This window comes from Planomicrobium soli, from assembly GCF_003014655.1.
Lineage (GTDB): Bacteria > Bacillota > Bacilli > Bacillales_A > Planococcaceae > Planococcus > Planococcus soli_B.
Window position 1 is genome coordinate 1 of the sequence record NZ_PYAT01000010.1, and the last position, 115,343, is coordinate 115,343.

At 43.1% G+C, this 115,343-nt stretch carries 121 protein-coding genes, 1 tRNA gene, 1 other RNA gene, 2 pseudogenes and 2 riboswitches (1 of these 127 running past the window's edge); of the genes and pseudogenes, 28 read left to right on the forward strand and 97 right to left on the reverse strand.

Going from position 1 to position 115,343, the window contains the following annotated elements:
- Positions 1-209: hypothetical protein (locus tag B0H99_RS17935; RefSeq protein ID WP_219905825.1), on the forward strand; the 209-nt coding region annotated here is incomplete at its 5' end.
- Positions 210-311: 102 nt separating this feature from the next.
- Here B0H99_RS17935 and B0H99_RS12795 read toward each other — a convergent pair.
- Entirely contained in the window at positions 312-1,214 is a 903-nt protein-coding gene (locus B0H99_RS12795) for a DMT family transporter (protein ID WP_106534080.1), read from the reverse strand.
- A 102-nt stretch (positions 1,215-1,316) separates the two neighbouring features.
- Here B0H99_RS12795 and B0H99_RS12800 point away from each other — a divergent pair, with 102 nt between their 5' ends.
- Both B0H99_RS12800 and B0H99_RS12805 read left to right on the forward strand, forming a co-directional pair.
- Positions 1,317-2,048: an MgtC/SapB family protein gene (locus B0H99_RS12800; RefSeq protein ID WP_106534081.1), complete on the forward strand. Its 732-nt coding sequence runs from the start codon at positions 1,317-1,319 to the stop codon at positions 2,046-2,048.
- A 16-nt stretch (positions 2,049-2,064) separates the two neighbouring features.
- Entirely contained in the window at positions 2,065-3,060 is a 996-nt protein-coding gene (locus B0H99_RS12805; RefSeq protein WP_106534082.1) for a cation diffusion facilitator family transporter, read from the forward strand.
- A gap of 41 nt (positions 3,061-3,101) precedes the next feature.
- Here the strand turns inward: B0H99_RS12805 and B0H99_RS12810 are convergent, their stop codons facing one another.
- From B0H99_RS12810 to pruA, 4 genes are all read right to left on the reverse strand, one after another.
- Entirely contained in the window at positions 3,102-4,265 is a 1,164-nt protein-coding gene (locus tag B0H99_RS12810) for an iron-containing alcohol dehydrogenase (protein ID WP_106534083.1), read from the reverse strand.
- Between the two features lie 107 nt (positions 4,266-4,372).
- Entirely contained in the window at positions 4,373-5,617 is a 1,245-nt protein-coding gene (locus tag B0H99_RS12815) for a Glu/Leu/Phe/Val family dehydrogenase (RefSeq protein ID WP_106534084.1), read from the reverse strand.
- Positions 5,618-5,698: 81 nt separating this feature from the next.
- Complete coding sequence (locus B0H99_RS12820; protein WP_106534085.1) at positions 5,699-6,892, reverse strand: ornithine--oxo-acid transaminase; 1,194 nt, start codon at positions 6,890-6,892, stop codon at positions 5,699-5,701.
- 62 nt (positions 6,893-6,954) lie between these two features.
- On the reverse strand, positions 6,955-8,499 hold the full coding sequence (pruA, locus tag B0H99_RS12825) for an L-glutamate gamma-semialdehyde dehydrogenase (protein WP_106534086.1): 1,545 nt from the start codon (positions 8,497-8,499) through the stop codon (positions 6,955-6,957).
- Positions 8,500-8,653: 154 nt separating this feature from the next.
- Between pruA and B0H99_RS12830 the strand changes: the two genes are divergently transcribed.
- Entirely contained in the window at positions 8,654-9,940 is a 1,287-nt protein-coding gene (locus tag B0H99_RS12830) for a sigma 54-interacting transcriptional regulator (RefSeq protein WP_425440387.1), read from the forward strand.
- Between the two features lie 28 nt (positions 9,941-9,968).
- Here B0H99_RS12830 and yugI read toward each other — a convergent pair whose 3' ends face one another.
- Both yugI and B0H99_RS12840 read right to left on the reverse strand, forming a co-directional pair.
- A complete protein-coding gene (gene yugI / locus B0H99_RS12835) occupies positions 9,969-10,343 on the reverse strand; it encodes a S1 domain-containing post-transcriptional regulator GSP13 (protein ID WP_106534088.1) in 375 nt (124 codons plus the stop codon).
- A gap of 86 nt (positions 10,344-10,429) precedes the next feature.
- Positions 10,430-13,063 (reverse strand): hypothetical protein, encoded by a 2,634-nt coding sequence (locus B0H99_RS12840; protein ID WP_106534089.1) that lies wholly within the window; start codon positions 13,061-13,063, stop codon positions 10,430-10,432.
- A gap of 265 nt (positions 13,064-13,328) precedes the next feature.
- On the opposite strand from B0H99_RS12840, the gene B0H99_RS12845 reads away from it, so the two are divergent.
- Both B0H99_RS12845 and B0H99_RS12850 read left to right on the forward strand, forming a co-directional pair.
- Positions 13,329-14,663 carry a sodium-dependent transporter gene (locus B0H99_RS12845; RefSeq protein WP_106534090.1) on the forward strand — a complete coding sequence of 445 codons (1,335 nt, stop codon included), beginning with the start codon at positions 13,329-13,331 and terminating at the stop codon, positions 14,661-14,663.
- A gap of 103 nt (positions 14,664-14,766) precedes the next feature.
- Positions 14,767-14,982: a helix-turn-helix domain-containing protein gene (locus B0H99_RS12850; RefSeq protein ID WP_106534091.1), complete on the forward strand. Its 216-nt coding sequence runs from the start codon at positions 14,767-14,769 to the stop codon at positions 14,980-14,982.
- Positions 14,983-15,016: 34 nt separating this feature from the next.
- Here B0H99_RS12850 and B0H99_RS12855 read toward each other — a convergent pair whose 3' ends face one another.
- On the reverse strand, positions 15,017-15,277 hold the full coding sequence (locus tag B0H99_RS12855) for a DUF1871 family protein (RefSeq protein ID WP_106534092.1): 261 nt from the start codon (positions 15,275-15,277) through the stop codon (positions 15,017-15,019).
- A 224-nt stretch (positions 15,278-15,501) separates the two neighbouring features.
- Between B0H99_RS12855 and B0H99_RS12860 the strand changes: the two genes are divergently transcribed.
- The 8 genes from B0H99_RS12860 to mnhG all read left to right on the forward strand — a co-directional run bounded on the left by B0H99_RS12860 (position 15,502) and on the right by mnhG (position 22,688).
- A complete protein-coding gene (locus tag B0H99_RS12860; RefSeq protein WP_106534093.1) occupies positions 15,502-16,734 on the forward strand; it encodes an MFS transporter in 1,233 nt (410 codons plus the stop codon).
- A 199-nt stretch (positions 16,735-16,933) separates the two neighbouring features.
- Entirely contained in the window at positions 16,934-19,348 is a 2,415-nt protein-coding gene (locus B0H99_RS12865) for a Na+/H+ antiporter subunit A (protein WP_106534094.1), read from the forward strand.
- Entirely contained in the window at positions 19,335-19,757 is a 423-nt protein-coding gene (locus B0H99_RS12870; RefSeq protein WP_106534095.1) for a Na(+)/H(+) antiporter subunit B, read from the forward strand. Before B0H99_RS12865 ends, B0H99_RS12870 begins: the two co-directional genes overlap by 14 nt.
- Positions 19,757-20,104: a Na(+)/H(+) antiporter subunit C gene (locus B0H99_RS12875; RefSeq protein WP_106534096.1), complete on the forward strand. Its 348-nt coding sequence runs from the start codon at positions 19,757-19,759 to the stop codon at positions 20,102-20,104. The genes B0H99_RS12870 and B0H99_RS12875 overlap by 1 nt, the downstream gene beginning before the upstream one ends.
- Positions 20,097-21,578, forward strand: coding sequence for a Na+/H+ antiporter subunit D (locus B0H99_RS12880; RefSeq protein ID WP_106534097.1), 1,482 nt, complete (start codon positions 20,097-20,099; stop codon positions 21,576-21,578). Before B0H99_RS12875 ends, B0H99_RS12880 begins: the two co-directional genes overlap by 8 nt.
- Before the next feature lie 6 nt (positions 21,579-21,584).
- On the forward strand, positions 21,585-22,064 hold the full coding sequence (locus B0H99_RS12885) for a Na+/H+ antiporter subunit E (protein WP_106534098.1): 480 nt from the start codon (positions 21,585-21,587) through the stop codon (positions 22,062-22,064).
- Complete coding sequence (locus B0H99_RS12890; protein ID WP_106534099.1) at positions 22,061-22,342, forward strand: Na(+)/H(+) antiporter subunit F1; 282 nt, start codon at positions 22,061-22,063, stop codon at positions 22,340-22,342. Before B0H99_RS12885 ends, B0H99_RS12890 begins: the two co-directional genes overlap by 4 nt.
- Complete coding sequence (mnhG, locus tag B0H99_RS12895; RefSeq protein WP_106534100.1) at positions 22,326-22,688, forward strand: monovalent cation/H(+) antiporter subunit G; 363 nt, start codon at positions 22,326-22,328, stop codon at positions 22,686-22,688. Before B0H99_RS12890 ends, mnhG begins: the two co-directional genes overlap by 17 nt.
- A gap of 38 nt (positions 22,689-22,726) precedes the next feature.
- On the opposite strand, the gene B0H99_RS12900 is transcribed toward mnhG, so the two are convergent.
- Positions 22,727-24,217 carry a leucyl aminopeptidase gene (locus B0H99_RS12900; protein WP_106534101.1) on the reverse strand — a complete coding sequence of 497 codons (1,491 nt, stop codon included), beginning with the start codon at positions 24,215-24,217 and terminating at the stop codon, positions 22,727-22,729.
- A gap of 148 nt (positions 24,218-24,365) precedes the next feature.
- Here B0H99_RS12900 and B0H99_RS12905 point away from each other — a divergent pair, with 148 nt between their 5' ends.
- Positions 24,366-24,839, forward strand: a complete 474-nt coding sequence (locus B0H99_RS12905; RefSeq protein WP_106534102.1) for a divergent PAP2 family protein — start codon at positions 24,366-24,368, stop codon at positions 24,837-24,839.
- A gap of 40 nt (positions 24,840-24,879) precedes the next feature.
- Here the strand turns inward: B0H99_RS12905 and B0H99_RS12910 are convergent, their stop codons facing one another.
- The 5 genes from B0H99_RS12910 to B0H99_RS12925 all read right to left on the reverse strand — a co-directional run bounded on the left by B0H99_RS12910 (position 24,880) and on the right by B0H99_RS12925 (position 27,773).
- A complete protein-coding gene (locus B0H99_RS12910; protein ID WP_106534103.1) occupies positions 24,880-25,209 on the reverse strand; it encodes a YuiB family protein in 330 nt (109 codons plus the stop codon).
- Between the two features lie 206 nt (positions 25,210-25,415).
- Positions 25,416-25,541, reverse strand: coding sequence for a YuiA family protein (locus B0H99_RS17870; protein ID WP_181313667.1), 126 nt, complete (start codon positions 25,539-25,541; stop codon positions 25,416-25,418).
- A 127-nt stretch (positions 25,542-25,668) separates the two neighbouring features.
- Positions 25,669-26,172: an NUDIX domain-containing protein gene (locus tag B0H99_RS12915; protein WP_106534104.1), complete on the reverse strand. Its 504-nt coding sequence runs from the start codon at positions 26,170-26,172 to the stop codon at positions 25,669-25,671.
- Positions 26,173-26,230: 58 nt separating this feature from the next.
- A complete protein-coding gene (locus B0H99_RS12920) occupies positions 26,231-27,445 on the reverse strand; it encodes an NAD(P)/FAD-dependent oxidoreductase (protein ID WP_106534199.1) in 1,215 nt (404 codons plus the stop codon).
- 28 nt (positions 27,446-27,473) lie between these two features.
- Positions 27,474-27,773: a hypothetical protein gene (locus tag B0H99_RS12925; protein WP_106534105.1), complete on the reverse strand. Its 300-nt coding sequence runs from the start codon at positions 27,771-27,773 to the stop codon at positions 27,474-27,476.
- Between the two features lie 216 nt (positions 27,774-27,989).
- Here B0H99_RS12925 and B0H99_RS12930 point away from each other — a divergent pair, with 216 nt between their 5' ends.
- Positions 27,990-29,609: a bifunctional metallophosphatase/5'-nucleotidase gene (locus B0H99_RS12930; RefSeq protein ID WP_245894533.1), complete on the forward strand. Its 1,620-nt coding sequence runs from the start codon at positions 27,990-27,992 to the stop codon at positions 29,607-29,609.
- 168 nt (positions 29,610-29,777) lie between these two features.
- Here the strand turns inward: B0H99_RS12930 and B0H99_RS12935 are convergent, their stop codons facing one another.
- Positions 29,778-30,140, reverse strand: coding sequence for a HesB/IscA family protein (locus B0H99_RS12935; RefSeq protein WP_106534107.1), 363 nt, complete (start codon positions 30,138-30,140; stop codon positions 29,778-29,780).
- Positions 30,141-30,260: 120 nt separating this feature from the next.
- Positions 30,261-30,497 (reverse strand): NifU family protein, encoded by a 237-nt coding sequence (locus B0H99_RS12940; RefSeq protein ID WP_106534108.1) that lies wholly within the window; start codon positions 30,495-30,497, stop codon positions 30,261-30,263.
- A gap of 83 nt (positions 30,498-30,580) precedes the next feature.
- Here B0H99_RS12940 and B0H99_RS12945 point away from each other — a divergent pair, with 83 nt between their 5' ends.
- Positions 30,581-30,907 (forward strand): YuzD family protein, encoded by a 327-nt coding sequence (locus tag B0H99_RS12945; protein ID WP_106534109.1) that lies wholly within the window; start codon positions 30,581-30,583, stop codon positions 30,905-30,907.
- 37 nt (positions 30,908-30,944) lie between these two features.
- On the opposite strand, the gene B0H99_RS12950 is transcribed toward B0H99_RS12945, so the two are convergent.
- Positions 30,945-32,012: an NAD(P)/FAD-dependent oxidoreductase gene (locus B0H99_RS12950; protein WP_106534110.1), complete on the reverse strand. Its 1,068-nt coding sequence runs from the start codon at positions 32,010-32,012 to the stop codon at positions 30,945-30,947.
- Positions 32,013-32,163: 151 nt separating this feature from the next.
- Here B0H99_RS12950 and B0H99_RS12955 point away from each other — a divergent pair, with 151 nt between their 5' ends.
- On the forward strand, positions 32,164-32,400 hold the full coding sequence (locus B0H99_RS12955; RefSeq protein ID WP_106534111.1) for a YuzB family protein: 237 nt from the start codon (positions 32,164-32,166) through the stop codon (positions 32,398-32,400).
- A 20-nt stretch (positions 32,401-32,420) separates the two neighbouring features.
- On the opposite strand, the gene B0H99_RS12960 is transcribed toward B0H99_RS12955, so the two are convergent.
- The 9 genes from B0H99_RS12960 to B0H99_RS13000 all read right to left on the reverse strand — a co-directional run bounded on the left by B0H99_RS12960 (position 32,421) and on the right by B0H99_RS13000 (position 41,045).
- On the reverse strand, positions 32,421-33,185 hold the full coding sequence (locus B0H99_RS12960; RefSeq protein ID WP_106534112.1) for a TIGR01457 family HAD-type hydrolase: 765 nt from the start codon (positions 33,183-33,185) through the stop codon (positions 32,421-32,423).
- Positions 33,172-33,630 (reverse strand): DUF86 domain-containing protein, encoded by a 459-nt coding sequence (locus B0H99_RS12965; protein ID WP_106534113.1) that lies wholly within the window; start codon positions 33,628-33,630, stop codon positions 33,172-33,174. The genes B0H99_RS12960 and B0H99_RS12965 overlap by 14 nt, the downstream gene beginning before the upstream one ends.
- An 85-nt stretch (positions 33,631-33,715) precedes the next feature.
- The gene (locus tag B0H99_RS12970) at positions 33,716-34,045 is read right to left on the reverse strand and encodes a YutD family protein (RefSeq protein ID WP_106534114.1); all 330 of its coding nucleotides are present in this window, start codon (positions 34,043-34,045) and stop codon (positions 33,716-33,718) included.
- Between the two features lie 169 nt (positions 34,046-34,214).
- Positions 34,215-34,331, reverse strand: a complete 117-nt coding sequence (locus B0H99_RS12975) for a methionine/alanine import family NSS transporter small subunit (RefSeq protein WP_106534115.1) — start codon at positions 34,329-34,331, stop codon at positions 34,215-34,217.
- A 14-nt stretch (positions 34,332-34,345) separates the two neighbouring features.
- Positions 34,346-35,866, reverse strand: coding sequence for a sodium-dependent transporter (locus tag B0H99_RS12980; RefSeq protein ID WP_106534116.1), 1,521 nt, complete (start codon positions 35,864-35,866; stop codon positions 34,346-34,348).
- 205 nt (positions 35,867-36,071) lie between these two features.
- Positions 36,072-37,637, reverse strand: coding sequence for a Na+/H+ antiporter NhaC family protein (locus B0H99_RS12985; protein ID WP_106534117.1), 1,566 nt, complete (start codon positions 37,635-37,637; stop codon positions 36,072-36,074).
- A gap of 108 nt (positions 37,638-37,745) precedes the next feature.
- Positions 37,746-37,929, reverse strand: a riboswitch (Lysine riboswitch).
- A gap of 71 nt (positions 37,930-38,000) precedes the next feature.
- Positions 38,001-39,344, reverse strand: coding sequence for a bifunctional metallophosphatase/5'-nucleotidase (locus tag B0H99_RS12990; protein ID WP_106534118.1), 1,344 nt, complete (start codon positions 39,342-39,344; stop codon positions 38,001-38,003).
- A gap of 12 nt (positions 39,345-39,356) precedes the next feature.
- Positions 39,357-40,184, reverse strand: coding sequence for a sulfite exporter TauE/SafE family protein (locus B0H99_RS12995; RefSeq protein ID WP_106534119.1), 828 nt, complete (start codon positions 40,182-40,184; stop codon positions 39,357-39,359).
- A complete protein-coding gene (locus B0H99_RS13000) occupies positions 40,185-41,045 on the reverse strand; it encodes a DUF72 domain-containing protein (protein WP_106534120.1) in 861 nt (286 codons plus the stop codon). It abuts the gene before it with no gap.
- Positions 41,046-41,262: 217 nt separating this feature from the next.
- Here B0H99_RS13000 and B0H99_RS13005 point away from each other — a divergent pair, with 217 nt between their 5' ends.
- A complete protein-coding gene (locus B0H99_RS13005) occupies positions 41,263-41,940 on the forward strand; it encodes a DNA alkylation repair protein (protein ID WP_106534121.1) in 678 nt (225 codons plus the stop codon).
- Positions 41,941-42,391: 451 nt separating this feature from the next.
- Here B0H99_RS13005 and B0H99_RS13010 read toward each other — a convergent pair whose 3' ends face one another.
- From B0H99_RS13010 to B0H99_RS13100, 19 genes are all read right to left on the reverse strand, one after another.
- Positions 42,392-42,577, reverse strand: a complete 186-nt coding sequence (locus B0H99_RS13010) for a hypothetical protein (protein WP_106534122.1) — start codon at positions 42,575-42,577, stop codon at positions 42,392-42,394.
- A 184-nt stretch (positions 42,578-42,761) separates the two neighbouring features.
- On the reverse strand, positions 42,762-44,159 hold the full coding sequence (sufB, locus tag B0H99_RS13015; protein WP_106534123.1) for a Fe-S cluster assembly protein SufB: 1,398 nt from the start codon (positions 44,157-44,159) through the stop codon (positions 42,762-42,764).
- A gap of 21 nt (positions 44,160-44,180) precedes the next feature.
- Complete coding sequence (sufU, locus tag B0H99_RS13020) at positions 44,181-44,621, reverse strand: Fe-S cluster assembly sulfur transfer protein SufU (RefSeq protein ID WP_106534124.1); 441 nt, start codon at positions 44,619-44,621, stop codon at positions 44,181-44,183.
- Positions 44,611-45,840, reverse strand: coding sequence for a cysteine desulfurase (locus B0H99_RS13025; RefSeq protein WP_106534125.1), 1,230 nt, complete (start codon positions 45,838-45,840; stop codon positions 44,611-44,613). The genes sufU and B0H99_RS13025 overlap by 11 nt, the downstream gene beginning before the upstream one ends.
- Positions 45,840-47,144 carry a Fe-S cluster assembly protein SufD gene (gene sufD / locus B0H99_RS13030; RefSeq protein WP_106534126.1) on the reverse strand — a complete coding sequence of 435 codons (1,305 nt, stop codon included), beginning with the start codon at positions 47,142-47,144 and terminating at the stop codon, positions 45,840-45,842. Before sufD ends, B0H99_RS13025 begins: the two co-directional genes overlap by 1 nt.
- A gap of 18 nt (positions 47,145-47,162) precedes the next feature.
- Complete coding sequence (gene sufC / locus B0H99_RS13035) at positions 47,163-47,948, reverse strand: Fe-S cluster assembly ATPase SufC (RefSeq protein ID WP_281258875.1); 786 nt, start codon at positions 47,946-47,948, stop codon at positions 47,163-47,165.
- A 255-nt stretch (positions 47,949-48,203) separates the two neighbouring features.
- The gene (locus B0H99_RS13040; RefSeq protein ID WP_106534128.1) at positions 48,204-48,404 is read right to left on the reverse strand and encodes a YuzK family famiily protein; all 201 of its coding nucleotides are present in this window, start codon (positions 48,402-48,404) and stop codon (positions 48,204-48,206) included.
- Positions 48,405-48,549: 145 nt separating this feature from the next.
- A complete protein-coding gene (locus tag B0H99_RS13045) occupies positions 48,550-49,068 on the reverse strand; it encodes a hypothetical protein (RefSeq protein ID WP_106534129.1) in 519 nt (172 codons plus the stop codon).
- Between the two features lie 85 nt (positions 49,069-49,153).
- Positions 49,154-50,362 (reverse strand): dicarboxylate/amino acid:cation symporter, encoded by a 1,209-nt coding sequence (locus B0H99_RS13050; protein ID WP_106534130.1) that lies wholly within the window; start codon positions 50,360-50,362, stop codon positions 49,154-49,156.
- A 147-nt stretch (positions 50,363-50,509) separates the two neighbouring features.
- Positions 50,510-51,325, reverse strand: coding sequence for a MetQ/NlpA family ABC transporter substrate-binding protein (locus B0H99_RS13055; RefSeq protein WP_106534131.1), 816 nt, complete (start codon positions 51,323-51,325; stop codon positions 50,510-50,512).
- A 53-nt stretch (positions 51,326-51,378) separates the two neighbouring features.
- The gene (locus tag B0H99_RS13060; RefSeq protein WP_106534132.1) at positions 51,379-52,047 is read right to left on the reverse strand and encodes a methionine ABC transporter permease; all 669 of its coding nucleotides are present in this window, start codon (positions 52,045-52,047) and stop codon (positions 51,379-51,381) included.
- Positions 52,040-53,065, reverse strand: coding sequence for a methionine ABC transporter ATP-binding protein (locus tag B0H99_RS13065; protein ID WP_106534133.1), 1,026 nt, complete (start codon positions 53,063-53,065; stop codon positions 52,040-52,042). Before B0H99_RS13065 ends, B0H99_RS13060 begins: the two co-directional genes overlap by 8 nt.
- Positions 53,066-53,149: 84 nt before the next feature.
- Positions 53,150-53,253: riboswitch (SAM riboswitch) on the reverse strand.
- 51 nt (positions 53,254-53,304) lie between these two features.
- Positions 53,305-53,616: a thioredoxin family protein gene (locus tag B0H99_RS13070; RefSeq protein ID WP_106534134.1), complete on the reverse strand. Its 312-nt coding sequence runs from the start codon at positions 53,614-53,616 to the stop codon at positions 53,305-53,307.
- 6 nt (positions 53,617-53,622) lie between these two features.
- Positions 53,623-53,961 carry a hypothetical protein gene (locus B0H99_RS13075; protein ID WP_106534135.1) on the reverse strand — a complete coding sequence of 113 codons (339 nt, stop codon included), beginning with the start codon at positions 53,959-53,961 and terminating at the stop codon, positions 53,623-53,625.
- A 61-nt stretch (positions 53,962-54,022) separates the two neighbouring features.
- Positions 54,023-54,403 (reverse strand): glycine cleavage system protein GcvH, encoded by a 381-nt coding sequence (gene gcvH, locus B0H99_RS13080; protein ID WP_106534136.1) that lies wholly within the window; start codon positions 54,401-54,403, stop codon positions 54,023-54,025.
- Positions 54,404-54,481: 78 nt separating this feature from the next.
- Positions 54,482-54,835, reverse strand: coding sequence for an arsenate reductase family protein (locus B0H99_RS13085; protein WP_106534137.1), 354 nt, complete (start codon positions 54,833-54,835; stop codon positions 54,482-54,484).
- Between the two features lie 304 nt (positions 54,836-55,139).
- Positions 55,140-56,921, reverse strand: a complete 1,782-nt coding sequence (locus B0H99_RS13090) for an acyl-CoA dehydrogenase family protein (RefSeq protein ID WP_106534138.1) — start codon at positions 56,919-56,921, stop codon at positions 55,140-55,142.
- A gap of 221 nt (positions 56,922-57,142) precedes the next feature.
- Positions 57,143-58,318, reverse strand: a complete 1,176-nt coding sequence (locus B0H99_RS13095; RefSeq protein ID WP_106534139.1) for an acetyl-CoA C-acetyltransferase — start codon at positions 58,316-58,318, stop codon at positions 57,143-57,145.
- Between the two features lie 31 nt (positions 58,319-58,349).
- A complete protein-coding gene (locus B0H99_RS13100; RefSeq protein WP_106534140.1) occupies positions 58,350-60,734 on the reverse strand; it encodes a 3-hydroxyacyl-CoA dehydrogenase/enoyl-CoA hydratase family protein in 2,385 nt (794 codons plus the stop codon).
- Positions 60,735-60,943: 209 nt separating this feature from the next.
- On the opposite strand from B0H99_RS13100, the gene B0H99_RS13105 reads away from it, so the two are divergent.
- Genes B0H99_RS13105 through B0H99_RS13115 form a run of 3 tightly spaced genes read left to right on the forward strand, consistent with a single transcriptional unit; the run spans position 60,944 to position 62,335 of the window.
- Positions 60,944-61,264 (forward strand): thioredoxin family protein, encoded by a 321-nt coding sequence (locus B0H99_RS13105; RefSeq protein ID WP_106534141.1) that lies wholly within the window; start codon positions 60,944-60,946, stop codon positions 61,262-61,264.
- A gap of 59 nt (positions 61,265-61,323) precedes the next feature.
- Positions 61,324-61,791: an STAS domain-containing protein gene (locus B0H99_RS13110; protein WP_106534142.1), complete on the forward strand. Its 468-nt coding sequence runs from the start codon at positions 61,324-61,326 to the stop codon at positions 61,789-61,791.
- Between the two features lie 28 nt (positions 61,792-61,819).
- Complete coding sequence (locus tag B0H99_RS13115) at positions 61,820-62,335, forward strand: C39 family peptidase (protein ID WP_106534143.1); 516 nt, start codon at positions 61,820-61,822, stop codon at positions 62,333-62,335.
- Here the strand turns inward: B0H99_RS13115 and B0H99_RS13120 are convergent.
- From B0H99_RS13120 to B0H99_RS13165, 11 genes and pseudogenes are all read right to left on the reverse strand, one after another.
- Positions 62,319-63,218 carry a 5'-3' exonuclease gene (locus tag B0H99_RS13120; protein WP_106534144.1) on the reverse strand — a complete coding sequence of 300 codons (900 nt, stop codon included), beginning with the start codon at positions 63,216-63,218 and terminating at the stop codon, positions 62,319-62,321. The genes B0H99_RS13115 and B0H99_RS13120 overlap by 17 nt on opposite strands.
- Positions 63,219-63,296: 78 nt before the next feature.
- Positions 63,297-64,829 (reverse strand): annotated as a pseudogene (locus B0H99_RS13125) (glycine betaine uptake BCCT transporter); the annotation flags it as partial.
- Positions 64,830-65,235: 406 nt separating this feature from the next.
- Positions 65,236-66,873, reverse strand: a complete 1,638-nt coding sequence (locus tag B0H99_RS13130) for a tetratricopeptide repeat protein (RefSeq protein WP_106534146.1) — start codon at positions 66,871-66,873, stop codon at positions 65,236-65,238.
- 387 nt (positions 66,874-67,260) lie between these two features.
- Positions 67,261-67,386, reverse strand: a complete 126-nt coding sequence (locus B0H99_RS18165; RefSeq protein ID WP_281258874.1) for a hypothetical protein — start codon at positions 67,384-67,386, stop codon at positions 67,261-67,263.
- A 27-nt stretch (positions 67,387-67,413) separates the two neighbouring features.
- Positions 67,414-67,976: pseudogene (gene lepB, locus B0H99_RS13135) on the reverse strand (signal peptidase I).
- A 454-nt stretch (positions 67,977-68,430) separates the two neighbouring features.
- On the reverse strand, positions 68,431-69,432 hold the full coding sequence (locus tag B0H99_RS13140; RefSeq protein ID WP_106534148.1) for an anti-sigma factor: 1,002 nt from the start codon (positions 69,430-69,432) through the stop codon (positions 68,431-68,433).
- Positions 69,416-69,946: an RNA polymerase sigma factor gene (locus B0H99_RS13145; protein WP_106534149.1), complete on the reverse strand. Its 531-nt coding sequence runs from the start codon at positions 69,944-69,946 to the stop codon at positions 69,416-69,418. The genes B0H99_RS13140 and B0H99_RS13145 overlap by 17 nt, the downstream gene beginning before the upstream one ends.
- Positions 69,947-70,253: 307 nt before the next feature.
- Positions 70,254-71,723, reverse strand: a complete 1,470-nt coding sequence (nhaC, locus tag B0H99_RS13150; RefSeq protein WP_106534150.1) for a Na+/H+ antiporter NhaC — start codon at positions 71,721-71,723, stop codon at positions 70,254-70,256.
- A 273-nt stretch (positions 71,724-71,996) separates the two neighbouring features.
- Positions 71,997-72,353, reverse strand: a complete 357-nt coding sequence (locus B0H99_RS18230; RefSeq protein ID WP_106534151.1) for an aminoglycoside adenylyltransferase domain-containing protein — start codon at positions 72,351-72,353, stop codon at positions 71,997-71,999.
- Positions 72,354-72,375: 22 nt separating this feature from the next.
- Positions 72,376-73,227, reverse strand: coding sequence for a DUF2785 domain-containing protein (locus tag B0H99_RS13160; protein ID WP_245894536.1), 852 nt, complete (start codon positions 73,225-73,227; stop codon positions 72,376-72,378).
- 240 nt (positions 73,228-73,467) lie between these two features.
- Complete coding sequence (locus tag B0H99_RS13165) at positions 73,468-73,974, reverse strand: Type 1 glutamine amidotransferase-like domain-containing protein (protein ID WP_245894537.1); 507 nt, start codon at positions 73,972-73,974, stop codon at positions 73,468-73,470.
- A 406-nt stretch (positions 73,975-74,380) separates the two neighbouring features.
- Here B0H99_RS13165 and B0H99_RS18080 point away from each other — a divergent pair, with 406 nt between their 5' ends.
- Positions 74,381-74,632, forward strand: a complete 252-nt coding sequence (locus B0H99_RS18080) for a SunI/YnzG family protein (RefSeq protein WP_106534152.1) — start codon at positions 74,381-74,383, stop codon at positions 74,630-74,632.
- Positions 74,633-74,899: 267 nt separating this feature from the next.
- Here B0H99_RS18080 and B0H99_RS13180 read toward each other — a convergent pair whose 3' ends face one another.
- From B0H99_RS13180 to B0H99_RS13200, 5 genes are all read right to left on the reverse strand, one after another.
- A complete protein-coding gene (locus tag B0H99_RS13180; RefSeq protein WP_106534153.1) occupies positions 74,900-75,346 on the reverse strand; it encodes an NUDIX hydrolase in 447 nt (148 codons plus the stop codon).
- Positions 75,347-75,529: 183 nt separating this feature from the next.
- Positions 75,530-76,153 (reverse strand): class I SAM-dependent methyltransferase, encoded by a 624-nt coding sequence (locus B0H99_RS13185; protein ID WP_106534154.1) that lies wholly within the window; start codon positions 76,151-76,153, stop codon positions 75,530-75,532.
- Between the two features lie 94 nt (positions 76,154-76,247).
- Positions 76,248-76,703, reverse strand: coding sequence for a hypothetical protein (locus B0H99_RS13190; protein WP_106534155.1), 456 nt, complete (start codon positions 76,701-76,703; stop codon positions 76,248-76,250).
- 72 nt (positions 76,704-76,775) lie between these two features.
- A complete protein-coding gene (locus tag B0H99_RS13195; RefSeq protein ID WP_106534156.1) occupies positions 76,776-77,093 on the reverse strand; it encodes an inner-membrane translocator in 318 nt (105 codons plus the stop codon).
- 145 nt (positions 77,094-77,238) lie between these two features.
- On the reverse strand, positions 77,239-77,925 hold the full coding sequence (locus B0H99_RS13200) for a class D sortase (protein WP_181313672.1): 687 nt from the start codon (positions 77,923-77,925) through the stop codon (positions 77,239-77,241).
- A 251-nt stretch (positions 77,926-78,176) separates the two neighbouring features.
- Here B0H99_RS13200 and B0H99_RS13205 point away from each other — a divergent pair, with 251 nt between their 5' ends.
- The gene (locus B0H99_RS13205) at positions 78,177-78,767 is read left to right on the forward strand and encodes a CHRD domain-containing protein (protein WP_106534157.1); all 591 of its coding nucleotides are present in this window, start codon (positions 78,177-78,179) and stop codon (positions 78,765-78,767) included.
- A gap of 134 nt (positions 78,768-78,901) precedes the next feature.
- Here the strand turns inward: B0H99_RS13205 and B0H99_RS13210 are convergent, their stop codons facing one another.
- From B0H99_RS13210 to B0H99_RS13275, 14 genes are all read right to left on the reverse strand, one after another.
- Positions 78,902-79,327: a hypothetical protein gene (locus tag B0H99_RS13210; RefSeq protein ID WP_106534158.1), complete on the reverse strand. Its 426-nt coding sequence runs from the start codon at positions 79,325-79,327 to the stop codon at positions 78,902-78,904.
- A 465-nt stretch (positions 79,328-79,792) separates the two neighbouring features.
- Positions 79,793-80,146, reverse strand: a transfer-messenger RNA (tmRNA) gene (gene ssrA, locus B0H99_RS13215).
- Between the two features lie 87 nt (positions 80,147-80,233).
- Positions 80,234-80,698 (reverse strand): SsrA-binding protein SmpB, encoded by a 465-nt coding sequence (smpB, locus tag B0H99_RS13220; RefSeq protein WP_106534159.1) that lies wholly within the window; start codon positions 80,696-80,698, stop codon positions 80,234-80,236.
- Between the two features lie 50 nt (positions 80,699-80,748).
- A complete protein-coding gene (gene rnr / locus B0H99_RS13225; protein ID WP_181313670.1) occupies positions 80,749-83,064 on the reverse strand; it encodes a ribonuclease R in 2,316 nt (771 codons plus the stop codon).
- A 23-nt stretch (positions 83,065-83,087) separates the two neighbouring features.
- Positions 83,088-83,834: an alpha/beta hydrolase gene (locus B0H99_RS13230; protein ID WP_106534160.1), complete on the reverse strand. Its 747-nt coding sequence runs from the start codon at positions 83,832-83,834 to the stop codon at positions 83,088-83,090.
- Between the two features lie 453 nt (positions 83,835-84,287).
- Positions 84,288-84,515 (reverse strand): preprotein translocase subunit SecG, encoded by a 228-nt coding sequence (gene secG / locus B0H99_RS13235; protein ID WP_106534161.1) that lies wholly within the window; start codon positions 84,513-84,515, stop codon positions 84,288-84,290.
- Between the two features lie 95 nt (positions 84,516-84,610).
- Positions 84,611-85,906 (reverse strand): phosphopyruvate hydratase, encoded by a 1,296-nt coding sequence (gene eno / locus B0H99_RS13240; RefSeq protein WP_106534162.1) that lies wholly within the window; start codon positions 85,904-85,906, stop codon positions 84,611-84,613.
- A 24-nt stretch (positions 85,907-85,930) separates the two neighbouring features.
- The gene (gpmI, locus tag B0H99_RS13245) at positions 85,931-87,463 is read right to left on the reverse strand and encodes a 2,3-bisphosphoglycerate-independent phosphoglycerate mutase (protein ID WP_106534163.1); all 1,533 of its coding nucleotides are present in this window, start codon (positions 87,461-87,463) and stop codon (positions 85,931-85,933) included.
- Positions 87,456-88,217 carry a triose-phosphate isomerase gene (gene tpiA, locus B0H99_RS13250; protein ID WP_106534164.1) on the reverse strand — a complete coding sequence of 254 codons (762 nt, stop codon included), beginning with the start codon at positions 88,215-88,217 and terminating at the stop codon, positions 87,456-87,458. Before tpiA ends, gpmI begins: the two co-directional genes overlap by 8 nt.
- A gap of 102 nt (positions 88,218-88,319) precedes the next feature.
- Positions 88,320-89,504: a phosphoglycerate kinase gene (locus B0H99_RS13255; RefSeq protein ID WP_106534165.1), complete on the reverse strand. Its 1,185-nt coding sequence runs from the start codon at positions 89,502-89,504 to the stop codon at positions 88,320-88,322.
- A gap of 138 nt (positions 89,505-89,642) precedes the next feature.
- Positions 89,643-90,653 carry a type I glyceraldehyde-3-phosphate dehydrogenase gene (gap, locus tag B0H99_RS13260; RefSeq protein ID WP_106534166.1) on the reverse strand — a complete coding sequence of 337 codons (1,011 nt, stop codon included), beginning with the start codon at positions 90,651-90,653 and terminating at the stop codon, positions 89,643-89,645.
- Positions 90,654-91,697: a sugar-binding transcriptional regulator gene (locus B0H99_RS13265; RefSeq protein ID WP_106534167.1), complete on the reverse strand. Its 1,044-nt coding sequence runs from the start codon at positions 91,695-91,697 to the stop codon at positions 90,654-90,656.
- A 110-nt stretch (positions 91,698-91,807) separates the two neighbouring features.
- The gene (locus tag B0H99_RS13270) at positions 91,808-92,089 is read right to left on the reverse strand and encodes a glutaredoxin family protein (RefSeq protein WP_181313671.1); all 282 of its coding nucleotides are present in this window, start codon (positions 92,087-92,089) and stop codon (positions 91,808-91,810) included.
- Between the two features lie 102 nt (positions 92,090-92,191).
- Positions 92,192-92,263: transfer RNA gene (locus B0H99_RS13275), tRNA-Arg, on the reverse strand.
- Between the two features lie 184 nt (positions 92,264-92,447).
- On the opposite strand from B0H99_RS13275, the gene clpP reads away from it, so the two are divergent.
- Positions 92,448-93,050 carry an ATP-dependent Clp endopeptidase proteolytic subunit ClpP gene (gene clpP / locus B0H99_RS13280; protein ID WP_106534169.1) on the forward strand — a complete coding sequence of 201 codons (603 nt, stop codon included), beginning with the start codon at positions 92,448-92,450 and terminating at the stop codon, positions 93,048-93,050.
- Positions 93,051-93,184: 134 nt separating this feature from the next.
- On the opposite strand, the gene B0H99_RS13285 is transcribed toward clpP, so the two are convergent.
- From B0H99_RS13285 to hprK, 20 genes are all read right to left on the reverse strand, one after another.
- Entirely contained in the window at positions 93,185-93,442 is a 258-nt protein-coding gene (locus tag B0H99_RS13285) for an HPr family phosphocarrier protein (protein WP_106534170.1), read from the reverse strand.
- Between the two features lie 57 nt (positions 93,443-93,499).
- On the reverse strand, positions 93,500-94,450 hold the full coding sequence (whiA, locus tag B0H99_RS13290) for a DNA-binding protein WhiA (protein WP_106534171.1): 951 nt from the start codon (positions 94,448-94,450) through the stop codon (positions 93,500-93,502).
- 24 nt (positions 94,451-94,474) lie between these two features.
- Positions 94,475-95,470, reverse strand: coding sequence for a gluconeogenesis factor YvcK family protein (locus B0H99_RS13295; RefSeq protein ID WP_106534172.1), 996 nt, complete (start codon positions 95,468-95,470; stop codon positions 94,475-94,477).
- Positions 95,471-95,474: 4 nt separating this feature from the next.
- Positions 95,475-96,371 carry an RNase adapter RapZ gene (gene rapZ, locus B0H99_RS13300; protein WP_425440386.1) on the reverse strand — a complete coding sequence of 299 codons (897 nt, stop codon included), beginning with the start codon at positions 96,369-96,371 and terminating at the stop codon, positions 95,475-95,477.
- Complete coding sequence (locus B0H99_RS13305) at positions 96,358-96,846, reverse strand: NUDIX domain-containing protein (RefSeq protein WP_106534173.1); 489 nt, start codon at positions 96,844-96,846, stop codon at positions 96,358-96,360. The genes rapZ and B0H99_RS13305 overlap by 14 nt, the downstream gene beginning before the upstream one ends.
- A gap of 452 nt (positions 96,847-97,298) precedes the next feature.
- Complete coding sequence (gene trxB, locus B0H99_RS13310) at positions 97,299-98,252, reverse strand: thioredoxin-disulfide reductase (RefSeq protein ID WP_106534174.1); 954 nt, start codon at positions 98,250-98,252, stop codon at positions 97,299-97,301.
- 66 nt (positions 98,253-98,318) lie between these two features.
- Entirely contained in the window at positions 98,319-99,845 is a 1,527-nt protein-coding gene (locus B0H99_RS13315; protein ID WP_106534175.1) for a tetratricopeptide repeat protein, read from the reverse strand.
- Positions 99,846-99,927: 82 nt separating this feature from the next.
- Positions 99,928-100,554 carry a bifunctional phosphoribosyl-AMP cyclohydrolase/phosphoribosyl-ATP diphosphatase HisIE gene (gene hisIE / locus B0H99_RS13320; protein ID WP_106534176.1) on the reverse strand — a complete coding sequence of 209 codons (627 nt, stop codon included), beginning with the start codon at positions 100,552-100,554 and terminating at the stop codon, positions 99,928-99,930.
- Positions 100,551-101,303, reverse strand: a complete 753-nt coding sequence (gene hisF / locus B0H99_RS13325; RefSeq protein ID WP_106534177.1) for an imidazole glycerol phosphate synthase subunit HisF — start codon at positions 101,301-101,303, stop codon at positions 100,551-100,553. Before hisF ends, hisIE begins: the two co-directional genes overlap by 4 nt.
- A complete protein-coding gene (gene hisA / locus B0H99_RS13330) occupies positions 101,297-102,025 on the reverse strand; it encodes a 1-(5-phosphoribosyl)-5-[(5-phosphoribosylamino)methylideneamino]imidazole-4-carboxamide isomerase (protein WP_106534178.1) in 729 nt (242 codons plus the stop codon). Before hisA ends, hisF begins: the two co-directional genes overlap by 7 nt.
- On the reverse strand, positions 101,994-102,647 hold the full coding sequence (gene hisH, locus B0H99_RS13335; protein WP_106534179.1) for an imidazole glycerol phosphate synthase subunit HisH: 654 nt from the start codon (positions 102,645-102,647) through the stop codon (positions 101,994-101,996). The genes hisA and hisH overlap by 32 nt, the downstream gene beginning before the upstream one ends.
- Entirely contained in the window at positions 102,644-103,231 is a 588-nt protein-coding gene (hisB, locus tag B0H99_RS13340) for an imidazoleglycerol-phosphate dehydratase HisB (protein WP_106534180.1), read from the reverse strand. Before hisB ends, hisH begins: the two co-directional genes overlap by 4 nt.
- Positions 103,228-104,511, reverse strand: coding sequence for a histidinol dehydrogenase (hisD, locus tag B0H99_RS13345; protein ID WP_106534181.1), 1,284 nt, complete (start codon positions 104,509-104,511; stop codon positions 103,228-103,230). Before hisD ends, hisB begins: the two co-directional genes overlap by 4 nt.
- On the reverse strand, positions 104,508-105,134 hold the full coding sequence (gene hisG, locus B0H99_RS13350) for an ATP phosphoribosyltransferase (RefSeq protein ID WP_106534182.1): 627 nt from the start codon (positions 105,132-105,134) through the stop codon (positions 104,508-104,510). Before hisG ends, hisD begins: the two co-directional genes overlap by 4 nt.
- The gene (gene hisZ / locus B0H99_RS13355; protein WP_106534183.1) at positions 105,127-106,290 is read right to left on the reverse strand and encodes an ATP phosphoribosyltransferase regulatory subunit; all 1,164 of its coding nucleotides are present in this window, start codon (positions 106,288-106,290) and stop codon (positions 105,127-105,129) included. Before hisZ ends, hisG begins: the two co-directional genes overlap by 8 nt.
- 344 nt (positions 106,291-106,634) lie before the next feature.
- Positions 106,635-107,156: an acyltransferase gene (locus B0H99_RS13360; RefSeq protein WP_106534184.1), complete on the reverse strand. Its 522-nt coding sequence runs from the start codon at positions 107,154-107,156 to the stop codon at positions 106,635-106,637.
- Complete coding sequence (gene ppaX / locus B0H99_RS13365) at positions 107,153-107,806, reverse strand: pyrophosphatase PpaX (protein ID WP_106534185.1); 654 nt, start codon at positions 107,804-107,806, stop codon at positions 107,153-107,155. The genes B0H99_RS13360 and ppaX overlap by 4 nt, the downstream gene beginning before the upstream one ends.
- A complete protein-coding gene (locus B0H99_RS13370; RefSeq protein WP_106534186.1) occupies positions 107,803-108,738 on the reverse strand; it encodes a nucleoside recognition domain-containing protein in 936 nt (311 codons plus the stop codon). The genes ppaX and B0H99_RS13370 overlap by 4 nt, the downstream gene beginning before the upstream one ends.
- 14 nt (positions 108,739-108,752) lie before the next feature.
- Complete coding sequence (lgt, locus tag B0H99_RS13375; RefSeq protein ID WP_106534187.1) at positions 108,753-109,562, reverse strand: prolipoprotein diacylglyceryl transferase; 810 nt, start codon at positions 109,560-109,562, stop codon at positions 108,753-108,755.
- 21 nt (positions 109,563-109,583) lie between these two features.
- Positions 109,584-110,510 carry an HPr(Ser) kinase/phosphatase gene (gene hprK / locus B0H99_RS13380; protein ID WP_106534188.1) on the reverse strand — a complete coding sequence of 309 codons (927 nt, stop codon included), beginning with the start codon at positions 110,508-110,510 and terminating at the stop codon, positions 109,584-109,586.
- A gap of 166 nt (positions 110,511-110,676) precedes the next feature.
- On the opposite strand from hprK, the gene B0H99_RS13385 reads away from it, so the two are divergent.
- The 3 genes from B0H99_RS13385 (at position 110,677) to B0H99_RS13395 (ending at position 113,726) form a co-directional block, all read left to right on the forward strand.
- Entirely contained in the window at positions 110,677-111,222 is a 546-nt protein-coding gene (locus tag B0H99_RS13385) for an N-acetylmuramoyl-L-alanine amidase family protein (RefSeq protein WP_106534189.1), read from the forward strand.
- A 101-nt stretch (positions 111,223-111,323) separates the two neighbouring features.
- The gene (locus B0H99_RS13390) at positions 111,324-113,276 is read left to right on the forward strand and encodes an elongation factor G (RefSeq protein ID WP_106534190.1); all 1,953 of its coding nucleotides are present in this window, start codon (positions 111,324-111,326) and stop codon (positions 113,274-113,276) included.
- 24 nt (positions 113,277-113,300) lie between these two features.
- Positions 113,301-113,726 (forward strand): DUF1801 domain-containing protein, encoded by a 426-nt coding sequence (locus B0H99_RS13395; protein ID WP_106534191.1) that lies wholly within the window; start codon positions 113,301-113,303, stop codon positions 113,724-113,726.
- Positions 113,727-113,776: 50 nt separating this feature from the next.
- On the opposite strand, the gene B0H99_RS13400 is transcribed toward B0H99_RS13395, so the two are convergent.
- A complete protein-coding gene (locus B0H99_RS13400; RefSeq protein ID WP_106534192.1) occupies positions 113,777-115,018 on the reverse strand; it encodes a M20/M25/M40 family metallo-hydrolase in 1,242 nt (413 codons plus the stop codon).
- A gap of 107 nt (positions 115,019-115,125) precedes the next feature.
- On the reverse strand, positions 115,126-115,343 hold the 3' portion of the coding sequence (locus B0H99_RS13405) for a DUF4097 family beta strand repeat-containing protein (RefSeq protein ID WP_106534193.1). It continues 958 nt past the right edge of the window; the window shows 218 of its 1,176 coding nt (coding positions 959-1,176); the start codon falls outside the window, past its right edge; the stop codon is at positions 115,126-115,128.

A 115,343-nucleotide genomic window follows, 5' to 3' on the forward strand; every position in this document is an offset into this window, starting at 1 on the left:
CGACCGCTTGCGCGGCCATCGCAGAAATTTGTTTCGGCGTTCGGAACGCCTCAACAATGTTTGTTGACGTTTTGCTGTTCAGTTTTCAAGGTTCATGTTTGGCGTTGTCTTTCGCGACAACTTTTTTAATATACCTTATTCGCAACGTGATGTCAACACCGAATTTTAATTTCGATATGAAAATCATTTCGCTTGTTTGGCAACATTAATATTTATACCTTATATTAAACTCGGCGTCAATACTATTTCGAAATATTTTTCCCGAGTCGTTTTAAGGACATTTATAACTATAAACCGCTGAAGAAAATAAATCAACCCCTTTTTTTAAAAATAAACGTTTTAATTTTACTGTAATCAGTTATAAAGAATAAGATTCCACTGATCACTATAGTTCCACCTATAATTTGACTAGGGCTTAATAGTTCTCCAAGGATAAAAAAAGCTAATATAGCAGCGCCTACAGGTTCAAAAAGGATTGCAATAGATATGACATTCGTACTTACCCACTTTAAAGACCAATTGAATAATGTGTGCCCTAATAGGTTTGGGATGATTGCCAAAAGCAAAAACCACATCCATTCTGAAGCTGGATAAGGGCCAAACGACTCTCCTTTTGCAATGATATAGAAAAATAACGTTATAGTGCTTACACTATAGACAATAAACGTGTAAGTAATTAAAGATAATCTTTTACGAACGTCTTGTCCGAATAGTAGATAAACTGTTATCAAAGCGCAAGCAATTAAAGCCAGCAAATCTCCAAATAAAGCATTTCCGCTTATTTTAAAATCTCCATAGCCAATTAGAATACTTCCAAAAATCGTAACGCCACCTGCAATTAATGTCTTAATAGATATACGTTCTTTAAAAAAGAAATATGTACCGGCGAACGCGAATAGAGGTTGTAAGGTTACAAGAACCGTAGAACTTGCTACTGAAGTATAATTTAAAGATTCGAACCATAAGATGAAGTGAAAAGCCAAAAAAATTCCGGCTATCGCTGTAAAGTACCAATCTCTTTTGCTTAACTTTTTGATTTCATGGGTATATCTCCATAAGAAGAGCGGACTCATTATTACAATTGAGAATAACATTCGATAGAACGCGGTGACTCCTGAATCGGCTGATGTCATTTTCACGAAAATAGCAGATAACGCTACTGAAAACACTCCGATAATGATCGGGATGTAGGGATGTATTGCTGGTTTTTCCATTAGTGCACCTCTTGCTTTCTCTCTAATTCTTTTCTATGTACTCTCAATAGTTTGACAGGTCCTATTTTCTTTATCAACCTTTTCATGATTGGAGGTTTACAAATGGACTTCTTCACCGCACTCCAAATTTCTTCTTTAGAAACCTTTTTGAAATTGGTTATAGCAGCAGTTTTGAGTTTGGTGATAGGCCTTGAAAGAGAGTTGAAGCGAAAGCCAGTCGGATTGAAGACGAGTATTGTCATTTCAACATTTAGTTGCCTCCTTACAATTATCTCAATTGAATCGGCGTATATCGCAAGAGGCAGCTCGTATGAAAATGTGAATATTACGATGGATCCGCTTCGCCTTGCTGCTCAAATTGTTTCAGGCATTGGTTTTCTCGGCGCCGGGGTAATCTTGAAGAGAGGAAACGACTCTATCTCCGGGCTTACAACTGCTGCAATGATTTGGGGTGCTGGAGGCATTGGCATCGCTGTTGCAGCCGGTTTTTATATAGAAGCGGCTGTTTCAGTATTAATCATCTTAATTGGCATTGAAGTTCTTACCCCACTTCTCTTCAAGTTTGGTCCTAAACGGCTTCGCATGAATGAAGTCAACTTGAAGATTACGATTTCCAATCAAGCATCGATTCATAAGCTAATGGAAGAGTTAAAATCAGGCGGAGTAGTTGTAGAAGCTTTATCAATCTCCTATGCTACTGAAGAAAGCAAAAGAGATTGCCATGAAGTTTCTATTCGCGCTTTCTATTTTCCGGACAAAGAAACTATTGACATGTATCAAGAAATCTCTGGGATTGAAAACGTCGAACGAGTTGAAATTGAACTAGTACATTAACGAAGGAGGAAAACAAATGGCGGAATTTTTCACATTACTTAAAGGCGGGAATAAACCATCGCTTTATGCAGCCTTAACAAACACGTTTATCGCAATTATGAAGGGCGTCGCATTTTTCTTTACAGGGAACGTAGCAATGTTTGCAGAAACGATGCATTCTATTGGAGATGCCGCCAATCAATTTTTCGTCTTCATCGGTTCCGCTTTATCAAAGAAAGCACCGACCTCAAGATTCCCGAATGGTTTTGGCCGCTTATTAAACATTGTTCTTTTAGGCGCAGTTCTTATTGTTGGAATCATGGCTTACGAGACTATTATTGAAGGTTGGCACCAAATGACTCACCCTATTGAAGCAGAAGGTTTTATCATTAGTGTAATCGTGTTAATAATTGCAATTATTTTAGAGACATTCGTGTTATACAAAGCCGGCAAGGAAATTCTTCATGAAGCTGGCGTTAAAGGCGGTGCTCTTGCTCCGTTAACTACAAGTTTTGCTCATATGGATCGTGCAAAACCAGCCACTAAACTTGTCTTCATGGAAGATCTGGTAGCAACAGCAGGCGGCGTGCTCGCTCTTGTTGCTGTGTTGATCGCCCACTACACCGGCTTCCTGGCAATTGAAGGCGCTGCTTCTATCGCCATTGGCCTTATGATGTTTTACGTTGTAACGCGCGTCTTTTTGGAAAATGCACGCGGTGCTATCGGTGAAACAGATGAACAAATGGTCAACCATATCGCTCACTTGCTCAGTGATCATGCAGATGTCAGAGACATCCAAAAGCTTGAAGTAATTAAAGAAGGAGAATTTCTTCATGTCGAAACAAAAGTTGAGATTGATCCAACTTTAACTGTTGTAGAAGCGGATAAGCTTCAAGATCTTTTGGCAGCTCTCATTTTAAGCCAGCCGAGTGTGAACGATGTACTTGTTTCCTTCGATGCTGATGATGGTCAAACGCATTGGAAACATTTAAGCACACGGCCAGACTCCCTCCCTCCTTTGAAAACAAATTAAAAAAAAACGGATTGAGCAATTATGCTCAATCCGTTTTTCATTTATAGAGACGCTTGCAAAATCGCTTTTACATCTTCATCTTTTAATTTGTTGAAATTACCGAATTCCCCGTAAATCATGGCTTTTTCAACCATCAAATCGATCTTTGCGTCGTCGATGTCATAATAGTCTAGACGTGTTGGAGCTCCAAGGGATGTCCAGAAAGCCGACAAACGATCAATTCCTTCGTATGCCACTTCTTCTTCCGTTTTCCCTTCTGGATCAACATCAAAGACTCGGATTGCCATTTGAGCAAAGCGCGCAGGTCTTACCTTCACATTGTGGCGCATCCACTGCGGGAATAATATTGCCAAGCCGCCAGCATGAGGAATATCATAGACCGCAGAAACTGCGTGTTCTATATTATGAGTAGCCCAATCTCCTCTGTAACCCATCTGCAGGAAGTTGTTCAATCCCATTGTACCTGCAAATAAAATAGTTTCCCGATGTTCGTAGCTCTGAAGGTCTTCTACTAATTTAGGTGCAGTTTCTATAACAGCTCTCAACACACCTTCACACATGCGATCTTGAACTGGTGTATTAGTCGCATCGTGGAAATATTGCTCAAAGATATGTGACATCATATCCACAATGCCATACACTGTATGATTTTTTGGAACAGATAACGTATAAGTAGGATCTAAAATAGAAAACTTCGGGAATGAAAACGGGCTTCCCCAGCCGTATTTTTCTTGCGTTTCTTCATTAGTAATTACAGATCCGGCGTTCATTTCCGAACCAGTTGCTGCCAGCGTTAACACTGTGCCAAATGGTAAGGCATCTAGAGGCTGTGCTTTGCGTGAAACAAAATCCCATGAGTCGCCTTCATATTTTGCGCCACAAGCGATCAGTTTGGCACAATCGATCACTGAGCCGCCACCTACCGCCAAAAGCATGTCAATGCCTTCATTCTTGCAGATTTCAATGCCTCTTCGTGCAGTTGAAATTCGCGGATTAGGTTCTACGCCAGCGAGTTCAAAAACTTCGAGCCCTGTCTCTTTAAGGGTGGCCATTACTTCATCGTATAGACCGTTCTTTTTAATGCTTCCTCCACCGTAAACGACAAGGACTTTCTTTCCGTATTGCGGAAGTTCTTCTTTCACTGCTTGCAATTGCCCTTTTCCGAAAATCAGCTTTACTGGATTGTAAAAAGAAAATGCATTCATGTTTTCATCCTCCTATTCGTTTTATATTATGGAGTTTTATCCATATAAATGCAAAAATTTCGGACGAAAAAAACCGCCTGGAAATTTTCCAGACGGTTTTTGATATGTCATACCCAGCCACGGAAGCGTGAAGCTTCAGCTGTACGACGGGCGCCGACCATATAAGCAGCCAAACGCATATCGATATTGCGAGTCGTTGCAACGTTATAAACGTTTTCAAACGCATCGACTAATTTCTTTGTAAGCTTTTCATCCACTTCTTCTGGTGTCCAGTAATACCCTTGGTTGTTTTGAACCCACTCAAAGTATGAGACAGTAACTCCACCTGCACTTGCCAATACATCCGGCACCAATAAAATGCCTCTTTCAGTTAAAATCTTTGTCGCCTCAGAAGTTGTCGGCCCGTTCGCAGCTTCTACTACAATAGAAGCTTTGATGTCAGACGCATTTTCTGCTGTGATTTGATTAGAAATAGCCGCAGGTACAAGAATGTCGCAATCCAATTCAAGCAGTTCTTTGTTGGTGATCTTTTCATCAAACAAAGTTGTCACTGTCCCAAAACTGTCGCGCCGGTCCAGCAAATATTCGATATCCAAACCGTTTGGATCATGAAGTGCGCCGTAAGCATCCGAAATACCAACAATTTTCGCGCCAGCATCGTATAAAATCTTGGCAAGGAAACTTCCGGCATTGCCGAATCCTTGAATGACTACACGAGCATCTTTAATGTCAAGGCCGCGTTTTTTCGCTGCTTCATAAATGCAAATGGTAACCCCTTGAGCCGTCGCTTTATCGCGCCCCTGAGAGCCGCCGAGGACGATCGGTTTCCCAGTGATAAAACCAGGTGAGTTGAATTCATCAATTTTGCTGTACTCATCAAACATCCAAGCCATAATTTGAGAGTTGGTGAAAACGTCTGGAGCTGGAATATCTTTGTTAGGTCCAACGATTTGGCTGATGGCCCGTACATATCCACGGCTCAACTGTTCAATTTCACGCATAGACATTTCACGCGGATCGCAAATAATTCCGCCTTTTGCCCCACCATACGGAAGTTCAACAATACCGCATTTTAAAGTCATCCACATAGATAGAGCCATAACTTCCTCCCGGTTAACTTCCGGATGGAAACGAATGCCCCCTTTTGTTGGTCCAACTGCATCATTATGCTGTGCTCGGAAACCAGTGAACACTTTAGTTTTGCCATCATCCATTTTAACTGGGATGCGGACTTCCAAAATGCGCATTGGTTCTTTTAAAAGTTCGTATACCGATTCTTCGTATCCGAGTTTGTCCAATGCAGTTTTAATAACGTTCTGCGTTGACGTCAACAAGTTCAAGTTTTCAGCCATTATATTATTTCGCCTCTTTGTAATATAGTAATTGCCGCGCACCTAGTGTAACATAATTCTGCCCTCAAATGGGATGCAGTTTTAATTTGAGAAGACTTTTTGAATGCGTTCGATCGCCCAATCCAATTCCTCTTTTTTGATGATTAACGGAGGAGCAAAGCGAATAACCGTATCGTGGGTTTCTTTGCATAAAAGGCCCAGTTCTTTCAATTGTTCGCAGTATGGTCTTGCAGCTTCAGTCAATTCCATGCCGATGAACAAACCGCGTCCGCGTACTTCTTTAATAGAAGGATGATCGATTTTACGCAGTTGTTCCATGAAATACTCGCCTAGTTCCAGAGAACGATCTGCCAGTTTTTCGTCTTGCAGCACTTCCAAAGAAGCAATGGAAACTGCACAAGCAAGAGGATTTCCACCGAATGTCGAACCGTGGGACCCAGGATTGAAGACGCCAAGAACTTCGTGGTCAGCTACTACGCAAGAAATCGGGAATACGCCGCCGCCAAGTGCTTTTCCTAAAATGTACATGTCCGGGTTTACATCTTCCCATTCGCATGCGAACATTTTTCCTGTACGTGCTAGACCCGCTTGAATTTCATCTGCAATAAACAAGACATTGTTCTCACGGCAAAGCTCTCTTGCAGCTTTAAGGAATCCTGCCGGCGGAATGATAATTCCTGCCTCTCCTTGGATCGGTTCCACTAAAAATGCAGCGGTATTTGGCGTAATGGCGTTTCTTAGTGCTTCAATATCGCCAAACGGAATAAGATTGATGCCAGGCAGCATTGGACCAAAGCCTCTGCGGTAATCTGGATCAGACGATAACGAAACCGCTGTCATTGTACGGCCGTGAAAATTATTTTCACAAGCAATAATTTCAGCTTTGTTTTCTTCAACGCCTTTTACATTATAAGCCCAACGGCGAGCTGCTTTAAAAGCTGTTTCGACCGCTTCAGCTCCAGTGTTCATAGGAAGAGCCATTTCTTTTCCGGAAATTTTACAAACCATTTCATACCAAGGTGCTAGCTTGTCATTATGAAACGCACGTGATGTTAACGTTACGCGGTCAGCTTGATCTTTAAGAGCTTGAATAATTTTTGGGTGGCGATGCCCTTGGTTAACAGCTGAATATGCAGAGAGCATGTCCATAAATTTATTGCCTTCAGGATCTGTTACCCATGCGCCTTCCGCTTCTGAAATTACGATTGGAAGTGGATGGTAGTTAGGTGCACCATATTTTTCAGTTTGCTCGATAATCTGTTGCGTGTTTGTCATTAAATTTCCTCCTTTTTTTAAAAAAAAGGCAGACTTTTGGTCTGCCTTTTTATTTGATAAAATTATAACATTTCTGAAGTGGTTTTTGCTTGCATATGAAGAGCCAAGTAGTCAGGACCGCCCGCTTTTGAATCTGTTCCAGACATGTTGAATCCGCCAAACGGTTGGTATCCGACGATTGCGCCTGTACATCCGCGGTTAAAGTAAAGGTTGCCGACATGGAATTCTTCACGTGCTTGCTCGATGTGATCGCGGTTATTGGTAATGACCGCTCCAGTCAAACCATATTCAGTGTTGTTAGCAATTTCAATTGCTTCATTAAAATCTTTGGCTTTTGAAATACCGATAACTGGTCCGAAAATTTCTTCTTGCATGATGCGTGATTTTGGATCAAGGTCAGCGATGATTGTTGGGTTCACGAAGTAACCTGTTGAATCGTCTCCAGTTCCACCAGCAACTAGACGGCCTTCGCCTTTGCCGATTTCAACGTACTCCATAATTTTCTTATAAGCATTAGCATCGATTACAGGGCCCATATAGTTGGACTGATCAACCGGGTTGCCGATTGTCAATTCGCCTGTCAATTCGATAACGCGTTCAAGGACTGTATCGTATACGTCTTCAACAATAACTGCGCGTGAAGCTGCAGAACATTTTTGTCCGCTGAATCCGAACGCCGATTTCACGATTGATTGAGCTGCAAGTTCAAGGTCAGCTTCTTTATCGATAACCATTGTATCTTTACCGCCCATTTCAGCGATCAAGCGTTTCATCCAAACTTGTCCTTCGTTCACTTTTGCAGAACGGTCAGCAATGCGAAGACCTACTGCACGAGAACCAGTGAATGAGATAAAGCGAGTTTTAGGGTGGTCTACAAGATAGTCTCCAACTTCAGCGCCTGGTCCAGGAATGAAGTTGACAACGCCAGCCGGCATGCCTGCTTGCTCAAGAACTTCGATGAATTTGTAAGCTACAACTGGAGTTGTAGAAGCCGGTTTCAAAAGAACTGTGTTCCCTGTAACCATTGCTGCCACAGTAGTTCCTGCCATGATAGCAAAAGCAAAGTTCCAAGGAGAAATAACAACGCCTACACCTAATGGAATGTAATCGTAGCGGTTGTATTCGCCTGGACGGCTTTCAACTGGCATACCGTCTTTCAAACGAAGCATTTGACGGCCGTAATACTCAAGGAAGTCGATTGCTTCTGCCGTATCCGCATCCGCTTCATTCCAAGGTTTGCCCGCTTCTTTTGTTAAAAGAGCTGAGAATTCGTGTTTGCGGCGGCGAATGATCGCTGCTGCTTTGAAAAGAACGTCTGCACGCACTTCAGGTTTTACTTTTTTCCACGTTTTAAATGCTTCAAGAGCGCTTTGCATCGCTTGTTCAGCGATTTCTTTATTTGATTTTGATACACGGCCTACGATTTCTTCTTTCTGAGCCGGGTTAAATGAAACGATTTTATCTTCAGTCATAATGCGCTCTCCACCAACGATCAATGGATAGTCTTGGCCTAAATAACCCTCGACTGTTTTCAGTCCTTCTAAAAAGGCATTACGATTTGCTTCGATTGAAAAATCTGTAAATGGTTCATGTTTGTAGGGAATCATGTGAATCCTCCTTGAATTGAAATAGGCGCAAAAAAAATTTGCACTATTAAACTGTTTCCATCTATAATAATGCAAAAGATCGTTGCATATTTCAAGTCTTTTTATCTAAAAGGTGAAAATAAATTTTGGGGTGACTAATTTGGCGAGCGAAAAAATGGATTTGACTCCTTTTTATGAATTTGCGGGAGAACATGTAGCAGTGGGTATCCACGCGGTTGATGCAAAAGGCAAAACTGTCATTTACAACAGTAAAATGAAAGAAATTGAAGGATTTGATTTTGAAGAACTTGTCGACCGTTCTTTTCTGGAGATGTTTCGATTTGAACAACAAGAGAGCACTTTGCTGAAAGTTCTCCAAAGTGGCACACCTGTATTGAATGCGAAACAAACGTATTGGAACCGGAAAGGCCAAGAGATTACAACAATTAATGATACTTACCCTATCTTTCAAAATGAGGAATTGATCGGAGCTATTGAGTTATCCCGTGATGTTACTACACTTGAAAAAGCGGTATACCAGCCATTGAAGAAGTACGAAGAACCAATTACGTTCAGTACAATTACCGCTGTTTCCTCCAGCATGAAAAAAGTGATTGAAACTGCTGAGAAAGCTGCAAAAGCAAAGCTGCCTGTTTTGTTGATCGGTGAATCCGGAACCGGCAAAGAATTGATCGCCGAGTCCATCCACTGGGCAGCCTCTTCGAGCGGCCCGTTTTATACGCTTTTTTGCCATGGGACCGATTTGCATTTGCTCGATCAGCTATTGCTTGATATGCCAAATATGACAGGCGGAACCATATACTGTGAACGCATTGACTTACTGTCCCTTCATTTACAGGCACACTTGCTCCAAATAGTTGAACAACAAGCCGGTGACTCGATTTGCTTTATTGCAAGCGTTGGAGAAGATCCGGTGGAATTGATCGGGTCAGGAAAACTATTGAAAGAACTTTATTATTTCTTTTCAGCAATGACGATCCCTTTGGAACCGCTGCGCAAACGGAAAGAAGATATCTTCCCGTTTGTAACTGATTACTTTTCGAGGCATCGAATGAACTTTGGCTCTATAGTCAAAGGATTGGATCGAGAAGTAACACGCTTGTTCGAGGATTATGATTGGCCTGGCAATTTAAAAGAGCTGGAACTGCTGCTGGATGAAATTACTTCGATGCTGACGACTCAAGATATTGTAACGATGGATTTGCTGCCGCAATATTTTAAATCCAAATCCAAGAGTTCCGGAAGATTGGGGCCTGAAGATTTTATTGTAAGCCGCACCAAAGATTTGCTGCCGTTAGAAGACTATTTATTTGAAGCGGAGATGTATTATCTTCAAAAAGCGATGGACTTGTATCAAGGAAATGTTACAAAAGCAGCTAATGCTCTTGGCATGAGCCGTCAAAACCTGCAATACCGCTTAAGAAAAATCAAAAAAAAATGAAGGGCAGGATATCTGCCCTTCGTTTTTTTTATTTTCCTGATTTGTTGATCCACTCTTGCATTTTATCTTTCAAAGAGTTGAAGCCTTCTGAATCATTTTCGTTTACATGTGATTGAAGAGATTGTTTTGGCTTTTCACTTCTTTGTGGTGCTGGTGGCTGTTCTTGAAGTGCGCGGATGGAAAGGCTGATCTTTTTCGATTTTTCATCAACTTCCAACACTTTAACGTTAACTTCTTGGCCAACAGCCAAATATTCGCTGACCTCTTTTACATAGCCGTGCGTGATTTCTGAAATGTGGACCAATCCTTGAGTTTGCTCGTCAAGTGCAACGAACGCTCCGTATGGCTGAATTCCTGTAACTTTACCGATAATCGTGTCTCCTGCTTGATATGCTTTTGTCATGTTCTACCCGCTCCTAGTCTTCTCTAATATCCTGTACACCTATTGGCATCTGTAAATTATAGCACAGTTTTTAGGTCGGAGTAAAATCAGTGCATATTGATATCTCCTATTCGCCAGCCTTCTGGTGTTTCTAACATGGGAAATTCGGCCACTTGATAGGAATGCTCCGAGTCTGAACCGTTGTTTAGACGCACCCAGCCTCTTTTTTGGCTATCACCGTAATCATGCATATCCAGCGTAAATGCCAACTCCTTAAGCGTTGAAAAATCCGGTATATAACGGTTTGCGACTTGATGGCGGTACGACTCGATAGAAATTGTTTTTGAAGATTCTTCCATTAAAGAATACATCGATTCAACGTCTTCTTGTTCTGCAGCTATTAGAAAGATTCCTGCAATTTCACCTGGAGTCGCAGATTCTAGCACCGGCATCTTTTGGCCAGCAGAGAACTCCTCGTAAAGAGCAGTTATTCTCCCTTTAAAGTCACCTGTTTTCTCCTCTAATGAATAAGCTTCATACATTTGGTTCCTTATAAGCCATATGTTATCCCTTTTTGTAATCAATACCGGCGATGGAGGAACCATGGCATCTTGTTTTCGGTAATTGATTTGCGGTTCCACAAACAGCTCGTCTTTGACCCGATATATGGATTCTTCATAAATTTCTACCCATAATGCTTCTTCTTCTATATCCGGCAATGGCTTCCATTGCTTCACAAAAACTTCCATGGAAGGCTTGAATTCATCTTCCGCCAATAGATGCCACATTGTTTCCGGATCTTTCCTTTTATTGGCATAGTGATACATGAACAATACATCAAGCGGCGGTACGCCCTTCAAGCTGTCTAAGTCATATGTGGCAGCAAACTCTTTATACAGCTTTTCTGTCTGGCCGTATGAGAAATCTTGCATATCTACAAAAGCGGGCTCAATCGAGATGTTTCCGTTAGGCAGTTTTGCTGCAAGCTCTCCTTTTTTCTCCATCTGTAAAGCATTGATGATGTCCGAGTAAGCCAACGCGTCATAATGAGCCGATTTTTTCCAGCTACTTTCTTCCATTTCTTGGATAATTGGCAACATTACATAAATCAATGGATTTGCAGTACCCATCACCAAGTTTTTCCATGCTGTTTGATATTCTTCGCGAACTACACCGTTTGCATCAAATACCGAATTTTTTTCGTTACCTGTTAATAAAAGCCAAAAAGCATGCTGGAAAATAAATTCAAACTCTCCGTATGTTTCGTCTTGGCTTTGTTCGGTTTCTAGGAGAAATCGCTCAAACTGGGCAAGCTGAAACGATATGACATCAACTGGCAGCAATAAATCTAAGCCATCAAAGTATGGTTCACTCTCCAGTAGTGTCAGGTACTGGAATTGATACTGGTACCCAACCATATTCTGAAAAAGCATCTGGTTGCTATACAGCAATTCCATATTTCTTCGAGCCAATAATCTGGTTCCTTTTGGATGCGGCGCAATCAATAACATAGATTCATCCAACGAATCTATCAAAACACCGACTTCCTCGGGATACTGGTTTTTATGCGCGCGTAAACTTTCAGCTGAAAACTCTCCGCTTTGGAAAGTTCCAGACAAAGAGTCGTTGTGTTTAAGCAATGTAGCGTCGGCAAGAAGCATCAGTTCTTTTGTTTTTAACGCAAATGATTGAAGAAACTCATTAGATTCACTTGCTGTCATGCCCTCGTTGACAAGTGATTCATACATGCCTTTTGGCGTTTGGATTTCAAGCATCACTTTTTTTATACGCTTGCGCAACAGCTGCGGATCATTTTCGTACTTCTTGATCGTTCTTTTTTTCAACAGCCGCTCCATCTTTCCGTCTGCTCTTTGGACATAATCCAGTTCTTCATACACTTCTGGATCTAATCCAAGCTTTTCCGGGGAAGATTTTTTTATGCTTTCATATTCGGATTTCCATGCTTTTACCGTACGGTCATCAATAGGGCCAACTTCCGAAACAGCTGCAGCAGTTTCAGATTCATTTTCATTGATCACAAAAGATGCTCCTACAACACCAATCAAGAATATAGTGGTTAATCCTATAATTGTTAGGGATCCCTTTTTTATAGGGGTTTTCGGTTCTGCTGTTTCTAGCTCCACCAACTCTTCCTGGAGTTCATGGATTGCAAACAGTTCTGCTTCGTTGAATGAGGGCATAAATCGGTTATGAGAATTACCTAAAAACTCCAAGCGCTTTGCCAGAAGAGTACGGCTTTGCAAATGAAGATTTTTTTGCAGCTCCGCAGAAGCTTCCTCGACGGCGGCCACGGCGGCAAGCTCAGTGGTTTCAAGTAATAGGGCCAGTTCTTTTACTGATTTCCCATGAAAATAATACAGTGTTAGCGAAATGCGCAGGTTTTCGTTTAATCCCTGTATGCCTTGATGGATTTCTTTGTCTTCTTCAAATCGCAGAACATTATCGTTGGCAATCCCTTCTTTGCTGCCCGTATCATTGTGCAATTCCTTTAGTGCAATCCGGTAAAGAGCTGTTTCAGCTTCTTGTTCTTGTGAAAAAACAGCCGGCAGCATACTATAAAACCGGCGGAATACATGCAATTGAAATTCCTGCAATTGCATGGCAGCTACTCCATTTTGATAGCCGAGACGTGCGATTGACTTATGGCGCAACGAGCACCATTCTGCGTATGCCGTTTTTTCTCCGGACATTGCGCATATAAATAATTCTTCAAGTTTCATCGCCGCTAAGTCTCCTTCGTATAGCAAGTCTATGTAAAAGGATGATGAAAATCATTAGAACAACACAGGTTTCCTACAGAAGCCTTGCCGTTTTAAAACTTGCGCTCTATTTTCTATCGCCCATCTTGTTACTCCATTAAACTATTCGGAATTTTCTTTTTTTACCATTATACATGATTAAGGCTTTATCGTTTCGAAATTATCTACTTTTTTCTTTGTCTGTCGTGTAGAATAGAAAAATCCAAATGATTTAGGAGTGAAAAGAATGAAAAAACGCGAACAATGGACTTCTAAAATTGGATTTATCCTCGCAGCTGCTGGAAGTGCGATCGGACTAGGTGCAATTTGGAAGTTCCCCTATGAAACGGGAACAAATGGCGGGAGTATCTTTATCCTGCTATTTATTATCAGCACAATTGCAATCGGCTTGCCGATTCTTCTGGCTGAATTTATCATCGGCCGCAGAGGCCAAGCGGATGCAGTAACTGGACTAAAAAAACAAGCACCCGGCAAGTATTGGTTTTTAATCGGCTGGTCAGGGTTCTTGGTTTCTTTTATGATTTTGTCTTTTTACTCGGTCGTAGGAGGTTGGATTCTTTCCTATTTAGGGCGTTCCCTTCTGCTTCAGCTGTCTAATATGGGCGACAACGCCTTTGCTGACTTGTTCGGCGGCATTATCGGCAATCCTTACGAAGTGCTGCTTGCCCAAGGGCTGTTCATGTTCCTGACGATTTGGATTGTACAAGGCGGCATAAAAGGCGGTATTGAACTTGCGAGCAAGATCATGATGCCTGCTCTTCTCTTATTTTTCGTCTTATTGATGATTCGGTCCTTGACGCTTGATGGTGCTATGGAAGGCGTACGCTTCATGTTTATACCCGACTGGTCTTTCTTTAACTTTGAAACTGCGTTGACCGCTCTCGGACAAGCCTTTTTCTCACTAAGTGTTGGAGTGGCCGGCATGATCACTTATGCCTCCTACTTGCCAAAGACTGAAAATCTGACTCGCTCTGCAATTAGCGTAGCAGGTTTGAATATTATCATTTCCATTATGGCCGGATTGATTATTTTCCCAGCAGTCTTTGCACTTGGCTATACGCCTGACCAAGGTCCTGGCCTCGTCTTTATCATTTTGCCGGCAATTTTCGATCAGCTGTTTATGGGTCAATTCTTAATGATCATCTTTTTTATCTTATTGCTTTTTGCTACTTTGACTTCTTCCATCGCTATGCTGGAAATTACAGTATCAATTATTGTAAAAGAGAAATACGATCGCCGACGCCGAGCTTCTTGGATTTTCGGTCTGGCCATCTTTATCTTAGGAATTCCAAGTGCCCTATCTTTTGGCGTCTTTTCTGATCCAATCTTCTTCGGTTATACGTTCTTTGATTTTATGGACATTATCACCAGCCGAATCGGCATGCCGCTTGGAGCTTTGCTGACTTCTATTTTTGCAGGTTATGTATTAACCAAAAAGGATGCCGAAACAGAGTTGATGGGCGATTCGCTTTGGAGTACTACTTGGAGAATTCTCGTTCGGTACGTTGCCCCTTTGGCAATTCTGATCGTCTTCGTACAAGGCATCATCGGTTTCTTCTAAAAGAAAAGTTTTGAATCCGCCACAGTTTCGACTGTCGAAACAGATTTTATGTGGTATCATTTTGTTTAGTTGTACGGACCATCAAGCAAAGGAGTGTCTGCATTTGCAAAAAAATCTACATACCCAATTAAAATTTTTGCGTGAAGAACGCGGCTTGTCGCTAGACGAATTGGCTTTGAAAGCGAGAGTTGGGGTCGCGCGTTTGCAGGCCTATGAATCTGGAGAAGAAGTGCCTTCTAACCAAACAATCCTTAAACTTTCAAATGCCTTGGAAGTGCCAACCTCCAATTTATTGGACGGCTTAGAACCAGTTGAATGAAAAAAGCTTGCGGCGATTAGGCTGCAAGCTTTTTTTATATAATGCATTTCGCTTCAAATTTAAGCGCAAGCAATTTATAGGAAATTTCTACGCAACGTTCAAGCGGAATCCATTTTTCAAAAGAAAATTCATAGATGCTTTGGATTTTTTTTGCTAAGTCTGAAGGGTCATCAAGTACTTGCAACGCTCCAACAACACCTACAATCTCCGTGTCATATAAATCAGTTCCAATCGCAAAAGGATCCCATTCTTCTAAAATCCTCATAGCTCTTCGGTTCATTTCCCTAGTGTCCATTTATTTTCACCTAACATTTCTCTATTGTTAAAAGCTATGATAGCACAGAAATAAAAAAAGAACAGAACAGATTTTTTTATAACTATCAAGTTAAATGGCAAGGCACTTTTCCTTTTACCACACTCGCTAGTGATAATACAAGTTCAGTTCATCCTACTTTCTTCGTTTCACGAAATATTATATAATAGTAATTGGATTCATGTTCTAGAAAGAAGGGATTTTGCATGAAAATGCAGAGAAAGAATTTTATGATTATCATGTTTACAAATTTCCTTGTTGCAGGCAGTACGACTATGATTATGCCATTTTTATCTCTTTATATTGAATCTCTTGGCACTTATAACGAAGAATATGTCCAGCGCTGGGCTGGCTTAGTATTTGGTGTTACCTTTGTGGCGGCGTTGATTATGTCTCCTGTCTGGGGAAGAATCGCGGACAAATATGGCTACAAGCCGATTTTAGTCATTAATGGGCTGGGGATTGCCATCAGCATTTATTTGATGGGTTCAGCCGGATCGGTCCATGAACTGTTTTTTATTCGTTTGTTTATGGGACTGGTTACTGGATTTATCCCCACTTCACTCGCTTTTGTCAGTTCACAGACTCCGAAAGAAATTGCAGGCCGCACACTCGGCACACTACAGATGGGCAGCGTATCGGGAACGCTTTTCGGCCCAGTGATTGGCGGACTTATGGCAGATACTTTCGGTTTTCAATATACCTTTATCATTACTGCCGTCGTAATCGGTACAGCCGCTCTTCTCGTCTTGTTTGGCATTAAAGAAGTAAAACACGTAAAAACAAAAGATGCTCATGTCTATGCGAGAAAAACGATCATCCAAGGCATTTTGCATCACCGCTTATTGATCAATGTCATGGTTATCACTTCGCTTATCCAGATCGGCACCTTCAGCATTCAGCCGCTCTTATCTCTCTACGTGTCGCATTTAGTCGAAGGCAGCACACAAGTCGCTTTTTTAGCAGGCATTACGTTCAGTGCGACAGGCGTCGGCAATTTGCTGTTTGCCCGGCGCTGGGGCCGCCTCGGAGATTCAATCGGTTATGAGAAAGTCCTGGGCTTTTTGCTTATTCTGGCGTTTGTCTTTATCATCCCGCAAGCTTTTGTTACCGAACTTTGGCAATTGATAGCGCTGCGCGTGTTATTCGGCATCGCAGTCGGAGGAATGATTCCGACAACGACCGCGTTAATGCGCCGTGAAGCGCCTGTTGAAATCCAAGGGGAAGTTATGGGATACAACACAAGTTTCAGGTTTTTAGGAAATATTATAGGCCCGATGTTCGGTGGCATCGTCAGTGGGTTTATCGGCATTCCTTCGGTTTTTATCGTGACCGGATTGCTTTTTGTGATATCGTTCATTTTCTTGAAATATACACTAAAAAGACCGGAGCAGGATTTTGAAGATGTGCTTCTTGAACAAGAACTGAAAAGCATGTGACAAAAGGCGATTTCTTATCAGAAATCGTCTTTTTTTACTTGTATTTGGTCAGTCACAAAATTTCCTTAATTGAGTTTCTTCCTATTTCTATAACTTAGTCTTTTCTCCCCTTTCTCTTCCCCAACGATGCAAAGCCCTTTCATTTACGTTATAATTTCTCTAGCAGTCTATTATGTAACGTTTTGAAAGGAGGATTCTTTTGTCATTCGTATTTTTGATTTTCCTGCCTATTTTGGCAGCATTGTTCGTTCCCCTATTATTTAAAAAAATGAGGCAAATCCATACAGGTTGGTTTGTATTGATTGTTCCGGTCATTCTGTTTGTTTATTATGCCATGCTAGTGCCAACAACCTCAGAAGGAGGTCAGCTTGTTTCAAGTTTCCAATGGATTCCTTCTCTTGATATTGCCATTGTCGCTTATATCGATGGACTTAGCTTGTTGTTCTCGCTGCTGATCACCGGAATCGGAGCTCTAGTTGTTCTGTACTCAATCTTCTACTTGGACAAAAATCGGGAGCAATTACATAATTTTTACGTTTATTTGATGATGTTCATGACGGCGATGCTTGGCGTGGTCCAATCAGACAACCTGATTTCCCTTTATTTCTTTTGGGAATTGACATCCATTTCTTCATTCCTGCTCATCGGGTATTGGTATACGCGTGACCGGTCACGGTTTGGTGCACTAAAATCGATGATGATCACCGTCTTTGGCGGCTTGATGATGCTCGGGGGGTTTGTGTTACTCGGTATAATGGGCAATACGTATTCAATCCGCGAATTGATCGCCCAAGCACCAGAAATGGCTTCACACAGTTTCTTTACATGGGCATTGATTTTGATCTTGCTCGGGGCTTTCACAAAGTCAGCCCAATTCCCTTTTTACATCTGGCTTCCTGACGCAATGGAAGCGCCTACTCCAGTCAGTGCTTACTTGCATTCTGCGACTATGGTTAAAGCGGGATTGTATTTGGTTGCACGGTTCACGCCAATCTTCGCAGTTTCCGGAACATGGATGTGGCTTGTCGCCGGAGTAGGTTTGTTCACAATGTTCTGGGGTTCATTTTTTGCGCTGAAGCAAAAAGATTTAAAAGCGATTCTCGCTTTCTCTACCGTCTCTCAGCTCGGCTTGATCATGTCTTTGCTTGGTGCCTCTGCAGCCGGCTACCATATTGGAGGTGCTGCGGATACGGTATTCAAGTACGCGGCATTTGCAGCGATTTTCCACCTCATTAATCATGCAACATTCAAAGGCAGTTTGTTCATGGTCGCTGGTATTGTCGATCATGAGACAGGTACCCGGGATATCCGGAAGCTTGGCGGCTTGATGGGTTTGATGCCGATCACTTTCACTATCGCCATGATCGGATCCTTTTCAATGGCTGGTCTTCCGCCATTCAATGGATTCCTAAGCAAGGAAATGTTTTTGACGGCGATGCTGTCTTTAACTGAATTCAACTTATTCTCAATGGATGTTTGGGGAGTCCTGTTTCCTGTCATAGCCTGGATAGGCAGTGTCTTTACGTTCATCTACAGTTTCTTTTTCGTTTTCCATACATTTGCCGGAAAACATAAACCTGATTTACTGCCCAAAAAAGCGCATGAAGCGCCAATCGGCATGCTTGTTTCGCCCGCTTTTTTAGCCCTTCTTGTCTTGGTTATTTTCTTTATCCCGAACCAAGTCGGGGACTGGCTTATCAAACCGGCCGTTGTAGCTATTCAGCCATTCCTGTATACGGCTCCAGCTGATGTTAATATTCATGTTTCCGCTTGGCACGGTTTACAACCGGAATTCTGGATGACGCTCGGCATCTTCTTGGTCGGCGGCCTGCTGTTCTGGAAGCTGCACAAATGGCAGCGCGCTTATGACCGATTCCCGGATAACTTTACGTTGAACCGGCTATACGACAACTTGATGTATTTGAGCGACGGCGGTGCCAATCGCTTTTCAGCCCTTTACATGACAGGGTTCATACGCTCATATCTTGTTTATATGTTCAGTTTCTTGATCATTATTGTATTAGGTGCATTGGTATTGAATGATGCATTCTCGATCAATTTGAATAACCTTGCACCGGTCGGATTTTATGAAATTGTTATTTTGCTTGCGCTGATTGGTTCTACAGTTACCATTCTCGCTTCAAAATCACGTCTGACAGCCATTATTGCTTTAGGCGCAGTCGGCTATTCAATCGCTTTGTTCTTTGTTATTTTCCGAGCGCCGGATCTTGCTTTAACTCAATTAGTTATTGAGACAATTTCTGTCGCACTCTTCCTGTTAGCTTTCTATCACTTGCCGCAACTGAGCTTAAAAGAAGAACGGATGAAATTCAAATTAGGAAATGCCATTATTGCGTTAGGAGTCGGGGTTACGGTTACACTTGTCGCTCTTTCGTCTCATTCGCAAAAAGCATTGCCTTCCATTTCACAGTTCTACAAGGAAACCGTTTATAGTGAAGCTGGCGGCGGTAATATTGTTAACGTTATTTTGGTCGATTACCGAGGATTTGATACGCTGTTTGAAATAGCCGTGCTTGGCATTGCCGGCATTGGCATTATTACAATGATCAAGCTTCGTTTGAGTAAAAAGGAGGGTCAGCATGAGAACCAATGATGTAATGCTGCAAACCGCCACAAAAGTAGTAACTTTCATCATTCTGATGTTTGCCGTACACATTTTCTTCGCTGGCCATTACACTCCAGGCGGCGGTTTTGTCGGCGGCCTGCTGACTACCAGTGCAATTGTCTTATTGATGCTTGCTTTCGATGTTAAAACGGTCAAAAAGATTTTGCCGATTAATTATGTCATTATGACAGCAGTCGGATTATTGATCGCAATCGCTACGGCAGCGGCATCAATCATTTTCGATGTTCCGTTTTTCACTCACGCTTACGATTATTTTGATTTGCCGCTCTTTGGAAAAACCTCCCTGCATTCTGCAATGTTATTTGATGCAGGTGTTTACTTGGTTGTTGTCGGGGTTACGATGACCATTATTCAAACGATTGGAGAAGATGAATAATGGAAATAATTATGTCAGTCGCCATTGGTTTTCTGTTTATGGCCGCTGTTTATCTAATGCTTTCTAAAAGCTTAATCCGCATTATCATAGGAACAGGCTTGTTGAGCCACGGGGCGCATTTGTTGCTTTTAACAATGGGCGGTCTGGGCGGACAAGCTCCTCCGGTAGTTGCAGATGGTGTCAGCGTCGGCGATTATGCCGATCCTTTACCGCAAGCTTTAATTTTAACTGCAATCGTTATTTCATTTGCAGTTACATCATTTTTCCTTGTCGTCGCTTACCGGTCTTATCAGGAGCTCGGAACAGACAATATGGAGCAACTGAGAGGAACTGATGACTATGAGTAATATGCTTTTGTTTCCAATTTTAATACCTCTGGTCTTTGCCACTATCCTGATGGTTTTCCCGAAAAATGTCAGAATGCAGCGTATTGTGGCCGCAGCAGGTACCTTATTCACCCTGATTGCTTCACTTTTCCTGTTGGTTAAAGTTAATAACGATGGCGTACAAGCCATTACGTTGGGCAGTTGGCCAGCTCCTTTCGGCATCTCGATGGTATCGGATTTGCTGTCTGTCTTGCTGGTTATCAGTTCATCACTGATTACACTATTTGTAGTTTTGTATAGCTTCCCTTCCATCGGCATCAAACGAGAACAATCGTTTTACTATCCAGCTGTGCTCTTCCTGATGACAGGTGTCAACGGGGCGTTCACAACGGGCGATATTTTTAACTTGTTCGTTTTTGTCGAAGTGCTCTTGATGGCTTCTTATACATTGATCGTCCATGGCGGAGAAAAGCCGCAATTGCGGGAGTCCATTAAATACCTGCTGGTGAATATCATTTCCTCAGCCCTATTCGTTGCTGCAGTTGCGTTTTTATACTCAGTTACCGGCACATTGAATATGGCAGATTTAGCAGTGAAAATCCCACAGATTGAAAGTACAGGAATCTTAACCGTTATTGCCGTCCTATTCTTAGTGGTGTTCGGCTTTAAAGCTGCGATTTTTCCTTTGTACTTTTGGCTGCCTGGTTCCTACCATGCTCCGCCAATGCCGATTCTGGCATTGTTCGGCGCTTTGCTGACGAAAGTCGGCGTTTATGCCATCATGCGAACTTACACGTTGTTCTTTGTCATGAACACCGGCTTTACTCATGAATTGCTTGGCATTGTTGCGATTTTAACGATATTGGCAGGATGTGTCGGCGCGCTTGCCTATTTTGATGTTAAAAAAATCATCATTTACAATATCATTATCGCTGTCGGCGTCATCCTCTTTGGTGTTTCCCAGCTGAATGAAGCAGGCGTTCAAGGCTCAGTCTTTTATTTGATTCATGATATGCTGATCAAAGCTGCTCTTTTCTTCTTAGTCGGCATTATAGCCGTTTTATTTGGAACGACGGACTTGAGGAAGATGGGCGGGTTGATCAAAACTTACCCGGTCCTAGGCTGGGTATATTTGATCGCTGCATTCGGTTTGGCCGGCATCCCTCCGTTGAGCGGGTTCCCAGGAAAATTATTGATTGTTCAAGGTGGATTTGAAGGTCCTCAATTTTGGGGCAGCCTTGTTATTCTAGCGACTAGCTTGATTGTTTTGCTGAGCGTTGTCCGTATCTTCATTTATGCTTTTTGGGGCAATCCGGTTGAAACTATGCCAGTCACAAAAACGGTTTACCGCCAGATGTTCGTCCCGACAGTAATCCTTGTCTCCTTTACTGTGGTACTCGGGGTCGGCGCGGAATTCTTCATGCCTCTTATTTCCGGGGCGGGCGAAGTACTGCTGAATCCAGCCCTCTATATAGATGCAGTGTTAAAGGAGTAGATGAAGATGGCTTTACAAATTTTATTAAATTTCTTTCTGGCTCTTGTCTGGATGTTCATGACGGTTTCCTTTACGCCAGCCGGATTTGCAATCGGCTTTCTAGTGGGACTCGGAATCATTATTATGATGAGGAGATTTTTTTCTTACCGCCTTTATACCTCAAGGATCTGGGCGGTCTGCGCTCTGCTTCTCCTGTTCTTAAAAGAACTGGCCCTATCCAGTATCCAAGTTCTTCGGATTGTTATAAAACCGAAAATGGATATTAAACCAGCAATTTTTGAATTGGAAACAGACCTGAAGTATGATTGGGAAATAACTTTATTGTCAGCTTTGATCACTTTGACTCCAGGTACATTAGTTGTTGGAATATCGGACGACCAGAAAAAGCTTTACATTCATGCCCTCGATTTTAAAGATATCGATGAAGCGGTAGACTCCATAAAAAATACATTTGAACGAGCAATCTTGGAGGTGAGCCGGCCATGATGGCATTTTATTGGATTTCGCTGATGTTAGTCAGCTGCGCTTTCGCCGGCCTGCTTTTCAGGCTTGTAAAAGGACCTACTGTAGCTGACCGTGTCGTTGCTTTAGATGCTATTGGAATATCATTAGTTTCGATCATTGCTTTATTGTCGCTAATCATGGGCACAGCGTTTTTTCTGGAAATCATTTTACTGTTAAGTATTTTGTCTTTCATTGGAACAGCCGCTTTTGCCAAATTTATTGAGAGAGGAGAGATTTTCGATCGTGACCACAATCGTTAATATCCTCATAATTGTTCTGATTAGTACAGGGGTTCTATTCAGCCTTGTTACGGCTATCGGCCTTGTACGCTTACCGGATGTTTATACGCGTACACACGCTGCTTCAAAAAGCTCCACCCTTGGTGTTTTATGTATCCTGATGGGCACTACCATCCATTTCTGGGCAGTTGAAGGCATTTTTAATACACAGATGGTCATTGCTATTGCCTTCTTGTTCATCACGGCTCCAGTAGGCGGGCATTTGATTGGGAGAGCCTCTTACGTAGCCGGCATTAAACTAGCTGACGCTACAGTTCGCGACGATTTAAAAGGTGTTTTTGATCAAAAAACAGATATAAAAAAATAAAAAAAACGGACAGCGTAAATTTAACGCTGTCCGTTTTTTCACTGTTCTTCTGCCATTCTTTCCACCAACATAGCAAGTGTCCGCACCATAACGCCAGTACCGCCTTTTGGACCAAGATCATAGGCTGAGCCTGCGTCTGAGGTTCCTGCTATATCCAGATGGATCCACGGTGTCTCTTCTGCAAATTCCCCGACAAAACCTCCGCCAAAAATCATATGGCCGTCGCGGCCCGGTGAATTGTTCAGATCTGCCACATCGCTTTTACGAATGCGCTTTTTATCGCTTTCCGTCAATGGCAATCTCCAGACAAACTCCCCTGTTTCCAGTGCAGCTTCCATGAATGTTTCGAAAAACGCTTCGTCGTTTGTAAGAGCACCTGTTTTGTCTTTGCCAAGCGCTACAATGACGCCGCCTGTAAGAGTTGCTACATCGACGATATGCGTGGCGCCAAGCTGTTTTGCGTACGTGACGGAATCGGCCAGCACGAGTCGGCCTTCTGCGTCCGTATTGAGAATCTCAATTGTTTTACCGCTTAAAGATGTAATAACATCATCCGGCTTGAATGCACTGCCTGAAACCATATTGTCTGTTGAAGCAATAACCGCCACCACATTTTTTTCCGGCTTCAATTCGCCGATAACTTGCATTGCGCCGAGTACAGCTGCAGCTCCGCCCATATCGCCCTTCATGCCGACAATGCCATCTTTCGGCTTCAAGGAATATCCCCCAGTATCGAAGGTGATCCCTTTTCCGACAAGTGCCAATGGATTGTCAAAAGCTTCCGTCGCTTTATACTTCAGAACAATCAGGCGCGGCTCTTCGACCGAGCCCTGATTGACTGCCAGGATGGCACCCATTCCAAGTTCCTCTAGTTCAGCTTTTCCGAGAATATCCGTTTCAAAGCCGTACATGTTCCCTAACTCTTGTGCGTAATCGGCAAGCGCTGTCGCGGTCAGAAGGTTCCCAGGCATGTTGACAAGCGTACGTGCTTCATTGACTGATAGCCCAAAAACTTGGCCAATGAATGCAGAAGCTTCCACTTCCTCAGCGTCTTCTTCGGTAAGGATGGATACGGTCTCAATCAGGCTGTCCGGTTCATTAGATGTTGTTTTATAGTCATCAAAACGATAAGCCCCGAGCGTCATGCCTTCAGCCATTAAATAGGCTGCATTTTCAGCAGTGATGCTATCGTTTTGGAAAGATCCCAAGTAAACTGCTGCAGATTTGATTTTTTTCTTTGTTAGCTCTTTGCCCACTTGACCAAAAACAGCACGCAAATCTTCTTCCGTCAACTTTTTGCGTTCGTTCAAACCAACAAACAAGACGCGCGGAATCGCACCGGATAAAGTCGGATATGTAACGAGCGATTTCAGGTCGAAAGAAAGATCTTTTGTCCAGCCTTCCAATTTACCGCTAAAACGTTCTGAGAATTGCTGCCATCCTTTCGTGTTTTCTGGATGACGGCTAAGGCCCACGACCAAGATTTCGGCTTCCACATTTTCAGTATTCGATTGTACAATCAAATTCATGCTAAATCCTCCTCTTTTTTCTGTTCTGTTTTAGTTTAGCATGTATTACGCCGCCCGAGTAGTTCGCTAAACGAAATGAATGCACAAATAAATCCAGAGTTGAATGTGATATACTAAGAAAAGATTTTCTATTGAAAGGTTGTTTTAAATGGACATTTTTTCAAACTTCCCGCTTATGGCCGGCCTTTTTGCTATTCTGTTTGCCCAATTTGTTAAAATTCCGATTCTGTACCTTGTAACACGGCAAGTAGATTGGAAACTGTTCACATCGACTGGCGGTATGCCGAGTTCTCATTCAGCTGCGGTGACTGCGTTAACTACAGCTGTTGCCATCGAGCATGGTGTAGATTCAACAATTTTTGCTGTCGCCACTTTGTTTGCCGTAATCACCATGTATGATGCAACCGGCGTCCGTTTCCAAGCCGGACAACAAGCATTAACAATTAATAAACTCCGGAACGATTTTAATATTTTCGTAAACGAAACAAGAAATTGGCAGCAGAAAAAAGAAGAAGAAAAAATTGAAGAATTAAAAACGCTTCTTGGCCATAAACCGAGCGAGGTGCTCATGGGTGCCATTACCGGTATTATCATTGCTTTCGTATTCTATGCCGTCCTATAAAAAAACTGCCAAACCGAATTTCGGTTTGGCAGTTTCATTTTTAAAACATTTGATAACCCATTTTGCGCAATATTTTCATAACAAACCCTGAAGTGACCGCCCCTGCAAATCCTGCCACCAGCACTGCAATATCCGTGCCAGTCAAAGAAGTTAAAGTAGTGCCAAGCATTGAAAATGATTCGCCCGGGTTGGTAAAATAGTCGAAAAAGCCGACATCGTCAATAATGAGTAAAACAACTATCGGATAAACAACAGCCATAAGCCATGTCATACGAAGCAACATATTCAGTAAAAAGCCGATCCCGAAAAACATTACATAAAATAAAAGCATAGAAATAATTAATTGCACAATGGTAATAGAATTGTTCATGAATGTTAACCTCCGATATTCCTTTCATAAGTTTAACTGAAATACGGAGGGCTTTCAATCAGGCGGCACAGAGTTCATTGCTTTGTCACAGAAATGAGGCAACGTTTTGGCAATCCAAATTTAAGAAGGATGTCTCCATTTAATACTTTTTTACAATAAAAAAACATCCATGGAACCAGTCCATAAATGCTTTTGATTTTAATGTATTATTTTTTTCCGGAACCAGAACAGCAGGAGCACGTTTCTGAACCACCCAACCGCAATTGGAAATAACCTTTACCGGCACAGTAGGGACATTGATTGGTTGGCTTAGTTACTTTGAAGAATCTCATCTGAAACACCTCCTTGGTTGCTTGTTCTTAATATTCAGAAATATATCACATATCACTTTACTATGCAACGATAAAAACTTAATGAAAGCGGATACATTTAATTTTTATTTTTTTTTACTTTATTTCTTCACATTTGCTTCCTAAAAAACAATTTGTATAGCGAATAGCCAAAAACTTCACCTGGTTCAATCCCTTCAATGGGCTGGAATCCTTCTTCGGTAGTATACAACGCCATTTCATGAAGCATGACCGAAACTTCCGGGTCACTCGCCAACTCTTCAGGAGATTTCCAGACTGCTTCAAAAATTTCAGACTCCTGTACTTTAATCACTTGTTTTTCATCTTCTGCTTTCAATAAAAAGATCGCCATATTATCGCTGATTTCTCCGCGGATAACTCCTGAGCGAAAACCAATCATTTTCAGCACCGCGCAATCGATACCTGTTTCTTCCATCACTTCTCTGACCACCGCTTGGTCAATCGTTTCTGAAGCAGATACAAAACCGGCTGGCAATGACCACTTGTTTTTCAAACCGCCATACTTCTTTTTTACAACGAGCCATTCTTTCCTGGAGTTTACAACCAATCCAGCTGCAGCGAGCCAGACGTTTCCTCTTGTACGTTTTGTCATTGCCTGCATCCCCTTTACTAAAAAAAGCTCCCGCTAAGGGAGCTTTTACTTAAAATCATTAAATTACGTTAAACTTACCTTTTTTCATAACCAATTTTGCTCCACCAACCATGAATAATGCACGGTTGTCGATCATTTTCTTCATGAACGAAGCACGCTTGCCGGTAACTTTTTTACCGAAAACAACACCAATTGCATCATCTTCACCAAGAGAGCAGACAGTTCCTTTTAAATCCGGAACAAATGTAGCTGTATCTTCGCCCTTGATCAACGCATTAATGTTTTTCGCAATTGTTTCACCTTGCTGCATAGCAATCTGGGCAGTAGGCGGATATGGACGGTTTGTTTCTTCATTGATCATCAGTGCACAGTCGCCGACGATAAATACGTCAGGGAACCCAGGAGCGCGAAGGTCTTTTTCAACTTTAACGCGCGCACGCATGCTTTCGATCTGGCTAGCTTCAAGAACGCTGCTGCCACGGACTCCTGCAGCCCAGACAACAGTTCCAGCTTTGATGAACTCAAATTGGTCATCAGCTTTTTTAATCTTAACGCCTTCTGGAGTCGCTTCTACAACCGGAGTTCCGATTGAGAATTCGATTCCTTTTGCTTCCAAGTGGCCCACCGCATAGTTCACAAGCTCCGGATCAAATCCAGGCAATACCATCGGTGCAGCTTCTACACAGATAACGCGGACTTTTTCACGCGGAACATCAAATTCCTTGCATAGTTCTGGTACGCGGTTTGCAAGTTCGCCAAGGAATTCGATTCCAGTGAACCCTGCGCCACCTACAACGATCGTCAAACGGCTGTCGTCTTTTATCGGTTCAGTTGACCATGTTGCAAATTGATATTCAATATGCTCACGGATATAACGGGCAGCTTTCACGTTAGCGATTGAAAGAGCATACTTATCCAAACCTTCGATACCGAAAGTTTCGCCTTCAAATCCTAAACCAATAACGAGGTAATCGTAAGTATACTCGCCATTGTCAGTCAACACCCGTTTGCCGACTACATCAATTTCCTCAACAGTCGCTTGAACAAATCTTGTTTTTACGCTGTCGATAACTTCTTGGATGTCATAACGCACTTCTTCAGGAAGCATTGTTCCTGCAGCCGCTTCATGCAGCCATGTGCTTTCGTAATGGTATTCATTTTTGTTGATCAACGTAATATCTGCGGCATCTGTGCCAAGAACTTTCTGCAAGTTTACAATAGTCATCAAACCACCGTAACCTGCCCCTAATACTAATATTGACGGTCTTTTCAACACAATCGCAACCACCTTCGGTTAATTTTTACATCGGAAAAATAAATGTGCATAACGCAACTGATTCCAATAAACTCCTATAGTCTATATTAGCCCTTTTACATGGTGATTTCAACTGCTTACTATCTTGTTGGATAAGCTTTGCTAACGTTTGTTCAAGCTTTAGGCACAAAAGATGAAAGGCCCTCAGCTGGATAAGTAAGCAAGTTTTTTTCCGCACAAACAATGCTCCATTGCGTTTAAACATTGCTAAAATCTTTTCTAGTAATAAATCTTTTTCACTTGCTTTAGAAAAGGCAAAAACTACAGTAATCATAGTATGGACCATTGCCTACCCTTTTATTCATTACTTTATTTAGATTTGTAAAGAAAAAATTAACTTTTATTTTCTGAATCGAAATACCCTATTAAAAATTCAAATTATTATGATAGGATATTATTGGCATTGATTCCTGATATAACTGGTATTCCCGGAATTTTCTTGCCACATGTTTTCCGTTTCTTGTTTTATTAATCTTTTATTTACAGGAGGATGTATCAGCACATGCAGAATAACATGAAAAAGAAATTTCAAGTGTTTGCTAGTACCGCGTTGGCTTTAGGAGTTTTTGGTTCTTCGTTTGCTGCACCTATGGCAGAAGCAGCACCTGGAAAAGATGCAACAGTTTCAAACCGTGGCATTGAAGTTCAACTCTTGGCTGTTAACGATTGGCATGGACAAATTGATGTTACGCGCAAAGTAGGCGGAAGAGATGCTGGCGGTGCTGAATATTTAGCAGCGTACTTGAAACAAAGAGAAGCAACCAATAAAAATACTTTGCTGATTCACTCTGGGGATATGACTGGCGGAAGTTCGCCGGCATCTGCTCTTTTGCAGGACGAACCGACTGTTGAAATCATGAACAAACTTGGCTTTGATATAGGCACCCTTGGTAATCATGAGTTTGACCGCGGCGTAGACGAATTGAAACGTCTTCTTGACGGTGGCTTCCATGAAACAACTGGAAATTTTGAAGGCGCTGATTTCCCTTATGTCGCCGCCAATGTTGTCTACAAAGATTCTGGTAAAAACTTGCTTCCAGCTTATAATATTCAAAAGGTCAATGGCATGAAAATCGGCTTTATTGGTGTGGTTACAAAAGATATTAAAGATGTTGTAATTGCAAGTGCATTGGAGAATATTGAAGTTACAGATCCAACAGCAGCTGTCGATAAAGCTGTTGCAGATTTGCAGGCACAAGGAGTCAAAGCGATTGTTGTCTTGGCCCATGCTCCCGCATCTTCCAAAACCGATGGAACCAATGCTACTGGAGAAGCTGTTGAGTTAGCGAAAAACATCAACGATGAAGTCGATATCATTATAGGTGCGCACAACCATGGCTATGCCGACGCAATTGTCGACAATAAATTAGTTGTACAAGGATATTCTTACGGAACGGCATTTACGGATATCGATTTAGTCATTGATCCGAAAACAAAAGATATTGTTCAAAAGTCCGCTGAAGTCGTTACTACTTTCCATGACGGCATCGAGCCTGATGCGGAAGTAAAAGCTATGGTTGAAGGCTATAAGGCAGAAGTTGCTCCCCTAATCAACCGAGAAGTCGGCACAGCTGCTGAAGCCATTATGAAAACGGGCGACGCCAGCGGAGAATCTGCACTCGGCAATTTGATTGCCGATTCCCAACGTGCTGCGCTGAACACTGACTTTGCTTTTATGAATCCAGGCGGTATCCGCGCAGACTTGAATGCCGGACCAATCACTTGGGGTGAATTGTATACAATCCAGCCTTTTGGAAATCTTCTTGTCAGCACAACATATACTGGCCAGCAAATCAAAGACGTATTAGAGCAGCAATTTACTGCAAGCAAAACAACAATCCTGCAAGTTTCCGGGTTGACTTATACTTACGACAAATCGGCTCCAATCGGCAGCAAAATCACAAATCTAAAAGATGTTAAGGGCAATGAAATTACCTTAGACAAAACATACACTGTCACACTTAACAACTTTTTGGTCGGCGGCGGAGACGGTTTCTCCAAATTTAAAGAAGGCACTAATCAGGTTGTTGGATCTGTTGATTTGGATGCTTTGGAAGCTTATATCGCTAACTTCGGCGGGCCAATCATAGCTCCTACTACTGACCGCATTTCAGTGCAATAAAACAAACAATTCCGGAGACCATAATGAAGGTCTCTGGAATTTTCTTGGTTGTTTAAGGCTCTTTTCTAGCAACAACTAAAGATATTCCAAACAGGAAAGAAAAACCACCCAGTCAAGCGAAGTGAATGATCGCTTTTCCGGATGGTTTTTTTCTTTTCGAGTAAATTATTAACAGTTTTCAGGAGTCCCCGCTTTTTTCGCTGTACGGAAAGAAGTTCCGCAACCGCATGAAGCGATGGCGTTTGGGTTTTCAATGGTAAAACCGCCGCCCATCAAGGATTGCTTATAATCGACAACTGTGCCGTTTAAAATGCCTGCATCTTCTTTTGCCACCAGCACTTTGATGCCGAATTGTTCGTACTGTTCATCATCCGAACCTTGTTCTTTCTCAAATCCCATGCCGTATGTCAAACCGCTGCAGCCGCCGCCTTTTACAGCTACCCGGAGAAATGATCCTTCTTCTTCGTTATGGCGCATCATCTCTTTTACTTGAAACGATGCCGCTTCTGTTATTATTACCGCTTGTGTCATCCCTATCACCTTCCTATACAGTTATCATAGCAATGTTTTCCATCTCTATTCAAGCGAGGCAACTTCGAAATGCACTTTTGTTTGTTACAAAAAAAGGGACCTGCAATAGGTCCCTTGGCATTAAAATACTTGTTCTACTTCTACAACGCCAGGAACTTCTTCCACTAACGCGCGTTCAATACCTGCTTTTAATGTTATGGTCGAACTCGGGCAGCTTCCACATGCTCCAAGCAGACGAAGTTTAACAATTCCATCCTCAATATCAACAAGTTCGCAATCTCCACCGTCACGCAAAAGGAATGGACGCAATTTATCTAAGACTTCCATTACTTGATTTTCCATCAAAGCTTCAGCCATTTATATCGACTCCTTTCATTATAATCATTATAATGTGATTAGAGGGAAAAAGCCACTAATGAATTCATAGGAGGAAGACATTTATGCCGAAAGAATTATCGATTGAAGTTTACGGAACCGAGGTAATTTGCGCAAGTTGCGTAAATGCGCCTTCTTCTATTGACACGTATGAATGGTTAGAAGCGGCAATTTCGCGGAAATACAAAGACCAGCCGTTTTCAATTACCTATATCGACATTGAGAAACCGCAGACAGAAGCCCACAAACAAGATTATGCCCAGCGTATCTTGGACGATGAATTCTTTTACCCGCTTGTCCTAGTCGAAGGCGAAGTTGTGGGTGAAGGTTATGTGCAGTTAAAACCTGTCTTTAAGGAACTCGAGAAACATGGATTTGCAGCAGCTGAATAAAAAGAAGCTCGCAATTATATTGCGAGCTTCTTTTTGTTTATCCATTATGCCATTTATACATCCACAATACGCCGGATTTCATTAAACGTGCAATACGTCCTGTGACTGTGCGGTCTGCCAAATAAGCAAACCCTTGCTTTTTGCCAAGTGAGCCAAGGAAGCCTTTCAGCTTGATTTCCGGCATCGTCTCGGGCAATGTTTCTCCATTCCAAACCGCTTTCAGCACTTTAACGATTTGTTCAGCCTGCTCTTCAGCAAGCTGGGCAGAAGGAGACATTGGCAATGCCGCGCAATCCCCAACAATATAAACATGCTCGTCATTCGGCAATTGATGGTATTGATTGATTACTACGCGTCCGCTATTGTCCGTTTCAAGGCCCATATCCCGAACCGGCTTTACCGGCTGGATTCCTGCTGTCCAGACAACCGCGTCAACTGGAATGGTTTCTTCATGATTATGAAGAAGTTTTGGTTCTACTTTTGTAATATTAGAGCTAGGTACAACTTCCACATTATTGCTGTCAAACCACTTTTTCACAAAGTTGCTCAAGCGTTCCGGGAAGTCGCGCAGAATACGCGGGCTTCGGTCAAATAACTTGATCTGCAAATCTTTGCGGCTTTCACGAAGTTCGCTGGCAAGCTCAATTCCGCTGAGCCCAGCTCCAACTACGCCAACTACGGCGCCTGACGGCAACCCCAAAAGCGCTTGGTATGTCTGGCGGGATTGCCCAATTGTCTGGATGCTGTACGTAAACTCATCGGCACCCGGCACATTATGGTACTTGTCTTCACAACCAAGGCCGATGACCAAATCATCATAGGTCACTCGCTCTCCGTTTTCCATCAAGACACATTTTTCTTCAAGATCAATCTCTAAAATTTCACCATTCACGATTTTCAACCGGTCATGTTCTGGGAATGGAACACGCACATCATGGTCCGATTCAGTCCCTGCCGCTAACGCATAGAACTCTGTTTTCATGCTATGGAATGGTGTTCGGTCGATTAGAGTAATTTCTACATCTTGCGGCAAATTGTTCGGCAACAGGCGCAGCAAAATACGCATATTGCCATATCCTCCACCAAGTAAGACTAGTTTTCTCATAAAAATCTCCTTTGAAATCTTTCTGTCTGCTCATTTTCTCCACTATGAGTATAGCTGATTGTGATAACTTTCACAATATATTTCACTAAAATCAATTAATTGACTAACGCCAAGAAAAAAGGTAGGATTTCGTTGTAGCGAGGTGAGCCCAATGAAACCGATTGTTGAATTTTGCATCAGCAACATCGCCAACGGAGCACAAGGTTCTTTTGAGAAACTGGAACAGGATCCTAATTTAGATGTCTTGGATTATGGCTGTCTGAGTTACTGCACCCAATGTGCAGAATCTCTGTATGCTTTAGTGAATGGTGAAATTGTAGAAGCTGATTCTCCGGAAGAGTTAACACAAAAAGTGTATGATTTTATAGAAGAAAATCCCTTGTTCTAAGCCGTTTAAAAACGGCTTTTTTATATTTCCCATGTAAGCAAACTTTCAAGAGCGTAAGTTGGTTGAACTTCTTTTTTCAATACTTCTTTTGTTGAAGTGACTCCGGTATTGACGTGTACGGTATCAATGCCAAACCGGATGCCCGCTTTGATATCGGTGTCGTAATTGTCGCCAATCATCACCATCTCCTCTTTAGCAAACTTAAAGTCCAACATAATGGCTTCCAGCATATGCATCTCAGGCTTGCCGATATACATAGGCTCAATGCCTGTAGATGCTGCAACGAGTGTCGTATAGGCCCCGTTGCCCGGTATAAGGCCTTTTTCCGAAGGATAAGCAAGATCACCGTTTGTTGAAATGAATGTGGCGCCTTTCCGCACTTCTAAACAAGCATTCGCCAGCTTATCAAAGTTAATGTTGCGGTCGATTCCCATAAGAACAATGTCTCCATTTTCCTTTACCCGCTTAATTCCTTCTTGTAACAATGCTTGCTCTAATCCAGTTGAACCTATCATATATACCGACTTCTTCGGATGCCAGTGCTTGATATATTTAGCAGCTGCGACAGCTGAAGAAATTATGCGCTCATTCTCAGCTTTTATACCAAAACGCGCTAGCTTATCGCTTAGTTGTTTTTGCGTCATGGACGCATTGTTAGTTACAAAGAACGGTTCGATCCCTTTTCGCTGGAGCCGTTCAATAAACGCTTTCGCTTCTGGAATTACTTCCGTTCCCCGGTAAACTGTCCCATCTAAATCCAGGCAATAGGCTTTATAATTCTTCATTTTCAGTCTCCGGTAAAAATGCCGATACGGGCCCAAGTTCATGTTCTAGATAGTGCTCCGCTTTCGGACCGAATTTTTTCAGTTCATCAAAACTTTCGTCAAGAATGGCAATTATTTTGGAATGATCAGCTTTCATGAATTCACGCACCAACATCTTGCGTAACGCAATCACTTTTTTCAACGGCTCATCCATTTCTGCTGTAATGACTTTCTCATCCGTCAAAATATCGATGATGTCGTCATAGCTTCCCGGGTCACGCATAATAAACCCATCAATCATTGTATTGCCGACATCGATAATCGATTCGATAACATTAGAAGCCAGCCGTTCCAAAGCCAGTTGATCTTCAAGCGATTCCCAGCTGTTTTTGTTTTCGTATAAGTCTAACAAAGATTTCATATAAGAAACCGTCTGCGTAATTTTTGTGCGGTCAATAAAATACATAAATTCTCCTCCGTTTTTCTTTTGTAGATCGCGAATGTTCTCATTTTACATCATATCATACGCACAGAAAAAAACCCTCGACGGATCATGCTTCCGGTTCGAGGGTCTCTTCTGGGGCTGTTTCTTGCACTGGCTCTTGCGCTTTGCCAATTTTCTTGATGACAAAGTAGGCGCAGCCAAAGTTACAGTACTCATACAAGTAATCTTGCAGCGTGCTTATTTTTGTGTCGTATGTCGCTTTATGGTTAGTATCTTCAAAAAATCCTTTTAAGCGCAACTGCCCGTATCCCCAGTCGCCTAAAATATAATCATACTTTGCTAATATTTCACTATACCGGTTTGTAAGTGCCTCTTCTTGGAACGCTTCGCGGTAATCGATAACTATCTCGTAATTCCACTGCTCTATCGTGATCAAATTTCTCACCATCCATTAGCTGAGATTTCAGCTTCTTTGTACAGTAAACTGTATCTTGGGATTTAACTCCCCGCCGTTAACTTCTCTTCCAAATGTAACATAAAGACTGCTCTCTCACAAGCTAATGAAAATAGAAAACCCGGAAGCGAAGGCTTCCGGGTTTTACGTTTTATGCGCTTCTTTTTGCTTTTTTGCTTTTGCTAACGGCGTTCCCGATACTTGCAGCTAAACCGCCCCAAATGATTAACATACCAATAATCATAACTATGATTGCGCTTGTTGACATAGTATAGGCCCCCTTTATTTTTCTTCTTTAAATTGCGCCTGGCTCTTATGCCATGCACCTAATGATGCCAAGATGCCTAAAATGATAGCTGCTGCAGCTACTGCCGCTCCGCTTCCCAAAATAAACATATTGGAGTAACCTTCGTAGTTTCCAGTTTCTGTATCAAATTGCTTTAAAATATTCGTTCTAAGCAACCCGAACATCATGTATCCTAATACGATTGGTGTAATGATGCCTAAGCAAAACTTCCACCAGCCGCCAAGGCGAATATCGGAAATGCTGTTTGCATGGTCGCGCAGCAGATCTGCTTTGCGGAATACCCATACTACAAGAACAACTTCCACAAGTCCAACAGCGGCAACGCCGAATTGGTTGATGAAATAATCGGCTACATCCAGGAAGTACAATCCGCCTTGAGTAGCAAACAAAATGGAAATCAAGGCAGCCAACCCGCCACCAAATGCAACTGCTTTGTTACGCGTTATGCCAAACTTCTCAGAAATACCCGCTACATATGTTTCAGTAATCGAGATCAATGAAGTTAGTCCCGCAAGTGTCAAGGATAAGAAGAACAAAGCTCCAAAGAAGCCGTTAAATCCTGGGAATTCATTAATGATCTGCGGGAAGACAACAAATGCTAAACCAACCCCGGCAGAAGCTACATCTGCAACCGCTACGCCTTGTTGGCTTGCCATAAATCCTAATGCAGCGAATACGCCAATACCTGCAAGCAACTCAAATGCAGAGTTAGCAAATCCAGTAATAAAAGCGTTATTCGTGATATCCGATTTTTTCGGAAGGTAACTTGCGTAAGTGATCATGATAGCAAAAGCGACTGACAAACTAAAGAAAATATGCCCGTATGCCGCTACCCAAACCGAGGGATCCATAATGGCCTCGAAATTCGGTTTAAAGAATGCATCAAGACCCATTGCCGCTCCATCCAATGTTAGAGCGCGTATAACAACGATCAAGAAAATCACAACAAGAGTCGGAATGAAAATACGGTTCGCAAGCTCGATTCCTTTTTTAACCCCTGCCAGCAAAATTCCAAGAGCGATTGCCCAAACGAGCACTAATGGAATAAAGACGCCCCAGACAATTCCACCTGTTTGTCCAGGTTGAACCGTTAACTGCAAGAAATCGTTAAATAGGAAATCTTGTGTGTCTGCTCCCCAAGCTTGATTGAACGAGAAGATAGTATACCGCATCGCCCATGCGATAATGACTGCGTAATAACATGATATGATAAACGATACAAAAACCGCCCACCATCCAAGCCATTCCATTTTTTTGCCGCCTAATCTAAAAAATGATAACGGTGCAGATCCGCGGAATTTGTGGCCGATGGTGAATTCTAGAATAAGAATAGGTATGCCTGCAGTCAACAAGGCAAACAAATAAGGTATAAAGAATGCTCCTCCACCATTTTCATAGGCCACATACGGAAAACGCCAAATGTTTCCTAGACCAACCGCTGAACCTACAGCAGCCAAGATAAAGCCGGCGCGTGTTCCCCACTGTGAACGTTCCATTTTTTTTCCCCCTTTAATAGTTTCCATTTTTCTTGCAGAAAAATAGGAAGTTTGTATATTTTCAGATTATTTATTAATCTAAAATCAGTATACCGAGGGGCATATATAAAGTAAAGATGATTTCAAAGAATTTTTACAAAAAACTATTCACTCAATAATAAAAAAGCAGAAATCATAGATTTCTGCTTTCAAGAATACTAGTTTTCTAATGTTTTTCAATGATTGGTTGTTGCCTAGACCAAAAAATGAATAATATTACTAAAATAATAATCACTGTTCCAAGCGCCATAAAGAGAGAGCCGGTTATACCTATGACTATATATCCGATTGCAGCGATGACAGCTGCAGTAATCGCATAAGGAAGCTGTGTAATAACATGATCTATATGGTTGCTTCCCGCTCCAGTCGACGAAAGAATGGTCGTATCCGAAATCGGAGAGCAGTGATCGCCGAAGACAGCACCAGCTAAAACCGCTGCCAGCGCCGGCAACAATAAATCCGGTTCAGCTTGCGACATGATTTTCCCGGCAATCGGCAATAGAATCCCAAATGATCCCCAAGACGTTCCGGTTGAAAAAGCCATCACGCCAGCTAAAAGGAATAACAGCACCGGCAAAATTGCAGTAGGAATATTCCCTTTCGCTACAGCATCAGCTAAATACTGGCCGGTTTGAAGGCCGCCGATCAAATAAGTCAAAGCCCAGGCAAAAATCAAAATAAGCACAGCGCCTATCATTGATTTGATTCCTGCCAAGATTCCCCTGCCAATCCAGCTAGCGTTAGCTGCTTTATTGTATCTTATCTGCAGAGCATAAAGAATAATCGAAGTGCTGGCACCTAACAATCCACCTGTAAGAAGAGAAACAGGAACATCTGTGTTTTCAAAAATCAGCCAGATGTCAAAAACTTGACCAGCATTTTGATAACCCGTCCAAAGCATCGCACTAACCGTTCCGACTACCAATAGTAAAATTGGCAACAATAGATCCGATACCCGCCCGTGGTCATGTGCAGGAAAGTCTTCTTTCATTTCACCCGGAATCGTTTTTTCTGCATCGAACAATTGCCCCGTGGTAATAGCCAATGTTTCGTGCTTTCTCATCGCTCCAAAATCAACGTCTCGCACAGCAACAAAAATTACAATGGCCATTGACGCCACCACATAAAAGTTCATCGGTGCCATCCATAGAAAAGCTTCTATAGCAGACATTGTGACATAAGTTTGCCCTGCTAAAATCGTCGCGACGATTCCAATTATAGCTGCACCCCAACTGGACACTGGTGATACTACACAGATCGGAGCAGCTGTCGAATCGATAAAGTAAGCTAATTTTGCCCGCGAAATTTTATAACGGTCTGTAATCGGCCGTGCCACTTGGCCGACTGCCAAGGCATTAAAATAATCATCAATAAAAATCAGGATACCCAGAAATACTGTAAGAATTTTTGCGCCTCGCCGGGACTTGATGCGTTTAGATGCCCAATCAGCAAAGGCGCGGCTGCCTCCGGACAAGCTGACAAACGCAGTAATAACTCCAAGAAGCAGCAAAAACAACAAGATAAAAACATTATAAGCGTTGAAGCCCTCGTCCCAGAATGTAATTGCAAACGAGTTAAAAAGCTCCTTCAGTGCTTCAATTGGCGAGAACGCCGTTAATATAAACGCGGCCGCTACAATTCCAGCGCCAAGCGAAAGCAGAACACGCCGAGTCAAAAGCACCATTACGATGGCTATTATCGGCGGCAAAATCGAAAAAATCGTATTCTCCATGTACAATATCCTCCTAGTTTTAGATGGAAGAGAAAATAGAAAAAGCCGGCTGCTCCATAAATGGATCCAGCCAGCTTTTTAAAATTCGTCTGTGCATAAAACATCAAACAATCCTATAGCTCTCCATTTATGAACGAACATAAATGACAGTGGCATTCTTATTCAGAATACCCCCAGCTCGTTTAGCCATAACAATCGCTAAACAAGCTTCGGCAAATCTTCCTTTCCGATACGTTCAACGCTGTTAAACTCCCGTATCTTACTGATAAGCTTTGCGGCCTCTATCCATCAATATATAATTCCTAAATAGCATAACAAGTAATAAAGCCAAAATCAAATGTATGTCAAATGCGAATATTCTTATTACTTCAACGTCTTAGTCCGAAAAAATTGGCTAAAAACATCACGGATAAATTCCGGCATAAAATATGTTTTTGGTGCACGCTTTAAAGCCGGAAAAAAGTACCCGAATGTAAACATATCCAAAGTAATCAACCGATAAATCTGATCATGGACTGCCTGTTTACCGTTAACGTATAATTTACGCCCTTCAAGCTCCAGATTCTTATGGATGATATTCCCAAAATACACACCTCTGAATCCCAATCCCTTCAGTTCAATATGCGGCCATTCCGTGTTCAGCGATTGCAGATAAATTTCTTTCAGCTCTGCACCCGTCAATTCAATCAAACACGGATTGATCGGATGCGGCAGCATTTTATGGAAATTATAGCGGGTGGTCTGCCCTTCAGGCAAATCATCCATAAAAATCCCAGCGTTAAATAGGGCACAATCTGCATTGGAAAACTCGATCATCGCTTCACCAAACAAGTTCGCAAGCTCCGAATCTTTAAACCACTCCGCTTTCAGTTTTTCAGTATTGAAAAAAACCGGTTCATTCAACTGGCTTTTCCCTTCCTCCAGCAAGCAGTCATCAAAAGATTCATCAGGATTGCGCAAGTTCGCCGTTTCGATCAAGTAAGCTTTTTTATCTTTTAACGTGCTTTCGATTGTCACATGGCCGACGTACATGCCAAATTTCCCTGCTGCTCCAAGAAGCGTATCTCCGATCATTTTCCCTTCGTGGAAGAGATGATGCGTATGGGCACCAAGAATTACATCGATATCCGGACACATCTCAGCGAGAAGTTCATCATCCTTCACTCCAAGATGCGACAAACAAACGATCAAGTCAGTCTGCCCTTTTATCTCCTCTACCGCTTCTATTATGGCCTCTTTTCCTTCAGATATGGTCCAGCCAAGCCTTTTGTAGAAAGGAGTGAATTCAGCTGTTGCACCGACCAAACCGATTTTTATGCCGCCTTTTGTTTTCAGGATATGATATGGCTTGGCCCATTTCGGCCGAGTGCCTGACGCATCTTTTAAATTGCCGACGACCACTTCAAAATCAGCTTGTAGATATAAATCATTCAATTCTTCCATCGTTAGCGTAATACCTTCGTTATTGCCGATTGTTACTGCATCATATCCCGCTTCATTGAGCAAGACTATGTTGCCTTTTCCTGCTGACCCTTCACTGTATGGATGGGAACGGTCAACATGGTCGCCGATATCAAGAATCAAACAAGCGTCCCCTTCTTCTTCGTGCCAGCGTTTGCGTTCCGTCAGCAAAGCTTTAATGCTCGGCCAATTTGCAAAATGGCTATGCAAATCGTTGGTATGGTAAATGTGTATGGTCTCGCTCATGAAAACACCTCTTTAAGAACTGAATAACCCTTCATAGATGGAACGCAGCCCCAGTACTAAGAGCGCAATCCTTAAAATAATAACCAACGTATCGGAATTGAGTTTTTTGTTCAGCGCTGCACCGATTTTAGCACCTATATATGCCCCTGGCACTACGGCAAGCGTGTAGATCCACGGCACATTGCCAAGTGAAATATGCGTGATTGAATTGACGATGGCCGATAAGAACACCATAAACATAGAGGTTCCGACTGCCACATGCGGTGGAAACAAAAACAACAAAATCATGGCTGGAACGATCATTGAACCGCCGCCGATGCCAAACAATCCTGAAACAAACCCGATGCCAAACGTTAAAAGCATCGCAAACCAGATTGGATAGCCGTAAATATACTCCTTGTTCTGGTTATCAACGAATTTATATGTCCTGCCATGCTCAACAAACCAATGAACCGTCTTTAAACGGTCACGGACTAAGAGAAGCAAAGCCAACAAAACCAGCAAAATACCGAAATACAAATTAAAGGAAGGCAGGTCCAGACCTTTATTTGCAAACGCGCCAAGGACCGTGCCTGGTGCACTGCCAACGAAAAAGATAAAGCCGCTCCTATAGTCGACCGTTTTTACCTTCATATAGGAAAGCGTTGAGGACAGCCCGATGAAAATCATCATGATGACCGATAATCCGACAATTTTCTGCGGCGATAAATCCGGAAAAAAAGCAAAAGCCGTTCCAAGGAACAGCAGCGATGGAACGAGAATGACTCCTCCGCCCAGGCCAACTAATGCACCGACGATTCCGGCAAACAACCCGACAATCGCCATCAAGACAAATATCAACTAAAATCCTCCTTCAAATAAATCCATTTGCTTTGGTGCCAAGTTGTTATATTCTAAACCGTTCAGCTCTTTGAATGCTTTGGCATTTCCCGCTGCATGACCGCCTGAATTGTTATTGAAAATAACATATACTTGGTCGGTCGTGCTATTTAAACTATTGACTGCTTCGTTGATTTCCTTCAACTCTTCTTTGTTGTAATCGTACAAATAACGCACTTCACGCCATTTTTGTCCATGTCCCGGACTTGTCCAGCCATGGACATTTCGACCATGAAGACGCACGAGCACTTTATCAGTACGGGTTGAAATCGGAACAAGCGGGATAGAACCATCTCCTGCCTGCGGCTCATCGCATACTGAATGAATTAAGTTGTTTTCTCTTAAAAATTCGAGTGTTTTCTCGCGCAGCTCTGGCGAGTACCAAGACTGGTGACGAAATTCTATTGCTAAATCAAATTCCTTCAATTTTTCCGAAATCCCCCTAATTTGATCAACGTGTTCTTTCTTGCAATCAAACCACGGCGGAAATTGAAGCAAAACCATGGCAAGTTTCCCCGCTTCTTTCATTGGCCGAACTGACTTGATATAGGCCTCAAACATAGCATCAACACTTTCAAACGGGTTCTCGCCTCGCTGATGCCCGGTCATCCCCTGATAAGCCTTGACAATGAACTGAAAGCCGTCAGGGGTCTCATTGATCCATTTGGTAATATTTCGTTCAGGCTGCACCGCATAAAATGACGAATCCAGCTCCACAATAGGAAAATGGGAACTGTAATCGATTAATCGTTCTGTTTTTTTCGACCCGGGGCTATAAACATCCGGATGATCGCCCCATCCCGTCAATCCAATATTAATCATCATTTCGCCTCCAATTTCCTTTGTTATTTTATGATAGCACAATATCAGTAAAAGGTCGTTTGGCCAATATTACTCCAGCTGAACAGCTAACCTTATTGCTATTATTCCATTTTATAGATTTCGAAAGAAAAACAACATGAAGATAATTTCAATAACTTTCGAATCCAGGCTTTCCTATGATAGACTTTTCTCAGCTATATTTTTAGGAGGGCTCCAAATGACAATAACATGGGACCACCACGGAATTATTGAAAAGTTCGAAGCCTGCCGCAATGAAGAATTAGCCCGCCCGATGGCTGCCTATATGAAAAATCAGTTTCCGTTTCTCGGCATCCAAAGCCCGCTCCGAAAACAGCTGCTTAAAGAACAATTTACAGAATATGCCCTACCTAAACCTGATGCAATATTCGAAGAAGCTTGGAAGCTATATCGATTGCAGGAGCGGGAATATCAGTATGCCGCTATCGCATTGCTTGAGAAAATGTCTCAACATTTAACAGCTGATGATTTGCCTTTTCTCCGTAACCTGATTGAAACAAAATCCTGGTGGGATAGCGTCGATGCCATAGCACCCACGCTTGTTGGCAAAATTGTACTTAACGAACGCGAAACAGGCGCGAAAATTATGTTCGACTGGTCTGCATCAGACAATATGTGGACAAATCGCGCCGCCATTTTGCATCAACTTAAATATAAAGAAAAAACGGATACTGAGCTTCTTGCGAATATTGTCTGCCAACATGCCGAATCCCCAGAGTTTTTTCATCAGAAAGCAATGGGCTGGGCCTTGCGTGAATATGCTAAAACCGATTCGGAATGGGTAAAAAGGTTTGTCAGCAACTGTCCCATGAAACCGCTTAGCAAACGGGAAGCATTGAAAAATATCATACAATAAAAGCCCAGCGCATGCGCTGGGCTTTTATCTAGTTTGTAGAGAAACTCTTTTACTCCATTGAAATAGATATCACTCTTGCTATTCCGCCAAACAGCTCCGCTTGCCTCGGGCTCGCGCCGAAATCCCGATGGCGACTCCGCTGTTTGGCTCCATAGCTAAAGAAAAAGCAGCAAACCCCGGCCTGTTTGAGTCTGCTCTGGTTCTTTATTCGCTAAGTAACTTGCTAGTTTAAATGGAGCGGAAGCCGGCGACTCCAGCGGGAAAGCGAGCAGGTTGAGACCCTGGAGGCGCGAAAGCGCTGAAGCGGCTCAACCTGCTCGCCCGCGGAACGCGTCCGGCTAGAGTGGAATAAACAGCTAGCCAACTTTCTCGACGGCCCGTATAAAAGCCCAGCGCACGCGCTGGGCTTTTATCTTTTTCCATTATCCAATGAACTTGCCATTTCAGTTTTTTAAAATATTCCGCCGAGCCCTTTTCCTCCAATGACTGATTTTGCAGATTCCATCAATTCATTTTTTTCATTTTCATCGATCTTACCATCAGCGTGAGCTTGTTTTGCCTGTTCCATTACTTCTTTTGCTTGCCCAAGGTCTGCGTTGCTAAGCTTTTCTTTCAAAGCATCGAAAGTTTGACTCATCTACAACATACCTCCTTAATTTTTTTCTTCTTTGCTTGTATACCCCGCGGATTAATAGTAAAACAGCATAAATTTAGCTTTATCTTTTAGAAAAAAATTCGGACCAGATACAGGACGGCTCACAGCAAAATCAAAAAAGCTCTTGGCATGAACGAAATCATGCCAAGAGCTGCTTATTAATCTATTACCCGATAGAGCCTTCCATCTCAAACTTGATGAGACGGTTCATTTCTACCGCATACTCCATCGGAAGTTCTTTTGTAAATGGTTCGATAAAGCCCATTACGATCATTTCTGTCGCTTCTTGCTCGGAAACACCGCGACTCATCAAGTAGAACAATTGCTCTTCTGATACTTTCGAAACTTTCGCTTCGTGCTCCAACGATACGTTATCATTTAAGATTTCGTTGTATGGAATTGTATCAGATGTAGACTGGTTGTCCATAATCAATGTGTCACACTCGATGTTCGAACGAGCGCCATCCGCTTTGCGTCCGAAACGGACGATACCGCGGTATGATACTTTCCCGCCTTGCTTCGAAATGGATTTCGAAACGATTGAAGAAGAAGTATTTGGCGCTAAGTGGATCATTTTCGCTCCAGCGTCTTGGTGTTGGCCTTTCCCTGCAATTGCAATCGAAAGAGTCATACCGCGAGCGCCTTCTCCGCGAAGGTAAACAGCTGGGTATTTCATGGTCAATTTAGAACCGATGTTGCCATCAATCCATTCCATTGTTCCGTTGGCATCAACAAATGCGCGTTTCGTAACAAGGTTGTAAACGTTGTTTGCCCAGTTTTGGATGGTTGTGTAACGGCAATATGCGTCTTTTTTAACAATGATTTCAACAACTGCAGAGTGCAAAGAGTTAGTTGTATAAACAGGAGCTGTACAACCTTCTACATAGTGAACGCTCGCGCCTTCATCTACGATGATCAACGTACGCTCGAACTGTCCCATATTTTCCGAGTTGATGCGGAAATAAGCTTGAAGCGGTGATTCCACTTTGATGCCCGGCGGTACGTAAATGAATGACCCGCCTGACCATACCGCAGTGTTCAGCGCTGCAAATTTGTTGTCTGCTGCTGGAATAACCGACTGCCAATGCTCTTTGAACAAGTCTTCGTTTTCACGTAGCGCTGATCCTGTATCTTTAAAGACGATTCCCATGTCTTCAAGTTCAACTTTCATGTTGTGGTAAACCACTTCGGATTCATACTGGGCAGATACACCCGCCAAGTATTTTTGTTCCGCTTCTGGAATGCCGAGTTTATCAAAAGTAGCTTTGATTTCGTCAGGCACTTCATCCCATGAAGTTTGGCTTGCTTCTGATGGTTTTACATAATACGTAATTTCGTCAAAGTTCAATGCACTTAAGTCGCCGCCCCATTGTGGCATTGGCATAGAATAAAACAACTTCAGAGCTTTCAAACGGGAATCAAGCATCCATTCCGGCTCTTCTTTTATTTTCGAAATTTCTCTGACGATATCTTCAGTTAATCCACGTGCGGATCGGAATACCGATACATCTTTGTCGTGGAAACCATATTTATAATCACCGATTTCTGGCATTTGTTTAGCCATTGTCGTTCCTCCGTTCTAGTATTACGATTTGCCTTCGCTTTGCACGCCTTTTTCCATGGCTTTCCATGCAAGCGTTGCGCATTTGATCCGTGCCGGAAACTGAGAGACGCCCTGAAGAGCTTCAATATCCCCTAAATCAATTGTATCATCATAGTCTTTGCCGAGCATCATATCTGAAAAGATATGTGAAAGTTGAAGCGCCGTATCGACATCTTTCCCTTTAACAGCTTGAGTCATCATCGAAGCGGATGCCATTGAGATGGAACAGCCTTCCCCGTCAAATTTCGCATCTTTGACAATGCCTTCTTCCACTTGCAGCGTCAATTGAATTCGGTCGCCGCAAGTCGGGTTGTTCATTTCGATGTTCACGCTGTCGTTATCGAGGGTTCCTTTGTTTCTCGGTGTTTTATAATGGTCCATAATTACTTGGCGATAAAGCTGGTCTAAGTTTTTAGAAGACATCGCTGAAATACTCCTTTGTTGAACGCAAGCCTTCTACGAGACGATCGATATCCGATTCGTCATTGTAAACGTAGAAGCTGGCGCGGGCTGTGGCTGTACATTGCAGCCATTTCATGAGCGGCTGAGCACAATGATGGCCAGCGCGTACCGCAATGCCGCTCATATCAAGGACCGTAGCCAAATCATGCGGGTGCACATCATTTAAGTTGAATGTCACGATGCCTGCCCGTTTTTGCGGATCAGTCGGACCGTAGATTTGAAGTCCTTCAATTTCGTTCATGGCATTCATCGCATAAGCCGCCATCTTGTGCTCGTGTTGTTCGATTTCATGCAAACCGATTTCATTTAAGAAATCAATCGCGGCACCTAAACCGACAGCTCCGGCAATAATCGGCGTCCCACCTTCGAATTTCCAAGGAAGTTCTTTCCAAGTAGAATCGTAAAGGCCGACAAAGTCGATCATTTCTCCGCCAAATTCAATCGGTTCCATATTATTCAACAAATCTTTTTTGCCATACAACACACCAATTCCGGTTGGTCCACACATCTTGTGGCCAGAAAAAGCAAAGAAATCGCAATCAAGGTTTTGTACATCTATTTTTAAGTGCGGAGCCGCTTGTGCTCCGTCCACTACCATGACCGCCCCGTGTTCGTGAGCAATTTGCGTCACTTCTTTGATCGGGTTCATGGTTCCCAGAACATTCGATACATACATCATTGACACAATTTTCGTGCGGTCAGTAACTGCCGCGCGAACTTGCTCCAGTGAAATGGTACCGTCTGGATTTAAATCAATGTATTTAAGAACTGCGCCGCGCTCTTTCGCCAACTGCTGCCATGGGATCACGTTTGAGTGATGTTCCATATACGTAATGACGATTTCGTCCCCTTCTTCAACGTTTGCACGACCATAACTTTGAGCCACTAAATTCAAAGCGGTTGTAGTTCCGCGCAGAAAAATGACTTCTTCTGTAGTGTCGGCATTGATGAATTTTCGGACTTTCTCGCGGGCACCTTCGTACATATCAGTTGCACGGTTCCCAAGTGTATGAACCCCACGATGGACATTCGCATTATCAAATTCATAGTAACGTGTTAATGCTTCAATGACTTGAACCGGTTTTTGTGATGTTGCTGCACTGTCGAGATAGACCAGTGGATGTCCATTCACTTCTTGGTCGAGTATCGGAAAATAACTTTTTATCTCTCGATTCATCATTAGCGGACTTTCCTTTCGATAACCTCCGTCAATTGCTTTTTAACGCCTTCAATTGGCAGCACGTTAACAACCGGCGCCAAGAAACCGTGTATTACAAGACGTTCAGCTTCTTGTTTTGTAATTCCGCGACTCATCAGATAGAACAATTGAAGCGGATCAACGCGCCCTACGGAAGCAGCGTGGCCTGCAGTTACATCGTCTTCATCGATCAACAAGATCGGGTTCGCGTCACCACGTGCTTGTGGGCTTAGCATCAGAACACGCGATTCTTGTTCTGCATTCGATTTTGTCGCGCCATGCTCGATTTTTCCGATTCCATTAAAAATGGAAGAAGCAGAATCTTTCATTACGCCATGCTTCAAAATTTGCCCGTCGGAATTTTTGCCCCAATGAACAACTTTTGTTGTAAAGTTTTGTTTCTGAGAACCTCTGCCTACTACCACTGTTTTCGTATCGCCAACAGAATTGTCTCCAATAAGGTGGGTTACGTTTTCAGAGATAGTATCACTATCGTTCATCAAGCCAAGTGCCCATTCGATGCGTGCATCGCGTGCCGCCACACCGCGGCGGTTCACGTAAGTCGTAAAACCTTCTGCCAAAACGTCAACAGCGCCGTAAGTAATTTGCGCGTTGTCTTCAGCGAAAACTTCTGAAACAATATTCGCTAAACCTTTAGCATGAGGAATTGTTGATAAATAGTTTTCTACATAAGTCACTTTACTGCTCTTGTCAGCGATGACCATCACATGGTTAAACAAAGAAACTTGTTCGTCATCGTGAATGAAAACTACTTGAACCGGTTCTTCAACCACAACATTCTTCGGCACATATAGGAAAACCCCGCCGTTAAGAAGTGCTGCATGAAGAGCTGTCAATTTATGTTCTTCCGCTTTTACCGCTTCTTTCATAAAGTATTTCCCAACAAGGTCGCTGTGTTCGCGGATTGCGGTGAAAATATCAGTCAAAATAACGCCTTGCGCTTTCAACTCATCAGAAAGCGAAAGATAAGCTGGAGTATTGTTATGTTGGATATACAAATTCTTTTGTTCTAAATCGACAATCGATTTTACATCTTCCGGAAGTTCTTCCAGCGATGTATAAGTCGAACTCTCTGTCGAGTGAACAGGAAATTCTGTGAAGTTCCAGTTTGTAATCTTTGTTTTATCCGGCTTTGGCAACGGCAATACCGCTGCAGCAGTTAATGCTTGTACGCGCAGTTCAGTAAACTCTTCAGGTTCTGATTTAGAAGCTGAGAAGGAGCGCACTTCCTGCTCGGTGATTTTCATGTTCGTTTCAACCGTCACGTTAGTCTCCCCTTCCAATTATGCTTCTTGTCCTACGGTCTCGTCTTCAATGCCAAGCTCCGCTTTGATCCAGTCATAGCCTTCTGCTTCAAGTTTCTGAGAAAGTTCTTCTCCGCCAGACTTAACCACGCGTCCTTGCATCATTACGTGAACGTAATCAGGCGTGATGTAGTTCAACAAACGTTGGTAGTGAGTAATGATCAGGCAGCCAAACTCTTCGCCTCTCATTTGGTTGACGCCTTCTGCTACAACTTTCAATGCATCGATATCAAGACCAGAATCGATTTCATCTAAGATTGCAAATGAAGGTTTGATCATCATCATTTGAAGGATTTCGTTGCGTTTCTTTTCCCCGCCTGAGAACCCTTCATTCAAGTAACGCTGCGCCATTTCTTCTTCCATAGCAAGAATTTCCATTTTGCTGTCTAACTCACGAATGAATTTCATCAAAGAGATTTCATTGCCTTCTTCTCGGCGTGCGTTCATAGCAGAGCGCATAAAGTCAGCATTCGTTACACCAGAAATTTCGCTCGGGTACTGCATGCCAAGGAAAAGGCCTGCACGAGCACGTTCGTCAACTTCCATTTCAAGCACATCTTCGCCGTCCAATGTAATGCTTCCAGATGTTACTGTATATTTAGGATGCCCCATGATAGCAGAAGCTAGAGTAGATTTCCCTGTTCCGTTCGGCCCCATGATCGCATGGATTTCACCTGTTTTAATTGTTAAGTTTACACCTTTTAAAATCTCTTTTCCTTCGATTTCAACGTGCAAATCTTGGATAACCAAAGTTGACATGTAAATACCTCCATAAAGTTAATTTTGAATGGAATCCATTCTTAATTAGTATCATTCTAATCTTAACTGAAAACCCCCCTAGTAGCAAATCATTAAACCGGATCTAAAGAGGAGAATAAAACAATTTGTAATACTGAATTCCTGGAAAAAAGAAGCGTTTCGAACCTTCTTTTTTAGTTGTTTTTTATTTTCAATAAAAGAAAGCTAATTGAGAATTCATATCAGTAAAAAAGCCAGTGCACTAGGCACTGGCTTTCTTTTTTACAAATTGCGATGTACTTGATTTTCCAAACGCGCTACTAGTTGTTGGCTTTGCTGATATTCTTCTTCGCGTTTTTGTTCTACTTTTACCAATAAATCCTGATTATTTTCACATTCATGAATTCCAAATCCATGAGCATCTCGGAATGCGTGTTCCATTTTTTCTGTCACGTTAAAGCCTTGAGAATTAATAGTAACCATTCCTTTCATTTATCTTGTTGGTATTAATATACCCAGTTTTTTGGCACTTAAACAAAAAAATACTTATTCGATATTTTTTTGAGAAATATACAGAAAAGATGAAATAAAAAAACCCGGAAGCAAGATCCCGGGTTTTTCAGAAAAATTATTTAGATACCTCATTTAAAATGCTTGAAGGAGCTAAGCCTTGCTCTTCTAGCATTTTGTTGAAAACTTCATCTGCTTCTACGAATTTCGCATTAGCTGCTTCAAAAGAAGCTTCTTTCGTCAATTCGGCTGCTTTCATCTCATATGATTCTTTGATAGAAGCAAAAGCTCCTTCAATATCAGACTTGTGATCTGCCAATGATTCAGGAATTTCAATTCCTTCAACAGCTGTTCCAGCTTCTTTTGCTGATGCGATTGCCGCTTCTTTCATTGCCGCCAAGTCATCACCCTCTGGAAGAGCTTCTTTCATTTGCGCTGCTTCAAAAGCATTCAAATCAGCATCGACTGCATTGATTGTTTGTGGAATTGACATGTAGAATCTCATTAACTCTTGTTTTGCATCCGGTGCTTTTTCAGCGTTTTCCGTGCTTGCTGCCGTTGTATCTTTCGTAGCACTTTCTTCGCTGCAAGCTCCTAAAAACAATGCTGCTGCGCCAACTAATAGTAATTTCTTCATGATAGTCCTCCTGATAGTCAACTTCTCAGTTATCGTATCATAGCTTCATAAGAGCGTATAGAGCTGGCGAAATAGCCATAATATATCAAATCTTACCATTTTTCAAAACTTCGCCATGACTAGCTTCACTAGTTGTCCCGCTTCGTGTGACCCGGTCAACGATCATAGCAAGTGCACCGTCTCCAGTTACGTTTGTTGCAGTTCCAAAACTATCCTGTGCCAGGTAAAGTGCAATCATTAAAGCAACCATAGTCTGGTCGAATCCTAACATTGTTTCAAGCAAACCAAGCGCAGCCATGACAGCTCCTCCCGGCACTCCAGGAGCGGCAATCATTGTAACTCCTAGCATCATGATAAACGGAAAGAAAGAACTGAAAGTCGGCGTACCGCCTGTCAGCAACAAAACGCCTATGGCACAAGAAATCAGCGTAATGGTACTTCCTGATAAATGAATTGTTGCAAAGAGCGGCACTGTAAAATCAGTCACGCGCTCATTAGCCCCAGTTTTGCGGGCTTGCCGCAATGTTACAGGAATTGTTGCAGCTGAAGATTGAGTGCCTAGTGCAGTAAAATAAGCCGGCATCATTGTTTTCAATAAAAAGAACGGATTTTTCTTATTCAATGAACCTGCTGCCGTATATTGGATCATAATCATTACCCAATGGAGAATGATAATCATGACAAAAACAATAGCAAATAGCGACAAAATTTTAGCGACTGCACCACCGAAAGCCATATTGGCAAATATACCGAAAATATGGAATGGCAAAAGCGGGATAATTACACGAGAAATCGTTTTTTCAATGATTGCCTGGAATTCATCGAAAAAAGCAATCATCGTTTTGCTGCCTGTACCAGCCATTCCGATTCCAAGTAAAAATGCTAAAACTAACGCAGACATTACACCAAAGACCGGAGGAATTTCAAGCGCAATATAACTTGCTGCCAATGCAGTTTCCGGATCTTCAATTCCTCCTAACGTTTTGCCGCCCATGAAATTCGGCAACACATTAGTTGCAACAAAAAATGCGAGAACACCTGCAAAAATTGTTGAAAGATAAGCGAAAGCTGTAGCAAATCCCAGAAGTTTACCAGAGCCTTTGCCTAGTTTAGCAATACCCGGTGCGATAAATCCTAAGATAATCAACGGTACGATAAATTTAAGAAAATTCCCGAAAACGGTTGTAAATGTAGCAAATATACGTATGACCGATTCCGGCGCAATCGATCCAATAACAATTCCTAAAATAATGGCAAGAGCAATTCTAGGCAACAAACCAAATTTGATTTTCACAAAATGTCCTCCCTGCGTGCACATTTGATTTTTTAATATTATCCTAAATTAGCACATGAGACAGTAAATTGTAAGTATCTATAAATTACGCGGAATATTTTTATTATTTATACAAAATAAAAAAGCACCCCTAAGGATGCTTTTTTATTATTCGGCCGGTACGATTGCCCCGCCCCATTCTTCAAGCATGAAATCTTTGATTTCATCTGATTTTAGCACTTCAACCAATTTCGCTACATTTTCGTTTTCTTCATCTTCAGCACGCACCGCAATGATGTTAGCGTAAGGAGAATCTGAACTTTCAAGAGCAATAGAATCTTCCAATGGGTTCAAGCCTGCATCGATCGCGTAGTTTGAGTTGATCAATACTGCGTCGCCTTCATCTGATTCATACATTTGAACCAATAATGCTGCTTCGTAGTTTGCATCAAATTCCAGGTTTTTCGTGTTCTCTACAACATCACTAACTTCTGCAGCAGTTTTTTCAACGCTTTCATCCAATTTGATCAAGCCTTCTGCTTCAAGCATTGACAAGATACGTCCATGGTCAGCTACCGAGTTGCTCATTAAAATAGTAGCGCCATCAGGCAATTCATTTAAAGATGCATGTTTCTTAGAGTAAATACCGATCGGTTCAATGTGGATACCGCCTGCGCTAACAAAATCATAGCCGAACTCTTTTTTCTGATCTTCCAAATACGGAATGTGCTGGAAGTAGTTGGCATCAATTTCTCCGCCTTCCAAGTCTTGGTTCGGCAAGATGTAATCCTGGTATGTTTCAACTTCTAATGTCACGCCTTGTTCTTCAAGAAGTGGTTTTGCTTGTTCCAAGATTTCTGCGTGCGGCACGTTCGATGCACCAATCTTTAATGTGCTTGACTCTTCACTAGAACCGCCAGATCCTGATCCGCATCCCGCAAGTGTTAATGCAGTTAATAATGTTCCTGCTAATAATTTCTTCATGTAAATCTTCTCCTCTTTTCTAAGTTGTTTTTATAAAAACAGTTAAACTGTACTTACCGTTTGTCTGAACGAATGGTGATCAAATCGCCAATGAATTGAATGGCAAAAACAATGATCAAGATTAAGATGGTTGCCATCAAAGTCACATCTTCCCGGCTTCTTTGGAAACCGTCCAAGAAGGCTAAAGTGCCGAGCCCGCCTGCACCAATAATGCCTGCCATAGCCGTATAACCAACCAGGGCAATGGCTGTTACTGTAATACCAGAAATCAAGGCTGGCTTGGATTCAGGCAACAGAACTTTCCGAATAATCGTCCACGTTGTTGCTCCCATTGAACGAGCCGCTTCGATTACACCTTTGTCGATTTCTTTTAATGCAATCAACACCATGCGCGCATAAAAAGGAGCAGCACCAATGATGAGTGCCGGCAACGCTGCATTCGGCCCACGAATGGTTCCGATTAAGAATTTCGTAAACGGAATTAATAAGATGATTAAGATGATAAAAGGGATGGATCTGAAAATATTGACGAATGCACCGGTAAGCCAATTGACGATTTTATTCGCCCATAATTGTCTAGGCGCTGTTAAGAACAAAATAATGCCAAGTACTAGTCCAATAACAAATGTGAAAAATGTCGACATAGCTGTCATATACAAAGTTTCAACTGTGGCATCCCACATTTTTCCCCAATCTACATTTGGAAATAAAGATTCAATCATTTGCCATCACCTCTGTCTGGATGTTTTCGTTGTTTAAAAATGCGATGGCATTCGCAATTTCTTCCCGTGTTCCTTTTAACTGCAAAATCAACGTGCCATAAGCGCCCCGCTGTGTGTGCGAGATATTCCCTTGAACAATATTGACTTCCACAGGATTGGTACGGATCAATTTGGTCAAAATCGGCTGTTCGGTTTGATCGCCGACAAACACCAATTTCACTAAGTCGCCTGTTGGGTAAAGTTCCCGCAAGTGCTTGATCGTCTCATTCGAGTCTTCCGTTTCCGTAACCTGCGCAACAAAGCGTTTAGTAATCGCTTCTTTCGGAGCTTGGAAAACGCTTAGCACATCGCCAAGTTCAACGACCCGGCCACCTTCCATGACAGCTACGCGGTGGCAGATCTTCCGGATAACGTGCATCTCGTGTGTAATTAGAACGATGGTCAACCCTAATCGCTTATTGATGTCCACCAATAAGTCCAGGATGGCATCAGTCGTTTCTGGATCAAGTGCGGATGTCGCTTCATCGCAAAGCAATACTTCCGGGTCATTGGCCAATGCACGGGCAATGCCGACACGTTGTTTCTGTCCGCCGGAAAGCTGTGAAGGATAAGCGTTTTCTCGGCCCGTCAATCCCACTAACTCAACAAGTTCCATTACGCGAGCGTCCCGTTTATTTTTCGGCACACCTGCAATTTCCAGTGGAAACGCGATATTCTCTTTTACTGTTCTTGACCAAAGCAAGTTGAAGTGCTGGAAAATCATGCTGACTTTCTGGCGCGCTTTTCTAAGTTCAACCCCTTTTATCGCTGTGATCACTTGGTCATTGATCTGGACTGTACCGGATGTCGGTTTTTCCAGTCCGTTCAATAAGCGGATCAAGGTACTTTTCCCTGCTCCGCTATATCCGATAATGCCGAAAATTTCGCCACTAGAAATTGATAAATCGACCCCATCAACTGCCTTAAGCGCACCTTTTCCAGTGTCGTATGTCTTCGTCACTTGTTTTAATTCAATCATTCGTTAACACTCCTACTTCAAAATAAAAACCCTTCTGCACAGAACTGAGCAGAAGGGTATTCGCAATTGTATACGGACACCGATCTCTCATCTCCCAAAGCGTCGCTTTGTGTGAATTGGCACCATTTCATTTTCATGACGGTTGCCGGGCTTCATAGGGCACTTCCCTCCACCTCTCTTAATAAGAGTACGATATTAAGTTTGTAATCAGATCAGAATTCAATTTACCATGCTCCAGGCTACGCGTCAACAACTTTTAATTTTTCATATATGAAAGGGACGGATTGAAAGGCGTAAACCTTCTCCTTTACCGAACCGTTTTCTGTAATAATGAGGCACGGCACGCTTTCCACTTCATATAAAGCGGCAATTTCCTGCACATAGTTCAAATTGGCTTTGCCTATATTCAAATCCGGCAGCAATTCTTTGACGACTTCAAGCATTTTCGTCGTTACTTTGCATGTTCCACACATGGGCGTATACAAGTAAAATGCCGTCTGGCGGTACATATTTCTTTCTTTCAGCCATTCTTTATGTGTCCATTCGTTCATGTTTGATCATCCTTCGGCTAATAACTGATTGACTCGGATGTTGGCGCTGATGAGCACATCGAGCAAAATTCGTATAGGGGTTGTTGCCACTTCTTTATAACTGCGGTTAATATAAAAATGCCTCGCTTCAGGAAATTCTCGTTTCACTAATTTCCTCAATTGCTCTCCAGATTTATCAGCATCCACAAGAACGATAATGTCCAAGCCTTCATAAGGAAGCAATATTTCTTCTAAGCGAGTTGCACTGATAGTGCCATTTGTACAAATAATGGTGACGGGTTCAGCAATCAGAGGCGCAATTCTTGTTTTATCGGTAAGACCTTCGACAACAATCACTTTATTCATAAGTCCACACCCCGTTAGTTATGATGAAAAAAAGCGCCAAACAAGAGGCGCTTTACGGATCTTATTCATTAATCATTTTCTCATATTGCTCCGCTGTCATCAATTCATTGACCTCGGACTCATCGATAGCTTCTACAACTACCATCCAAGCTTGCTCATAAGGGGACTCATTGACGAACTCTGGGCTGTCATCCAGCTCCGAGTTAACCTCAACAACACGACCGCTGATCGGCGCGTAAAGTTCAGAAACAGTTTTAACGGATTCAACGCTGCCAAAAGGCTGATCTTTTTTCAATTCGTCGCCTACTTGCGGCAGTTCAACGAATACAATATCACCTAGTTCGGCTTGTGCAAAATGCGTGATGCCAATGCGCGCAGTACCGCCTTCAAGTTTAACCCATTCATGTTCTTTTGAATAACGAAGCTCTTGTGGTGTGCTCATCCAGACCCCTCCAAAATATGTATTGTGCTCATTTTCAGTTTGACATAATCGCCTAGGAAATACAACAATCGTCTTAACTTACTTCCAGGTATTTTCATAGTCCGATTCTTTGAATCCAAGCACCGCTTTTTCGCCGTCGAAGGCTAGCGGCCGCTTGATGAGCATGCCGTCTGAAGAGAGCAATCTTAACTGTTCCTCTTCGTCCATCGTCGCCAACTTGTCCTTCAATCCGAGTTCTCGGTACTTCATGCCACTCGTGTTGAAGAACTTCTTCAACTCTAAACCGCTCACCTTCTGAATTTGGCGAAGTTCCTCGACTGATGGCGGCGTTTCCGCAATATGGATTGCTGTAAAGTCAACTTCATTAGCCTCTAGCCATTTCTTGGCATTTCGGCAAGTAGAACATTTAGGATATGCATAAAATTGAATCATGGTATAACCTCCCTTTTTTCTAGCTTAGCAAAATATCAGAAGACAGTCGACGCCATAACAGCGACGACTTCTTTGCCTAGCAAAGTTAAGGAAGTACCGGCTGCCGCTCGAGGCATTGCCAACAGCAGGCCTGCCTTTTTAGGATGATAACCGACTATCGCTCTATCCTATTGATTGTTTATATATTTTATCAATTCTATTGTAAGTCCTGTATATTGAGATTGTATGAGTTAGAAGTTTAGTTATTGTAAAAAAGCAAAAAGCCCCGGAATAAATCCTACCGGAGCTTTCAGTCAACCCAAGATTATACGACGTATTTTTCTGTTTCGATCAATTTTACAGCAGCTTCGCGTTTTTTCGCAATGACGTTATAAGGCGTAGAGCGCGTCAACTTGCGGAGAGCAGAGAGCATCATGCGCTGATTGTCCCCTTCGACCGCAGCAAGCAAGGTTTCTTTAGCGTCTTTTTCTATTTTATCGAATGCTTCCTGGCAATAGATTTGCGTGTACAGCAGTTTTTGCTTCGCTTTTTCTTCCCCGGAAGCTGTAATCGCTTTTTCTGTACGAAGAACAGCCGATTCCATCGCGAAAACGTTCGAAACAATATCGGCAATGTTCACTAGCACTTCCTGCTCCTGTTCCAATTTTGCCCCGTAAGTCTGTGCGGCAAGTCCAGAAGCAAGCAAAGCGATCTTCTTCGCATTTCTTACCAAGTATTTTTCCTGTGCCAATGCTTCTGCGCCGACTTCTTCAGGCATCATCATCAACAACTCTTCTTGCAGTTTTTGGGCGTGCTGGAACAATGGAAGATCGCCTTTCATCGCTTTTCGAATGAGCGTCCCAGGAACAAGCAAACGGTTGATTTCGTTTGTGCCTTCGAAAATGCGGTTGATGCGTGAATCGCGGTATGCTTTCTCAATTTCATATTCCTGCATAAAGCCGTAGCCGCCGTGCAATTGGACGCCTTCATCGACAATATAATCAAGCGTTTCTGTTCCAAAGAACTTGTTCATGGAGCATTCAATCGCGAATTCAGCAATTGAATCCGCCACCAACTTTCCGTTAGCATGTTCTTCTTCCGTAAAGCCGCTCATGCGGTCTTCGAACAAACCGACAGTCCGGTAAACAGAGCTTTCCAAGGCATACAATTGAGAGGCCATTGTAGCCAGCTTTTCACGCGTCAAGTTAAATGAAGAAATTGGTGTTTTGAATTGCTGGCGCTGGTTGGTGTACGGAATGGTAATTTCCAAGGCATGTTTGGACCCGCCGATCGTGCCTACACCCAATTTATAGCGCCCGATGTTCAAGATGTTAAACGCGATAATATGACCACGCCCTGCTTCTCCTAACAAATTCTCTACTGGAACTTGCGCATCCTGCAGGATCAATGTCCGGGTTGAAGAAGATTTAATACCCATTTTCTTTTCTTCCGGTCCGACCGAAACGCCGTCGTAAGCACGCTCTACGATAAATGCCGAAAATTTTTCACCGTCAATTTTCGCATAAACGATGAAGACATCTGCAAAACCGGCGTTAGTGATCCATTGCTTTTCGCCGTTCAAAACGTAATGTGTACCCGCTTCGTTCAGCTTAGCTGTTGTTTTTGCACCCAGTGCATCCGAGCCAGAGCTTGGTTCTGTCAGCGCATAAGCAGCGATCATTTCGCCAGTTGCCAAAAGAGGCAGATATTTTTGTTTTTGCTCTTCGTTGCCGAAAAGGACGATTGGCAATGAACCGATGCCGACATGTGCACCGTGGGTAATCGAGAATCCTCCCGCTTTCGACATTTTTTCAGCAATTAAAGCAGAAGCGATTTTGTCGAGGCCCAGGCCACCATATTGTTCCGGTACATCTGCTCCGAGAAGGCCGAGTTCCCCAGCTGATTTTAATAACCGGACAGAATGGTCGAATTCGTGGTTTTCCAGCTTTTCAACGACCGGCATGACTTCGTTGTTGACGTATTCTTCGGTCGTTTTAGCGATCATTTTATGTTCATCGGTAAAGTCTTCCGGCGTGAATACACGTGATAGGTCTGCATCTTCAATCAAGAAACTTCCGCCCTTGATCAATGTTTTTTGCTGTTCCATTGTAAATTCCTCCTATATTTTATTTCTAAAGCGTATTGAATAGATATTCCGCAAAACTGCTTCGCTTTCCGCGGGTGAGCGCCGAGCCTCCTCGCAGCTTCCGCTGCTGTGGGGTCTCGACTGTCTCGCTTTCCCGCTGGAGTCTTCGCAGTTTTGCTCCATATCTTTATAAAGTGACAAGTTAAATAAGATATATTTTTCTTTATAAGTAGTTAAAAATCTTAAAGCATCTCAAACACGCCAGCTGCGCCCATTCCGCCGCCGATGCACATGGTGACGACGCCGAATTGTTTGCCTTGGCGCTTAAGTTCACTCATCATCTTCAGTGTCAAAATGGAACCTGTGGCGCCTAGCGGGTGGCCAAGTGCAATGGCGCCGCCATTTAAGTTGACTTTGTCGATGTCAATATTCAAATGCCGGATAACCCCGAGCGATTGCGAGGCGAATGCTTCATTCAATTCCCATACATCAATGTCTTCAATGGATAAACCAGCTAGTTTCAATGCTTTTGGAATGGCTACAATCGGGCCAATTCCCATCACTTCCGGCGGAACACCGCCTGTGGCAAATGACCGGAATTTTGCAAGCGGCTTTAGGCCGAGCGCTTCCGCTTTTTCGCGATCCATTACAAGCAATGCACCAGCTCCATCCGAAGTTTGGGATGAATTTCCGGCTGTTACTGTGCCACGTGCCGAGAAGACTGCACGTAATTTGTTCAAGGTTTGGACTGTCGTACCATGGCGGACCCCTTCGTCCATTTCGAACATAAATGTTTTTTCCTGATATTTGTTGTTTTCATCGACATAGCGCTTCACTACTTCAACAGGAACAATTTCTTCGACAAAATGGCCTTTTTCTATGGCTGCTGCCGCTTTTTCATGCGAACGGACCGAAAATGCATCCTGGTCTTCCCGGCTGACGCCGTATTGGGTTGCAACTTGTTCCGCAGTGTGGCCCATGCTCATATAATATTGGGGGGCTGCCTCTGCCAATTTAGCGTTCGGCCGGATAACGTTGCCCATCATCGGCACCATGCTCATCGATTCTACCCCACCGGCGATGATGGCCTCTGCCGAGCCGACCATGATGCGTTCAGCCGCATAAGCGATCGACTGCAGGCCAGATGAGCAGAAACGGTTGATTGTTACAGCAGACACGGTTTCCGGCAAGCCGGCAAGAGCGCCGATATTGCGGGCAATGTTCATGCCTTGTTCCGCTTCCGGCATCGCACAGCCCATGATTAAATCATCGATTGGACCGTCATAACCATCTGCCCGCTTCAGGGCTTCTTTAACAGCCAATGCGCCGAAATCATCCGGGCGTACAGTTGCAAGTGATCCTTTTTTTGCTTTTCCGACCGGTGTGCGAGCACCGGATACGATTACTGCTTCGCGCATGTGTTTTCCTCCTCGTATTCTTGTTGCGGCATTAATTGCGCAACGGTTTTCCTTTAACGAGCATATGCTGCATCCGCTGCTGCGTTTTCGGTTCTGCCACCAGACTCAGAAATGCTTCGCGCTCTAAATCGAGCAAATACTGTTCATCCACCAATGTACCGTACGGGACTTTTCCGCCAGCTAAGACAAAAGCCAATTTTTTTGCGATTTTCAAATCGTATTCGCTGATATACCCGGACAGCAGCATGCCTTCTGCACCCAATAACAATGTGGCATAGCCCGGTTCACCGGTAACCGGCACTTTTTCTCGTTTTGGCGGCTGATATCCCATTTCATGCAACGCCAACGCTGCTTGTTTTGCATCATGGATCAAGTGGTCGCTATTGACACTAATGCCGTCTACAAAGTTAAGGAAATTGTTTTCACGGGCTTCTTCTGCCGATGTCGACACTTTTGCTGTCGCAATCGATTCAAATACTTTGCTGGCGACATTTTGATAGTCGACCAAAACCCCTTTCGGCAAGCCCTTCAAGTGTTTGATGTACAATTCTTTGTTTCCGCCGCCGCCTGGGATCAGCCCTACACCTGCTTCTACCAAGCCCATATACGTTTCCATCGAAGCCTGGATATGTGCTGCAGGGAGTGCCACTTCCGCTCCGCCTCCAAGCGACATGCCAAACGGTGCCGCTACCACCGGCTTTGTGCAATACTTGATTTTCATCATGGCGTTCTGGAAAGCTTTTATCGTAAAATCCAACTCGAAAATATTGTCATCCTGCGCTTCCATCAAAATCATCCCTAAATTTGCACCGACACAAAAGTTCTTTCCTTGGTTGCCGATGACAAGCCCTTTGAAGTTTTTCTCCACTTCATCGACAGCGAAATTGATCATCTGGATAATATCCAGCCCGATGGAATTCGACTGGGAATGAAATTCAAGAAGCGCAATGCCGTCTCCAAGGTCGATCAAGCTGGCACCTGCATTGGATTTTATAACGCCATGTTTCTTCTTATACCGTTTCAGGTCAATCACTTTTTCATTGACCGGCACCGGCTGATAATCCGAGCCGTCAAAGAAATAAAGATCTCCGTTCACTTCTTTATAGAACGTTTCATTTCCTGAATCGAGCAGTGTTTGGACGAAAGCAGGAATTTCCTGGTCTTCCTGCTTCATCTTTTCGATGGATTCTTTAACACCGATAGCATCCCATATTTCAAACGGTCCTTGCTGCCAACCGAAGCCCCATTTCATGGCATTATCAATTGCGACGATGTTATCCGCAATTTCACCTGTCAATTGGGCAGAATAGCGAAGCGCCGGAGCAAGAATGTTCCAAAGCAATTCACCTGTCCGGTCATTAGCGTAGACAAGCGTTTTCATTTTTGCGGAAAGGCCTTTTTGCTGTTGCGCCATTTCTTGTGAAGGCGTTTTCAATTTTCCGGCTGGCCGATATTCCAGGGTTTGAGGATCAAGCTCCAATATTTCCTTGTCTTTTTTCAGAAAGAATCCTTGACCCGTTTTTGATCCAAGCCAACCATTGTCCACCATTTTCATTAAAAATTCAGGAGCTTCGAACACTTTTTTCTCATCACCCGAGGTCTGGTCGTAAACGTTTTTGGCCACGTGCATAAACGTGTCCAACCCCACCACATCAAGAGTTCGGAATGTTGCCGATTTCGGGCGTCCGATCAATGGCCCGGTGACTGAATCCACTTCGCCGACTGAATAGCCGCGTTTTTGCATTTCGCGGATTGTTACCAACAGACCATATGTACCGATGCGGTTTGCTATAAAATTTGGTGTATCTTTTGCAATAACGACGCCTTTTCCTAAACGGTCTTCTCCAAACCGGGTCATGAATTCGACTACTTCAGGTGCTGTCGTCTTGGCAGGGATCACTTCAAGCAATTTCAGGTAACGCGGCGGATTGAAGAAATGGGTTCCAAGGAAATGGCTTTGGAAATCCTCCGAACGCCCTTCAGCCATCGCATTGATGCTGATTCCTGAAGTATTGGACGAGATGATCGTCCCCGGTTTTCTGACCGCGTCAATTTTCTCATAGAGGGATTTTTTTATATCCAGATTTTCAACAACCACTTCGATAATCCAGTCGACATCCTTCAACTTTTCTAAATCGTCTTCCAAATTTCCGGGTGTCAACAGTTCCAGATTCTTTTTTGCCGTAAGCGGCGCTGGTTTGTGTTTCAGTAATTTTTGGATGGATGTATGCGCAAAGCGGTTCCTCACCGCTTTGTCCTGAAGAGACAAGCCTTGTGCTTCCTCTTCTTTTGATAATTCACGGGGAACAATGTCTAGCAGTAATACAGGAATTCCAATGTTTGCAAGATGTGCCGCAATTCCAGAACCCATAACGCCAGAACCGAGCACTGCTGCTTTTTGTATTTGGTATGCCACTCGCAAGCCCTCCCAATAGTTTTGAATGAATGCTCATTCATTTTTTGCTTAAAAAAATAGAACGTTCTCTATGTCTCCTAGTTTAAAGTAAATTCTTTTTTTTCGCAATATTTAATTACCAGGAAATTTACTTTGACCAAAAGATTAATTTCTTTCCGAATCCACTTTTGAACGGTACACTAAAAAGTAGAATATGGAGGCGAAAAGTAATGAAAACATTAACTACTATTGAACAATTTACAGAAGTGATCTCCGGAGATGAGCCGGTTGTTGTAAAATTCCAAGCAGGCTGGTGCCCGGATTGCACACGGATGGACATGTTTATCGATCCAATCGTGCAAGAATTCAACCGTTACCAATGGTTTGACGTCAACCGTGATGAGCTGCCGGAACTAGCAGAAAAATGGGAAGTGATGGGCATTCCGAGCTTGCTAATTTTCAAGAACGGCGAGAAAACTGCTCACCTTCACAGCGCTAATGCAAAATCTCCGGAATCGGTCACACAATTCCTGGCTGAACAAAAAGAGTAAAGCATATTCATTTTTTTGAGTTCTGCTGCTACTTATTATGAACGATTGAGGTGTTTTACATGAATGAGCAACAGGAATTGAAAGAATTAAGAGAGCTGGTCCAGTATTACGAGAAGGTCATTAAAAACATGTCTGTTCCCATCATTCCTTCTATAGTGCCCCGTACTATTCTAGTGCCGATTGCCGGGTTCATCTACCGGGACCGTTTTGAAACCATCCGTACCAAGGTTCTGAAGTATGCCGCTGAACATAGAGAAACCGAATGCGTTGTCTTCGATTTCACAGGCGTTGCATTAGAGGACGTTGAAACCTTCGACTATAATGAATTGGCGAGCGAACTGGCCGAATTGAACAGCGCCCAGAAATTGATGGGGCTCCGCCCGCTTTATGTAGGATTCAACCCCCGCTTTGTACAGGAAATTGTCCACGCCGGCATACAAGTAGACCTGGAAGTGTATATAAACTTCCGTACCGCATTGAAAGTCTTGCTTAAAGAAAACGAAAATGCATTATCCGGAATGAAATAGACGTTACTACACAAAGGAGTTGGGTGCTGTGAAAACTGTCATTCCGTTCAGAGGATTGTCCCAGTACGCTAAGGACATAGACTCCAAAAAGCAGGGCTCCGCGTGCGGGCCAGTCACAGCTGCAGCTATCCTTAGCCATTACGAACGAGTCGACCACGGCATCAACGAGCTGTACAACATACTCGGCACCACGCCAATCGGTTTGTTCACGTGGCGGCTATTGAAAAATCTGCGCCGGCTTGCCGGACAGCGCTATGCCATTAAAAGAGCAAGGACTCTGGATGAAGTGAAAAGTGAGCTGCTTGCCGGACGCCCGCTCGCCATGAAATTCGACCGTTGGTTCTCGTTCCGCTGGTTCTCACAGCCTACCTACAACTATCATTGGGTGCCGCTCATCGGCTTTGAAGAAAAGCCGGATGATTTGGTTTTATATATCCACGACAATGGACAAAAAAACCGCCCGAGTAAAGTTCGGGCGGTTTCTTATAATAAGAACCGGACTGTTCTTACCTTCATCAAAATTATTCCTATTCAAAAGGGTTGACTGGCGCTAAACTTTTTTCCAGTTGGCGCGCCAACAATCTGAGTTCTTGGTCGTCAAACAACTGGACCATATCACTCGTATAATTCGGCACAGTAATTTCATCAAGTGATACGTCGAGTGGAATGTCGCACTTGATGACAGCCAATTCTTTAGATAGCAGCAGCATATCCTTATGCTCTTCTATCTTTTTCTTTTGTGCTGGTTTCAGTTCATCGATGGCTGCAAGCACGCCGTCCGTCGAGCCGTATTTCTGGATCAATTGCAGTGCAGTCTTTGGTCCAATGCCTTTGACACCCGGGTATCCATCGCTCGCATCTCCCATGAACGCTTTTACATCGGCAAATTGCGTCGGCTCAATGCCATACTCTTCTTTAAACCGATCTTCGGTGTATACATCATAAATATGGAAGCCCTTTTTCATAAAAGCGATCTCGACCGAAGGATTCAGCAATTGCAGCATGTCTTTGTCACCTGTGATGATTGTGAACTTCGCTTTGTCCTGCCATTGTTTTGTGAACGAGCCGATAAAATCATCCGCCTCGATCCCTTTCTCACCGTAATTCATCCAGCCCAATTGCTCGGACACTTTTTTCGCCAGATCAAACTGGTGGAGCATATCGTCAGGCGGCGCCGGCCGGTTCGATTTATAGCCCTCGAACATATCCGTCCGGAAGGTATGTGCTCCCATGTCCCAGCACACTGCAAGATGCGTCGGCTTCATCATCGTTTTGGCAGCAAGCACATGGCGGGCAAATCCCTGCACTGCATTTGTCGCCAAACCTTCAGAAGTCCTTAAATATTGACCGACAACAGACGTCGCAAAAAACGAGCGGAACAAGATCGCCATCCCATCCACTAATAAAACATGTGGTTTTTCATTCATTGTAAATCCTCCATCCTTCGTAAAACACTTCACTCATTATACCTGTTATTGAACAAAAAAACCGCCGAAGCGGCGGTTTTATCGTCTGCGTTTCATGGCTTTATACTCGAGATTCAACGATTTATAGAAAGATCCCATCATTAGAAGCATGATTATAGAAAACGGGAACGCTGAAATGATCAATGCTGTTTGAAGTGCACCGAGGCCTCCTGCTGACAATAGAATAACAGCGATAGACGATTGAGCAAGGCCCCAAGTAACCTTTATCGCATTTGATGGATGCAGTGAACCGTTTGTTGATTGCATGCCAAGAACGAATGTTGCCGAGTCGGCGGAAGTAACAAAAAACGTTGTAACCAATAAAACTGCAATGATAGATAAAATTGTACCCAATGGCAGTTGATTAAACACGGCAAACAAAGTTTCAGATGTCAATAAGCCAGTTAAATCGGTACCACTGTTTTGGACATCGATAGCCGTTGAACCAAATGCTGCAAACCAGAAAAAGCTGAGCAACGTAGGTACAACTAAGACACCAAATAAGAATTGACGAATCGTCCGGCCTTTTGAAACCCGAGCGATGAATATCCCAACAAATGGAGACCAGGAAATCCACCATGCCCAGTAAAAGATTGTCCAAGCATCAATCCATGCACGGTTTTCATCATCAACCGGAGCCGCACGGAAACTCATGCGCATCAAATTTTGAAAATAGCTTCCTATTGAATCAGTGAACATGTTCAAAATCAGCAATGTCGGCCCTAAAATCAACACCAGGACAAGAAGCGAAATCGCCAATACCATATTGGTGTTCGACAAATACTTGATACCTTTACTTAGTCCGCTCCATGCAGATATCAGGAATAGAACAGTAACAATAGCAATAATAATGATTTGAACTACAAAGTTGTCTCCAGGAACTGCATCAAATAAGAATGCTAAACCTTCATTGATTTGGATAGTACCGAAACCAAGCGTAGTGGCGACACCCACTGCAGTGGCGAAAACCGCAATAACATCCACCAAAGTTCCCAAAGGCCCATTCATTTTTTCTCCGAATAGCGGCTTCAAGGTTGCTGAAATAAGGCCAGGTTCACCTTTGCGGAATTGGAAATACGCAAGGGACAGCGCAACTACTGCATAAATGGCCCAAGCATGGATCCCCCAATGGAAAAATGTAAAACGCATGGATTCCCGGAATGCTTCTGCCGTACCAGGCTCCGCTGTAGCAGGATCAATTGCATAGTGGGACAGCGGTTCAGCTGCTCCCCAGAATACAAGCCCAATACCCATGCCTGCCGAGAATAGCATAGCAATCCAAGTACCAAAGGAAAACTCCGGTTTGTCAGTGTCTTTCCCCAATCTAATATTCCCCATCGGACTAACAAGGAAAAACAAGCAGAATAAGACCATAAGCGAAACGATCAGCAAATAGTACCAACCGAATGACGTTGTCAGGAATGTTTCTATATTCCCGGTAACTTCTGCAAAGTTATCTGGCGCAAACGCTCCATACCCGACAGCCAACAAGACCAGTGCGAGTGAAATCCAGAAAACATTGGTTACTTTCTTCATATAGTTTCCTCCCAATCTATTTATCACAATATCTAACGTTACGTGAGTTTCGTATGGTTGTCAACTGCCCTTTTGGTCAATGATGAAATTGAATCATTATATTAATGTCTTATTTTCTTTATTAATTACCTTAGATTTATGATTAATCATACAGTTCTCATCTTTTTGTAATAACTATACCATTGAAGTATAAGAGTTGAATAAAATAAAGATGAGGACTTTATTTCTATCGGCTTGATAGAAAGTGAGGAGGAATAAAGAAAGGGGAATTGCAGAAAACCTATCTTTTAGCCATACCTAAATTAACATTCACTATAGAAAGCTTTTCGGTATCGATTCAGCAATAAAGCATGAGCCGCAACAAAAAAAAAACAAAACAAAGAAAGAAAAAAAGCTGGCGGTTACCAGCTTAATATTTACTATGGAATTTCGGGACAGCACCTTAATACTTTCCTATTAATTGCTTTTCAAGACTTTGCTTTAACTCTATCAAAGCCCCCCGTTCTACTCTTTCGCCTTCAGCATAACTGCCAAGAGCCTGATCGATCAAAGCGATTTTTTGCCCCTGATTTTCCACACCTTTGTTAATAGTGAATCTTCCGTTCAATAATTCAAGATATCCTTTGAGCGGATGCCCGTTTTCAATATGACTTTCTAGAACCGCTATTTCACTAAGGATACCTTCGTTCCAGTACCTCCCTTCCTCCGTTGAAGCTTCCACAGCTAATTTTGCGGTTTTTAATGCTTCAGGTATATCTATGAATAACTGGCTTTCCGCCAAATAACCATAAGAATCAGCTAGATTTTCTCTTTCTTCAGCTTTAGCCAATTCCAACTCTTTTTTTCGGTAGATTATTGCCTGTTCATATTCCCCGGCTTCCGTATACAAATTTGCTATCCGGTGGTTAACCAATTCCAGATTTGGTGCTGTAGCTGCAATTTCAAGAAAAAGCTCTAGTGATTTCTCATAATCCTTCTCCTTTCTTTCCATCAAATCTGCTTTATCCCATAATTTTAATATGGTTTGAACTTCGGCAAAGAACGCAGCCTCATAAGCTTCCATTGTTTTTCCTGTTACTTTCTCAAAACTTTCTTGGAAACTAGAATCCTGCATTTCCAAGAAAATTTTTGAAATAACATCGTCTCCTTCTCTACTTACCAAGTACTGGAGAAAGCTGCCGCTTTGAAAATAAGGGCTGTACGGCTCAGGCAAATGGTTTTCCCATTGACCGTGCGTTTCTAGATATTGAAATTCTATGTATTCTGTATCCTGCATGAGTGAACGGGACAAACTTTCTTCTTTTTCGGATAAGTAAGTTGCGACTCCCTCATTAAACCAATTAGGAATTTCAAATCTATTTATACCCTGCTCCCGTGCAATATTCAAAAAAAGATGATGAACGTATTCATGAATTACAGTATTTTTCTCAATGGGCATAGGCAGATGTATGGTTTGATCAAATTCCTGATAAAATCCAGTATACGCATTATTGATCGACTCTCTTACAGGCATAGTAAGAGAATCGTTATATAGAACAATGGAAACTTCAGCATCGGTTTTACCGCCTAAGTTTTTTTCAATCGATGGCTTATTTGCTTCAATGGAAGCGATAATTTGATCGATTGCTGCAGAAGGATCGGCACCTTTTTCATAATAGAAAGTGATGCCAGACTTCCTCGTTTTCTCCAACTCCGCTAAGTCCAAGGCGCCTTTATGGCCTGTTATAAGCTCTTGATAATAACTTACTTTTTGTTCTACCGTTAATTCGGTCTTTTCGGTTAAACTTTGTTCTACGTCATATAAAAGCATGTTGCCAGCAACTATAAAAAATGCAAGCACAAAAAAGACGATAGAAGAAAATACGCTAGTTAAGCAAGCTGCCAAGCCTTCATTATGCGGATCTCCCTTTTTTATATAACGGACTACTGTATAAGCAGCAACACTAAAAGCTAATAAAGCTGCCGCAAGCAAAGCAACTAGCCCTTCTTCTGGCTCTAAAAATAAAAGAACAATCCAAAAAGCAATAGAGCTCATGGTTATTCCTATAACACCAAACAACACTACTTTGATTCCTTTCATTTCGCACCCCTAGATTAAGAGTTGTAGAGATTGCTCTTCTTATTAAGAAGAATTAAACAGTCGAGTTATACCATTTCTTTACTTGTAGATATCAATTTTTTTCAAAATAACGCACATGTATAGATAAACCCGTTCTACATTTTCTGGTCTTAAAAGGAAGACAGCTTTGCAAGTCCCCACTTATCTACTTCATGAATCAATCTTTGTAAAACTCAATTGCTTAAAAAGCTTTCATCACTTTCTTCTCTTTGCCGCATCGACCGCATTTATAAATGAATAAAGCTGTCACTTCTCGATCGTAGCCTATTTGTTCAAATCGATGCAGTCCCACTCTGCCTGAAAGACTTTTTTCTTGATTGGTAATCAGTAAGGAGATACCTAATAAAGTTACCCCGTCACAATCAAGATATAAGGGATGTTGTATAAATTGAAGATTTCCCTAACATCTGCTAAAAGAAGAATTACTCCTATCAGAACAGATAGTGAAGCGATTGTTTTCAACTTGGCGAACAAACAAACTCCTCCTCTAGCTTTTCGAACTTACTCCACAATGCCGATATCGCTGTATGGCCAAAAGACATATTTTGTACTACCAACTATACTATCTATCGGCACAAGACCAATGATTCGGCTATCTGTGCTATTTCTTCGATTGTCTCCTAGAACAAAAACATGTCCTTCTGGAATTACCTGTACTTCTGTTAGTTCTTCAAGAGAAAAATCCTCTGTCAACGAAATGCCTGTCTCTTGTATGGCTTTAAGAGAAGTTAAATAAGGTTCATCTTGGATTTCTCCGTTTATGTATAACTTATCATTTTCGTAAACTATTTGATCTCCAGAAATTCCAATCACTCGTTTAATATAATCCTTATTTTCTGAAACATGAAAAACCACAATATCCAATCGGTCTGGTTCACCGACTAAGTAACCGATTTTAATGGCAATCATTCGATCGCCATTTTTAAGCATGGGCATCATTGATTCCCCATCTACAACAATCGGCACAAAAAAGAAAAACTGAATGCTCCCTGCTGCTGCAAAAGCAATAAAGAGAACTTTTGCCCACTCCAAAACTCATTTTTCCCTTTTTTTACTTCTTTCATTATTTAATCCCCCTGCCTTTGCATAATGAAAGGTTTTATTTTGATAATTGACTATTTTTTTTACAACTTAAAAAGCTGCATAACCCTTTAAGTAAATCCCACTCCCCAATACAGAAAACTCATAACGAAAAAGACCGATCCAAAAACGGTCATCTTTTTAGGCAATTTGCCTTTGCTATAAATTAGCGCTAATCCGATAATTAAATGAATGCTAAAAAACAGAAAAGGAGAAATGTTTGTCGACCTCCTAATTTAATTTTATGTTCTAGATTTATCATCAACCATGAATATTAGTTTATCATAAGAAACATTTATTTCCATATCATCCTCAATTTTCTTATAAAATTGAAAAAGGCTTTATAGATGCTCAATCAACTTATATAAAAAAAACCAAGTGCTTCAAAAAGCTGCTTGGCCTTTCTTAGTAATTTATGCTGCTTATTATTTCAGCCTTTTACTCCACTTCCCAATTCCAAAGTTCGACTTCACCCAGCTGTTCTCCTCGGACTGTTTCTTCATCTTTAAGTTTCAAAAGTTCTTTGACCGGACCGGTGACAACTGCTCCATATACGATAAAACCCTTATTTTTTATATAATTGTGGCGTTCATTTAAATACCCAAGCCCTAAAAAATCGTCATAGTACGATGAAGGTTTTTCAGAAAGCAATGTTTCCATATGCTGAAGCATCACTTTCTTGCTTTCTTCCACACTTGTTTGGTTAAGCGAGTACGTTAATGAATCCGCCAGAAAATTTTCAGAAGCCGTACGGCCTCCGGTCAAACCGATTGGGTTATTGACCGAGAGGCTATCATTGCTCCCGCCCCAACTCGGATCAAACTCTTCAAACTCGCCTGAATGGAGCGGCATCCATAAAATATCAATATCGTATGGTTCCAGATCTTTTACAAGGTTCTCTGGCGACATAAAACGATCAGTTGAGAATGCCAACTCCGCTACAGTACCTTCATGGAGCATCTCAAGCGTTTCCCATACGTTCGCTTCTGAATACGCCTCTAATTTTTTTCCGTTTCGCGGATCTTCTGGATAAGAAAAAGAAAATTCAGCGAGCAGGTCTTTCCCAGGCAGGTCATATTCCACATAGGAGTTGCTGGTTGAAATACGTTTTGTAATAGTTGCCTTACCTACGGCTATATCGGATTTCCCAACTCTTTTAAACAAAGGATAAGAAAGCTTCTGTGTACCGAAAGGCGTGACATTTTCTTCTTCATATTTAAATGACCCTCGGAGATTCGGGACCTTCCAGTCAAGAGCAAGTTTTGTATAGAAATCGTGTTCTTTCGCAATGTTCATTCGATCTGAAATAATGTTCAATGCCATCATATACAGCCCGTATACCAGCACTACTAAAAGCAATAGCCGGAGAATCCGGAAGGTCAAAGTAAAACGGGACTTCTTCAAAATTCTTCTTTCTAATTCCTTATTCCATTCTGTCATACTGCCACCCTTTCTTCTTAGCAACTATTCCCAGTTTCTTTCTGGCACGGTATAAATTGACCTTCACTTGGTCTTCTGTCAAGTCCAATGCCGCTTTAATCTCGGCATAGCTAAACTGTTCCACTTCCCTTAAGTAAAGGATGCTTCGGTACTGTTCCGGCAAGTACCTGAGCAACTCATTCAAATCGCTGGCTCTTTCCTGCGACAAGATAGCTTCTTCCGGCAATCCGTAAGGACTGATCATTTCTTCGCTTGTTTGGAATAACTTTACTAACGGGATGACCTGTCTGCGTTTTCTTTTCCGCCATTCATCTATGTATACATTGCGCGCCACTTTGAATAGCCATGCCCGTGCTTCTTCCCCCTCATATGTATGAAGCGAAATTGTCGCCCTAACAAAAGTTTCTTGAGTTAAATCTTCCGCCAAATGGGCAGAACCCGACATTTTCCATAGGAAATAATAAAGAGGTTTTGAATAAAGTTTAAACAAATTCTCTAGCTGATAATTTTTCATTTGTTCCCCCTTTATCTATTCCTACTAGTAACACGTTCCACTTCCTATAATGTTACAGTTTTTCCAGAAATATTTTCGAATAAGTTTTGCTTTGAGTGCTTATCTTTGAGCCTCTTCAATGTAAAAAGCCAAAACCTTGCAACAGGTTTTGGCGCTGATGCTTATATCGATTATCGTTTCTTCATCTGCCTACTCCTGCTCCTATCCTTTTCAACTTATTAATCAAATTAAGAATCTTTTAGCTACAGCTGTAGGAAAGAAAATATAAAAAAGCACCAAGCTGTGACCAGCTCGATGCTTTTGAGTGTTACGTCAACACAGATCCTGACGGTTCGGTTTCTTCGTTCTCATCTGCATGTCTTGCTTCTTTTTCTTCCAATGCCTTTATTTCTTCATCTGTTAAGAATTCGACCTTCAAACCGATGAACGCCATGACGATTGAAATAATTGGGACGGCGTAGTTCAAGACAGCATAAGGCGCGTAGGCAAATGTTCCGACTCCCAGCGTCGCAAAAATAAAGACGCCACATGTATTCCAAGGAACCAAAGGCGAAGTGACTGTTCCGCCATCTTCTAGTGCACGCGATAGATTTTTTGAATGCAATTTTTTATCCCTGAAAGCTCTGGCATACATTCTTCCCGGAAGGAGGATTGATATGTATTGTTCAGATGCTGTAGCATTCGTAAAAAATGCGGAAACAATTGTGGCTGCGATAAGGCTGCCTGCTGATTTCGCCACCTTTAAAATTTGTTTTACAATTGCTTGAAGCATTCCAACTTGTTCCATGATTCCACCGAAAATCATAGCCACTATAGTAAGTGATACGGTGTACATCATCGACTCGATGCCACCGCGGTTAAACAGGTTATCGACCATTTCATTGCCACTCGCAATAGCATATCCATCATGGAGTGTATTGACTGCATCAGCCACATTGCCCCCCTGGATAAATACGTGGCATAGCCATCCCAGCAAAACGCCAATAGCAAGTGCTGGCAATGCTGGCACTTTTTTGGCTACCATTACAACAACGGCGAGCGGCACAAGCAATAACCATGGTGATATCACGAAATTGCTTTCTAATGCTGTTAGAATAGTGCTGATGTTGCCTGTATCTACCGCTGCCCCGCCGAATTGCCGGCCAAGGATAAAGTAAACGATCAAAGCAATGATAAGGCCAGGAATAGTAGTATAAATCATATGCTTTATATGTACGAACAAGTCCGTTCCAGTGATCCCTGCTGCTAAATTTGTTGTATCAGACAGCGGAGACATTTTATCGCCGAAATAAGCCCCGGAAATGACGGCGCCGGCTACCATTGCTGCCGGAATTCCCATACTCATGCCAATTCCCATACCGGCGACACCAATTGTTCCCATCGTCGACCAGGAACTACCGATTGCCAAAGTGACAATTGCACATATAATACAGATTGTTACCAGGAATAAGGACGGTGTGATGATTTTCAATCCATAATAGATCATAGTAGCGACAATACCGCCGCCAATCCAAGTTCCGATGATCAAGCCGACCAAGATGATAATCACAATTGCCGGAAGCGCCAAACGAATCCCTTTATAAGCTCCTTCTTCAATCACATTCCATTGGTAGCCATAACGCCAGCCGATAAAGGCTGCAACTGCTGCACCAATCAATAAAGGTACGTGGGGACTTCCTTCAAATTTGATGATGGTGACTGCCATAATGGCGATCATGACCACTAACGGAATTAAAGCCATTAAAAAAGGAATTTCGATTTCCTGCTGTTTTTTCATAACCCATCTCCTCGCTGCCTTTTGTGAAAACCCTTTCATTTATTTTGCCACGGCTCTTAGAAAGGTGCAAATGTTTTTTTCTAATATTTTAAACAATAATTCCTTTGCGCAAAATATTTTTGCACCAATTCTTTAATATTATAGTTGATTTATTTCAATCCATACAAAAAGCCAAAACCTTTTAGCAAGATTTTGGCAAATGAAAGGCAACCTATCTGTCGGTCAAAAACCATCTGCTGCTTTTTGACCGACAGATTCCCTATACTTCTTGTCTTATATTCTTCTTAGCTGATCTTCTATACTTTTTTTGAAATAATCTCTTATTCTATTCAAATCGCTTTCAGAGAAAATGGCAGCTGACTTCTCTGTTTCATAAGCCTCTGATGCTTGCCTGATTATGGCGTGAAATCTTTTTGGAGGATTTGATCTACCCCATATTCCGGCTTTTTGCTTCGAGGTTATAATTGATTGAATCTTACGCAAAGAATCGGAAATAAATTTTTTTAGTTCCGATGAACACGTGTCCCAGGCGTATGACATTATAAAGTCCTTTCTTCTGTAGTTTATTATGTATTTCTCATAACTTGTTAATATTAATTTAAAAGATATGAAGGTTTTGTTGAGCAGCATCTTAATCTATACTTTTATTAACTTAAATTTCTAAGAGGCAAGTTTTAATGCTCTTTTTAAGTGATGAAAAGTTTTTATCATCGGCAATTTTTATGTAGAAGCTTTTTAGAAACTTTTTACAGTTAGCGTATAAAATCCAATAATTCTCTTCTTCGATTCTCCTTTTTTGCTCTTCTAACCTTAAAGGTATATTCCGTAACAAATCTACAATCAATTTATGCTCTAAACCTCTATTCAGCATTTTTACTATCGGTATTAGAATTCTCTCTTCTTCGTCGTGGATATAGATAGCATTTGAAACCAATGCTTTATTCCATAAGGCTTTCAGTACTTCCAAATAAAAATCTTGATGAATATATTTATTTTTAATAAGCTCATCAAATGCATCAGCAACATGAGCAATGCTATGCGCCCATCCTTTTCCCATAACAAATCCTCTTAAATCATTTTCCAGACCGATATAGCTAATTAGTTTCTCCTTTATTTCAAAGACCATATCACTAGAAAGAAAATCCTCTTCACTATTTCTATGTAAAATGAGCGCTATTAATAACGTCGTAAAAGATCTAGTGAACACAGTATCCGTTTCAGTTTCTCCTATGCCTTTGAACAGCCTATTGGCAGCCAAACAAGAAGTTAGAATCTCGATCAAGAGTTCTTGATCAAGTTCTTTCTCCAGTATCAATTTCGAAAAAGTTCCGTAAATCAAACCGTCCCTTAATTCGCTATCAAGTGAACCAATATGTTCAAGCATTGAGTTCACTAGAAGAATTTCATTTTCTTTCTCCCATGCCTTCTCGCCTGCTAGTATATCTTTTAAAACTTTCTTTAAGTCATGTGCTTCCATTACAGCTGTATCAGACAATGAAGTCATTACTCATCTCCTAATTTAGTTTTTTGTCAGTTACCACACATAATTTTCTCTGCCTACCTGTTCACGATAATAAACGCAGACTCTGTATTGAAGACGGCAAGAGCTCTTCCTTAATCTTCTCTTTGAAAATAAAAGCGGGTTTTATCCCAATAATTTTTACATACCCATCACTAAAATAAGCGCCAGTTCCCTCAGGCAAAACTAGTACCGGTTTCTTATAATCTGTTATATAGTCTTTAATCATCTCGTCGTTTTGAGGTTCATATGACACCAAACATCAAAACCGTGAATCAAATTTAAACCATTACAATCTCTCAACTTTACGTCATTATGATCAAGGTGTGCACACGTCATTATATTTGAACCTAATATGATGGCACCTGCACTTCCGCCATATAGTATACCGCCACTTTTTATAAACTCTTTTAACACTACATCGAATTTTGAGGTGCGTAAGTCGTTTAGCAAAGAGAAGGTATTTCCTCCTCCGATATAGACAGCTGAAAACTGCTTTAAATTCTCAAGGGTCCTGTTATTCAAATCGGTCCACATTATAATTTCGTCAATGCCTAAAGGCTTAAATACACTACTCACCCACTGATAGCAATCAGCAGAAGATATTATTCCTTTCATGGCTATCGGAATATATAATAACGGCTTAGTTAAATCGATTCTTTTTGCAAATTCCTGATCGAATTTCTTTCCTTGCTTTTCATCTCCACCACCGGATATAAATAGCTTTACCATTATACTCTCCTTTATCTATTGGTCATCGTTTCATTTTTTGCGCTTTAAGTTAGCAAGGTTTGTAAGTCGCGGAAGACTACTTTATTACTTATCAAATTTTAGGCTTTGTTATAAATTTATGTTGATATTTAAATTACTGCCGTCCAAAAGGTTGGATTGACCATTTTAATGGCGCGGCTACTAATATCTCAACCATTACTTGAGCCGGTTTCAATACTTGGATATTATTAAGCATCGCAATGACGATACTATTATTATTAAGATGATTATTGATCGTTGTCTATTTCCCACAAATGTAACTAATGAAAATATTAGAAAAAGGGATAAATTCAATGAAACGTTAACTATGTAATACCGTATACATATGTAGAACTAATTTTGTTTTGTCTAGAAGGGGTTGAAGTTTATGTTCGGTATAAATGTGAAAAAATCTAATGACATAGTTACTATTAAGTGGCAGTTATCGAAGGTGGAAATCCCTGCATCTGATATTATCGATGTATCTTTAGACGATACATATGGTGGCGAGGACAAGAAAGCTTTTAGAATAGGTACACCATACGGAACCACTGATAGAGTAGTAATCAAGACGAAGACACAGACTTATATTCTATACACCACAAATCCTACCTCTATCAAAAACAAAATACTGTCGTAAAAGGAACCTATAATGGTTCCTTTTAATTTTTTATAATTATTAACATTAAAATTTAACAGAGCCTAATTTTAAGCCAATCAATAAGAATTGAAGTTTTCTCTGCATATTTCTTAACTTCTAGTATTGTCTCCACTACTTGGTTTGTACCCATCTTTTGTTCTTCATTTGTACATTCAATCCATAAAGAACGCTTTAAACTGTATTCAAGCCATCCTAATTCACTTGAAAAAATCTTCCCAAGAGCAGTTACTTTCCCTTGCACAATTTTCAATTATTAATTAAATAACTCTCTTTTGCTTTTACCAAGTCATTAGCGAGCTGAATATTCTCCTTTAAATAACTCGGTATTTCAGCACTATCTAATATTTCTTCAGTAGACATCCAATTGACGCTTGCCACTTCGTCTGGATCTTTCGCGATTGGTTCTCCCGCTTGGTAAGAGCAAAGAAACACAATATCTATCACATGTGTACCTGAATCGGTAACAAATGAAGAACTGTTGACATAGGCAAGATTCGATATGATAACACCGACTTCTTCTTCAACTTCCCTTATTAAGGTTCTCTCTAGAATATCGGTAGAGTTTCCTTCCTTATCTACTTTTCCTCCTACAAGAGCCAGTGCGCCAGCCGCATGTTCTTCTTTTTCGCTTCTTCTTACAATCAGCCATTTCTCATCTTTATAGATTGCTGCTTCGACATTTACAATAAACATTGTTTCTACTCCATTCTTATAATTGTTTCTCTGCTTTTCTTTAAATTGTTTTTTATGTAAGGTATAACTTTTATTTTCGAGTTACAGTATCGCTTACTATCTACTATATCCATTCGTTTCAAGTTAATCCATTTAATTTCCAGAATATAATAGTAAAAAGCGCCAAAACCTTCTAAAGAGGTTTTAGCGCTTACTACTATTATGAACATTCACTTCAACACTGCTGCTTATAAACATAGATGCATCTTGTTTCGCAAAAATGCCCTTGCCATGATGGAAGGTTTTTATTGCAATTGACTTAAATCCAACTTTAGCTAAAAATTCTTTTAGTTCTTCATGTGAAAAACCACTATGGATTTTGGGATGATTGACGTTTTCGTTTTTATCGAAGTCAATAATGATCAACTTGCCGCCATCTGTTAAGATGCTAAACAATTCTCGTAAGATTTTTTCAGTATCCGGAATATGAAGAAGGACTAAGGACACTAAAACGATGTCCGCCTTAAATTCAGGAGTTTCTTTTGTAAAATCCGCATAGATAGTTTCTGCATTGCTAATTCCTCTTTGAGCAATTTTAGCTTCTGCAACGTCGAGCATTTGTTTTGAAGAATCGATTAACAAAATAGAATCCACTAAATCTGTTAACTCTAAACTTATTAACCCCGTGCCGCTTCCGTAATCAATCAAAGATTTAGAACTGCTATCTCTCAATTCCGGCCTTACTTCCTGAATGATCACTTTAGCCAGTTCGATTCTTTCTTCTGTATCGTATCTCTTCGCCATCTCTTCAAAGACGTTCTGATCCATATGCCACTCTCCTAATTATTAAAGCTGCCTAGAGGTATTATAACAAAACCAAAATTTAGAGATGTCCCCCATATATCAAAAATCTTCGTACCTTCTAACTATCATAATTGAAATTGCGTTTAATCAACTTTTTCCATCTTTTTTGCCTCCACCGATAAAAGATATAGGCAAACACCCCGATAACTGGCGTTAACACTCCTGCGTCAATCTCAATTGCATCTGTATATAGGGTTTTGTGGTTTCCGATATTAATTAAGCTGATCTGATGATCCCATTTGCTTATTAGTTTGCTGTAGCCATTATCCCGAATAAGTTTTTTGTTTGGATCGATGGTGATGACTATCCATTGTTTGCCTAATGGAATTAACCCTAAAAGATACATTTTGACCAAATACTTTCCTTCACTCAATTCTCTTGGGAGTAGCTGTCTGCGCAATGACTTGAACTTTATAAGCGGCTTGCTAATATACAAAAGCGATTTGGATTTTCTAATTTCATCAAAAAACCGGTCTGAATTGCAGTTGAAGACGGACTTAACTGTAACCAACATGCTTCTTCCCCCCGTTATATACAGGCATTATAGTCCTCGGTTTGTTTAGAAAAAGAGCCAGTTCGATTTTTATCAATGGCTTCGATTTTTTTTAATAACCGTAAACAGCCACCGGTTAAATCCAATCACTAAAAGAATGACCCCATTAATGAATATCAGTAGCGCTAACATCGCTCCGCCGTACCCCGCACCTTCACGCGTGTCTTCCGGACGCCACTCGACAAAATGGAGAAGTGATTCACTGATGATCACTCTAACCACAGGCGCAAGTGCCATCAGGATGAGGCCCGAAACCATCAAATCTAATTTTTCTTCTTTTGACAGTTTAAAGAAAAAAATATTAAGCGTTATTAAAATTATAAGAAAACCTACCAAAATAAAATCCGCCATAATGCCACTCCCTAGTGGTTAAATTCCGCTCTTCGATTAAAAAAAAAAAAACGATAAAATTTTTCAAGCCCACATTCTATTCTAAGCTTCCCGACAAACAGAAAAGCCTTTTCGATTAAAAGGCTTTATTTCAAAAGATGTTAAATTACATTTTTGTTATGTTAACAAGCGGAGCTTCTATAATATAGCGATCGGGAGCCGCTCCTATGAACGTGAACGGGTAACAAGTAGTCAGTGTTAATGTCGGTTCATTCTTGGCAACGATCACTGTGCGGTCTTTGGCATCCGTAACCCATGTCTTTTTTATCTCATATTCATACTGCACGTTTTCAAATTGCACATACATCCTGTCGCCTTCCTTCAAATTGCCAAGTTCACGGAAAACCGTATCTCGGTGCCCTGAAAGCACTGTATGGCGTTCTCCGTCTGGAGGTGTAGTAAATTTTCCAGGATGATAACCGACTCCTTGGGTTAATGTTTCATCATCCGTTCCCCAGTACATCGGGTATTTCATATCAAGAGAAGGAATGAGCAGCCAGCCAATTTTTTCCCCTCGCTCGTATTCCTTATAGTCCCGCTCTTTTGGTTCTTCCGGTTTTTTAGCTTTTTTTGCGGAGAGTTTAACTTCCTCTTCAAGAGGGTCTTCCAGTTTTTTCACCGGTGGTTCTTCATTTACTGGCGTTAGACTATCTATTTTTTCGATTTCCAGATTTTCGATTTCATCCGCTTGTGCAATATCGTTTGCACCGATGGGCTGCCGGCCAGAAGATAGTTCGGAAAACCACACAAAGCCGTTCCAACCTGAAAACAATACCCCCAGCACAATAAGCATCACTCCGAGATTTCTCCTCAAGTTTTTCACTCCTAATAAACTTAATAGAGCAAACTTATCGTCCACTCTCCTGGCTATTTAGAAAATCTATAGTTGAATCTATTTATCTGTTATTTTACTGGATATCCGCAGGAATTTTAGGTTTTTACAAAAAAAATATTAAATTAACATTAAATTCGCATTTTTAAGAATATTCTGTTGTATAATATGGTATCGTCGAAAGACGAAATTTGCAAGAAGGAGCTTGATATATGAAAAAGTACATGGCTTTACCGGTAGCTACAGTGTTGGCAGTCGCGGGGTTTGCAGGAACAGTTTTCGGTGCTCATGAAGGTCAGAAGTTTATGGCTGAATTGACACCAGATCAGGAACCTATAGAAGTCGAAAGCAATGCCACGGGAGATGCACATATCCATTTCAATGAAGATGGAACGTCTTTGGAATTCACAGTAAATGCCGAGGATCTAGAGAACACGATGGCAGGACATTTCCATAGCGGTGCTCCTGGCGAAAACGGACCTGTCGTAGTACCACTCTTTGAAAACGACGAACCGACAGATTATAACGGAGAAGTCGCAACAGGCACGGTGACGGAAGAAGATTTAACTGGAGAGATGAGCTGGGATGAGTTTACTAAAGCCATGGTGGAAGGCAATATCTACGTAAACCTTCATACGGAGCAGTATCCTGATGGAGAAATACGCGGACAAGTTATGATGGCTGATGGCGACGAAATGCCAACTACAGCATCTAATGGCCCACTTTACACGATGCTTGGGATGCTTGCAGCATTAACGGGCGGACTCTTGCTCATTGGCAGAAACAACAAGAAAACTGCATAAGTAATTTCTCCAAAAAGCTGAGCTTCTACTTGCCTGTCATTCACCTATGATACAAGTTCAGCTTTTTTGTTTTGGTTGACATTTCTTCTAGTGGATAGAAATTTCAAAAATGACTTTAAACGAATGCCTTTGGTTCATGTTTTCACAATAGGAGTAACTGCTACTCTTTTTTCAATTGCTATACGCAAGTTCGAAATCACACCAAGAAGCAATAGTAACGACATCACCATTTTTTCGAAAGGAGTCCCCAATAATTGCTGTATAAATCCAAAAGACCATAATGCTACAAAAAACCACGCGATAATGGTTGTTCCACTTTTGTATTTCTGGAACATGTTTTTCCCAACCCTAATTGTGAAAGCTCCTCCAAAAATAGACATAAGGATATTAATAATGGATATTGGGAGCTGAGTTTCTAAGGATTCTGATCTTCCGCCATTAACCCATGTTAAAGGAATTATCCCAGTCAAAATAAGCACTTGTATTAAGATCGTCAAAGCGTAAAAACAAATCCCCATCCATACAGCCGTTTCCAACTTAACTTTTCTAAGCTTTTCCAATACATACTCACCTCATTCTTCCTTTTATTAGTTATTTCCGTTAGAGTCTATTCTAGATGCTTTTGCCCACTTGATCTGTCCTCTCTTCAATACACTCTTATTCGCTAAAATAAGGGGAAATCCTTTTTAGCTATTTGAAGTTTCGCACAAGTTGCCCTGTAGACAGTCTAGCCACGAAAGAAGAATTTTATCGTATCAGTTCCACATATATAGAAGTAATACGATTGCCAACTTACGGTCTTTCCATTCGAGCACTTTTTACTTTTTTATCCGTTTCAATTTAAATGTTCCCCCATGTTTTTGCCCATAAAAAAATCTTCTAATTTAAATAAATTAGAAGATAATAATCTAAACTTGATAAAATATGTAGGGATGAAAATAGGGACATTGTATAAGAGTTCAACTCCCGCACAATATCCCTAACTTCATAAAACCTTAATACCACTGTGTTTAGCAGTTATCTCACTATGGAGACGGCGGGAGTCGAACCCGCGTCCAGAAACTCCGCTACTTGAGCCTCTACGCGTGTAGCTTACTTATTAGGATTTCATGCGCCATTCTGCCAATAAGCGGGCGTCTTGGGCACTAACTTGCGAATCTCTTGCCGGCAGCTCAAGTGGCACTGCAGACCGTATCCCACTAAAGTTGAGCTTTACCTAGCCACATGGGCGATGGATAGATAAAGCAGATTCGAGCTTACGCTGCGAATGCTAGGTTTTGGTTTGTTTTGCCTGTTATTATAGGTACGTTGGTAACGAAGCCGATCCTCCGACGCGCAACCCAAGCCCAGATCATCCCTGTCGAATCCGTAACGTCCCCTCATTATAAAGGAACACGGAAAGAAGCAAAGCTTCTATGCTTGTGTTATATAGATATTATAAGACAATAATGGTCGCACTTCAAGCATTAACGGCTGCGGTCTTTCAACGCCCGGTCAATTTCGCGTTTTGCGTCTTTTTGCTTCAAGTCCTGGCGTTTGTCGTAGTTTTTCTTACCTTTACCGACACCAAGCAAAACTTTCGCATAGCCGTCCTTCAGATACATCTTCAGGGGAATAATATTAGAGCCTTGTACCTTCGACACACCAATCAACTCATTGATCTGCTTTTTATGCAGCAGGAGTTTGCGAACTCTTGTCGGCTCATGGTTAAACTGGTTTCCCTGTTCGTATGGCGCAATGTGCATATTGGAAATCCATGCTTCGCCATTTCGGATCCGCACAAACGCATCCACCAGCTGTACCTTGCCTTTTCGTGCCGATTTTATTTCAGTCCCCTGCAAAACAATGCCCGCTTCGATCGTTTCTTCAATAAAGTAATCGAAAGTGGCCTTTTTGTTTTGTGCAATAACTTTTCCATCACCTTTTGCCATCTTTTTTCACCCCATGTACAGTTGAAAAGGGCGGCCCGAGAGCCGCTCCCTTATTTTCTCTTTCTGCGGCTGCCTGATTTTTTTACAGCATCCTCATAAAACTTTTTCTTTTTGTTTTTGGGTTTGCGTGTCGGACCGACCTCGCCTTGCTTTTTCGTGCCGGTGCCTTCTTTTTTCGTCGCCCGGATCACTTTTGGTGCATCTCTTTTTTGGCGGCGCGGACTTTGGATCATTCCGGAAATTTCAAAATCGATGGACGACTCTTCCGGTTTGACACCGATCACTTTAATCTTGATTTCGTCACCAATGCGGAATTGCTTATTGGTGCGCTCTCCGATCATCATCATCGATCGGTCATCGAAACGGTAGAAATCATCCGTCATATTCGACACGTGGACCAAACCTTCAATCGTGTTCGGCAATTCAATAAACAATCCGAAGTTTGTGACCGATGAAATAACCCCGTCAAATTCTTCGCCGATTTTATCCTGCATGTACTGTGACTTCTTGAGTGCATCAGTATCGCGTTCCGCTTCGACTGCACGGCGTTCGCGCTCTGAAGTATGTTCTGCAATCTCATCCATATTTGCTTCCCAGTGCATGATCGTCGCTTTCGACAAATCTTTGTTGATCAAGTATGTGCGAATCAAGCGGTGGACAATCAAATCCGGATAACGGCGAATAGGCGATGTAAAATGCGTATAGAATTCCGTAGACAAACCGAAATGCCCAAGGCTTTCCGCAGAGTATTTTGCTTGTTGCATCGAGCGAAGCATCATCGTCGAAATGACCGGCTCTTCAGGCAACCCTTCGATTGAGTGGATAATTTTCTGCAAAGCAGCCGGATGTACTTGGTTGCTTGTTCCTTTGACCACAATTCCAAAGTTGGTTACAAATTCGAAGAAACGCTGCAGTTTTTCCGGTTTCGGGTCTTCGTGTATACGGTAAAGTGCCGGTACTTCCATACGGTGGAAATGCTCAGCAACAGTTTCGTTGGCAGCAAGCATAAACTCTTCGATCAGCTTTTCTGCAACGGTACGTTCGCGGACAACTACATCAACCGGATAGCCCTCTTCATCTACCAGCACTTTTGATTCTTTAAAATCGAAATCAATAGCACCGCGGCGCATCCGTTTTTCACGCAATATAGCAGCCAGTTCGCCCATCAACTCAAACATTGGTACGAGTTCTGCATATTTTTCTTTCAGTTCCTGATTATCCTGTTCCAAAATCTCATAAACGTCTGTGTACGTCATGCGCGCTGATGTATTGATGACGCTTTGGAAGATGTCATGGGACAATAATTCACCCATGTCATTGAAAATCATTTCGCAAGATAGGGTCAAACGGTCCACCTGTGGGTTCAACGAGCAAATGCCGTTTGATAAACGGTGCGGAATCATCGGGATAACGCGATCCGTCAGATAAATACTTGTTGCGCGGTCGTACGCTTCTCGGTCGATCGGTGAGTCTTCTGTCACGTAATGGCTGACGTCCGCGATGTGAACGCCCAATTTATAGGTCCCATCTTCTAGTTTTATCACCTGTACAGCATCATCCAAGTCTTTCGCGTCTGCTCCGTCAATCGTGACGATTTGCTGGTCGCGAAGATCGCGGCGGTCTGTCAGATCTGCAGGGTCAATCGTCTCCGGTACGTTATTCGCTTGTTCAAGCACATCTTCCGGAAACTCGGTTTCAATGCCGTATTTGTGAATGATTGATAAAATGTCCACGCCTGGATCATTTTTATGCCCCAGAATTTGCGTTACCATGCCGGTCGCTGATTTATGTCCGTTTGGCCATTCTGTAATTTCGACAACCACTTTGTGGCCATCTACTGCACCTAACGTATTTTCTTTCGCGATAAAGATATCAATGTTCATTTTCTTGTCGTCCGATACTACAAAACCAAATCCGCGGTTGTCCTGGAACGTCCCGACTACCTTCGTCGTTCCGCGCTCCAAGATGCGGATAATGGCGCCTTCCCGACGGTCTCCCGAAGACCCTTCTGAAATCCGGATCATCACCGTGTCTCCATTGACAGCACCGTTTACTTCATTCGGCGGAATGAACACATCGTCCATGCCCGCTTCTTCCGGTGCCACAAAACCAAAGCCTTTTGCGTGTCCAATAAATCTCCCGCGCATTAAGTTCATGCGCTCCGGCACTCCGTAGCGGTTTGATCGCGAGCGGACAAGCAGCCCTTTTTCTTCGAGTCTAACCAAGGTTTTCACCAGTTCTTTAAACTCATCTGCATCTTCAAAACCAAATTGCTCTTCTATTTCCTGAACAGTCAACGGTTTATAAGCGTCTTCGCGCATAAAAGTCAATAGTCGCTGATCCAGTGTCATTTCATTTGTAGCCATGTAATTTCCTCCTTCTGACGGTCTCATTCACTCCAATCGAGTGAATCGAGAAATGCTAATATATCATGGTGCAATTGTTCTTTTTCTTGATCGAGCGTGATAACATGCCCAGATTTCTCGTACCACTTTAATTTTTTATCGAAAGATTCCGCTTGCTCATAAATGACATTGGCAGAATCGGGGTTGATAACATCATCCAACGAGCCTTGGACCACAAATAACGGAGCATACACAAGATCCACATGTGTTTTAACGTCCGCAATCAGATTGCGCAAATCAACCAAAGACTCCATCGGGGTTTCTTGGAACTTCTTCATTTCTTCTTCGATAACTTCAGTGTCTTTTCCTTCATATTTCTTGTATTCACGCGCATATTTTAATACGCCTTCATACATGAGATCTGTTGTTTTCATGTACATCGGAGCACACATCGTAATCAGTCCCTTTACAGGGAATGTATACCCCACTTTCAAAGAAAATACGCCGCCCAAAGACAATCCTGCGACCGCAATCTCCTCGTACCCCTCATCTTTCAGCCTTAGATAAGCGGCTTCAACGTCTTTCCACCAATCGATTGGTCCTGTGCCAAGCAACTCTTCCGGCTCTACTCCATGCCCAGCATAATGCGGAGCTAATGATGTATAACCGTGTTTCTCAAGGAAACGCCCAAGCATCCGGACGTCCGCTGAATTTCCTGTAAACCCATGCAGCAACAATACTGCACGAGGTCCTGATTTAAAGAAAAATGGTTTTGGCTGCGATATCCGCATCAAAATCCCTCCATATAAGTTGTTAAAGTTTTGTTAAGCCGTAGTTGCAATAAAGAGTTTGCTTTCTATAAGCCGCTTCGGTCGCTCTGTGGATGGCTTCTGTAAGAAGCCAAGCAGAGTACGCCTGTCTTCTTACATCGCTCATCACCTGGACGCGCCGGCGCTCAGTTCCCCTATAAAAACAGAGAGACTTTTAGAAATATACTAAGTAATATTAAACTCACAAAATAAAAGATACTTGAAAACTATATTAAGCTAATAAGAAAGAGCGGAAGGCGGCGACTCCTGCGGGGAAAGCGTGAGTCCTGAGACCCCACAAGGAGCGAAAGCGACTGAGAAGGCTCAGGCCACGCCCCGCGGAAAGCGGCCGCCTGAAGCGATTTCTTAGAAAACAAATAACCTCATAAAAAGAAAACGCCTAACCAAAGATCGGTTAGGCGTAGATCATCTACATTAAACTTTCGTTACGGCGATAGCCAGTATAAAGAATAAGGCAGCAAGTACAATCGTTACCCGGTGAAGGATCAAGTCCACCCCGCGTGCTTTTTGCTTGCCAAAAAGTTGCTCAGCTCCACCGGAGATGGCTCCTGAAAGACCTGCACTTTTCCCTGATTGTAATAATACGACAACGATCAATGCGAGCGATACGATGACGAGTAAAGTCATTAACAACGTATGCATAAATTCCACCTCCTGAAAAGAACCTAACACTATCATTTAGTTTATCAAAATTTTTGAACTAAGACAATAGCGATAGGAAAAAGATGGCTGACCGCTTATTTTCTTAGGTTATAGAAAGTTTTCAAACCTAAGTAGCTTGAAGTATTGTTCAATTGGTCTTCAATGCGCAACAACTGGTTGTACTTCGCAACACGGTCGGTACGTGATGGAGCACCTGTTTTGATTTGTCCTGCGTTTGTCGCTACTGCAATGTCCGCAATTGTTACATCTTCTGATTCGCCTGAACGGTGGCTGATGACTGCTGTATAGCCAGCACGCTTCGCCATTTCAATCGCATCAAATGTTTCTGTCAATGTACCGATTTGGTTGACTTTGATCAAGATGGAGTTTCCAACACCTTCAGAAATCCCCTGCGCCAATTTCTTCGTATTCGTTACGAATAAATCATCACCAACCAACTGTACGCGGTCGCCAATGCGTTCCGTCAACAATTTGTGGCCGGCCCAGTCGTTTTCGTCCAAACCATCTTCGATAGAAACGATCGGGTATTTGTTCGAAAGTTCTTCATACCAGTCAACCATTTGTTCTGAAGTTTTCACGGTATTGTCGCCCGGCAAGTTGTAAACGCCTTTTTCTTTATCGTAAATTTCAGAAGCTGCTACGTCCATAGCTAGCAAGACATCCTTGCCAGGTGTATAGCCGGCTTTTTCGATTGCTTCCACAATCGTAGTCAACGCTTCTTCGTTAGAGCCTAGGTTCGGAGCAAATCCGCCTTCATCTCCAACAGCAGTGTTATAGCCTTTTTCTTTCAAGACATTTTTCAAGTTATGGAAAATTTCAGCGCCCATGCGTACTGCATGGCGGAAGCTTTCTGCTCCTACTGGCATAACCATGAATTCCTGGATGTCGACATTGTTGTCTGCGTGCTCGCCGCCATTAACAATGTTCATCATCGGCACTGGCAATTGCTTCGCGTTAAATCCACCCAAGTATTGATAAAGCGGGATATCCAAGTAATCTGCTGCTGCGTGGGCAACGGCCATAGATACTCCAAGAATTGCGTTCGCGCCAAGACGACCTTTGTTTTCTGTTCCATCCAATTCAATCAATGCTTTGTCGATTGATACTTGGTCTAGCACTGAATAGTTTTCAACAATTTCTTGAGCAATTTCAGTGTTGACATGCTCTACTGCTTTCAAGACACCTTTACCAAGGTAACGGCCTTTATCGCCATCACGAAGTTCTACTGCTTCATGTTCTCCCGTGGAAGCGCCTGAAGGGACGATTGCGCGTCCAAATGCTCCGCTCTCTGTGAAAACTTCTACTTCTACTGTTGGATTTCCTCGTGAATCTAGTACTTCGCGTGCAAGAATGTCAGTGATAATTGGCATTAAAAACAGCTCCCTTTGGTTTGATTAGTATAGTGGTTTTCCAGTCATTTCTGCTGGTTGTTCAACATTCAATAATTTCAGTAAAGTTGGCGCCAAGTCTGCAAGAATACCGTCGTTTCGCAAATCCACACCATTTTTCGTAACGATGACCGGAACCGAGTTGGTGGTATGGGCGGTCATCGGCAAACCTTCAATCGTCACGACTTCGTCGGCATTGCCGTGGTCCGCTGTGACGATCGCAAAACCGCCTTTAGCATCCAAAGCTTCAATAATCCGGCCTAAACACTCATCGACCGTCTCAATCGCGCGGATTGTCGGCTCAAGCATCCCGCTATGGCCAACCATATCCGGATTGGCAAAATTCAAGATGATGCAATCATGGGCATCGTTTTGAATTTGCTCTACCAGACGGTCGGTTACTTCATAAGCGCTCATTTCCGGCTTTAAGTCATAGGTCGCGACTTTTGGAGAATTGACCAATATCCGTTCTTCCCCTTCGAACACATCTTCGCGGCCGCCGCTCATGAAAAATGTTACATGAGGGTATTTTTCTGTTTCAGCAATCCGTAATTGAGTCAGCCCGTTCGCCGCCACTACTTCCCCGATTGTCTGGTTCAGGTTCTGGCTAGTGAATGCGACACGTGTTGACAGTTCATCGCTATACGTTGTAAATGAAGCGAAGGAAAGATCTTCCGGATGCCGGGAACTTTTTGCAAATCCGCTGAAATCGTCAAGGACGAAAGCAGACGTCAATTGAATGGCCCGGTCAGGACGGAAGTTGAAAAAGACAATCGAATCACCAGACTCTATAGTAGCAACCGGTTTTTCATCTTCAGTGATAGCAAACGGCACCACAAATTCGTCGAAGACGTCAGTAGTGTACGAGCGGGAAATCCCTTCGATAGCAGAAGAAGCCGTAGAGCCTTCTCCGTCAACCAAAACCCGATACGCACTTTCAACGCGTTCCCATCGTTTGTCACGATCCATCGCATAATAGCGACCGCTGATCGAGGCAAATTTGCCGACACCGATTTCCTTCATCTTATCCTCTGTCTTTTCAACATAGCCAAGCGCCGTTTTCGGCCCGACATCACGCCCATCCAAAAATCCGTGGACATATACTTCGTTTAACCCGTGTTGCTTTGCCAACTCAAGAAGAGCGAAAAGGTGTTCATAATGGCTATGGACACCGCCATCTGATAATAAGCCCATCAGATGCAGCGCTTTGCCATTCGCTTTCGCTTGAGTGATGGCTTCCACGAATACCGGATTCAAGAAGAAATCGCCTTCTCGGATGGATTTATTGATGCGAGTCAAATTCTGATAAACGATGCGCCCTGCTCCGATATTCAAATGGCCGACTTCTGAATTGCCCATTTGGCCATCCGGCAAGCCGACCGCTTCGCCAGAAGCCGTCAGCAAACTATGAGGATACTTTTCCCATAGCGTATCAAAATTCGGTTTTTTCGCCTGCGCTACTGCATTGCCAAATGTTTCCTGACGGCAGCCGAAGCCATCCAAAATTATCAGTGCTATCGGGTGTTTCCCTTTACGCATTCGAACCAGCCTCCAGCAATTTTACAAAACTTTCAACTTCAAGGCTAGCCCCGCCGACTAAAGCGCCGTCAATGTGGTCCATGCCAAGCAGTTCTTCAATATTAGCCGGTTTAACGCTGCCGCCGTATTGGATACGGACTTTTTCCGCTGTTTCTTCGCTGTAAAGCGCTGCTACTTTTTTGCGGATGGTTCCGCATACTTCATTAGCATCTTCTGCTGTTGCTGTTTTACCGGTTCCAATTGCCCAAATCGGTTCGTAAGCAATAACAAGATCTGCAACCTGCTCTTCAGTCAATCCTGCAATGCCTTTTTCCACTTGATCTTCCACGATTTGGCTTGTTGATCCGCCTTCGCGCTCTTCCAGCGTTTCGCCTACACACATAAGCGGCGTCAAACCGTTAGCAAAAGCTGCATGTACTTTTTTATTGACTGAAGCATCGGTCTCGTTGAAGTATTGGCGTCGCTCTGAATGGCCGATAATAACATATTTAACGCCTAGATCGACCAATTGAGCTGCGCTGACTTCGCCTGTAAACGCGCCTTCTTTTTCTTCATGCATCGTCTGAGCGCCGATTTGAAGCGGGCTTGTTTCTGCCGAAATTACCAATTGGCTTAAAAACAAGGCCGGAGCGCAAATAACTGCATCCACTTTTTCAGCATCCGGCACAAGGCCTTTTGCCTTTTCTACAAATTCTTTTGCTTCTGTTGCTGTTTTGTACATTTTCCAGTTTCCTGCAATAATCGGTTTTCTCAAAAAAGCCACTCCCTTTATCCAGCTTTAACGGTCAGTATCTTCCCGCTTTCGCCGGAGTCTACTGACGATCAAGCTTAAATTGTTGAACCAAATGAGTTTTTCTTATTTATCTGTTAATGCAGTAACACCAGGCAATTCTTTGCCTTCCATGAATTCCAATGAAGCTCCGCCGCCTGTAGAAATATGATCCATCTTATCTGCCACATGGAATTGTTCAACAGCTGCCGCTGAGTCTCCTCCACCAATAACAGTGTAGGCTTCAGTTTTAGCCATCGCTTCCGCTACTGATTTTGTGCCGTTTTCAAATGAAGACATTTCAAACACACCCATCGGGCCATTCCAGATAATTAATTTGGAATTAGCAATAACGTCGGAATACAGTTTCACAGTTTCCGGTCCGATATCCAGGGCCATCCAGTCGGAAGGGATTTCATCGATTTTGACTACTTTTGTTTCCGTGTCATTCGAGAATTCTTTCACGATTACCACGTCAATTGGCAAGTAAAGCTTAACGCCTTTTTCTTCCGCTTTCTTGAGGAACGAGAGAGCAAGCTCCATCTTATCTTCTTCAAGCAGTGATGTACCAATCTCCAAGCCTTGCGCCTTCAAGAATGTATACGAAAGACCGCCACCGATCAATAAATTGTCAACATTTTCCAACAAATTATCGATAACGCCGATTTTGTCTTTTACTTTCGCACCGCCGATAATTGCGGTAAACGGACGATCCGGTTCAGACAATGCTTTTCCTAAGACGTCCAACTCTTTTTCAAGCAGCAGCCCGGATACTGCAGGCAAATGTTTAGCAATTCCTGCAGTCGAGGCATGTGCTCTATGAGCAGCGCCGAAAGCATCGTTGACGAATACATCTGCTAAAGCAGCGAATGCTTTTGCAAGCTCTTCATCGTTTTTCTCTTCGCCAGGATGGAAGCGGACATTTTCCAGCAAAACAACATCGCCTTCGTTCATTGCCGCAATTTCCTGCTCTACTTTTTCCCCGATCGACTCATCGAGGCTCTTTACATCTTTATGTAATAATTCGCTTAATTTGGCTGCCGCTGCAGCCAGTCTCATTTCTTCGTTAACAGTCCCTTTTGGTCGGCCTAAGTGACTTGCAAGAATGACTTTTGCTCCGTTTTCAATCAAATAGTTGATGGTCGGAAGAGCGGCACGGATTCTTGTGTCGTCCGTTACGTTGCCTTCTGACATCGGCACATTAAAATCCACCCGGCAAAATACACGTTTTCCTTTTAAGTCTACATCTTTCATGGTCATTTTCTTCAGCATGAAAATACCTCCCGTTTGTCGTTACTGCTCTAAATTTGTTGCAAGCTTACTCTTTAAATTAAAAGAAGGGGCAGGGTAAGTCCCCACCCCTTTTACCCTCTTTTATTATAGAGGTTCATAAGAAATTAAGCTATGATTTTAAGATTTCAAGCCGTTGTTGTACATGTGCAACGCGATGTCGATGCAGCGTGCAGAGTAGCCTGATTCGTTATCGTACCATGCAAGAATCTTAACCATGTTGCCGCCAAGAGCCATTGTTGACGGAAGGTCAACAGTTGAAGAAGCTGTGTTGCCATTGTAATCGCGTGATACAAGTGGCAGCTCGCTGTATTTCAAGAAGTCGTTTTCGTCGTTATCGATTGCTTCTTTGATCGCGTTGTTTACGTCTTCGATTGTTGCGTCTGTTTCCAATTCAGCAACCAAGTCGATCAACGATACGTTTGGTGTAGGAACGCGGATTGCCATTCCATCAAGTTTGCCTTTCAATTCAGGCAATACTAGTGTTACTGCAACTGCTGCGCCTGTAGTAGTCGGAATCATAGATTCTGCTGCAGAACGTGCACGGCGGTAGTCTTTATGCGGAGAATCCAACAAAATCTGGTCGTTTGTGTACGAGTGGATTGTTGTCATCATCGCTTTTTTGATGCCGAATTTATCGTTCAAGATTTTTGAGATTCCAGCAAGGCCGTTAGTTGTACAAGATGCATTTGATACAACATGGTCTTCTTCTGGGTTGTAGCTATCATGGTTAACGCCCATAACAACAGTCTTCATGCCTTTGCCTGGAGCTGAAACGATAACTTTCTTCGCTCCTGCTTCGATGTGTTTTTTCGCATCGTCAGCGTTTGTGAAGAATCCAGTAGATTCGATTACGATGTCAATGTTGTTTTCTTTCCATGGAAGGTTTGCAGGATCTTTTTCAGAGTAAACGTGGATGCGTTTGCCGTTAACGATCAAGTCATTGCCTTCAGCTGAAATTTCTGCGTCCAAAATACCGTGGATTGAATCGTATTTCAAAAGGTGTGCAAGCATTTTTGCATCTGTTAAATCGTTTACTGCTACTACTTCCACTTCTTCAGTTGCCAATGCCTGACGGAATACAATGCGTCCAATACGTCCAAATCCGTTGATAGCTAATTTTAAAGTCATTTAAATTTCCTCCTGTTTTTGAGTTAACTCAAGTATTTTTTGAGCAGCGCCTTCATCCGTTATGAGTATCGTTTGAGGGGCCGCATTTCTGAAATAAGAAAGAATCGCTTTTGCTTTTGACCGGCCTCCTGCAATTGCCAGGATGGCTGGGGCTTTTTGAACTTGCTCTAATTGGATTCCCGCTGTGCGGATGCGATAAACAACTTTTCCTTCTTTATCGAAGTAATAGCCAAAAGCTTCGCTTACTGCGCCGCCCGAGCGGATCCTTTCGACTTCTTCTGTCGATGATTGCCGTTGAAGAGCAATTTCTTCTGCGTTTCCGATGCCGTGGACCACTACATCCGTTTGGTCGTAAAGATCCATCATTTCTTTGATCACCGGCTCACGCATCATCATCTCATAAGCTTCTTCACTCAAGTGATCAGGCAAGTAAAGCGTTTTAACAGAACCTCCGGTCTTCCCCGCGAACGAGGAAGCGATCGTATTGGCTTGATGGAGCACATCTTCGCCTAATCCCCCACGCGCAGCAATAAATTGCAGCAAACTGTCCCTTTTGTCGGAAGACAATTCTTTTGAAATGGCGGCCATGGTGCTGCCGCCGGTTACGGCAATTTTTTTATACTGCGGGAAGAAGGCCTCCAGAAGCCGGGCTGCTTCTTTGCCGATATTCGATTTCACAGCGGGTATGTCGTCGCTGTCTTGCGGCAAGACCAGCACTTTTGAAATCCCTAGGAGGGATTTCAACTGCTTTTCCATTGCAATCAGACCAGACACATCACGCATGAAGTCTCTTAGAGCATCAAGTACAGCAACGCCTTGTTCGGAAACAATCATGCCGGCGGATTTTGCCACGACCAACTGCTGGTTGCGCAGCAAATCCGTTTCTTTCCTAATTTCTCTTTCGGTTGAACCGGCCAGCTCACTAAGTGCTCGCCTGCCAATCGGTTCTTCCAATTTAATCGTCAATAATATTTGATAGCGTTTTTTCAGGAGTTCGGTCATTTCCGGCATAAGCTTTTGTTGCGCTTCCGTTAATGGATCCATCATTCCACTCCTTTTAGCTGGACACTTATCGTCCCGCTACATTAAATATTGTCCCACAAACTTATTCTAGCGAACCCCCCGTAAAAAAGCAAACAAAAAAAGCGTTTGAATTACAACGCTTCGAGTAAATCGGCATAACCAATATTGCCATATAATAAAATTTTGTTGTTTTTCTCCAGTACCGGGATCATCAACATGTATTTCTCATGAAGTGCATCATCGGTTTCAATGTTGATCTCCTCATAATCCAAGGGAAAATCTTCTTGGACAAGCTGAATCATCAATTTAGCTTCCTCGCATAACGGACAATTAGGGCGGGTATATAGAATGAACAAACTATCCCTTCTTTCTCTACACGCAATTTTTTTGATTCGTAAAAACACTATCGCCATTTAGGCGTTCTTACTTTTCTATTATACCCAAGGCTACTAAAAAGAAAAAAGCTGAGCCAGCCACCCGGATTAACAGGTGAACAGCTCAGCTTTCAGTTAGGATACCCTCGGAGGGAATCGAACCCCCATTTCAAGAACCGGAATCTTGCGTGTGATCCATTACACTACGAGGGCGTTTTGGGATTGCGCATTTCTCTATTAGCGACTTTTCTATTATACAAAAGTATTTTTAAATTATCAACCCATTATTTTAATTCGTTATATTTGACCTTCATTGACCATCATGTGTATGATAATGGTACAGCTGAAACCTGTTTCAGCAATGAAATAAATTCATCTATATGAGGAGGATCTTTTCATGAACTTAATTCCAACTGTAATTGAACAAACAAGCCGTGGCGAACGTGCATATGATATTTATTCGCGTTTGTTGAAAGACCGCGTAATCATGCTAGGAAGCGGCATTGACGATAATGTTGCAAATTCTATTGTGGCTCAGCTTCTATTCCTTGAAGCGGAAGATCCTGAAAAAGATATTTCCATCTACATTAACAGCCCTGGCGGCAGCATCACTGCCGGTATGGCGATTTACGATGTTATGCAATTCATCCGTCCAGATGTTCAAACAGTGTGCATCGGTATGGCTGCTTCAATGGGAGCTTTCCTTCTTGCAGCTGGAACAGAAGGCAAACGCTTTGCCCTTCCAAATGCGGAAGTTATGATTCACCAGCCACTTGGTGGTGCTCAAGGCCAAGCGACAGAAATTGAAATTGCCGCAAAACGCATTTTGCACTTGCGCGAAAAGTTAAACCAAATCCTAGCTGACCGCACTGGCCAGCCGCTTGACGTTATTTCAAAAGATACAGACCGTGATAACTTCATGACTGCTGAACGTGCGCTTGAATATGGTTTAGTCGATAAAATCATTACACGCAACAAATTGCCGAACGAAAAAAATTAATGCTTTAAGGAGCTTACCGCCATGGGCGGTAAGCTTTTTTTATTTTATGCAGACTCGCCAGTTATATAAGGAGAAGCTACGCTTCTTATTTGGAAGCATAAAAAAGCTCACAGCCTTACGGCTGCGAACTTTTTTCATGCTTGTTTTTCGACTAGCGCAGCCAAAGAGTCCACTGCTGTTTCTTCGTCTGATCCATCTGCCGAGATTTTAATGGTCGTGCCTTTGCTGATGGCTAAACTCATAAGTCCCATAATGCTCTTGGCGTTAACTTTTTTATTTTCTTTTTCCAAATAGACATCGGAATTAAAGCGATTAGCTTCTTGAACAAACAATGCCGCTTGCCTTGCTTGAAGTCCGGTATTCAATAAAACTTTTACTTCTTTTTCTACCATGTTGATCCTCCTCCAGAAACTCAACTAAACTTTCATCTATAAAAGAACAGCCGGATTTTACCGGCCGATCATTTCTCCTTTGCGAAGCGATTCTGCAATTTCATCGATTTTACGTAATCGATGATTAACACCGGACTTGCTGACATTGCCGGTCGATACCATTTCACCAAGTTCTTTGAGAGTGATATCCTGAAATTCAACCCGCAACCTTGCAATTTCCCGTAGCCGTTCCGGCAATTGGTCAATGCCGATCGCGTTGTCGATAAAACGGATGTTTTCCACTTGGCGAAGAGCCGCATCGATGGTTTTGTTTAAATTGGCCGTCTCGCAATTTACTAGACGGTTTACGCTGTTCCGCATGTCGCGGATAATCCGAACGTCCTCGAACTTCAGTAAAGCGGAATGCGCTCCAGTAACACTGAAAAAGTCGGATATTTTTTCAGCTTCTTTCAAATAAGTAACAAATCCTTTTTTGCGTTCAATGGTTTTGCTGTTTAAAGAGAAGTTGTTCATCAGTTCAACCAATGAATCTGCATGATCTTTGTAAAGCGAGTAGATTTCCAAATGGTAAGACGAAGTTTCCGGATTATTGACGGAACCTCCCGCCAGAAAAGCTCCGCGCAAATAAGCCCGTTTGCAGCAATTTTTCTCAATCAACGTTTTATCGATTTCATGCTGGAATTGAAAACCTTCGGAAATGATGGCCAAATCCTCCAGTATATGCTTTGAGCCTTCACGGATTCGGCATATATATACATTGTTCTTTTTTAATCGCATTTTCTTCCGAACCAGCAATTCCACTGGATAGACTGGATAAAAACGCTTCAACATGGTATAAATCCGCCTTGCAATTGCGGCGTTCTCTGTCTGTATGTCGAGGCTGAGCTGCCGGTTTGAAAACGACAGCGTGCCGTTCATGCGGATCAACGCAGAAAGTTCGGCTTTTCCGCAACAATCATCCACTTCAATTTGAGTCATTTCTTTTTTTGTTTCAGATGCAAAAGACAAAACATATTCCCCCCTTTTCAAACACTAAAAATACAACTGTGTTGAATCGTCTTTGGCGAGGCCCCCTGCATATTCAAAAAGCCATTCTGCTACCTTACTCGGTTCATGCCGTACAGCCTCCCCTAAAATATTAGCAATGTCTTCCTTGTAGATGCGAAGACCCAGTTGGCCCAGTCGTTCTTCATCGTATTCCACTGGCCACGCTCTTTCTTTTTTGTAGCGTTCTGCAATATTTTGTGGAATCTCCACTTTATCTAGTAAAATCGCATCCAAAAAAGCTTCTCCTATATGATCGTAGAGAGCTTGGACATGATCAGCGGCAGTGTAGCGATAAGTCTCACCTGCTTGAGTCATCAAGTTGCATATATAGATTTTCTTTGCTGTTGAGGCAAGCAACGCCTTTTTTATATTCTTAACCAATAAATTCGGCAAAATGCTCGTATAAAGCGAGCCTGGTCCTACGACAATAACATCTGCGTTGTGGATAGCCTTAATGGTATCGGGAAGAGTTTCAACATCATGCGGCTCTAGAGAAACACGCTTGATTTTCTGCAAATAGGCAGGGATTTTGGATTCCCCTTTGACCATCGAGCCATCTTCCAGTTCAGCATTCAGCGTTACCAATTGATTGGCCGCCGGCAATACTGTGCCGTTAACATTCAATACCCGGCTCATTTCCCGGACAGCTAGTGAAAAATCTCCGGTAATCTCGGTCAAAGCCGCCAGCATCAGATTGCCAAGCGAATGGCCGCCCAAATCCAATGACCCCTTGAACCGGTGCTGGAACATCTCTGCCACCAACGGTTCCGCATCCGACAGCGCAGCCATTACGTTGCGTATATCTCCCGGAGGCGGAATGTCCATATCATCTCTTAAACGTCCTGAACTGCCGCCATCGTCAGCCACAGTGACAATAGCAGTCAAATCAAGCGGAAACTTTTTCAATCCCCGAAGGAGAGTGGAAAGCCCTGTGCCTCCGCCAATAATCACAACGCGTTTACGGCGAACGTGTTGTTCCATCCACTCAGCCCTTTCTTGTTTTGACGTCTCTATGTGTCACGATGGTCTTGTAATCTTTGGCGAGCAGTTTCCCGTAGTATTCCGCTAAGGTGACTGAACGGTGCTGGCCGCCTGTGCAGCCGAACGCAATAACCAATTGCGCTTTTCCTTCGCTCTTATAGAGCGGAATCATAAACTCAAAAAGATCGGTTAACTTCGCAACCAAGGTTTGCGTTTCCGGTTTTTCAAGCACATAGCTGGAAACCGGCTCATCCAACCCGGATAACGGATTTAGTTCTTCTATATAATAGGGATTCGTCAAAAAGCGGACATCGAACACTAGATCGGCATCGATCGGCATGCTGTGCTTAAAGCCGAATGAAATAACATTGACGGTAAAAACATTGCTGGATTTTGTTGAGAAATCCGATATGATCTTTTCTTTCAACTGACGTGGAGTCATCTGGGAAGTGTTGTAAATGAATTGCGCTCTTGCTTGTACATCTTCCAGCATATCACGCTCTTTTTTGATGCCTCCAAGCACTAAACCGCCTGGAGAAAGCGGATGCGAGCGTCGCGATTCTTTATAGCGGCTGACAAGCGTCTGATTGTCGGCATCAAGAAACAAAATCGTGATAGCAATTTTCGGCTCTTTCGACAAGCCGTCGATGGCATCGACCAGATTGTCGAAAAAGTCGCCGCCGCGCAAATCCATTACCGCTGCTACCCGCTTCATTGACTTGCCAGAATCCCGCATTAATTGCATGAACGTCAGCAATAAAGCTGGAGGTAAGTTGTCTATGGTGAAAAATCCTAAATCCTCAAAACTTTGGATTGCAACTGTCTTGCCAGCACCTGACATACCGGTTATGACAATCAGTTCCGTTTCCTCATTATTAATATTGTTGTTATTTTCCATCATAGCAATCCACCTCTTCCGTCGACATTTGAATGGTCTCTTCCAGTAAATCAAAATCAGTTGTATAGTGGAACGTCCCATACTGTATTCCTCTTTGATGAGCGGCAAACTGCAAATTTGTCCGGTCGCCTTCTGCCATCGGCAAAAACGCTAAACTTTCAACAGGATGCCATTCAAGCAGGCCTTCACGTGTTTCTTCAAACGGAATTCCTGTCAATCCTCTGGCAGCGAAAGTAAAAAGCATCCACTCATCCACTTTTTCGCCAGCATCTTCGATCACCATCGTGTAAATGCCTTTCAGATGGGTGCCAATAGGAGTTGTATTTGTTTCTTCTGTAAATTCTCTGATGGCGGCTTCATAAATCGATTCCCCGGCTTCCATCTTGCCGCCTGGTGCCACATACCAATCGCGGCGGGGTTTTTTAAGCAATAAGACTTGATTGTTTTGGATAACTAATAAATTCGCGATTCGCTGCACATTCGACACTCCGCCTCTATTGTAAACTCCCTCTATTATACACCTATCCGGGCGTGTCATGCAAAAAAAGAAAAGCGCAGACATCTATGCAACCCTGACAATCTCCGGAGAACATGCCAAGTATAAAATCTTAAGCCTTTTCGGCCTCGCCAGACCTGGTGAAAGTTCTTGAGTGAGTTGTATGCGGACTATTAAATTCAATTCATAGTAATTAAAATAAAAATTAAAACTCGACTTCATAAAGTTGTAACTCACTCCTTAAAAGTTGCAACTGACCAAGAGCTTACCTGACGTAAAAGCATGAATTTTCGGCAATGCACAAAAAGAAGCCGTTTTCCGAGTAACTCGAAAAACGGCTTTCAAAGTTTTATAAAAAGGGGGTCAATTTACTTCTTTTACTTTACCTCATCCTTGTGACAACGGTGTTACAAAAGGATTAAGAAAACATTAAATTAAGCTTTTATGCTAAGTTTTTCTGCCAGTTCTTCTACATAATGCTGAACAGCCTGCGCTGCAATGCTTCCGTCTCCTGTTGCCGTAACAACTTGGCGCAGCATTTTTTCACGCACATCTCCTGCAGCAAAAATGCCTGGAACAGCAGTCGCCATGTGATCATCCGTGACCACATAGCCTTCTTCATTTAAAATGCCCAGCTCTGCAAATGGTTTTGTCAATGGCAGCATGCCGATATAAATGAATACGCCATCTGCTTTAAATTCCTGTTCCACGCCATCTTTTGTGGAAACAAGAGTTGCGCTTCCGACTTTGCCATTTTCGGCATTGATTTCCTTAACCGTATGGCTCCAGATAAAGTCAATTTTCTCATTGGCAAATGCACGGTCCTGAAGGATTTTTTGCGCACGCAACTCATCGCGACGGTGGACAATCGTCACTTTATCAGCGAAACGGGTCAAGTACACGCCTTCTTCAACGGCAGAATCTCCGCCTCCGACAACGATCAACTGCTTCTGTTTAAAGAATGCTCCGTCACATACTGCGCAATAGCTGACACCGCGGCCGCCAAGTTCCGACTCGCCCGGAATGCCCATTTTTTTGTATTCGGCACCAGTTGTGATGATGATAGCACGAGCGCGGTACTCTTTTGAACCTGCAATAATCGTTTTATATTCTTCGCCGTCAATAATTTCTTTAACGTCGCCGTAAGCGTACTCGGCACCAAACTTTTTAGCATGTTCGAACATTTTAGTTGAAAGATCCGGCCCAAGAATGTGGTCAAAGCCTGGATAATTTTCAATTTCTTCCGTATTGGCCATCTGTCCGCCAGGAATTCCGCGTTCTAGCATCAACGTGGAAAGGTTGCCTCGAGATGTGTAAACAGCGGCTGTCATTCCAGCCGGTCCTGCACCGATAATAATTACGTCATAAATTTTAATAGTTTCAGTCATAATGAACCTCCTAAGTCCCAGTAGCTAAATCGTATAAGATTCTTCCAATCCCATCAACTTATTTGCCTACGACTCAAAAATCGGCAAATATTGAATAAGTTCGTTGACGTATTTGGTAAGTGTGGCCGGAGAAATACCGTAGGTTTGTGCAATCGCTTTTTTTGTTACAGACTGGTCACGCGACGAATTAAACATATAATCCGCTGCAGCTGCTAACGCATTCGGATTTTTAAATTGGTATTTCCGGTCAAACGCTTTATCGAAAATCATGAACCACATCTGAAAAGCGTAGGAACCTTGCTGCGTCACCATGCCTTCTTTAGCGTAAAGAATTTCCGTCGCTTTCATAGCACGCATGAATGCCTGCTCTTCAGTAACGGCTTCTTTGAACGGATGGCCGAGCGCATAACCAAGTAAATAGGTTTCAAGCAAGGATGGCTGGTCCGCCTGCAGCCATTTTGGATGAGAGATGATTTCTTGTCTATGGGAGGATTTCCCAAGCAGAAACAATCCAAATAAACGCTCGCTTTTATGGGAATGATCCAACTTTTCCACTAAATAATCACGATCATGTTCAAGGGCATCGACATGTGGCATATCCGCATTTTCAGACCAAGGCTCGTAGCCTTCTTTGTCCGGATCCATCTTCGTCAACTGCTTCCATGCCTGTCTTGCCACATCTTCATATCCTGCGTGATACGCCGCATGGGACAGCCAGAAATAAAATGCCGGATCGCCATCAAACCCACGCTTTTGCAAACTGCGCAGCCAGCGATAAGCTTCTTTATACTTGCCGACCAATGCGAACGTGGCTCCTAATTTATAGCGGTGTTCGAAAACATAAGGCTGAATTTTCTTGAGCAGCTCTAATACATCATCCAGCTCATCGTTCTTCTCGTAATAATGGAACACGGCCAAATTGCAGAGTGCGTGAAGGTTGCCTGGATTTCTCCGAAGAACGTCATGGAGCAAAGTCTTTGCCATCTCTGCTTCCCCAACGTAAAAATAAGCGAGCGCCAGATTATTGTGCGCTCCCCAAAAATCAGGTTTTTCTTCGATCAGCTGCTCCAGCAGATGGATTGCACCGGCAAAGTTGCCTTGTTCCATCCAGCGCCGCGCTTTTTCCTGCTGATAAAAGTATTCGCTGTCCTGGGCTTCTCCTTCGTCATCAAAAAGCTGCCAGTCTTCCTGTTCTGCAAAATCGATGATTTCCATCGCTTCCGCTGCATATTCTCCTTGAATGTCCTGCTCAACATATTTTTTCGCGTATTTTCGGGCATCCAAAAACATGCCCATATGCGCATGCACTTCTGCCAGGAAGAAGAGAATGTCCGTTTCTTCCGGATCGATGCTGTGTGCTTCGCGCAAGGCATCCATAGCCCGCTCGAACTCCTGCATTTCCATCAGTACGATACCAAAATGCATAAGGATCAATGGATCTTTCGGGCTCAGTTCTGTTGCGCGCTGCAAATATTTATGGGCTTTTTGAAACTGGTCGCGCTGCAGCTCTTTTAGCGCTTTTTTGTAATAATATTCTCCTGTTGGAATGAACGACAATACATTCTCTTGAGTTTTCTTTTTTTTATTTTCCAAAATATGCCTCCGAAAAAAGTAAAAGGAACGAATAGTTTCGTCCCATACTTAAATATACTTAGCATTATAGCATATTTCCCTATTATTTACTTGAAGTTTTAGTTGCGTGGCGCTCTTTTAAAACATCTAGCACTTGATCTAATCCCACTTTTTGCTCTTGCAGCAAAACAAGGACGTGATAGAACAAATCAGCAGTCTCCATCGATAGTTCTTGCGGGTCCCGATTTTTCGCCGCTATGATTACTTCAGCCGCTTCTTCTCCGACTTTCTTGCAAATTTTGTCGACGCCTTCTGTAAACAGGTAGGTTGTATAAGCGCCTTCCGGCATCTCCTGTTCGCGGCTGCTGATAAGTGAAGTTAGTTGCGTAAGCATGTCTGTTGTCGACTCGGCAGCTGCACCATGAATTGTGTTATGGAAGCAGCTGGTCTCGCCTGTGTGGCATGCCGGGCCATTTGGAATCACTTCGTAAATAAGCGAATCTCCGTCACAATCCAACCGTACAGCTGTAACTTCTTGCGTATTGCCGCTCGTTGCGCCTTTATTCCATAATTCGTTCCGGCTTCTCGAATAAAGCCAAGTTTCGTTTGTTTCGATTGTTTTTTGAAGTGCTTCTTCATTGGCATAAGCCAACGTCAATACTTCTTTTGAATGCGCATCTTGGATAATAACGGGAATCAAGCCGTCCTTATCGAATTTCACTTCCGTCATCGAACATTCACCCCTTCTTTCCGCAAGTACTCTTTTACTTCGGCAATGCTGGTTTCTTTATAGTGGAAAATTGACGCCGCAAGCGCCGCATCCACATCGACTTGTTTAAAGACGTCCTCAAAATGTTCGCGTGCTCCTGCTCCGCCGCTGGCAATAACCGGCACTTCCACCGCATCGCGGATCGCTTTAGTCAATTCCAGATCAAACCCGTTTTTGGCGCCGTCTTTATCCATGCTTGTCACGAGCAATTCACCCGCTCCGAGTTCAACGCTTTTCTTTGCCCATTCGATAGCATCCCATTCAGTTTTGTTGCGGCCGCCATGAGTATAGACATCCCAGCTAGCACCGTTTCGTTTCGCATCGATTGCCACGACGATACATTGCGATCCAAAAAAGTCTGCGCCTTCTTTTATGAGCTCCGGCCGATCCAGTGCTGCTGTATTCAATGACACTTTGTCTGCTCCAGCACGCAGCATGCGCTTCATGTCATCGAGTGTGCGAATGCCTCCGCCCACCGTGAACGGAATGGATAATTCCGATGCTACCGTCTTAACCACCTCAACCATCGTTTCTTTGCCTTCATGAGACGCTGAAATATCCAGGAAAACCAATTCATCTGCTCCTTGCTTATCGTAAAAGCGTGCCAGTTCCATTGGATCTCCGGCATCACGCAGCGATACGAAACTGACGCCTTTGACAACCCGGCCTTCTTTTACGTCCAAGCAAGGAATGATTCGTTTTGTCAGCATGACAGCGCCTCCTCAAGTGTAAAGCGGTTTTCGTAAAGAGCTTTCCCGATAATGACGCCGGCGATATTGCTTTCTTCTGAAGCCTTTTTTACGTTCCGGATATCTTCCAATGAACCGATGCCCCCGGAAACGATAATTTCCGCGTTTTCTGAATCAGCCAGTGTTTTATTCGCTTCGATGTTCGGGCCGGCAAGCGTTCCGTCCGTTGCAATATCAGTGTAGATGAAATGTTTGGCGCCTTTTGATGCAAAGAAGTTGGCGACGTCCTTTGCTGATTTTCCAGACGTCTCAATCCAGCCTTCGGTTGCCGCCATGCCGTTTTTGGCATCAATGCCGATGACAATTTTTTCAGGGCCGAATTCTTCGATAAATGATACGACAAGTTCCGGTTCCCGTATAGCCAAGCTGCCGATAATGACACGGCTAACCCCGTTCGTCAAATAATGCTCGATATCTTCGCGCGTCCGGATGCCGCCTCCCACTTGCACTTTCGCCGGCAAAGTCGCGGCTTGGATAACTGCTCCATCGTTTATGCGGACGCCATCTTTCGCACCGTCCAAGTCAACCATATGAATCCACTCGGCACCGGCATCGGCAAATTTCTTAGCCATATCGTAAGGCGAATCTCCATATACCGTCTCCTGTGCATAGTCTCCTTGAAACAGGCGCACACATTTTCCGCCGCGCAGATCAATTGCGGGATATATCTGAAACTTGCTCATCTTGGTTCCTCCTGACGTTTGCAATCCATTGTTCCAATAAATAATGGCCGAAATCCCCTGATTTTTCAGGATGGAACTGCATGCCGGTGATCAAGCCGTCTCCGACTACACCCGGCACTTCGACCCCACTATATTCCGCTGTTGCCCACACTTGTTCAGAGGCCGTTTCCATCGCCAAGAACGAATGGACGAAATAAACATGGGTATCGCTTTGAGTATCATCCAGCCAATACGGCATTCTTGCGAAATGGAGCCGGTTCCAGCCCATGTGAGGAATGCGGTCTGTCCCTTTTTCAAAGCGCCGGATACGGCCTTTTAACAACCCTAAACCTTCAGTCATTTTGCCTTCCGAGCTATCTTCATAAAGCAGCTGCATCCCTAAGCAAATGCCGAGCAGCGGGATGTTTTTTTCCGGCAGGGATTGCATGAACGAAGATAACCCTTTTTGGTTTAATAATGCCATGGCGTCCGGAAACGCGCCGACTCCCGGCAGCAAAATCGCTTCTGCTTCGCCGAGAATTTTAGGGTCGTCGGAAACGATAACTGTACACTCCAGTTTCTTCAGCGCTTGTTCGACACTAAACAAATTGCCCATGCCGTAATCGATAATGCCGATAATCATGTGAGCAACCCCTTCGTCGACGGCACGCCTTTCACTCGCGGATCGATGCCTGTTGCTTCGTCAAGCGCCCGAGCGAGCGCCTTGAATACCGCTTCAATGATGTGGTGCGTATTTTTGCCGTAATGAACAATAACATGGACATTCATACGCGATTCAAGCGCAAATTTCCATAAGAATTCATAAACCAACTCTGTATCGAAGGTTCCCACTTTAGCGTTCGGAATATCTCCTCTAAATTCCAGGTGCGGACGGTTCGAGCAGTCAATGACGACTTGCGCCAGTGCGTCGTCCATCGGTACAAACGCGCTGCCATAGCGGCGGATGCCCTTTTTATCGCCAAGCGCTTCTTTTACTGCCTGCCCAAGAACAATGCCGATATCTTCTGTCGTGTGATGATCATCGATGTGCGTATCGCCATCCGCTTTGATGTCTCCGTCAAACAAACCGTGCTTGATGAACAAGTCGAGCATATGGTCCATGAATGGGACCCCAGTGTTAATATCCGCTTTTCCTTCTCCGTCCAAAGAAAATGAAACAGCTATTTTCGTTTCATTCGTATCGCGTTTCAGTTCTGCTTTTCTCATGAGTGGGTCTCCTTTTTCCACGACCGGGATTCGACAGCGCGGGCATGGCCTTCTAAGCCTTCCAAGCGTGCGAGGCGTGCGATTTTGTCTTTGTTTTGCTGCCATGTTTTTTCACTATACCGAATGATGCTCGTCCGCTTCAAAAAGTCGTAAACCGACAAAGCACTTGAAAAACGGGCTGTACTGTTTGTTGGGAGCACATGATTCGTGCCGGCGAAATAATCCCCGACCGGCTCTGAAGAAAAGCGACCAATAAAAATAGCCCCTGCATGGCAGATCTTTTCCGCCACACCTTCCGCATCTTCAGTCATAATTTCCAAATGCTCCGGAGCTAATTCATTTGCTGCATCAATCACTTGATCGAGCGATTCTCCAATATAAATCATGCCGTGATCTTCAATGGCTTGTTCGGCAATAGAATGCCTCGGGAGAGCCGCCGCTTGCTTCTGAACTTCCCGAGATACTGCTTCAGCTAAACGCTCACTTACCGTAAGCAAAACGGCGCTTGCCATCGGATCGTGTTCTGCTTGAGACAAAAGGTCTGCCGCAACTTCATCCGGATAAGCGGTATCATCGGCAATAATGGCAATCTCACTCGGCCCGGCAATCATATCGATGGCGACATCCCCGTTTACTTCACGTTTCGCCAGCGCCACAAAGATATTGCCTGGCCCAGTTATTTTATCTACAGGCGCAATGGATTCAGTACCGTATGCTAGAGCTGCAATCGCTTGTGCGCCGCCTGATTTATATACTTCCTCAATTCCAAGTATATGGGCTGCCGCCAATACGCCGTCTGACAAGGTGCCGTCTTTGCCAGGCGGGGAAATCAATACGATGCGGCCAACTCCCGCCACTTGAGCCGGTATGACATTCATCAAGACCGATGACGGATAAGCCGCTGTGCCGCCTGGAACATAAAGGCCAGCAGATTCGATGGCTGTTACGCGCTGCGCCACATAAGAGCCATCCTGGTTTTCAAGCTTGTAACCTTCTTGTTTCTGGCTCTCGTGATAGCTGCGAATGTTGTCCGCCGCTTCAGCCAAATCTTTCAGCAATTGAGGATCGAAGCGCTTCACAGCTTCAGAAATTTCTTCCGGGCTAACACGCAGGCGAGCTAATTTAGCACCATCCCATTTTTCCGTGAAGCGGAGCAGTGCTGCATCCCCTTCCCCCCTGACCGCTGCAATTATTTCTTTTACAGCCTGGACTTGCTGTTCTGTTCCTTCGGCAATGGTCCGCCTGATGGAAATTCCAGAAGATAATCGCGTAGTCTTCATCCCATCGCCTGCTTTCTCAGCTTTTCTACAAGCTCCTGGATACGGTCTTGCTTTAACCGATAACTGACCGGATTAGCGATCAACCGGGAAGTGATGTCCACAATCTTCTCGTATTCCACGAGCCCATTTTCTTTTAAGGTCTTTCCGGTCGATACAATATCGACTATCCGGTCTGCCAATCCGATCATCGGAGCCAGTTCAATCGAACCGTTCAATTCAATGATTTCCACTTGTTCGCCCATCCCACGGTAAAAGCGGGAAGCGATGCGCGGATATTTGGTGGCGATGCGCGGCGTAACCGGGTTCATTTCCGTATTCGGCAGCCCGGCAGTCGCGATATAGCATTGGCTGATGCCAAGATCCAACAATTCGTGCACAGAACGGTCAAGCTCGAGCATGACGTCTTTGCCGGCAATCCCAACATCGGCAACGCCGTGTTCTACGTACACCGGAACATCCATCGGTTTTGCTAAGATAAACCGGATTTTCTCGTTCGGCGCTTCGACGATCAATTTACGGGAGTCATCAATCTCTTTCGGCAAATCGTATCCTGCATTGACCAGCAGCTCGTACGCTTCTTCAAATATTCGCCCTTTCGGCATTGCAATTGTCAATTCATCCATTTAAAGCACCATCCAATCGTCTAACTTCCTTAAACAATCCGGTGAACTCATCTATCGCTTGGACTGCAGGCGCGTATTGCAGCGTCACGTGTTCGCCTTGTGCCCGCAATTTCTGGGCCTCTTCATGTGCTTCCTGCTCGGTTTCTTCCACAAATAAAATAAGTGTGCCTGCTGAGTTTTCCTGGTTCGGGGAAATTGCCTCCAGTAACCGGTCGACCCGTAAGCCAAATCCAGTAGCGCCGACTTGCAGGCCAAACTGATTCATCAGCCCGTCATACCGGCCGCCGTTGCCAAGCGGAAATCCGCTTCCCGCTCCATAAAATTCAAATACGAGTCCCGTATAGTAAGTCATGTGGCTGATGAAGGACAGATCATAGGTTACCGAATCAGATAAACCGTTTCGATCGATGATCTTTTCCAGCTTCAGCATTTCTTCGTACAGCGCATTTTGTTCTGGATTCGTAAAATTGATCCACTGTTTCCAGTCTTCAAGCGTTTTCGACCGATTCAATGCTTTGAATACCTCGACTTTTTCGCTTGCAATCGCCAATTCCCCAACAAGCTGTTCAAACCGCACACTATTTTTTGAAACGAGCGCTTCCCGAACCTTCTCGATTTGGCGTTCGTCCAAACCGAACTCTTTTAGAATGGACTGAAGCAGTTGCGTATGGCCAATAACGATCCGCCCAGACTCTACTTCAAGTTCTTTTAAGATTGCAGAAGCTAAGATAATCACTTCTGCATCGGCGTATAACGAATTATCACCGATGAGTTCTACGCCCATTTGTTCAAATTCAGCAGGGCGTCCGCCTTCCCGTTTTTGCGCCCGGAAGACATTCGAATAATACCCTAAGCGTACCGGCATTTTTTCTTTCAGCAATTTTGAAGCGGCAACACGTGCAATCGGGGACGTCATATCCGGCCGCAGCACGAGCGTTTCGCCTTGGCTATCCAATAGCTTGAACAGCGCCTTATCCGGAATGGCGGAAATTTTGCCGATTGTTTCGTAGTATTCAAGCGTTGGCGTCTGCAGCAAATCATAGCCTGCTTGCTGCATAATTTCGGTTCCTTTGGTACGCAGCTCCGCTTTCTTTTTAGCGATAAAAGGAAAATCATCCCGCATGCCTAGCGGCTTCTCGAACATTTCAATCGTCATAAGAACACTTCCTATTATTGGTTATTTTACTTTAGTTTGCTAATGTGGTGAAGTATTTTATTATTTTATCGTATTGTTCTATAAAGCGTCAAGGAGCAGAAATGAAAAAGCTTCCTATAGCAAGTAAGTTTCGGCAGAATTGAACTTAAGTTTCTTTGCTTTTAGGGTTTCAGAACCTCTATAAACGTTATTCTTTTTCCATGTGGGTTATTCCTCTTTCTATGAGCGCTTTTCCCTATTCCATAAACGTTACTCCTTTCCCTTGTTTATAAATATAAGAACATCTCAAAATTCCAGAACATTGAGAGCTTGTTTTTTGCATTGTATAAAAAAATCCTGAAAGCTCAAGAGCTTTCAGGATTTTTTTGGCGTTCTGTCATTTGCTGGGCTGTATAAATCAGTTTCATCGGATTTCCGCCGACAAAAGCACCAGCCGGAACGTCTTTATGGACAAGTGTCGCAGCCGATACAATCGCGCCGTCTCCAATCGTAACCCCCGGCAAAATGGTAGTGTTCGCGCCGATCAAAACACGGTCACCGATGATCACTTCACCGAGCCGGTATTCTTCTATTAAATATTCATGTGCAAGAATTGTGGTATTATAGCCAATCACCGAGTTTTTTCCGACCGAAATTTTTTCAGGAAACATGACGTCCGGCATAACCATCAGTGCGAAAGAAGTCTGTTCGCCAATTTTCATGCCGAGAAACGTTTTGTACAACCAGTTTTTCATCGGCAAAAATGGTATATAGCGCGCCATTTGAATGACGATGAAATTTTTCATAACCTTCCAGAACGGCACTGTTTTATAAATGTGCCAAAGAGAATTAGCACCGGTTACAAAATGGCGCTCCGTTTTTCTCATTGTACCGCTTCTTTCGTTAAGTCAAGCAAATCGCTGATATGCTGAAGCATAAAATCCGGCTCGAGCGAAGCGAGGAACGCTTCACCTTTTGCGGACCATGCCACACCGGCTGTCCGGACACCAGCATTTTTGCCGCCATCGATATCATGCGAATTATCGCCGATCATCAACGCTTCTTCCGGCGTTGAATCCAATAGCGACAGCGCAAGTTCCAAAGGCTCTGGATCCGGCTTCGGCTGAGTTACTTGATCAAGTCCGACAATCACATCGAAAATGTCCGGAATCCCCATCAAATTCAACCCGTGCAAAATGGTCTCTCTTCTTTTTGTGGAAACGATGGCCATCTTTAAGCCGCGCGCTTTTAACAAGCGCAGCGTTTCTGGCACGCCATCATACTCTGATACCAATTCATCATGTAAAGTTTTATTAAGCGCCCGATATTCTTCGATCAGTTCATCCACATGTTCCGGGTCGATCTTTTCAAACGTTTGCTTGAGTGACGGCCCGATAAATTGCATAGCATCTTCCCGGTCAAAGCGGCCAGGATAGCGGCGTCCAAGGACCGATAGGAATGTTTGGATAATCAGCTCGTTGGTATCGAGCAAAGTTCCGTCAAAATCGAACAATAGCGTGGTTATAGGTTTGTTCATGTTGAAAGCACTTCCTTCCGATTTTGTTCTGCTCTTCGCCAGAAGTAGGAAACAAGGATCGTCAATCCGAGGGCTGTAACGATCCGGATGATCAACAAAGGCCATACCGGAATCCCTAGCGGAATAAAGATCAGCGTATCTTCCACAACAGCATGGCATGAAACAAGAAAAATAAAAGCCAATGTGGCGTCTTTTTTACTGACACCGTCTTCTTTAACTGCTTGTATCATAACACCTGCCCCCATCGCCAAACCAAAAATCAGGCCTGAAGCAAGAGTCAATGATGCATTTTTTTGTATGCCCAGTATACGTGTTAACGGGCCCAATGTATCTGAAAAACGCTGCAAGTATTTTCTGTCTTTCAAGATTTGGATGGCCAGCATCAACGGAATAACGATCATCGCCAGTTGCAAGATTCCAAACGCCGCTTTTTCAAAACCGAACAAGAAGATTTCGAGCCAGTTTTCAGGAATCGCGGAAGCTTTCGGCACAAAACCATATTGCGCGGTTTCCCCGCCGCCTTTCCAGACCAAGTTGATGACAATTCCTGATAAGGCAGCCAGACCGAAGCGGACCACCAAGACAACCCATAGCTTAACGCCCACTTTCAGCGCTACGCTCGTTTCAATGAAAATGTTATGTGAAAATGACAGCATTACGGCCAAGATGAACACTTCCTTGACCGTTAAATCCAGCGATAAGATTCCTGCGATACCCGCGTATAGATTTAATGCATTCCCAAGAACCAAGGGAATGGCCGCGTCACCGCTGAGGCCAAAGAGTCCCATCAACGGCGCAACCAAATCAATGATGAACGGCAATACCGGTGTAAACTGAAGCATTGTCACAATCAAGGTAATCGGGAAAATAACTTTCCCTAATGTCCAAGTCGTTAAAAGCCCGGCTTTTAAGCCGTTTTTCAAAGTCGACATTCTATCTCTTCTTTCTAATTATCTTTATAGTGAGGCGGATTTTTGATAGCCACCCGGCGGTAAATGATGAATCCGATAGCCAAAACGACGGCAATTACCGAAACAATTTGGGCGGCTCTCAATCCATTAGCTACCAAGCTGTCTGTCCGCATGCCTTCGATAAAAAAGCGGCCGACAGAATACCAAATCATATAGAAGAAAAATATTTCGCCGCGGACCAGATTAACCCGGCGCAAAAGAAGCAAAATGATGATTCCCACTAAACTCCACATGGACTCGTATAAAAAAGTCGGGTGGTGATATGCACCATTTATGTACATTTGTTCGATGATCCAATCGGGTATAAAGAAGTTCTCCAAAACGGCCCTTGATACTTCCCCGCCATGTGCTTCCTGGTTGATGAAATTGCCCCAACGGCCAATAGCTTGGCCGATCAGAATGCTCGGAGCTAAAATATCCGCCACTTTCAAAAACGATGTGTTTCTTCTTTTGGTGAAAATATATGCGACAATCACCGAAGCGATCAACGCCCCGTGGATGGCAATGCCTCCGTTCCATATTTGGATGATTTCGCCTGGATTGCTCTTATAATGATCCCATTGAAAAGCAACGTAATAAATGCGGGCACCCACAATTGCAAGCGGCACTGCCCATATTAAAAGATCTGTCAAAAATTCCGGATGAAGCCCCCGCTTCACCATTTCCCGCTGGCCGACTAAAAATGCCAGAAGAATGCCCGCTGCGATAATAACTCCGTACCAGCGGACATCAATCGGACCAAGTGAAAATGCGATCGGGTCAATTGAACCTAAAATCGAATACATGTATTGCACCTACCCATTCCGTTAGTGTGTGTCGAGCGCGATGACTTCGTTGAGCCGTTTTGAAAACTCTTCCGCTGCATTTACGCCCATGCGCTTCAAGCGGTAATTCATCGCTGCCACTTCAATGATAACCGATAAATTTCGGCCCGGACGGACAGGAATCGTCAGTTTTGTGATATCCGTATCAATGATTCTCATCTTCTCTTCTTCAAGCCCTAAACGGTCATACGTTTTATTGGCATCCCAAAGCTCCAAATCGATAACCAGTGAAATCCGCTTGAATGTCCGGACAGCGCTTGCTCCGAACAGCGTCATAATATCGATGATGCCGACTCCCCGAATTTCCAACAAGTGCTCGATCAGCTTTGGTGAATGCCCAATCAACGTATTCTCGCCTTCTTGGTGAATTTCCACGCAATCATCGGCAACTAAACGATGCCCTTTCTTCACAAGCTCAAGCGCTGTCTCACTTTTCCCGACGCCGCTTTTCCCGGTTAACAGAACCCCGATGCCGTAAATATCGACAAGCACTCCGTGTACAGCTGTTGTTGGCGCCAATTGGCTTTCCAGGTAATTTGTCAGTGCACTTGAAAAACGCGTCGTTGTCATTTTCGTTCCCAGTACCGGAACGTGTTTTTCACTCGAAGCAGCGATCAATTCCGGTGGAGCTTCCATATCGTGCGCCACAATTACTACAGGTGTTTCATTTGTACACAATCTCATCATCCGGTCTTTTCGCTCATCAGGCTCGAGCATTTCAAAAAAAGAAAGTTCGGTTTTGCCAAGCAATTGCACCCGGTTTGCCGGATAATGCGTAAAATAACCGGCCATTTCCAATCCTGGCCGTGAAAGATCACTGATCGGGATGTGGCGGCCAATGCCTTCTTCTCCGCTGATCATTTTTAAATCAAACGTCTCCATCACTTGCTTTGCTGTTACTTGTCCCATAATTCCCCTCATTCCTTATACGCAAAGAATTTATAAACTTCCATAAAGTTCAACTAAATCCTAAACGGTTTGCTCCTATTTTAACATGGAAAATTCTAAATTAAAGATTTTCGCGTCGCCTTTAGAAACGCTTTTGGCTATATAGCAAGAAAGGAGGCTTTTTTCAATGAAAATAATGATTGACGCCGGACATGGTCCCGAAACAAAAGGCAAACGTTCACCTGATGGCAGGCTAAGGGAATTCCATTTCAATTCGCCTGTTGCAGAGGAAGTAAAAAAACTGTTGATGGCTATGGGCCATACGGTCATTTTCAGCCATGACCTGCATCAAGATGTCCCTCTCCATGAAAGGACCGCACTTGCCAACCGCTTAAAAATGGATATTTTCGTATCCATCCATGCCAATGCTTTTGGCAACTCGTTCAATGCTGCAAATGGCATTGAAACCTTCACTTATTCCGCAGCATCTGCAGGAACAAAAAGATTGGGAGCTTTTATCCATCAAGCCTTGCTGTTAGCGACCGGCCGAAGAAACCGGGGACAAAAACAAGCTGATTTCGCCGTTCTCAGAGATACCCGAATGCCTGCTGTTTTGATTGAATGCGGCTTTATGACAAACCCGGAAGAATTGGCGCTTTTAAAAACAGATGCTTATCAAAAGCGATGCGCAAGAGCCATCGCCTTCGGTATCGATTGTTATAGCCGGAATTGAAAAACCTGCAGAAGCCTGGCTTCTGCAGGTTTTTGCGTTTAATCCTTCTCTCCAATTTCTGCTACACTATGGATAGAAGAAGCTACACAACGAGGTGACCCATGAACAAAACAATTGGAATTCTGGCCCATGTCGACGCCGGCAAGACGACATTCTCTGAACAATTGCTCTACCACACGAAAAGTATCCGGCAGCGTGGCCGGGTCGATCATCAAGATGCTTTTCTCGATAGCCATGTAATTGAGAAAAACAGGGGCATAACCATTTTCGCCGATCAAGCGGTGGTTTCGTATAATAATTCCACTTATTTTTTGATTGATACCCCTGGCCATGTCGACTTTTCCCCCGAGATGGAACGTGCGGTACAAGTAATGGATTACGCTATTGTTATCATTAGCGCGGTCGAAGGCATTGAAAGCCATACTGAAACCGTATGGCAACTGCTTCGGAAACATAAAGTCCCTACCTTTTTCTTTATCAATAAAATTGACCGGGAAGGCGCCGATGAAAATCGGGTGCTAGACGAGATAAAATCCCATTTGACTGACAGTGTTATCGACATCACCCATTCTTTCCATCATGGGGTCATGGATGAAGAACTGGCCGAGTTTGTTGCTGAGCGGGATGAAGAATTGCTGGAGCGTTATATGGAATCCGGTTATGCCGAAGATATTTGGCTGCAGGCTCTTCAAAAGATGGTTCGGTCAAACGAAGTCTTTTTGTGCGCTGCAGGATCCGCTTTGCAGGATATTGGCATAAGCGGTTTTTTTGAAAAACTCGACCTCTTGACCACAACCGATTACAATACGGACCAACCATTTGCCGCGCAAGTTTACAAAATCCGCCACGAAGAAAACGGCAACCGCATAACGTTCCTCAAAGCGCATAGCGGTTCATTGTGTGTCCGTGACGAAGTCAGCTATGGCGGCAAGGATAACCGCAAATCAGAGAAAGTGACACAAATCCGCCGCTATAACGGCAGTACATTCCAAGCAGTTGATCAAGCCAGTGCCGGCGAGCTTTTCGCCGTTATTGGCTTGAGTGAAGCAACGATCGGAGATGGTGTCGGCAACCATGTCGGTGCCAGCCCACAGGAATCGGTTCCTGCCTTGAAATCTAAGGTGCTGTTCGATCCGTCGCTCCATCCGAAAGAAGTGCTAAAGTGGTTCAAGCGCCTTGATGCCGAGGATCCGACGCTCGCTGTTGTTTGGGACGAACATTTTCAGGAAATCCACATTCACGTCATGGGCGTCATCCAACTTGAAGTGCTGCAGCAAGTGGTCCGTGACCGATTCGGCTTTTCCGTATCATTTAGCGATCCGGAAATTTTGTATAAGGAAACGATTGAGGCGCCTGTGAACGGCTATGGCCATTTCGAGCCGCTTCGCCACTATGCCGAAGTGCATTTAAAAATTGAACCAACCGAACGCAGCAGCGGTGTCGTGTTAGCCAATGTATGCCATGCGGATGCTTTGTCAGTCGGCAACCAAAACTTGGTGCTCCACCATTTGTCTGAACGCGACCATCACGGCTTACTGACTGGCTCTCCTTTGACCGATGTGAAAATTACACTTCTGACCGGCAGAGGCCATAATGAGCATACGTCTGGCGGCGATTTTAGGGAAGCCGCTTACCGGGCGCTTCGCCAAGGGCTTGAAAAAGCGGAGAATCGATTGCTCGAGCCGATCTACCGTTTTAAAATAAAGGTCGATATTGAACAAATGGGCCGAGTTCTATCTGACATCCAGCAGGCTTCCGGACGTTTTGAAGCACCTGAAATGAACGGTGAAAAAGCCATAATTGAAGGCACCGTTCCAGTCGCCACGTTCATGAATTACAGCACTGAATTCGCATCATTCACCCATGGCAAAGGCATGCTGCGCTTGCTTTTAGCCGGTTATGACAGATGCCACAATGAAGCAGAGATCATTGAAAAAATTGCTTATAACAAAGATGCGGATCCCGAGTACACATCCACCTCCATTTTCTGCGCAAAAGGCCATGGCTATAAAGTGCCGTGGAACGAAGCGGAAAGCGCCATGCATTGCTTATAACCATACCAAGAAAAGAGGGCTTATATGTATGATCCGAAAACCAGAGCGACCGATGCGGATGTTGCTGAATTTATCGAAAACATAGAACACCCGAAAAAACGAGAAGATGCTTATCAACTTCTTCAGCTCTTTGAAGAAACAAGCGGCTATCCCGCTAAAATGTGGGGGCCGAGCATTATTGGCTTCGGCTCTTATCATTATGTTTATGCCTCTGGCCATTCCGGAGATGCGCCGCTTGTCGGCTTTTCGCCCCGGAAAGCAAAAATCAGTTTGTATTTTGCGACTGGCGACACTGAGCGCGACAAGCTGCTTTCAAAACTTGGCAAGCATACCAGCGGCAAAGCGTGTGTCTATATCAATAAATTAGACGATGTTGATATGGACGTGCTGAAGGCGTTAGTTTTGCAGTCGATTGCGTTTTTGCAAAAAATGTATCCAGAGAACAAATAAAAGCTCGGCCGACTGATACCCGTCGGCCGAGCTTTTGCATATTCTTCCGCTTATTTTGCCAGCAAGGCAGGACTCGTGTTTTGCACACCCGCCAATCCAAGTATGGTCATTAGACTTTTCTGGATACCCAAATGCCCATCTTTCGGATTATGCCATTCTTCAAGCGTATGGGCACCGCCAAAAGTGCCTCCGAGACCAATGGTGATTGCCGGGATGCCTAAGCTCATCGGATGGTTGGCATCAGTACTGCTAGGTGTTTCCAATTTCGGAATTCCGCCAATGGCCTCCACTGCAGCGCACGTCACTTGAACTATTGGTGCATCAGCGCTTTGGCTGCCAGGAGAACGGTTTCCAAACCGTTTGATATCTACTGTTATCCGGTTATCCTTCCATTTGGCATTTTCTGCTTCTGCCGCTTTTTCAACAATCGCTAGAAATTTGTTGTCGAGCTCCTCTAGCGCTGCAGCATCGTTCGAGCGAAGATCAACTGCCATGCTGGCTTCTTGAGCGATGGCGTTAACAGATGTTCCGCCCTTCACTTCTCCAACTGAAAAAGTCGTTTTTGGCTGTTCGGGTGTTTCAAGGTCAGCGATAGCTGCAATTGCCCGTCCCAGTGCATGTGTCGCGCTCGGTGTTCCAAAATCGCCGAAGCTGTGTCCGCCTGGGCCTTTGTACGTAATCGTATACCGGAAACTGCCTGTGCCTAAATATGTAATATGATTGAAGCCTGGTCCATCCAAGGATAGAAAACCGTCGATGTCCCGATGCTCAGCAAAAAACGCTTTGACTCCGCGCAAGTCGCCAGCCCCTTCTTCTCCGACAGTACCACCAAAAACAAGATCACCGACCGTTTCGATGCCCGCTTCGTTCAATGCACGGACCACCGCCAGCAATTCTGCAAGCCCTCTCGTATCGTCGCCGATTCCTGGCGCATATAAGATCCCATCTTCTTTTCGCACGCTCGTATCCGTGCCTTCCGGAAAAACCGTATCCAAATGGGCGGAAACAAAAAGCTTCGGCCCTTTCCCACTGCCAGGACGCACACCGTAGACATTCCCTTCTGCATCCATCTCCACTTTTTCAAGGCCAAGTTCCTCCAAGCGTCGCTGAAAATCTTCTGCTCTTTGCTGCTCTTTGAACGGTGGAGCCGGAATTTCCGTAATCGCTATTTGGTCTGCAATGGTGTTTTCATGGTCCCTATGAATAAAGTCGAGCGCTTTTTTTACCGACGGGTCTTTTACCAACGTTTCATAAACTGCTTTTATTTCCTTGCCGCTTAATCCATCTGCCATTCCAATTCCTCCTTTGTCCGTAAATTCCTAGTCCATTAATTGCTAATATTATTTTATCACAACAAAAAGCCGGCGCATTGAACATGCACCGGCTCTTCTTATGTTTTTCACTCGATTGTTAAATAGCGCACCAAAACAGTTCCTGTTTTGGTTTCTCCGTACACCAGTAAAGGAGCAGCTACTGCTTCGCCGCTTTCTTTTGAAAAACGGATCATCTTCTGCATCAATTGCCCTTGCTCATGTGTATTATCCACATCGGACAACAACACATCCAGTTTGCCTAGAGTAGAAGAAACTTCCCCTTTTAATGGCAAATGCGACGGAA

Bases quoted from the DNA above. Each gene is read 5' to 3' on its own strand.
- B0H99_RS13185 (WP_106534154.1), bottom strand. From the start codon at position 76,153: ATGGATCAGAACGTCTTTGAAGAGATGGCGAAGAGATACGATACAGAA.
- B0H99_RS12955 (WP_106534111.1), top strand. From the start codon at position 32,164: ATGAAACCGATTGTTGAATTTTGCATCAGCAACATCGCCAACGGAGCA.
- B0H99_RS13200 (WP_181313672.1), bottom strand. From the start codon at position 77,925: ATGCTTATTGTGCTGGGGGTATTGTTTTCAGGTTGGAACGGCTTTGTG.
- B0H99_RS13265 (WP_106534167.1), bottom strand. From the start codon at position 91,697: ATGGATCCATTAACGGAAGCGCAACAAAAGCTTATGCCGGAAATGACC.
- B0H99_RS12950 (WP_106534110.1), bottom strand. From the start codon at position 32,012: ATGAGAAAACTAGTCTTACTTGGTGGAGGATATGGCAATATGCGTATT.
- hisD (WP_106534181.1), bottom strand. From the start codon at position 104,511: ATGAAGACTACGCGATTATCTTCTGGAATTTCCATCAGGCGGACCATT.
- gap (WP_106534166.1), bottom strand. From the start codon at position 90,653: ATGACTTTAAAATTAGCTATCAACGGATTTGGACGTATTGGACGCATT.
- B0H99_RS13165 (WP_245894537.1), bottom strand. From the start codon at position 73,974: ATGGTAAAGCTATTTATATCCGGTGGTGGAGATGAAAAGCAAGGAAAG.
- B0H99_RS13090 (WP_106534138.1), bottom strand. From the start codon at position 56,921: ATGGAACAGCAAAAAACATTGATCAAGGGCGGAAGTTTCTTGATTGAA.
- B0H99_RS13005 (WP_106534121.1), top strand. From the start codon at position 41,263: ATGACAATAACATGGGACCACCACGGAATTATTGAAAAGTTCGAAGCC.
- hprK (WP_106534188.1), bottom strand. From the start codon at position 110,510: ATGGGACAAGTAACAGCAAAGCAAGTGATGGAGACGTTTGATTTAAAA.
- B0H99_RS13205 (WP_106534157.1), top strand. From the start codon at position 78,177: ATGAAAAAGTACATGGCTTTACCGGTAGCTACAGTGTTGGCAGTCGCG.
- lgt (WP_106534187.1), bottom strand. From the start codon at position 109,562: ATGTATTCGATTTTAGGTTCAATTGACCCGATCGCATTTTCACTTGGT.
- smpB (WP_106534159.1), bottom strand. From the start codon at position 80,698: ATGGCAAAAGGTGATGGAAAAGTTATTGCACAAAACAAAAAGGCCACT.
- ppaX (WP_106534185.1), bottom strand. From the start codon at position 107,806: ATGAACAAACCTATAACCACGCTATTGTTCGATTTTGACGGAACTTTG.
- gpmI (WP_106534163.1), bottom strand. From the start codon at position 87,463: ATGCGTAAAGGGAAACACCCGATAGCACTGATAATTTTGGATGGCTTC.
- B0H99_RS13065 (WP_106534133.1), bottom strand. From the start codon at position 53,065: ATGATTGAATTAAAACAAGTGACGAAGACATACGACACTGGAAAAGGT.
- clpP (WP_106534169.1), top strand. From the start codon at position 92,448: ATGAACTTAATTCCAACTGTAATTGAACAAACAAGCCGTGGCGAACGT.
- hisG (WP_106534182.1), bottom strand. From the start codon at position 105,134: ATGGATGAATTGACAATTGCAATGCCGAAAGGGCGAATATTTGAAGAA.
- B0H99_RS13085 (WP_106534137.1), bottom strand. From the start codon at position 54,835: ATGATTCAATTTTATGCATATCCTAAATGTTCTACTTGCCGAAATGCC.
- rapZ (WP_425440386.1), bottom strand. From the start codon at position 96,371: ATGATGGAAAATAACAACAATATTAATAATGAGGAAACGGAACTGATT.
- B0H99_RS12875 (WP_106534096.1), top strand. From the start codon at position 19,757: ATGGAAATAATTATGTCAGTCGCCATTGGTTTTCTGTTTATGGCCGCT.
- B0H99_RS12845 (WP_106534090.1), top strand. From the start codon at position 13,329: ATGAAAAAACGCGAACAATGGACTTCTAAAATTGGATTTATCCTCGCA.
- B0H99_RS13390 (WP_106534190.1), top strand. From the start codon at position 111,324: ATGAACAAAACAATTGGAATTCTGGCCCATGTCGACGCCGGCAAGACG.
- B0H99_RS13070 (WP_106534134.1), bottom strand. From the start codon at position 53,616: ATGAACGAATGGACACATAAAGAATGGCTGAAAGAAAGAAATATGTAC.
- hisA (WP_106534178.1), bottom strand. From the start codon at position 102,025: ATGAGCAAGTTTCAGATATATCCCGCAATTGATCTGCGCGGCGGAAAA.
- B0H99_RS12925 (WP_106534105.1), bottom strand. From the start codon at position 27,773: ATGGTCCATACTATGATTACTGTAGTTTTTGCCTTTTCTAAAGCAAGT.
- rnr (WP_181313670.1), bottom strand. From the start codon at position 83,064: ATGGCTACAAATGAAATGACACTGGATCAGCGACTATTGACTTTTATG.
- hisIE (WP_106534176.1), bottom strand. From the start codon at position 100,554: ATGACGGAAGTGAAATTCGATAAGGACGGCTTGATTCCCGTTATTATC.
- B0H99_RS12915 (WP_106534104.1), bottom strand. From the start codon at position 26,172: ATGACAAAACGTACAAGAGGAAACGTCTGGCTCGCTGCAGCTGGATTG.
- B0H99_RS13180 (WP_106534153.1), bottom strand. From the start codon at position 75,346: ATGTTTATTGTAAATGTCGAAGCAGCAATCTATAAAGATGAGAAATGG.
- B0H99_RS12820 (WP_106534085.1), bottom strand. From the start codon at position 6,892: ATGACAAACACGCAACAGATTATCGAGCAAACTGAAAAATATGGTGCA.
- B0H99_RS12840 (WP_106534089.1), bottom strand. From the start codon at position 13,063: ATGAAACTTGAAGAATTATTTATATGCGCAATGTCCGGAGAAAAAACG.
- B0H99_RS13110 (WP_106534142.1), top strand. From the start codon at position 61,324: ATGAATGAGCAACAGGAATTGAAAGAATTAAGAGAGCTGGTCCAGTAT.
- B0H99_RS12940 (WP_106534108.1), bottom strand. From the start codon at position 30,497: ATGGCTGAAGCTTTGATGGAAAATCAAGTAATGGAAGTCTTAGATAAA.
- sufB (WP_106534123.1), bottom strand. From the start codon at position 44,159: ATGGCTAAACAAATGCCAGAAATCGGTGATTATAAATATGGTTTCCAC.
- B0H99_RS13400 (WP_106534192.1), bottom strand. From the start codon at position 115,018: ATGGCAGATGGATTAAGCGGCAAGGAAATAAAAGCAGTTTATGAAACG.
- B0H99_RS12980 (WP_106534116.1), bottom strand. From the start codon at position 35,866: ATGGAACGTTCACAGTGGGGAACACGCGCCGGCTTTATCTTGGCTGCT.
- B0H99_RS12935 (WP_106534107.1), bottom strand. From the start codon at position 30,140: ATGACACAAGCGGTAATAATAACAGAAGCGGCATCGTTTCAAGTAAAA.
- B0H99_RS13195 (WP_106534156.1), bottom strand. From the start codon at position 77,093: ATGGCGGATTTTATTTTGGTAGGTTTTCTTATAATTTTAATAACGCTT.
- B0H99_RS12890 (WP_106534099.1), top strand. From the start codon at position 22,061: ATGATGGCATTTTATTGGATTTCGCTGATGTTAGTCAGCTGCGCTTTC.
- B0H99_RS12815 (WP_106534084.1), bottom strand. From the start codon at position 5,617: ATGGCTGAAAACTTGAACTTGTTGACGTCAACGCAGAACGTTATTAAA.
- B0H99_RS13120 (WP_106534144.1), bottom strand. From the start codon at position 63,218: ATGAATGAAAAACCACATGTTTTATTAGTGGATGGGATGGCGATCTTG.
- B0H99_RS13385 (WP_106534189.1), top strand. From the start codon at position 110,677: ATGAAAATAATGATTGACGCCGGACATGGTCCCGAAACAAAAGGCAAA.
- B0H99_RS13295 (WP_106534172.1), bottom strand. From the start codon at position 95,470: ATGGAACAACACGTTCGCCGTAAACGCGTTGTGATTATTGGCGGAGGC.
- B0H99_RS12930 (WP_245894533.1), top strand. From the start codon at position 27,990: ATGCAGAATAACATGAAAAAGAAATTTCAAGTGTTTGCTAGTACCGCG.
- B0H99_RS12810 (WP_106534083.1), bottom strand. From the start codon at position 4,265: ATGAATGCATTTTCTTTTTACAATCCAGTAAAGCTGATTTTCGGAAAA.
- B0H99_RS17870 (WP_181313667.1), bottom strand. From the start codon at position 25,541: ATGAGATTCTTCAAAGTAACTAAGCCAACCAATCAATGTCCCTACTGT.
- B0H99_RS13045 (WP_106534129.1), bottom strand. From the start codon at position 49,068: ATGAAGAAATTACTATTAGTTGGCGCAGCAGCATTGTTTTTAGGAGCT.
- B0H99_RS12885 (WP_106534098.1), top strand. From the start codon at position 21,585: ATGGCTTTACAAATTTTATTAAATTTCTTTCTGGCTCTTGTCTGGATG.
- B0H99_RS13145 (WP_106534149.1), bottom strand. From the start codon at position 69,946: ATGAAAAATTATCAGCTAGAGAATTTGTTTAAACTTTATTCAAAACCT.
- B0H99_RS13160 (WP_245894536.1), bottom strand. From the start codon at position 73,227: ATGACTTCATTGTCTGATACAGCTGTAATGGAAGCACATGACTTAAAG.
- B0H99_RS13040 (WP_106534128.1), bottom strand. From the start codon at position 48,404: ATGGTTACTATTAATTCTCAAGGCTTTAACGTGACAGAAAAAATGGAA.
- B0H99_RS12910 (WP_106534103.1), bottom strand. From the start codon at position 25,209: ATGAACAATTCTATTACCATTGTGCAATTAATTATTTCTATGCTTTTA.
- eno (WP_106534162.1), bottom strand. From the start codon at position 85,906: ATGCCAATTATCACTGACATTCTTGCACGCGAAGTACTAGATTCACGA.
- B0H99_RS12905 (WP_106534102.1), top strand. From the start codon at position 24,366: ATGGACATTTTTTCAAACTTCCCGCTTATGGCCGGCCTTTTTGCTATT.
- secG (WP_106534161.1), bottom strand. From the start codon at position 84,515: ATGCATACGTTGTTAATGACTTTACTCGTCATCGTATCGCTCGCATTG.
- B0H99_RS13360 (WP_106534184.1), bottom strand. From the start codon at position 107,156: ATGAGAAAAACGGAGCGCCATTTTGTAACCGGTGCTAATTCTCTTTGG.
- B0H99_RS12800 (WP_106534081.1), top strand. From the start codon at position 1,317: ATGGACTTCTTCACCGCACTCCAAATTTCTTCTTTAGAAACCTTTTTG.
- B0H99_RS13025 (WP_106534125.1), bottom strand. From the start codon at position 45,840: ATGATGAATCGAGAGATAAAAAGTTATTTTCCGATACTCGACCAAGAA.
- B0H99_RS12855 (WP_106534092.1), bottom strand. From the start codon at position 15,277: ATGGACACTAGGGAAATGAACCGAAGAGCTATGAGGATTTTAGAAGAA.
- B0H99_RS12945 (WP_106534109.1), top strand. From the start codon at position 30,581: ATGCCGAAAGAATTATCGATTGAAGTTTACGGAACCGAGGTAATTTGC.
- gcvH (WP_106534136.1), bottom strand. From the start codon at position 54,403: ATGAGCACACCACAAGAGCTTCGTTATTCAAAAGAACATGAATGGGTT.
- B0H99_RS13000 (WP_106534120.1), bottom strand. From the start codon at position 41,045: ATGATTAATATTGGATTGACGGGATGGGGCGATCATCCGGATGTTTAT.
- B0H99_RS13370 (WP_106534186.1), bottom strand. From the start codon at position 108,738: ATGTCGACTTTGAAAAACGGCTTAAAAGCCGGGCTTTTAACGACTTGG.
- hisZ (WP_106534183.1), bottom strand. From the start codon at position 106,290: ATGACGATTGAAATGTTCGAGAAGCCGCTAGGCATGCGGGATGATTTT.
- B0H99_RS13060 (WP_106534132.1), bottom strand. From the start codon at position 52,047: ATGATTGAATCTTTATTTCCAAATGTAGATTGGGGAAAAATGTGGGAT.
- B0H99_RS12860 (WP_106534093.1), top strand. From the start codon at position 15,502: ATGAAAATGCAGAGAAAGAATTTTATGATTATCATGTTTACAAATTTC.
- B0H99_RS13055 (WP_106534131.1), bottom strand. From the start codon at position 51,325: ATGAAGAAATTATTAGCAGGAACATTATTAACTGCATTAACACTTGCG.
- B0H99_RS12960 (WP_106534112.1), bottom strand. From the start codon at position 33,185: ATGAAGAATTATAAAGCCTATTGCCTGGATTTAGATGGGACAGTTTAC.
- B0H99_RS13010 (WP_106534122.1), bottom strand. From the start codon at position 42,577: ATGAGTCAAACTTTCGATGCTTTGAAAGAAAAGCTTAGCAACGCAGAC.
- B0H99_RS12795 (WP_106534080.1), bottom strand. From the start codon at position 1,214: ATGGAAAAACCAGCAATACATCCCTACATCCCGATCATTATCGGAGTG.
- hisF (WP_106534177.1), bottom strand. From the start codon at position 101,303: ATGCTGACAAAACGAATCATTCCTTGCTTGGACGTAAAAGAAGGCCGG.
- B0H99_RS13095 (WP_106534139.1), bottom strand. From the start codon at position 58,318: ATGCGCGAAGCAGTAATCGTATCCGGTGCTCGCACACCGGTCGGAAAA.
- trxB (WP_106534174.1), bottom strand. From the start codon at position 98,252: ATGACTGAAACTATTAAAATTTATGACGTAATTATTATCGGTGCAGGA.
- B0H99_RS12975 (WP_106534115.1), bottom strand. From the start codon at position 34,331: ATGTCAACAAGCGCAATCATAGTTATGATTATTGGTATGTTAATCATT.
- B0H99_RS18080 (WP_106534152.1), top strand. From the start codon at position 74,381: ATGTTCGGTATAAATGTGAAAAAATCTAATGACATAGTTACTATTAAG.
- B0H99_RS12965 (WP_106534113.1), bottom strand. From the start codon at position 33,630: ATGTATTTTATTGACCGCACAAAAATTACGCAGACGGTTTCTTATATG.
- hisB (WP_106534180.1), bottom strand. From the start codon at position 103,231: ATGAGAAAAGCAGAACTGAAACGCGATACGAATGAAACGAAAATAGCT.
- B0H99_RS13270 (WP_181313671.1), bottom strand. From the start codon at position 92,089: ATGGCGATAGTGTTTTTACGAATCAAAAAAATTGCGTGTAGAGAAAGA.
- B0H99_RS13230 (WP_106534160.1), bottom strand. From the start codon at position 83,834: ATGCGGATATCGCAGCCAAAACCATTTTTCTTTAAATCAGGACCTCGT.
- B0H99_RS12990 (WP_106534118.1), bottom strand. From the start codon at position 39,344: ATGAGCGAGACCATACACATTTACCATACCAACGATTTGCATAGCCAT.
- B0H99_RS12985 (WP_106534117.1), bottom strand. From the start codon at position 37,637: ATGGAGAATACGATTTTTTCGATTTTGCCGCCGATAATAGCCATCGTA.
- B0H99_RS13140 (WP_106534148.1), bottom strand. From the start codon at position 69,432: ATGACAGAATGGAATAAGGAATTAGAAAGAAGAATTTTGAAGAAGTCC.
- B0H99_RS13130 (WP_106534146.1), bottom strand. From the start codon at position 66,873: ATGAAAGGAATCAAAGTAGTGTTGTTTGGTGTTATAGGAATAACCATG.
- B0H99_RS13255 (WP_106534165.1), bottom strand. From the start codon at position 89,504: ATGCTGAAGAAAATGACCATGAAAGATGTAGACTTAAAAGGAAAACGT.
- B0H99_RS12805 (WP_106534082.1), top strand. From the start codon at position 2,065: ATGGCGGAATTTTTCACATTACTTAAAGGCGGGAATAAACCATCGCTT.
- hisH (WP_106534179.1), bottom strand. From the start codon at position 102,647: ATGATTATCGGCATTATCGATTACGGCATGGGCAATTTGTTTAGTGTC.
- B0H99_RS12830 (WP_425440387.1), top strand. From the start codon at position 8,654: ATGGATTTGACTCCTTTTTATGAATTTGCGGGAGAACATGTAGCAGTG.
- pruA (WP_106534086.1), bottom strand. From the start codon at position 8,499: ATGATTCCCTACAAACATGAACCATTTACAGATTTTTCAATCGAAGCA.
- B0H99_RS13395 (WP_106534191.1), top strand. From the start codon at position 113,301: ATGTATGATCCGAAAACCAGAGCGACCGATGCGGATGTTGCTGAATTT.
- B0H99_RS12900 (WP_106534101.1), bottom strand. From the start codon at position 24,217: ATGAATTTGATTGTACAATCGAATACTGAAAATGTGGAAGCCGAAATC.
- nhaC (WP_106534150.1), bottom strand. From the start codon at position 71,723: ATGAAAAAACAGCAGGAAATCGAAATTCCTTTTTTAATGGCTTTAATT.
- B0H99_RS13105 (WP_106534141.1), top strand. From the start codon at position 60,944: ATGAAAACATTAACTACTATTGAACAATTTACAGAAGTGATCTCCGGA.
- B0H99_RS18230 (WP_106534151.1), bottom strand. From the start codon at position 72,353: ATGCTGCTCAACAAAACCTTCATATCTTTTAAATTAATATTAACAAGT.
- sufU (WP_106534124.1), bottom strand. From the start codon at position 44,621: ATGTCTTCTAAAAACTTAGACCAGCTTTATCGCCAAGTAATTATGGAC.
- B0H99_RS12880 (WP_106534097.1), top strand. From the start codon at position 20,097: ATGAGTAATATGCTTTTGTTTCCAATTTTAATACCTCTGGTCTTTGCC.
- B0H99_RS12870 (WP_106534095.1), top strand. From the start codon at position 19,335: ATGAGAACCAATGATGTAATGCTGCAAACCGCCACAAAAGTAGTAACT.
- B0H99_RS13075 (WP_106534135.1), bottom strand. From the start codon at position 53,961: ATGAATAAAGTGATTGTTGTCGAAGGTCTTACCGATAAAACAAGAATT.
- B0H99_RS13190 (WP_106534155.1), bottom strand. From the start codon at position 76,703: ATGTTGGTTACAGTTAAGTCCGTCTTCAACTGCAATTCAGACCGGTTT.
- B0H99_RS13285 (WP_106534170.1), bottom strand. From the start codon at position 93,442: ATGGTAGAAAAAGAAGTAAAAGTTTTATTGAATACCGGACTTCAAGCA.
- yugI (WP_106534088.1), bottom strand. From the start codon at position 10,343: ATGACAAAAGCATATCAAGCAGGAGACACGATTATCGGTAAAGTTACA.